Origin of the sequence: Ruegeria sp., from assembly GCF_965221235.1 — a bacterium.
Lineage (GTDB): Bacteria > Pseudomonadota > Alphaproteobacteria > Rhodobacterales > Rhodobacteraceae > Ruegeria.
Map to the genome: position 1 here is coordinate 627,324 of NZ_CBDCRS010000004.1, position 110,782 is coordinate 738,105.

Consider the following 110,782-nt stretch of genomic DNA (forward strand, 5'->3'; position numbering starts at 1 on the left):
CCATCAACTTACCCAGCGTCACCTGAGCGACAGGCTTCAGGCGCGGGTCGACCAGAACGACGTGATAGAATTGCTCGGGCAAATCATCATTTGCGCGCATGAAGTCGATGGCCTGCCCCACCGTCCAATGCTCGGGCGCCATGACAACTTCGCGCTGCATGAGACGACCAGCCGAGTTTTCCGGGTAGGACAGCGCTTGTTCCGCCGCGATCCGTTCGGAATCTTCCAGCGCGTCAAGGATGGCCTCTTGCTGCGGCTCTTCAAGATCCTCCAGCAGGTCGACAACATCGTCGCTTTCCATCTCGCGCACGGCGTCGGCCAGAACATCTGGCTTTAGGATGCCGATGATCTCTTCGCGGACGGCTTCGTCAAGTTCCGACAGGATGTCGCCGTCGAATTCCTTGTCATACAGACGGATCAGACGCGCGCGGTCGTAGGGATTGATTTGCTCCAAAAGGTCGGCGATGTCGGCCGGGTGCAGCGGCTCCATCAGCTCGATCAGCTTGTTGCGGTCGTCTACATCAACCGCATAGAGAATGGCCGCTACGGTCTTGCGATCCAGCGCATAGACATCCTCGTCACTGGTCGAGTCGTTTACGGGTTCATCAAAGCCTGTCGTCATGTCTGCCCCCGTTTCTTCGGTCATTGACCCCTAATTAGAAGAAGCAGCTACCGGAAAACAATGACAATGCGCCGATTTACCGACAAGTTTCGCCCGCCTATGCTGTTTCGCAGTCCCATACAGGCGGAGATGAAGGAAAATGGCGCAAAAAACGCTACTGAAAGGGCGTGTTCTGAGTTTCACCGGTTCCCCATTCGAGGGTGAGCCGACCGAGGCCGTGAAAATCAGCGAGGCGGTTCTGATCGAAGACGGCCGCATTTCCGCCGTGGCGGATGCCGACAGCCTGCGTGCAGAGCACCCGGACGCCGAGGTTGTGGATCACGGCCAGCATGTGATCATGGCCGGGTTCGTGGACGCGCATGTGCACTACCCTCAGACAGCGATGATCGCCAGTTGGGGCAAGCGCCTGATCGACTGGCTGAACACCTACACCTTCCCCGAAGAGATGAAGTTCGGCGACCTCGCCTATGCCTCTGAGATTGCCAACCGATATCTTGACCTGACCGCAGCGCACGGTACGACGACCATGTGCAGCTTCTGTACCATTCATCCCGAAAGCGTGGATGCCTTCTTCTCTGCTGCGCAAGCGCGCAAGCAGCGTGTGGTTGCGGGTAAAACCTGCATGGACCGCAATGCGCCCGAGGGTCTGCGGGACACCGCGCAGACAGCCTATGACCAATCCGAGGCGCTGCTGGAGAAATGGCACGGCGTTGACCGGCTGTCCTATGCCATCACACCGCGCTTTTCGCCCACCTCGACACCCGATCAGCTTGAGGCGATGGGCGCGCTTTGGGCCGAGCATCCGCATTGCCTGATGCAAACGCACCTAAGCGAGCAGACCGACGAAATCGCCTGGGTCCGCGAGCTGTTCCCCGACGCGCGCGATTATCTGGATACCTATGAAAAATTCGGACTGCTGGGGTCACATGGCGTTTACGGCCACGTCATCCATCTGGAAGCGCGCGAACGTGACCGGTTGCGCGAAGTCGATGCGGCACTGATTCACTGCCCGACCTCGAACACCTTCATCGGCTCGGGCCTGTTCGACATGGACGGGCTGATGCGTGACGGCCACCGGGTCGGGCTGGCCACAGATACAGGCGGTGGGTCCAGTTTCTCGATGTTGCACACGATGGCATCGGCTTACGAGATCGGGCAATTGCGCGGAGCCCCCCTGCACGCTGCACAATTGCTGTGGCTTGGCACTGTCGGCTCTGCACGCTCGCTGCGGCTGGACGACAGTATCGGCAACGTCGCACCAGGGATGGAGGCTGATCTGGTCGTGCTCGACCTCGCCTCAACCCCCGCCATCGCGCAGCGCGAAGCCTGCACCGACGACCTGTGGGAAGCCATCTTCCCCACGATCATGATGGGCGATGACCGGGCCATCGCCGAGGTTTGGATCGCCGGTCAACGCGTCAGCATCTAACCCTGCAACGCGCGGGCCAATTGATTCTGCCGCTCGATCACGCGGGGCATTTCCACTGTGGTGACATGCCCGTTCTGCACGATCTGGCGACCTTCAACAAACAGGTGCTTCACCTTCAACGGCCCGGCCAGCAGCAAGGCCGCAGGGTCCCAACTGCCTGCGCTTTCGATGCAGTTTGTATCCCAAATGGCGATGTCGGCGCGCTTTCCCGGCTCCAGACGACCGCAATCCGGGCGGTTCAGAACGTCAGCACCACCTCGCGTGGCAATTTCCAACGCCTCGCGAGAGGACATCGCATCGGCCCCGTTTGCGACCCGTTGCAGTAACATGGCCTGTCGCGCCTCAAGGATCAGGCTGCCATTGTCATTACTCGCTGACCCATCTGCGCCCAAGCCGACCGGCACGCCCTGATCCCGCATGACCCGCACCGGCGCGATGCCCGATCCCAAGCGGCAGTTCGAACAGGGGCAATGTGCGACACCGGTCTGCGTTCTGGCGAACAGGTCGATCTCGGCCCCGTCCAGCTTGACGCAATGGGCATGCCAGACGTCCGGACCGGTCCAACCCAGTTCTTCGGCATATTGCCCCGGACGACACCCGAACTGCGCCTGCGAATAGGCGATATCCTCATCATTCTCGGCCAGATGGGTGTGCAACATCACGCCTTTGTCCCGTGCCAACAGGGCCGCATCGCGCATCAGATCGCGACTGACCGAGAACGGCGAACACGGTGCCAGCCCGACCCGACACATCGCGCCCTCGGATGGATCATGGAAGGCATCGACCACGCGGATCATGTCGTTTAGGATCGCCTGTTCTTTCTCGACCAGAGAGTCCGGCGGCAGGCCCCCGTCACTTTCGCCGATGCTCATCGCACCGCGCGTCGGGTGGAACCGCAGGCCAATCTCAGCCGCAGCGGCAATTGTGTCGTCCAGCCGCGCGCCGTTGGGATACAGATACAGATGGTCGGAGCTGAGCGTACAGCCGGACAGCGCCAATTCGGCCAGCCCGATCTGGGCCGAGACATACATCTCTTCCGGCCCAAAGCGAGACCAGATGGGATAAAGCGTTTTCAGCCAGCCGAACAGCAGTGCATCCTGACCGCCGGGTACCGCGCGAGTCAGCGTTTGATACAGGTGATGATGCGTGTTCACCAAGCCGGGCGTTACGACGCATCCGGCAGCGTCATGCACCTCTCCAGTTGTTTGCAAACCTTGGCCGATCCGCGCGATCTGCCCGCCACGGATCAGGATATCAGCGCCTGAAAGCTCGCGGCGCGCATCGTCCATCGTCAGGATGGTGTCAGCATTTTTAATAAGGATTTCGGTCATTCTACCCTCCTTGCATGCGCCCGTTTCGTGCAAGAAGGTATCGGCTGGCGGAAAACGGACATAAGAACCAACCGGGAAGATATTACCCGACCGGTAATTGCCCAGCAAGCTGTTTCAGTGGGTGCTCAAAATCTCTAAGGCCGCCGCGTGCAGATCGGCGTTCGCCGCGGCCAGCACACGCCCGCCCTGATGGGCTGGTCCGCCCTGCCAGTCGGTGACGATACCTCCAGCAGCCTCAATCACCGCAATTGGCGCCTGTATGTCATATGCGTTCAGACCCGCCTCAATCACCAGATCAATCTGACCCGCCGCAAGCAGAGCATAGGCATAGCAATCCATGCCGTATCGCGTCAGCTTCACGTGCTGTGCCACGGCTTCAAACCCAGTACGCTCTTCAAGGGTGCCAACCTCAGGGAAGGTGGTGAACAGAAACGCCTGATCCAGGCTGGGGGTCGAACGGGTCTTCAACGCCATCGTGCCGGTCGGGCCGGTCACGTGCGCTGTATCCGCCGATCCCACGAACCGTTCACCAATATACGGCTGATCGATGATCCCCATGATGGGGCCGTCCTGATTGCTTAACGCGATCAGCACACCCCATGTCGGAGTGCCACTGATAAACCCACGCGTGCCGTCTATCGGGTCCAGCACCCATGTCCGGCCAGAGCTACCCTGAGTCTGGCCGAATTCCTCACCAAAAATACCGTCGCCGGGGCAGTGTTTGGCCAGAACCTCTCGCATCGCCTGTTCGGCGCTTCGATCCGCGACCGTTACCGGATCAAAACCGTCGGTCAGTTTATTCGAGGTTCCAAGATTGGCCTGTCTAAACACAGGAAGAATGGCCGCGCGCGCTGCGTCGGCCATTTCTTCGGCTACTTCCAAATCGCTTAAGGTCGTCTCTTGCATGCGCTACCCGTGCGGCCCGCGCGTTTCAGAGTCAACCCCGTTTGCTCAGGCGACGTCGCTCAGCACACGGGCAAGCTCAAACAGGCGGCGGCGTTGGTTTTCCGGAATCGCGTAATACGAACGCACCAGATCCAATGCTTCTTTGTCCCCCATCAGATCGGCAGGAACCGATTTCTTGCCGGTGCTTTCCTTTTCCGACTCTTCCAGGCCTTCAAAGAAAAAGCTGACCGGTACATCCAATGCCTCGGCAATGTCCCAAAGGCGGGATGCGCTGATCCGGTTGGCACCCGTTTCATATTTCTGAATTTGTTGAAACTTGATACCAACTTGCTGCGCCAACTGCTGTTGGGTCATGCCAATCAGCCAGCGGCGATGCCGGACGCGTTTGCCCACATGGACATCGACGTGATGGGTCATTGGTATTCTCCTCTACTACACACACAACTGACTTGAGTGCGCGACACATTTTCCTACCGCAACACTAGCGAGCCGCCCTTAACCACTCCCTAATCAGGAACATGCCCCCCAAATCAGCACCATGAGCCAATATTGCCGGTTTTTGGCATTTTTTCAAGAAGGTTGAATCTGTTTTGCCCGGTTACGGGTTGTGGTTGTACCCCTATTTTCGCGGAGTAGGCGCTTGCCCCCACGGCAAGTCACTGTCCTTGAGGCGGTTTTTTCCAGCTTCACCGGACAAGCGATTGACAATCCTCTACCGGCGCGAACCAATGCCCGAAAAGACAGGAGCGCACACATGCAGGCCTATAGGATTCCAGCACAAGGCGAAGCAGCCCGACTGTGTGACATTGACATTCCAACTCCGGGCGCAAGTCAGGTTCGGGTCGAGATCAAGGCCTGCGGATTGAACTTTGCCGATTTGCTGATGCAAAAGGGGACCTATCAGGACACTCCAACCGCCCCGTTCACTCAGGGCATGGAAATCGCCGGAATTGTCGATGCGGCAGGGTCTGATGTGTCCCATCTGAAGCCCGGCGACCGGGTTGCCGTCTATTCCGGTCAGGGCGGCCTTGCTGAATTTGGCGTGTTCGATGCAGACCGGGCGATTCTTCTGCCCAACACGGTCAGTTTTGAACAGGCCGCCGCGATCCAGATCGCTTATGGTACCAGCCACATCGCGCTGGCCCACCGCGCCCACCTGCAAGCGGGCGAGACTCTGTTGGTCACTGGTGCCGCCGGAGGCGTTGGACTGACAGCCGTTGAGATCGGCAAACTGATGGGCGCGACCGTGATCGCTCAGGCACGCGGGGCAGACAAGCTGGCCGTCGCGCAAGCGGCAGGGGCTGACCATCTGATTGACGCGTCAGACGACCTGCGCGCGAACGTCAAGAAACTAGGCGGCGCGGATGTCGTATATGACGCGATTGGGGGCGATGTTTTCAAAGCCGCCTTCCGCGCCACCAACCCGGAGGGTCGTCTGCTGCCTATCGGATTTGCGGGCGGCGAGGTTCCACAGATCCCCGCCAATCACCTTCTGGTCAAGAACCTGACGGTGATCGGGTTTTACATAGGCGGCTACCTGACCTTCCGGCCTCAGATCGTGCGGGACAGCTTTGATACGTTGTTCCGCTGGTGCGCCGAAGGTCGGATCAAACCACATATCAGCCACGTGCTGCCCCTGACGGACGCTGACAAAGGGCTGCAACTGCTGCGAGACCGCACGGCGACGGGCAAGGTTGTGATTACGCCCTAACCGACCACGGCCTTTAACGGTGAACTGCCGAGTATGTGGAAATTCTGACGCACCAGCGCCGCCAAAGCCTCGACCACGGGACCGCGCCCAGCCTCACCGCCGTAGAGGTTGATCATATGCGCAGGCAAATCGGGCAGAACTCCGCCGTCGTCGATCTGAACCAGATGGGCGGCTTCGGTACCGTCCAGCATGGCATGGACGGCGAGATCGGCGCTGACCGTCGCCTCAATGGTGCGGTCGTTTTCCGTTTCGACCGACAGTTCCCACGGGATACCAGCCTCATCCAGCGCCGCGATCATTTGCGGCCGGAACATGCACCGACGGCCGACTGCGATAGGCAGCGGTCGTTTGCGCCAGGCCGACCCGCCCGGCGCGCCGATCCAGCGCAGCGGCAATTCGGCGACAGTTTCAGCCCCATCGCCGCCATTCGCCTCGGTCGTGAGGATCAAATCGCATTCACCGCGCTTATACATGTCCTTTAGTTGCAACGAGTAGGACGAAACCAACTGCACCCGCACCCGAGGGAAATCCGCGTTGAACCGCTGCAACACACGGGGAATAGCCGGATAGACAATATCATGCGGCACGCCCAGAACGACCTCTCCCTCATACGCCTGATCGGTGAGTTTCGAGATCACTTCGTCATTCAGCGCGATCATCCGGCGGGCATAGGCCAAAAGTTGGTCGCCAGAGGCGGTCAGCGCGATGGTGCGTCCGCTGCGGTCCAGCAGTTCGAGGCCAAGCAACTCCTCCAATCGCTTGAGCTGCATTGAAACGGCCGATTGGGTCAGGTGCAGAAATCCTGCAGCGCGGGTGACGCCGCCTTGATCAGCCACGGCCACAAATGAGCGTAAGGTAGTGATGTCCAAATTCCGCATCTTCACGAATCCTTATGCATCGCGTCAAAAATATTCATTTTTAAAATGTGTCACACCGAGCCATATAAATCAAGGAACTTGATGAGAGGGCGACTTCCCATCGAAAACCAAGGAAAGGACAACAATTATGACCCAAATTGCAATCCACAGCAACTGCAAGCCCCGTCGCCGCATCGGTCTGTCGGTTTTATTTGATGTGATTTCGCTGCGCCGCCAACGCCGTACCTTGGCCCGGTTGGACGATCGCGCGTTAAAAGATGTCGGAATCACGCGCGAACAGGCCGAAGCCGAAGCCGCACGTTCGATCTGGGATGCGCCGGAATTCTGGCAAAAATGAGTTCTGAGTGCACCTTTTATCACTGAATGGCGACCCGCTAGTGCCGGTCGCCATTTTTGTTGTGACTTTTAAGCGGAATCCGGCGCTAAACCCTTGAAACGCGACCCGCAGTTGCCGATATTTGCGGGGAACGGGTTCTGATTTTCAGAGCCCCATAAGAATGACGTGAAGGGAGACCCTTATATGGCACAATTTGACACGATCCGGACGGCGGCCGGCGCGCGCGCTGCCCAGATTGACGAGGGCCTGCGCGCCCACATGAACAAAGTCTACGGCACAATGTCCGTGGGCATGCTGATCACAGCGCTTGCCGCGTGGGCGATCGCTGGTCTTGCTGTAACCTCTGATCCGACCAATGCCGTCGCTCAGATCGGCGCTGATCGTTATCTGACCAGCCTGGGTGGCGCACTGTTCCTGTCGCCGCTGAAATGGGTTGTGATCTTCTCGCCGCTGGCCTTCCTGTTCTTTGGCTGGGGCGCTCTGATGCGTCGTGGTTCGGCTGCGGCCGTTCAGCTGGGCTTCTTCGTCTTCGCCGCTGTTATGGGCGTGTCGATGAGCTCGGTGTTCATGATCTACACCCCCTATTCGATCGCACAGACGTTCATCGTCACCGCAATCGCGTTTGCTGGCCTCAGCCTCTATGGCTACACCACCAAGCGTGACCTGAGCGGCATGGGTACATTCCTGATGATGGGTGTGATCGGCCTGCTGGTGGCGATGGTCATCAACTGGTTCCTGCAATCGCCTGCGATGATGTTCGCGATCTCGGCCGTTGGCGTTCTGATCTTTGCCGGCCTGACCGCGTTCTACACGCAGGACATCAAGAACACCTACGTTGCCCACGCAACCCATGGTGATCAGGAATGGCTGGACAAAGCCGCCATCGACGGCGCGCTGAGCCTGTATATCTCGTTCCTGAACATGTTCCAGTTCCTGCTGATGTTCATGGGACAACAGGAATAACGCATCACTCTGATCAGATGCAGCAAGGGCGGGTCTGAAAAGATCCGCCCTTTTCATTTGGCCTCTGCCCCTGCGCCCGCAACCCCGGACTTGCACCTGCCAAAAGAAAAGGCCCCGTCCATAGACGAGGCCCCGTAATCGTTTTCCAGATTGGCTTAGCTACAGTTCAGCGGCACCGCGAAACCAGAGCTGCGGTCCGAGGACCCCTTGCCGTAAACGTCGCCAGCAGGCAGGCACCCGGTGAACTGCTCGGCATTGCGCCCAAAGGCCGCCCCGACTTCGTTGCTAATGCGGGTGCTGTTATTTGCGGTGCGCAGAACCCCGTACGTAGTGCCATTCACATTGACCGTGCTCAGGAACAGGTTCATGTCCGACCCGGACAGAAGAACCGAATTGGTGTCACTGCGTCCGCCATTGTCGATTGCCACGCGCGATACCTTGTCGGTTTCGACCTCATCGGTTGTCACAGAAATCGTGGGCAGTTCTGCCAGCTCTGCGGGGATATTGGTCGCATCCGGCAAAAAGCCCGCGGCACCTTTCACGTCCGAGATACTACGCGGCTCACCATCAATACCGGTGAAGCCAACGCCTTGGCGGTTATACGGGTCCTCGCATGCCGCAAGGGCCAGAATGGTTGCTGTGGATAACAAGATTTTTTTCATGACGGCCAACATTTTGGATGGATTTGTTGAAGCGTAGGAGCAAGCCCCGCCAAAAAGCAACCCGTGGCCATATCGAATGGCTGACCCGCTGAGGCTTCGGTGCAACGGCCATATCATCGGACCGGAACAGTGCTTGCTCGCCCGACAACAGACGGAAGGCAAAGAAAAAGGGTCCTGCCACGGCAGAACCCTTTGAAATTGCCCAAGTTGGACAGCAAGATTACTTGATCTTGCCTTCCTTGTACTCGACATGTTTCCGAGCAACCGGATCGTATTTACGAACGGTCATTTTCTCGGTCATGGTGCGCGCGTTTTTCTTGGTCACGTAGAAGTGGCCCGTACCCGCGGTCGAGTTCAGACGGATCTTGATTGTCGTCGGCTTCGCCATGGTTATCTCCTGCGTCCGAAAAGGCCGGGCCTTTCGGTTGAATTCCTATGAGCGTGCGCTTTTACCCGGTCGCACAGCCGAGTCAACCGGAATCATCCTCTAAAGCGTACAAATCGTGCAGCGGCTCTTAGCACGCGGTTTGGCGCGCTCACGGTTCTGTGATAAAGTCGCGCCATTCTATCGCGTGACGTTGCCAGGATCAGGCGCGCGCCGAGGCTCAGGTAACAGGCAAACACTCTGTCAGCAGATTTTTCGTGCATGTTATTATTGGGGGCTCACATGACAGAATGGACACTTCAGGGGGAAGAACTGGCCAATTGCAGTTGCAACTTCGGTTGTCCGTGCCAGTTCAGTGTTCTGCCGACGCATGGCAATTGCGAAGCGGTTGTTGTCTACAATATTCAGTCTGGTCAGTACGGCGATACCGACCTTTCGGGGTTGCGCGCGGCGGGGGTTTATCATTGGCCCGGGCCAATTCACGAAGGCAATGGCCAGATGCAACTGATCATCGACGAGAGCGCCTCGGCAGATCAACGCGCAGCTTTGCAGGCAATCATGACCGGCGAAGACACCGATGAGATGGCCACCTTCTGGTATGTCTACAGCGCTATGGCGCCAACCAAGCACGAGACGCTTTTCCTGCCGATCGATCTGAACTGGTCCCGGGACGACCGCACGGGATTCGCCAAAGTACATGGCGTATTCGATTTAGAGGTCAGCCCGATTCCTCATATCGTTTCCGGGGCGCCCCATCGGGCGTCGATCCAGTTGCCGAATGGGTTCGAGTATCGCCACGCCGAGGCGGCTTCGGGCACAGCCAAAACAACGGGCGGCGCGATCAGCCTGAGTTTTGACGCAACCCACGCGCATCTGGCGCATCTCAACATCTCGAGCCACGGCGTTCTCGGCGCATAGCAGGGGAATGGTATGACCACGCCCCCTTCCCGCCCCGGAGTGGTGGACAGGGTGTTGCGGCACGACAGCGGAGTCGTTCTGTTCTGTGTTCTGCTGATCGTTCTGGGTGCATCCTGGTACACCATCGCCGGCATCGGCATGAACATGACCGCCATCGACATGACCCGGATGGCCGGGCCAATTGGTGAGCCGATGCGCATGCCGGATCAAACCGGCTGGACCGCCACCTATGCTGCACTGATCTTTATGATGTGGTGGGTCATGATGATCGCCATGATGACACCCAGCGCCGCTCCGACCGTGCTTTTGTTCACGGCTATCAAACGGATGGGACCGGACAAGGCGCAAGCATCCCGTCTCAGTCTGTATTTCCTGTCGGGATACCTTGTTGCATGGGCTGCATTTAGCGTCGCGGCGACGGCGGCCCAGTGGGGGATGGAGGCTGTCGGGTTGTCAGATGGACCCATGATGACAATCCGCACCAAGCTTTTTGCCGGATGCGTTCTGATCGCAGCGGGTCTGTATCAACTCTCAAGCCTCAAATCCGCCTGTCTGCGCCATTGCCGAAGCCCCGCACAGTTTCTGGCCGAGCATGTCCGGCCCGGCACTTACGGCGCGTTTCGGACCGGTGTGGTGCATGGCGCGTTTTGCCTGGGTTGCTGCTGGGCGCTGATGCTGTTGCTGTTCGTTGGCGGTGTAATGAACCTTTATTGGATCGTCGGCATCGCCATTTACGTCGCGCTCGAGAAGCTGTTGCCGCGTGTCCGGTGGTTCATTCCCCTAACCGGTATCGCGCTGATCGCCATGGGCGGTTGGTTCGCCGCGGCCCCATTGGTTGCGGCGGGCTGACAGGCGCATGACGGCCAAAGGACCGGCCGAATTACGGGTCCTGAACCAACCTGAAACAGGAGGTGGAAATGCCAATTTTCATTACTTACGCGTCTTATTCACACGTGGGCGTCAAAGGCATGCTGAAGAAGCCCGAAGACCGCACTGCGCCGGTCAGAGCGCTGCTTAAGAAAGCAGGCGGCAAATTGCTGGCGTTTTACATCACCACTGGCGAGAATGACGTTGTCGCCATCAGTGAGGCCCCTGACACAACCGACGCCGTCGCCATCAGCATGGCCGTCGCGGCTTCGGGCGCGGTATCGAGGGTACACACGGTTCAAGCCTGGAAAGCCAAGGATTTCGCGGCCATTACCAAAAAAGCGGCGAAACTGACCGGGGCTTACACGCCGCCGGGTGGCAAATAGGAAAATACGCGCGGAGGGCCTGTAAGCCGGATCTTGTTCCGGGGTTGCCCCCTTCGATGACCATTCCTCTAGGCCGTGCATTGCTGCACGGCTCAAGCTGCCAACCCGGTCCCTCTCGGCCAAGACGCGCTTAGCGGCGGTATCGGCTGACGCCGACCGGCCCGCGCGGGGACCCTATTTGGCATTGCTCCCGGTGGGGCTTGCCGTGCCGCCCCTGTTGCCAGGGGCGCGGTGGGCTCTTACCCCACCGTTTCACCCTTACCTTCGACCGAAGCCGCAGGCGGTCTGATTTCTGTGGCGCTTTCCGTCGGGTTGCCCCGCCCGGGCGTTACCCGGCACCGTTGTCTTGTGGAGTCCGGACTTTCCTCTCGGGCCTTGCGACCCCAGCGGCCATCCGGCCCTCCGCGCAGTGCGCTGGGTAGGCTGTAGCCCCGGCGGCGTCAAGGGTGGTTGGGGTGGTAAAAGGGGCAAGATGAAGAGCGGATCAAGCTATTTGGCAAGCGGTGCGAGATCGGCCGGTTGTAGGGAACCTTTTCCCCATGGGCGATATCTAAGTCGCACGGCGGTGAGCAGAGTGTCGTCGTCGGCCTCGGCGGTGTAGCCCGCGGATTGTGCGAGACTACGGAAGGCGTCCATCTGCACATCGGGCGGCACGCTGTGATTGCGCTGGCCCGCAAGCCTGAGGTGTTCCAGTCTTTGCCAAGGGAATCGGGGGCCCGGATCGGACTTTCGGCCGGGCGCCATGTCGGAATGGCCAATCACGTTTTCCGGGGCAATCGACCATCGTTCTGATATCTGGCGCAGCAAGGCTTCGAGGATCATCAGCTGCGGTTCGGGAAATGGATGAAAGCCGGTATTGTCCAATTCGATCCCGATTGAGCGGGAATTGATGTCGGATTGACCGTGCCATTCCCCTGCCCCGGCGTGCCATGCGCGATCTTCTTCGCGCACCATCTGCCAAAGCGTGCCATCCCTACCGATCAGGTAGTGGGCCGAGACTTCATAGGCGGGGTCGCACAGACGCTCCAGCGCCGCCTGAGCGCTGGTCATAGCGGTATAGTGCAGAACGATCAGGGATGGCGTCAGCCCATCCCTGCGCGCGCCGAAATTGGGTGACGGGTGCCAGATAGGCGACAACGTGTCAGTTGCTGACGGCACTGCGGAACGGGCTGGGATCCCAGCTGCAAGCATAACCATCCCCGTCCGGGTCAAGGCCTTTGCGGTCACGTTGGGGGCCACCGGTGGACAGAAACTCGATCTGGGCCTGATCGGGCGATGGGAACTTGGCGCAATTGCGCTGTGCCTTGGCCTGAAGGTTGAACCCGGCGCGGCTGTAGAGCTGAGTTCCCACCGGATTCGATGTGCTCAGTGCATATTGCACGATGTTCGGCTGACCATCCGTGCCGCGCTGAGGAACGGCCGTGGGGGCCACGACTTCATAGGTTTGGCGGTTCTGTTCGATCCGGGCCGCGTCGGATTCGATAGACCGTCGGTCAGAGACCGCCGCGAAATCCTGTTCGTCCGAAATCGCGTTGTTGCTTGCAACGGTGCTGCTTTGCGGAATCGCCGACAAGGGGGCCTGTTCCACCGTGGCTTGGCCAGAGGTGCTGGCCAACGCCGCCGCTGTTGCAGAGGCAATGTCAGCATTTTCGCCGGTCGGCAGCGGTTCGCCCAATTGTTGTTCTGACACCTCGACCGGACCTAGAAGTGGGTTTCCGGTATAGCCCTGCCCGGCAAGCTGCGCTTCGCGCTGTGCCTGATACGAGGGCGTGTTGAAATCCGTGCCACCTATCGGGGCCACCGTGTTACAGGCGGCCACGAACCCGATTGCGGGGATCAGAAGCGTAAAGCGCATCCAGCTGCTCCGTCTTTCCTTGTCTTGCCTCGTCCGAGGATTACCACCATTTCCCCGGCTTGGCCACAAATCCGGCGGCGTTTTCCAGCGCGTAGGCGGTGTTGAGCAGATCGCCCTCGTCCCATGGACGTCCGATCAGTTGCAGACCCAGTGGCAGACCTTGCGCATCCAGACCGGCAGGCACCGAAATCCCCGGCAAACCAGCCAGGTTCACGGTCACGGTGAAGACGTCGTTCAGGTACATCTGAACCGGATCAGCCTCGGTCATCTCTCCCAGACCAAAGGCCGCAGACGGCGTGGCCGGGGTCAGGATGGCATCGACGCCAGCAGCGAAGACATCTTCGAAGTCTTTCTTGATCAGTGTGCGGACGCGACGGGCGCGGTTGTAGTAGGCATCGTAGAAGCCTGCCGACAGCACATATGTGCCAACCATGACACGGCGCTGCACCTCATGACCGAACCCTTCGGCGCGGGTTTTTTCGTACATCTCGGTGATGCCGTCACCCTGCGCCAGTTGCGCACGGCGACCGTAGCGGACACCGTCATATCGGGCCAGGTTCGAGGAGGCCTCGGCCGGTGCAATCACATAGTACGCAGGCAGCGCGTACTTGGTGTGCGGCAGCGAAATATCGACGATTTCGGCACCTGCGTCTTTCAGCATCGCCGCGCCATCGGCCCAGAGCTTTTCGATCTCGGCGGGCATGCCGTCCATGCGGTATTCTTTCGGAATACCGATTTTCTTGCCCTTGATGTCACCGGTCAGCATCGCCTCGAAATTCGGGACGGCCAGTTCGGTGCTGGTCGAATCCTTAGGGTCGTGACCGCACATGGCTTCCAGCATGATTGCCGCGTCACGGACGTTCTTGGTCATCGGACCAGCCTGATCCAACGAGGACGCAAACGCCACGATGCCCCAGCGCGAGCAACGGCCATAGGTCGGCTTGATACCGGTGATGCCTGTAAAGGCGGCAGGCTGACGGATCGAGCCGCCGGTGTCGGTGCCGGTCGCGGCCAGACACAGATCAGCGGCCACGGCCGAAGCCGACCCGCCGGACGAACCGCCCGGTGTCAGTTGCGCATCGTCATTGCCGCGACGCCACGGGCTGACAGCGTTGCCGTAAACGGAAGTTTCGTTGGACGAACCCATGGCGAATTCGTCCATGTTCAACTTGCCCAGCATCACTGCTCCGGCATCGGCCAATTGCTGCGAAACGGTGGATTCGTATTCCGGCTTGAAGCCTTCCAGAATTTTGGATGCCGCCTGTGAAGGAACGCCCTTGGTGCAGAACAGATCCTTGATGCCAATGGGCAGACCACACATCGACGGCGCATCGCCGCCCTTGATCCGCTCATCAGCCGCCTTGGCACGCTCCAGTGCGATCTCGGGCGTTTTGTGGACAAAAGCGTTCAGTGCGTCGGCGTCATCAATGGCCTTCAGGCAGGATTCGGTCAGCTCGACCGAGGTCACTTCACCCTTGCGCAGCGCGTCGCGGGCCTCGGCCAGGCCCAGTTTATTCAGATCGCTCATGTCTTACTCCACCACTTTGGGGACTGCGAAAAAGCCTTCGCGCGCGTCCGGGGCATTGGCCAGAACCTTGTCCTGCTGGTTTCCGTCGGTGACCACATCCTCACGACGCTTCAGGCGCATCGGCTCGACCGAGACCATCGGCTCGACGCCTTCGACATCCACTTCATTCAGTTGTTCGATGAACCCAAGGATGGTGTTGAACTCGGACGCCAGCGCGGGCAGCGCGTCATCCTCGACCTTGATCCGGGCCAGTTTGGCCACCTTGGCGGCGGTGCTTTGGTCAATCGACATCGGAAAACCTCATATGCGTTAGGGGGCATTTACCTGTCTGATGCCCGGGTCGCAAGGGGACCAAGAGGCAGATGCGCACCTGTTTCAGCCGCGCCGCCTGAGCAGCCATTCAAAACTGAATATGTCATATGCAAAAAAGTAAACTGATTAGTTCAGTTCTTGCCTTGAAAAACTAAACTGTACTGTTCATTTCATAACCACGGCACAGCCGCAAACCGGAGAAAGATCATGAAAACCTTCATCACCGCAGCCCTTCTGACCGCAACTGTCCTTAGCACCCCGGCGATGGCATTTGGTGTTCCTACACACACCCTGATCCCCAACATGTCATTCCCCGAGCCGGTTCAGGAACCGGTAACGAAAGGCCAGACCAACCCGAGCAAGTAACATGAACGATGTCGCCGGGCCGACCACCCCCTTCGGCCCGGCCGGGGTGCAAAAGACTGCTGCATCTCGGACAACCACCCGCTACGATGGTGTTAACTAACCCGCCGGACTGCATCGCAAATCCGGCAAGCCAACGGAGCGGAAGATGAGCCCACAAAAGCAAGCGGTTCTGGACGCGATTGATGCGGCCAACAGGCAAGACCCCAACTTTGAAGACGGCCAGCCGGTCGAACTGCTTTATGGCCAGCGGATGAGCGCCGAGTTGGATCGCCTGTTCCCTGACGCCTCGGATATTTTGCAGATCGCAGCGCGCGGGCAGCACGTGGAACGCTGGAAACTGGCGCGCAGCGAATACCCCGAAGGTCGCGCCGGTTATCTGGCATGGCGCAAGGCCCAAGGCGTGCATCACGCTGACGTCGTGATGGGGATGATGGAACAGGCCGGATACAGCGCGGATGATATCGAGGCCGCCGGTCGCATTGTGCGCAAACAGGGCATCAAGCGCGACGATGAGGTTCAGGCGCTGGAGGATGTAATCTGCTTCGTGTTCCTCAAATGGTATTTCGCACCATTTGCCGAGAAACACTCAGCCGAGAAAATTCAAAGCATCGTTGAGAAAACCGCCCGCAAGATGTCAGCCGAGGGTCGCGCGCGAGTTTTGGCTGAATTCGACCTGCCCAGCCATCTGGCCTCTGCGTTTCAAGACTAAACGCGGGCCATGTGTCTGCGATAGACCTCGATCATCCAACCCAGCATGATGGCATTCAGAATATGCCACATGAAATGCGTCCCCAGCGGGATCTGCGCACAAATGGGTTCGTCCAGTGCCCGGAAGGTGATCGAGGCAATCAGGATCACTGCCCCAATGGCCAGACCACGGGCGGTGTCCGGTACGCGGTGACGCAGAAGAAGCGCGTAGATCAAGATCAGCAACGGCACCGGAGCGTAGGCTGCTGATCCGCCCAAACCCGGAACGAATTGAAACAGAGGGATCGTCGCGGCGGCGTACGGGATGAACAAGGCCGTCACGAGGGCCGCAGGCAATGGCTTCATGTGCCACACATTGCGATTGATCGCGAAGATATAGACCAGAATGTACAGCAGAATCGGCAAGACATCCGCCATCGCAGACCAGACCTGCGCGTGGGTGTGAAACAGGTAACTGCCGATTCCTATGGCAGCCAGAATGACCACTAATACCATTGCCAAGGGCATCCCCTGCCCCTTTACCCTGCGCCACATAACAAAGGCGGCGATCAGAAACGCCGCGTTTGTCACGGCGTTTATAGGCTCGGCCCAATAGGCGGGCGTGAGACGCTCGCAATAGCCATCAATTTCCTGCAACCAGTCCATGAATTTTTACATAGCCGATGCTAGGTTGATGCCAACAGTCTGAACGGGAGGTTTTTTCATGAATATCATTTGGCTGGGCCACGGCAGTTTCCGCATCGAAACCGGAGGGCAAGTACTGCTGATCGACCCGTGGCTGACCGGCAACCCGGTCCTGTCCGAAGATCATCATGACAACGCTTTGGACGGTGCGACGCATATCCTTCTGACCCACACGCATTTCGACCACGTGGCCGATGTCGTGTCTCTGGCCAAGCATCTGAAGGTTCCGGTGGTCGGTCAGTACGATCTGATGGGGTACTGGAGCGAGGCCGAAGAACTTGAAACCATCGGATTCAACAAGGGCGGAACAGTAAATCTGAACGGTGTTATGGTGTCGATGGTACCTGCCTCTCACAGCTCGACCTTTTCAACGCCGGACGGTCTGCGGACAGGCGGCAGCGAGGTTGGCTTCATGATCGCGTCCGAAGGACACATGCTCTACGTCTCTGGCGACACCGATATCATGGCCGATATGGACTGGATGGGGGATTACTACAAACCCGATATCGGCATCCTGTCGGCGGGCGGGCATTTCACCATGGACATGAAAGCGACGGCCTATGCGGCCAAGCGGTATTTCAACTTCAAGACGGTGATTCCCTGCCATTACAAGACCTTCCCGATTCTGGAACAGTCTGCTCAGGCGCTGATTGATGGGCTGCCGGGGGTGGACGTGATTGAGCCGGAGTTGATGAAACCCATCACTCTTTAGGGTCACGCCGCGCGGCGAAAAAGGCTTTCAAAAGATCGGCGGCTTCTCGCGCTGCGATGCCATCGTAAATCTCGGGGACATGGTGCGCCTGCTTGTGCGAGAACACACGCGCACCATGAGCCACGCCGCCGGATTTTGGATCGGCGGCACCGTAGTAGATGCGCCGTATGCGTGCCGCAGCCAAGGCCGCTGCGCACATCGCGCAAGGCTCCAACGTTACATAGAGGTCGTGATCGGGCAGCCGTTCAGAGCCTGCCTCGGCGCAGGCCGTGCGCAGGGCGAGAATTTCGGCATGGGCGGTGGGGTCGTTCAACTCACGCGTCCGATTGCCCGCCGCGGCCACGATGCGCCCGTCAGGCGCAACGATGACGGCGCCCACGGGAACCTCTCCGCGGTCTGCCGCTGCGCGCGCCTCAACCAGCGCTTTGTCCATATGCGATCTGAACTCCATGCCTCTGACTGCATCAGAAACCTGGCTTTCGCAAGACGACGGGATGCGCTATGGGCTGCGGATGACCAAAACCCCTCCTCCCGGCGACCGGATCGCCAAAGTCCTTGCCCGCGCGGGCGTTGCTTCACGCCGTGAAGCCGAACGCATGATCGAAGCCGGTCGTGTGAGTGTGAATGGCAAGACCATCTCCAGCCCCGCACTGAACGTCACCGGCAAAGACAAGATCACCGTTGACGGCAAGCCGGTGTCCGAGCCCGAACCCTCGCGCCTGTGGCTGTATCACAAGCCGCCCGGTCTGGTGACAACGACTCGCGACGAAAAGGGCCGCGCGACCATCTTCGACAACCTGCCCGAAGACATGCCGCGCGTCATGAGCGTTGGACGGCTGGACCTGAATTCGGAAGGTTTGCTTCTGCTGACCAACGATGGCGGCATCAAGCGCACGCTCGAATTGCCCTCGACCGGGTGGCTGCGCAAATACCGCGTGCGGGTGAACGGACGCCCCAAAGAGGAAGACTTTGCACCGCTGCGCAAGGGTTTGGTGATTGACGGCGAACGGTTCCTACCGATGGACGTTTCGCTGGATCGCCAGCAAGGTGCCAACGCCTGGCTGACCATCGGCCTGCGCGAAGGGAAGAACCGCGAGATACGTCGCGCGATGGAGGATATCGGCTTTGCCGTGAACCGTCTGCTGCGCGTTTCCTATGGCCCGTTCCAGCTGGGCAGTCTGAAACCTGGTGAGGTCGAAGAGATCCGCCGCCGGGTGATGCGCGATCAGCTAGGGCTCGACGCGGAACCCGACGCCAAACCCAAGCGCCCCGCGCGACCGCAAAGAAAACGAGCACCGATCGGCAAGAAAACTCGCAAGTGACGCGGGTTTAGCAACCTTCCCCCTAGCGCCAAGCCCGCGCATCGCCTAAATTTTCCGTGAGCGTTGCTATTGGGGGGCGTCATGTCCGGGACCGGAGTGCAAAAACTGGCCTACGCGGCCCTGCTGGTGCTGTTGTTTGGTGTTTGCACCGGCGTGCTGGGGGGCCTGTAGTTCATGGCAAAGCGGTATGGCGGAAAATACAGCCCTGAAGGCGGCGGGTCGGATGATGATCCGCAACCGCGCGGGCAGTTCCACGGCGCGCGGGTTGAACCTGCGGGGGCGCGGGCGAATATCCTGTTCCTACCCGCCATTCCGCTGATCTTTCTGTCACTGAACGATGGCGCAATTGGCATGACCATCGGGCTGGTCGCAGCGGGCCTGCTGACCGGTGCCGCGTTCCTGCTGCGCGAGGGCCTGCGCGCCGAAGCGGCCTATAATGCACGTCGCACTGCACGACGCCCTGCTTTCCCCCGCAAGATTTTTTCAAGCGTGCTGACCGGGCTTGGCGTGGCACTTGCGTCCTATCGGACCGAGTATCTGGACGCTGAGACCGCTGCACAGGTCAGCTTGGTGGCTCCGATCCTGTTCGGGATCGTAGCGGCGGCGCTGCATTCTGTATCCTTCGGGCTGGACCCGATGAAAGACAAGGGCAGGGAGGGGATCGACACCTTCCAGCAGGACCGCGTGGCCCGCGTGGTCGAAGATGCGGAAACCCACCTGACCGAAATGACCGATGCCATCAAACGCGCGGGAGATCGTCGGGTTGAGGCACGCGTCGAAAGGTTTCAGGACACCGCCCGCGATCTCTTCCGCACAGTTGAAGAAGACCCGCGCGATCTGGCCGGGGCGCGCAAGTACCTGACCGTCTATTTGCAGGGTGCCCGCGATGCTACAGTGAAGTTCGCTGATGTTTATGCCCGCACCCGGGATGCGCAGGCCTTGGCGGATTACACGGCCCTGCTGGACGATCTTGAACAGAATTTCGCGGCTCGTACCCGCAAGATGCTTTTGGATGACCGCAGTGATCTGACGGTTGAAATTGACGTGTTGCGCGAACGGTTGCAACGCGAAGGCGTCCGGTTGGACTGACCGGCCCATTTGTTGAGAAAGGATTACCCCATGTCCGATGCGATCAAGAACAAGGCGGTCGAAGCCGAGACGCTGGTACAGGAAGTGACAGCCGTTGCCCTGCCCGAGCCGGTGGCCGAAATAGTTTCGCTGGAAGAAGCAGACGAACCGGTCAGCGCTGAGATCCGCAAGCGGATGGATGAAATCGACATGGGCAATACCAACTCGATCGTCTCATTCGGTTCGTCCGCACAGGCCGAATTGCAAGAGATCAGCCAAGCCATGCTGGCAGATGTGCGCAACAAGGACGTCGGCCCCGCCGGGGACAGCCTGCGCAATATCGTGACCACGATCCGCGGATTCTCAGTCAGCGAGTTGGATGTGCGCCGCGAGCGGAGCTGGTGGGAGAAGCTGCTGGGCAAAGCGGCCCCATTCGCCAAGTTCACTGCACAATATGAAGACGTTCAGGGCCAGATCGACCGGATCACCGACGACCTGTTGGGCCACGAGCATACGCTTCTGAAAGACATCAAATCTCTGGACCTGCTCTATGAAAAGACGCTGGGCTTCTACGACGAACTGGCGCTTTACATCGCGGCGGGTGAGGAAAAACTGACCGAACTGGACAGCCACGACATCCCAGAAAAAGAGGCCGAGGTTCAGGCCGCACCCGAAGAAGAACAGGTCATGAAAGCGCAGGAGCTGCGCGATATACGCGCCGCGCGGGACGATCTGGAGCGCCGTGTGCATGACCTGAAACTGACTCGTCAGGTGACGATGCAGTCACTGCCTTCGATCCGGCTGGTGCAGGAAAACGACAAGTCTCTGGTCACCAAGATCAACTCGACCCTGGTCAACACCGTACCGCTGTGGGAAACGCAGCTGGCGCAGGCCGTCACCATTCAACGCAGCGCCGAAGCTGCCGCTGCTGTGCGGGATGCGAACGATCTGACCAACGAACTGCTGACCTCGAACGCGGCCAATCTGCGGCAGTCGAACAAGATGATCCGCGAGGAAATGGAACGCGGTGTATTCGACATCGAAGCGGTCAAGCAGGCCAATGCCGACCTGATCGGCACCATCAATGAAAGCCTTGCCATTGCCGATGAAGGCAAAGCCAAGCGAGCCGCCGCGGAACAGGAATTGCAGAAGATGGAGACCGAGCTGCGCGACACCCTCGCCGCTGCAAAGGCCCGCAAAGACGGGATAGGCGACAATGCCGGAACGGCGGTGCCGGGCTAACGGTGGGCGAAACGTGCGGTTAGCGGGATTTCTGAAGCCTCTTTTGGGCCTTTCTGCGCTGTTGGCCTTGGCCAATTGCGACGAAACGCTGACGTCGTCGGTTGTCCCGCAACCGCGCCCGGCCGCGTCCGCGCCGGAACCAAATGCATATGTACCGCCGTCCGCGGCCAGTCAGGATTTGGCCCGGTTCTATCAAAGGGTCGAACGCGACCTGGTGACCCGAGGGTTGCTGCGAACGGATGGAGGCGGCCCCGACACGCCCTATGACGCCAGCGATCTTGAGCGTAATTTCGAGACAATCGCCTTTTACAGCGAATATCCCGACCACGCAGTGACGGCGACCGCGTACACGACCGAAGGACAGCTCAGCCGCTGGTCGGGTCCGGTTCGTGTTCAGGCCGAGTTCGCCCCGACCGTCCCGCCCGAAATGCGCGCGCAGGACACGGCTCAGGTTGAGGCATTTACCGCTCGTCTGGCCAGGCTGACGGATCATCCGATCTCGGTCGTGAGCCGAAAGGCCAATTTCCACGTCTTTTTTGCGGGTAAGGATGACAGCGCGTATGTCGTGAGCCGGATGAAACAGTTGATCCCAGGCATCGACCAGCCGGTTCTGGACCTGATCGCCAATCCGCGCGCCAACATTGACTGTTTCGTCATCGCCTCTCCGACCAACCTGTCGCCGCACCGGTTTGTGCGTGCCGTGGTTCTGATCCGTGCAGAATTGCCTGACCTGATGCGGCGCAGCTGTATTCACGAGGAAATGGCTCAGGGTCTTGGCCTGTCCAATGACAGCCCCGCGGCGCGGCCCTCGATTTTCAACGACGATGATGAATTTGCGCTGCTGACCAGCCATGATGAGAAACTTTTGACCATGCTTTACGATCCGCGCCTTGAACCCGGTGTGACGGTGGAAAACGCCCGCCCCGTGGTGCGGATCATTGCACGTGAATTGATGGGCCAGCCTCTCTGAGCCCAAGGAAAGGAGACCCCAATGGGTATTTTCGATTTTCTGACCGGAGAATTTATCGACGTCATTCACTGGGTCGACGACACCCGCGATACTATGGTCTGGCGGTTTGAGCGTGAGGGGCACGAAATCAAATACGGCGCCAAGCTGACCGTGCGCGAAGGTCAGGCGGCTGTGTTCGTGCATGAAGGGCAGTTGGCGGATGTTTTCACGCCGGGTCTCTATATGCTTGAGACCAATAACATGCCGATCATGACGACGCTTCAGCACTGGGACCACGGCTTTCAATCTCCGTTCAAGTCCGAGATTTATTTCGTCAATACGACACGGTTCAATGACCTGAAATGGGGCACCAAGAACCCGATCATGCTGCGTGATCCCGAATTCGGGCCGACCCGTATCCGGGCCTTTGGCACCTATACGGTGCGCGTCAAGGATGCCGCGAAATTCCTGATTGAGATCGTTGGCACCGACGGCGAATTCACCATGGACGAGATCAGCTTTCAGATCCGCAACATCATCGTGCAGGAATTCAGCCGCGTCATCGCGGGCTCGGGTATTCCGGTTCTGGACATGGCCGCCAACACCGCCGATCTGGGCAAGCTGATCGCGGCCGAGGTATCTCCAGTCCTGGATGGATATGGGCTAGAGATGCCCGAATTCTACATCGAGAACATATCCTTGCCGCCCGCAGTTGAAGCGGCTCTGGACAAGCGGACATCGATGGGACTGGCCGGCGATCTGGGCAAGTTCACCCAGTATTCCGCCGCCGAGGCGATGACGGCCGCCGCCAACAACCCCGGTCAAGGAGGCGGCATGGGCGCAGGTCTTGGCATGGGTATGGGAATGGCCATGGCACAACAGATGTCGAACATGGCAGCGGGTCAACCGAGCGGCCCGTGGGGCAGTTCCGCCCCCGCTGCCCCGCAACCGGCAGCACATGCGGCACCGCCGCCGCCCCCGCCGGTTGAGCATGTGTGGCATATTGCCGTGGATGGACAGACCAGCGGACCGTTCTCAAAAGCCAAGATGGGACGCATGGCAACCGAAGGAGAGATCACGCGCGACACCCATGTCTGGACCGCGGGTCAGGACGGGTGGAAAAAGGCCGGAGATGTTCAGGAACTGGCGCAGTTGTTCACCATTTTGCCGCCACCCCCGCCCGGAGCCTGATCGACCTGAGGCCACAGCATGAGCTTGGTTGCACAATGACCGAAGAACACAGATTCCCCTGCGGGCAATGCGGTGCGGACTACCGGTTTAACCCTGAGGATGGCTCGTTGACCTGTGACCATTGCGGGCATTCCGAAGCGATCGGTGCTGGCCCTTGGGGCGGTGCCAGCTTGAAAGAGCTGGATTTCGACGCAGCCATTGCCGACCGCCTGCCAGACAGCGAGATCGAAGAAACCCGCGTTCTGTCGTGCCCCAACTGCGCCGCTCAGGTCGAGTTTGATCCGGCCACTCACGCCGCTGAATGCCCGTTCTGTGCAACGCCTGTCGTTACGGATACCGGCGTAAACCGGCACATCAAGCCGCGGGGAGTGCTGCCCTTTGCCCTGAATGAACGTGCGGCCCATAAGGCGATGGGGGATTGGCTGGGCCGGTTGTGGTTTGCGCCGAATGGGTTGAAAGACTACGCGCGTAAGGGGCGCAAGATGCAAGGCATTTATGTCCCCTACTGGACCTTTGATGCGGACACGCAGTCCAGCTATCGCGGCGAACGCGGCACCGTTTACTACGAAACCCGCACCGTCATGCGGGACGGCAAGCGGGTACAGCAACAGGTCCCCAAGGTCCGGTGGTCTCCGAAATCCGGGCGGGTGAAGCGGTTCTTCGATGACGTGCTGGTGCTGGCCTCAAAATCGCTGCCCAAAAGCTATACCGACGCGTTGGAGCCTTGGGATCTGCCAGCTCTGGAACCCTATCAGCCGGAATACCTCGCCGGGTTCCGGGCCGAGGCTTATACGGTGGAATTGCGAGAGGGCTATACTGAGGCGCGCGGGTACATGGCGCGGGTGATCGAACGGGATGTGCGCTTTGACATCGGCGGCGATCGTCAACGCATCCATGCGATTGATACGGATGTGCGTGATGTGACCTTCAAACATATCCTGCTGCCGGTCTGGATGGCGGCTTACAAGTATCGTGGTCAGACCTATCGGTTTGTCGTGAATGGCCGGACCGGTCGTGTTCAGGGGGAACGCCCATGGTCTGTCATCAAGATCACCATCGCGGTTGTTCTGGGTCTGCTTGTGGCCGCTGGCGTCGGGTATCTGATGGCAACCAACCAGTAGGACCAGTACAGGTCAGATACCTGCCAAACAGGCAATGTTAGCGCTTGAACTTCACAACATCAGACGCCATTCTGCGCCGCGTCATCGCCTGTGGCAGGAGGCCGGATTGACCCTAGCTGATTTGAACACTTTGCTGACCGCACGGCATTCCTGCCGGGCGTTTCTGTCCAACGCTGTGCCAAAGGACGAGATTGAGCAGATTCTGACCAGCGCCGCCCGCGCGCCCAGCTGGTGCAACGCCCAGCCTTGGCATGTCATCCTGACCAGCGGAGAAGAAACCGACCGGTTTCGCGCAGCGATGCAAGCCGAGGCCGCAACAGGGGCACCTGCCCCGGACCTGCCGTTCCCAACCTCTTATCCCGGTGTTTATCAGGATCGCCGCCGAACCTGCGGCTGGGCTTTGTACGAGGCCGTCGGGGTTCAGCGCGGGGATCGTGAGGGCTCGGCCCGGCAGATGATGCAGAATTTTTCGCTGTTTGGCGCGCCGCATTGCGCCATTGTAACCAGCCCCGCTGAGCTTGGCGCTTATGGCGCAATGGATTGCGGCGGCTTCGTCACCGCGTTTACCCTGGCGGCGCAGGCGCTTGACGTGGCAACGATCCCGCAAGCAGCACTGGCCGCATACAGCCCATTCTTGCGTCGCTATTTCAAGATCGCCGAGGATCGCAACATACTTTGTGCGATTTCGTTCGGGTATGCGGACACCGACCACCCAGCCAACAGTTTTCGCACCGACCGCGCCGATCTGACTGAGATCGTCGAATGGGTCGGCTGACTAAAGCAGCGGAGAAAGATATTGCGTGCAGTTCTGCAACGAGTGTCCCGGGCCAATGTTTCGGTAGATGGTCAGGTGATCGGCCAGACCGGGCCGGGGTTGATGATCCTTGTCTGCGCCATGCAGGGTGATGATGAGGTCAAAGCGGATCAACTGGCGGCCAAAATTTCAAAACTGCGCATTTTCAAGGATGACGCGGGCAAAATGAACCGCTCGGTGAAGGATATTGGCGGCTCGGCGCTGGTGATCAGCCAGTTCACTCTTGCGGCGGATACCTCGCGCGGGAACAGACCGGGATTTTCTGAGGCCGCCGCGCCGGATGAAGGAAAGCGCCTCTACGAAGTCTTTGCAGAGCAGCTACAGAGCCACGGCGTACCGGTGGAAACGGGGCAGTTCGGCGCGGATATGGCGGTTGAGTTGGTCAATGATGGGCCAGTCACGATCTGGATGGAAAGCTAATGGACAGAAAAGAACAAGCCATTCGAATTTGGCAGGCCGGGGTAGACGCGGTTGGAGGATACACCGCGACCAGCAAGGTTCTGGACGGCGTCCCTGTACCCGATCAAATTTTGGCCGTTGGCAAACCCGCTGCCGCCATGGCCCGCGCTGCGCTGGATCATTTCGGGGCACGGCCGACGCTGGTTGTCACCAAGGACGACCACGGGCGCGATCTGCCTGACGACGTGACGGTCATCGAGGCGTCTCATCCGGTCCCCGACTCTCGCAGCCTTGAGGGCGGACGGGCCTTGCGCCAGGCGGTTGAGGCGATGCAGCCGGGCTCTCATTTGCTGCTTTTGGTATCCGGAGGCGCATCCTCGTTAGCTGAGGATCTGGTGCCGGGGAAAACACTGGCTGATCTCGCGCAACTGAACAAAACACTGCTGTCACAGGGGCTGGACATCACTGCGATGAACGCCGAGCGGCGCAAGCTGTCACGGATCAAGGGCGGCGGGCTGGTGTCCTGTTTCAGGGGCGAACAGGTTACGGTACTTGCGATTTCGGATGTACCTGGCGATGACCTGAACGTTATCGGGTCGGGGATCGGCGCCCTGCCCGATGCCACTGAGTTTCGCGCAACGGCGCAGATCGTGGCCTCAAACGCACATGCCCGCGCTGCCGCCGCAGAATTAGCTCAGGCAGAAGGCGTTGATCTATTGGCCAACGAAGAATGCCTGCATGACGACTATCTGACGATCGCTCATAAGCTGGGCGACCGCATTCGTGCCATGCCGCGCGGAGCGATGGTGTTTGGTGGGGAACCCACGGTAGTACTGCCCGAATCCCCGGGGCGCGGCGGGCGCAATCAGGCGCTGGCGCTGGCGTTGGCTCATGAGATTGCAGGTTGCGACGGGATCACGGTTGTCGTCGGAGGAACCGATGGAACGGACGGCCCGACTCAGGCAGCAGGCGCGGTTATCGACGGAAGCACATGGGGCGACGGGGCCAAAGAGGCGTTGCGCTGTGCAGACAGCGGCAGCTATCTCGACCGCAAGAACGCGCTGCTTGTGACGGGTCCGACCGGGACAAACGTGATGGACCTGCTTGTCGCAATCCGTAGCTGATTTGGCGATTTTGACCCCACTCGGATTGCAAATCGCCCGGAAAGTGCGGGCAAACCTGTGCAGATGAAAGAAGAAATCGGGACTCTTTCATGTACCGATTCAAGCCACTGAATGCGGGCCTGCTCTCCGCACGCAGCTGGCGGTAAGGGGAGGGTTAAAACCAAATTCAGAATGCGGATGTTCGCGCAGAAACCCGAGCGACCTCTTCCTCGCTGCACCATGTATGTTTCCGACGTTTCCACCGGGGCGATTTACACTTGCCGGGACTGCCGAAATACGCCTAACTTGACTCACGCGTCAATAAAAAGCCCGCAAAGGGCGAAATTCCATCAACTGGGAGATTTTGGATGAACGAACAACTCACTCACATGACCGATCAGGTCACAGCGGGCAAGCTGACCCGTCGCGAATTCATGGGGAAAGCGGCTGCTTTGGGCGTTTCCGCAGCAATGGCCAGCACGCTGTTTGCCGATGCGGCCCGTGCGGCAGGACCCAAGAAGGGCGGCACGATGAAGCTGGGGATGTTGGGCGGCGAAAGCACCAACACGCTGGATCCGGCGCCCGCCGCAACGCAGGTTCCGGGGATGGTTCTGCGTCTTTACGGCGATCAGATCGTGGATGTTGGCCCCGATGGCAGCATCAACTCGCGCCTTGCGGAAAGTGTCGAAGGTTCGGACGATGCAACCATCTGGAACTTTAAGGTTCGCAATGGTGTTGAGTTCCACAATGGCAAGACTGTCACCGCCGAAGACTTCCTGCGGACGGTCGAACGTCATGCGAACGAAGATTCGAAGTCCGGTGCGTTGGGTGTGCTGCAAGGCATCAAGAGCATGAAGGCTGAAGGGGACGTTTTCACGGTTGAGATGGAAACCCCGACCGCTGACCTGCCCTATCTGATGGCCGACTGGCATCTGGTCGTGCAGCCCGATGGCGGTTTCGATGATCCCAATGCAGGGATCGGCACCGGCCCCTATATCATCGAAGTCAACGAACCTGGCGTGCGCCATACCTTTAAAAAGAACCCCAACTACTGGGATGACAGCATCGGCCACGTTGAAGAGGTCGAGGTTCTGGTCATCAACGATGCAACCGCCCGGATGGCGGCGCTGCAATCGGGTCAGGTTCACATGGTCAACAGTGTTGACCCCAAGGTTGCCGGTCTGCTGGGCCGCGCACCGAACCTGGACATCCGCTCGGTCTCGGGGCGCGCGCATTACATCTTCCCGATGCACTGCAACACGGCACCATTCGACAATAACGACCTGCGCATGGCGCTGAAACACGCGATCAACCGTGAGGAAATGGTCGAGAAAATCCTGCGCGGCTTTGGCTCGGTCGGCAACGACATCCCGGTCAACGCCTCGTATCCCCTGTTCGATGACAGCATTGAACAACGCGCCTATGACCCGGAAAAAGCGGCCGAGTATTACAAGAAGTCCGGCCACGACGGTTCGCCCATCGTGCTGCATGTCTCGGACGCGGCCTTTGCCGGTGCGGTGGATGCGGCCCAGCTGTTCCAGCAATCTGCTGCCGCAGCTGGCATCAACATCGAGATCGAGCGCGCGCCGTCCGATGGGTACTGGTCCGAAGTTTGGAACGTCAAACCGTTCTGTGCATCGTACTGGTCGGGCCGCCCGGTTCAGGATCAGATGTACACAACCGCGTATCTGTCCAGCGCCGACTGGAACGACACCCGCTTCAACGTCCCGGAATTCGACGAACTGCTGTTCGCGGCCCGCGGCGAGCTGGACGAAGCCAAGCGCAAAGAGATGTACTCGAAAATGGCCATGATGGTTCGCGATCAGGGTGGCCTGATTGCACCGATGTTCAACGACTTCGTCGATGGCGTGTCTACGAACGTGCAAGGTTACGAGGACGATCCGAACGGGTTCCTGATGTATTCCTGGGCTCCGATCAAATGCTGGCTGGATGCGTAAGGTAAAACATGCACCCTATTTTGAAACTGGTTTCCCAGCGCATTGCGCTGGGTCTCCTACTGCTGGTTGGTGCTTCGGCCTTGATTTTCGGCCTTACCGAAGCCCTGCCTGGCGACGCTGCGCAAGCCGTCCTGGGCCAGTCTGCAACACCTGAATCCCTCGCCAACTTGCGCGAGGAAATGGGGCTGAACCGCCCCGCCCTGACCCGGTACTTCGAATGGTTCGGAGGTATTTTGCAGGGGGATCTCGGGACCTCACTCACCAACAAGCTCGACATCGCCGAATCCGTCGGCAACCGCTTGGGCAATACGCTTTTCCTTGCATTCTGGGCCGCCATCATCTCGGTTCCGCTTGCCATCTTTCTGGGCCTGCTGGCTGTGCGCTATCGCAACCGCTGGCCGGACAAACTGATCTCGGCCGTGACGCTCACGACGATTTCAATTCCCGAATTCCTGATCGGCTATGTGCTGATCTACTTTGTGGCCGTTAAGTTGGGCATGTTCTCGCCGCTGGCCATGATCAACGACAGCATGTCACTTGGGGCGAAACTGAACGCGATCGCGCTGCCGGTAATCGTTCTGACTCTTGTGGTGCTGGCCCACATGATGCGCATGACCCGCGCCGCAATCCTGAACGTGATGCAGTCGGCCTATGTGGAAACAGCCGAGCTCAAGGGCCTGAGCAACTTTCAGGTCATCTACCGCCACGCTTTCCCCAACGCGGTTGCGCCCATCGTCAACGTGGTGATGCTGAACCTCGCCTATCTGGTTGTCGGCGTCGTCGTGGTTGAGGTGGTGTTCGTCTATCCGGGCATGGGGCAATATCTGGTTGACCACGTGACCAAACGTGACGTGCCGGTGGTTCTGGCCTGTGGTGTGATCTTCGCCGCCATCTACATAAGTTTGAACATGATTGCAGACATCGTTGCCATTCTGGCCAACCCAAGGCTGAGGCATCCGAAATGAAGAACATCCCTATCTCTGCAATGATCGGGCTGGCCTTCACCGCCCTTTATTTCATCATCGCCCTCTTTGCGCCTCTGCTGGCCCCCTATGGTATGGCCGAGGTTGTGGGCGACGTATGGGAGCCATCCAGTTCGGAGTTCTGGCTTGGAACCGACAATATCGGCCGCGACCTGCTTAGCCGTATGATCTACGGCGGACGCACGACGATCTTCATCGCCACGGCGGCGACAATCCTCAGCTTTGTAACCGGCTCGATCCTTGGCTTTCTGGCCGCCGTGCTGGGAGGCTGGGCCGATCAGGTTATGTCGCGGGCGGTGGACCTGATCATGTCGATCCCGACCCTGATCTTCGCGCTGGTTGTTCTGGCCATGGTGCCTGTGACCATCCCGATCCTGATCATCGTCATGGGCCTGCTGGACGCCACCCGCGTTTATCGTCTGGCCCGCGCTGTCGCTGTGGACATCGCCGTGATGGACTATGTCGAGGCTTCGCGCCTGCGTGGTGAAGGTCAGGTCTGGGTCATCTTCCGTGAAATCTTGCCCAACGCCCTGTCACCGCTGGTGGCCGAGCTGGGTCTACGGTTCATCTTCATGGTTCTGTTTGTCTCGACCCTGTCGTTCCTGGGTCTGGGCGTACAACCACCGCTGGCCGATTGGGGCGGCATCGTGAAGGAAAACAAGGACGGCATCGTCTATGGCATCGGCGCGGCATTGTACCCCGCAGTCGCCATCGCGACGCTGGCAATCTCGGTCAACCTTGTGGCTGACTGGGTCCTGAACCGTACCACATCGCTGAAAGGAGGCCGGGGATGAGCGATCCAATTCTCAAGGTCCGCGACCTCAAGATCGGCGCGACCGTCTATCCGCCGGGTGAGAAACCCCATGACATCGAAATCGTGCACGGGGTCAGCTTTGACCTCGCGCCCGGCAAGGTGCTGGGGCTGATCGGTGAATCCGGGGCCGGTAAATCCACCATCGGTCTGGCCTCGATGGCCTATGGCCGGGGTGGCGTGAAGATCACCGGCGGTGAGGTTTGGGTCAACGGGCGCGATATCCTGAAGACCTCGCATGGGGATATCCGCAAGCTGCGCGGTGGCGAAGTCACCTATGTGTCCCAATCCGCCGCCGCGTCCTTCAACCCGGCCAAAAAGATCATGGATCAGGTGGTCGAGGCGGCGGTCGAACAGAAAAAGTTCAGCCGCAAAGAGGCCGAGAAACGCGCCCGCGAACTGTTTGCCAAGCTGGGTCTACCAGATCCGGAAAATATCGGTGATCGTTATCCGCACCAGGTTTCCGGCGGCCAGCTACAACGCTGCATGACGGCGCTGGCGCTGTGTCCCGAGCCTGATCTGGTGGTTTTTGACGAGCCAACAACGGCGCTGGACGTGACCACTCAGATCGACGTTCTGATGGCCATCAAAGAAGCCATCGCGGATACCGGCGTTGCCGCGCTCTACATCACCCACGACCTCGCGGTTGTGGCGCAGGTGAGCGACGACATCATGGTTCTGCGGATGGGTAACACGGTCGAATACGGCAACACCGATCAGATCATCAACAACCCGCAAGAGGAATACACGCAGGCGCTGGTCTCGGTGCGCTCGATTGAGCACGAAGAAAAACAGCCGACCCCCGAGCCAGTGCTGACCGTTGACGGGATCACCGCCCGCTACAAGGGGCTGAATTTCGACGTGCTGCACAACGTGAATGTCGAGCTTCATCCGGGGCAAACACTCGCCGTAGTGGGCGAATCCGGCTCGGGCAAGTCAACGCTTGCGCGGGTGATCACTGGTCTGTTGCCACCGCGCGATGGTGAGATCACCTTTGCCGGGCGCAAGCTCTCACCTGATCTCAAAGGCCGCACCCGCGAGGATTTGCGTGAGTTGCAGATGATCTACCAGATGGCCGATGTTGCTATGAACCCGCGTCAGACCGTGGGCACGATTATTGGCCGGCCGCTGGAGTTCTACTTCAACATGCGCGGGTCCGAAAAGCGTAAGCGGATTATCGAGTTGTTGGATGAGATCGAACTGGGCGAAAAGTTCATCGACCGCTATCCGGCTGAACTGTCCGGGGGGCAGAAACAGCGTGTCTGCATCGCGCGGTCACTGGCCGCCAAGCCCAAGATGATCATCTGCGATGAAGTCACCTCCGCGCTGGACCCGTTGGTGGCGGATGGCATTTTGAAACTGCTGCTGGATCTACAGAAGATCGAGAACGTGGCCTATCTGTTCATTACTCACGATCTGGCGACGGTCCGGGCGATCAGCGACAGTATTGCGGTGATGTATCAGGGGCGCGTGGTTCGGTATGGTCCCAAGTCACAGGTGCTGAGCCCGCCGTTTGACGACTATACCGACCTTCTGCTCAGCTCGGTGCCCGAGATGCATCTGGGCTGGCTCGAAGAGGTTGTCGCCCATCGCAAGATGGAAAGCGCGGGGAACTAACCCGCTCTGTGACGGTTTGATGAAAACTGAAAATCCCGGCGCTTTGTCTGATGACAGGTGTCGGGATTTTGTTATTGGGGGCGCGAACAGGCGGCCCCGGCGTGGCGAATCCCCTAGGGTCGCCTGAAAGACTGAAAGAAAGGCTCAGGGCATGGACCGCAAACTTCTGTTGATCATTCTGGACGGTGTTCCGTGGCGCAACTTCCGTCGTCTGTTCGGCAACCTTGAAGGCTGGGTCGACAGCGGTGAGGCACAGGTCTGGAAGCTGCGCGCGGTGCTGCCGTCGACTTCGGCCAGCTGCTATGCCTCGATCCATACTGGCGTCACACCGCAGGAACATGGGTGCACCGGTAATGGCAATGTCTTCCGCCTGAGCCATAAGGACGTGTTCAGCCAGGTGCGTGAGGCCGGTGGCGTGACCGGGGCGGTGACGCACAGCTATTGGTCGCAATTCTTCAATCGGCACCCGTTCGATTACGTCCGCGACGTGGAATATGACGAACCAGACAGCAAGACGATCAACCACGGCCGGTTTCACACGATGACCGGCTATGGAAAGGCCAACCAGATGACCCCGTCGGATGTTGATCTCTATGCAACGCTGACCAACCTGTGCCTGCGCTTCGGGTTGGACTACGGCATTCTGCACACCTGCACACTGGACAGCATGGGCCACCGGTTTTTCCATGATCGCGAGGAAATGGATCACGCCTGCTTCGTCGCGGATGAGATGTTGGCCCCCTTCATCCCTCGCTGGCGTCAGCTTGGATATGAGGTCATCGTTACCGCCGACCACGGCCAGGATGAACGCGGCCACCACGGTGGGCGCGGCCCGTTGCAGCAGGAGACGGCGCTGTATTACTTCGGTGACGCCAAAGGCCCTGAAGTGGACGCGGTGATCGACCAGCTCCAACTCGCTCCGACGATCCTGAACCGTATGGGTGCGCCTTTGGCCGAGACGATGAAGGCCAAGCCGTTCCTGAAATAATCAGTCGTAGGGCCAAACCTGCTGGCCCAGCGCCTCGATGGCTACTGATATCCGTTCGAAACTGTCGGCGGCGCGTTTGACCGAACTCCGCGCCCGCAGATACCCATGCACAAGGCCCGGCTCATTGATCCAGTGCGCCTGCCCTCCTGCGGCGGTGATCCCGTCACAATAGACCTGCCCGTCGTCACGCAACGGGTCGCAGTCCGCCGTCACAACCACGGTCGGCGGCAAGCCCGAGAAATCAGAATCCTGCAAAGGTGCGAAACTGGGGTCTGCATCCGGTGCGGCACCACCACAGCGCACCCTTTCATAGAACCGGATTTCATCCAGTGTCAAAAGTGGCGCATGGGCGTGCTCGACATAGGACCCGGCGGATGTGTCTCCGCCCAACCCCGGATAAATCAGAACCTGCCCTAAAAGACCGTCGAGCCGTCCGCGCGCATGATGCGCCACAGCGGCCGCGAGATTGCCGCCTGCACTGTCCCCGGCAAGAACAATCGGATCGCCATATTCCTGCGCCACCCAATTGGTCGCAGTCCAGCTGTCCCGAAACTGTGCCGGGTGGACGTGTTCGGGACACAGGCGATAGTCCACGGCGACCACGCGATACCCGGTCTGGGCGCAAATCTCGGCACAGACATCATCGTGGCTGTCCAACCCGCCGACAACGAAACCGCCGCCATGAAAATAGACGACGGTTCGTGTGGGATCTCCGGCGGTGTAAACCCGGACAGGCACGCCATCGGCGGACCTGTCTTGCGCATTCACACTGTCTGGTCGGGGCTGGCGAAAATCCTGACACATTGCGTCATAGACGCGGCGCTGATCCTCGATCGAGCGGCCAACGGCATCCTCGGGATAGCTTTCCGCCGTGCGCTTTATGAACGCCCATGTTTCCTCATCAATCAGACGCTCATAATCCATTGTCCCTCCGCGGTCAGGCAGCCCATTCCCATGGCCGGGTGAATGCGCCCAGCACTTTGCTGACATCGTCCTCGGATGAGCCGTTCGCGTCAAGCTGCGCGACAAGCCCGCGCTTTTTGTCGTCGATCACCGAGGCGACGCGCGCATCCAGACCGGCCTCTTCCAGAGCGCCGTTGTAGATGCGGGTGATCGCCTGTTTGCGCAGCTCGGGTTTGAACACTTTGCCGACGGCGGTTTTCGGTAGCTCGTCCAGAATGGTCATGTGCTTGGGTTGCGCTGCACGTTCGTGGACATGCACTTTGCAATGCTCCATCAACTCTTTCTCTGTGACGCTGGCTCCGTCGACAAGTTCGACAAAGGCACAGGGAACCTCGCCCGAATAGGCGTCGGGCTGACCGATGGCACCCGCAAAGGCGACGGCGTCGTGACCCAACAAGGCTTCTTCGATATCGGCAGGGTCGATGTTGTGGCCACCACGAATGATCAGGTCCTTGGCACGACCGGTGATCCACAGATAGCCATCTTCGTCAAACCGGCCCAGATCACCCGTGCGCAGGTATTTATCGAAGTGGTACAGATCCACGTTCTTGTCCGCCTCGGTATAGGTGTTGCCTGCATAGACACCGGGGTTTGAGATGCAGATTTCCCCGATCTCATCCGTAGCGCAGTCCTTGGGCCCCTCTGGCCCGGCCTGTAGGATTTTCACATCGGTATAAGGGAACGGTATTCCGATCGAGCCGATTTTCTTTTCGCCATCCACCGGGTTGCACGAGACCAGACAGGTCGCCTCGGTCAGACCGTAGCCTTCTACGATAGTGACACCTGTGGCCTCTTCGAACCGGCGGAACAGTTCCACCGGAAGCGGGGCCGAGCCCGAAAACGCGGTTTTCACGGTCGAGATATCGGCATCAACCGGGCGCTGCATCTTGGCGGCGATGGCAGTGGGAACGGTGATGATAAAACTGACTTTCCAGCGTTCGATCAGCTTCCAGAAATTGTCGAATACGCCATCTCCGCGATAGCCTTGCGGTGTCGGGAACACCACATGCGCGCCCGAGGACACGGCGGCCATCATGATCACGTGCACCGCAAAGACGTGGAACATGGGCAGCGGGCACATGATCACGTCTTCTTCCGAGAACAACAACGTATGACCCAGCCAGCCATTGTAGATCAGGCCCGAATACTTGTGCTGCGCCACTTTAGGCATACCAGTGGTTCCGCCGGTGTGGAAATAGCAGGCAACACGATCTTCCTTGCTGTCTTCAAAAGTCAGTGTCGTGGGCTGCTTGGCCAGTTCCTGAGTGAAGTTTTTGTAGGTCGCATGGGCCAGATGCTCTTTGTCGCCCATCTTGGGACGCAGGAACGGCACAATCCACGATTTCGGCGGCGTCAGATAGCTGTTCAGGTCAATCTCGAGGATGGTGTTCACGTTGGGCGCATGCCGCACTGCTTCTTCTACCTTTTGCGCCACATCCGTCTTTGGGAAGGATTTCAGCGTCACAACCACTTTGGCCCCGGTCTCGCGCAGGATGGCGGCGATTTGCTCCGGTTCCAGCAACGGGTTGATCGGGTTGACGATCCCGGCAACGGCGCCGCCCATCATGGTGACAAGCGTTTCGTTGCAGTTAGGCAGAATGTACGCCACCACATCGGTTTCGCCGACGCCCAGAGACCGGAACAGGTTGGCCGCCTGATTGACCTGCCCCAGCAACTGAGACCAGGTCAGCGTTTCCGCCTTGTCGGTCGGGCCGGAAAACAGCTGAAAGCTTATCGCATTTCTGTTAGGAAACTTCTCTGCGGTGCGCGACAGCAACTGGTGGAATGTGACCGGAACGTCGCGGTGCTCCCACGGCATTTCCTGCTCCATCCTTGCCTTGTCTTCCAAACCCACAAAAGCCATGTGGTTCCTCCCTTATCTCTCCCGTGTCCGGCACGGGTTTTGCGTCCATCCCAAGATGGAAGCAAAACCGCGCAGGTTCAAGAAAGGGCTTAGCTGTGAAGGCAACAAAGGGGTAGAATTACGCTGCGGACCGAAAAGACCTGCCCCTGCGTCAGGTCACTCGGCTGCAACACCGTCAGTAAATTGCAGGCGCGCCAAACGGGCATAAAGGCCATCCTGCGCCACCAGATCGTCATGGGTGCCTTGCGCCACGATACGACCGGCCTCCATCACCACGATACGGTCTGCCTTTTTGACGGTCGCCAGACGGTGCGCCACGATCAAAGTGGTCCGACCTGCGCGCATCTGGTCCACTGCGCCCTGCACTGCCCGCTCGCTTTCTGCATCCAGCGCCGAGGTCGCCTCGTCCAACAGCAGAACCGGCGCGTCGCGCAGGATCGCACGGGCAATGGCGATGCGTTGCTTTTGCCCGCCGGACAGCATCACGCCGCGCTCACCGACGAAACTGTCATAGCCTTCGGGAAGGGCCGAGATGAACTCATGCGCGGCAGCGGCACGGGCAGCGGCCTCAACCTCGGCATCAGTTGCGTCGAGGCGGCCAAAGCGGATGTTCTCACGCGCCGAGGCCGCAAAGATCACCGGATCCTGCGGCACCAGCGCCATGTGCTTGCGGAAATCGGCCCGGTCGATGTCGCGCAGATCAACGCCGTCGAGACTGACGTGGCCAAACGTCGGGTCGTAGAACCGCTGGATCATCTGAATGACCGTGGTCTTGCCTGCGCCCGAAGGACCAACAAAAGCCACTGTTTCACCGGGATTGACCTGCAACGACAGGTTCTCAAGCGTCACGACATCAGGGCGCGAGGGGTAGCGGAAGGTCACATCTTCAAACCGAATTTCGCCCCGCACCGGCGTCGGCAGCGCGGCGGGTTTGGACGGATCGACCACCGTGTCCTGCGCATTCAGCAGTTCAACCAGCCTTTCGGTTGCTCCGGCGGCGCGTTGCAACTCGCTCCAAATCTCTGACAAGGCCGCCACAGATCCGGCCATTATGATCGAGTAGATCACGAACTGGATCAGAACGCCCTCGGTCATCACACCGTTGCGGACGTCGTTCGCGCCCATCCACAACACACCGACGATGCCCGAGAACACCAGAAAGATCACGATCACGGTCAGAACCGCACGGGTCTGAATACGCCGCAGCGACACCGCGTATGAGGTTTCGGTCATGTCGCCGAACTGCTTCCGGCTGGCGTGTTCATGGGTAAAGGCTTGTACCGTCTGCACCGCGCCTAGCGCTTCGCCCGCGTTACCGGACGAGGCGGCGATCCAGTCCTGGTTTTCACGGCTGATCACCCGCAAACGGCGACCCAGGACCAAAATCGGCACGACCACCAACGGGATCAGCAACAGCACCATGCCGGTCAGCTTGGCCGAGGTCAGCAGCATCAACACCAACCCACCGAGGAACAGCAGCATATTGCGCAGCGCGATGGAGACGGACGAGCCCAGAACCGACTGAATCAGCGTGGTGTCCGTGGTGATCCGACTCAGAACCTCTCCGGTCATGATCCGTTCGTAGAATTCGGGGCTCATGCCAATGACGCGGTCGAACACGGCCTTGCGGATGTCGGCCACAACCCGTTCGCCCAGCCGGGTCACAAGTGCATAACGGAGGCCAGTTCCCAAGGCGAGAATCGCGGCAATCCCGAGGGCTGCCAGAAAATACCAGTCCAGCAATTCTCCGTCTTCGATGCGAAAATTGTCGACCACGCGGCGCACAGCCAGAGGCAGGGCCAGTGTCATGCTGGCAGTCAGAACCAACGCCACAATTGCACCCGTCATCAACATCCGATACGGGCGCATAAAGGGCCACAGCGAAGCCAGAACGCCGATTTTCTTGGATGTTGCACGCTCTTCGCTCGCGCCCGGGGCGGATTGCTGTGCTGAACTGGCTGAGGCGGTTCTTGCCATGCTTGGCCCTTAAATCATGTTCGCATTAGGGTGATTGCTTCTTGGCCGCAGCAGACGGCAGGGTCAAGCAGCGCAAGACAGATTGGCACCCGGTCAGGGCCTTTTGACGCAGAATTTTGGGGCTGACTTGGAGCGGGCGGCGGGAATCGAACCCGCTTCATCAGCTTGGAAGGCTGAGGTAATAGCCAGTATACGACGCCCGCTCAGCGGAGGTCGGTTTAAGCGATGCGTTTGGTGCCGTCAAGCGAAGTTCAGCGAAGGATTTCAATTTCTGCAACCCGGGTTGCTCGGGTCAGGCACAGCCAGCTGTCACCGTTGGGCAGACAGCCAGCCACAGGTCCGCAAATCAGCAGATATCCGTATCATTGCTTCAATCCGCAGTGGTCGAGAGACCGCGCCGCCAATCAAAGAGGCGGGATAAGTCGTTGCGGCATAAAGCGCATCGCTCAATGGCACTCCGACCTGCTTGACCAGAGTGCGAATGGCCGCTGTCAGGTCCAGATCGGCCCCGGCCAGGGTGCCGTCTTCAAGTGTCAGGCGGCCATCCGTTCGGGTGATCCGACGCCCTTCCAACTCAAACGCTGTCTGATCCGTGCCAGCTATGGCCATGGCATCGCTGACCAGAAAAATCCGGCCCGGCCCGGTCTTGGCGGCCCATGCCGCGCGCATGACTTCGGGGTGGACGTGGACGCCGTCAGCGATCAGCCCTGCCGACAAATCGCCAGTGGCCAGCGCGGCACCAACCAGACCGGGTTCACGGTTGCCCATCTGGCTCATGGCATTGAACAGGTGCGTGACACAGCGCGCGCCAGCCGCAGCATAGCGCTGGCAGGTGGTGAAATCGGCATCGCTATGACCAAGCGAAACCAGAATTCCCGCATCAGCCAACGCCCGCACCTGCTGTTCCGAGACAGATTCGGGGGCGAGTGTCACCTTGAGGCAGGGCAATTGCTCGGCTGCCTCAATCAGCGCCTCCAAATCCGTGGCCTCCATCGGTCGAATCAACGCCCCGTCATGGGCGCCTTTGCGGGCCACAGACAGGTGCGGCCCCTCAAGATGCAGCCCGGCCACGCCGGGAACTCCCTCGCGCATCGCCTGAATTGCGGCAGCTATGGCGGCCTGCGTCTTTTCGGGCGTGTCCGTAATCAATGTCGGGAGAAGAGACGCAACGCCCAGCCGCCGGTGCGCCTCGGCTATCCTGCGGATCGTGTCGACCGAGGGGTCGTCATTGAACATCACCCCATCACCACCATTCACCTGCAAATCGACATAGCCGGGGCAAAGAATGTCCCCATTCAGGTCTATGACCTGCCCTTCTGGCGTCGCCGTCTCTTCGGGCAACAGTACGGCTGGCGCACCGTCACGGAACACAATCACATGGCCGGTGCGCAAGCGCGCGCCGTCGAACAGGGCACCGTTGCGAAACGTCACTGTACCTGAGGTCATACCGTTTCTGTCACCTTTCTCAGATGGCGCGGCGTGTCGGGGTCGATCCCTCGGGCTCGCGCTACCGCTTCGACCATAGAGTAGAACGAGGTGATAGTGGCAATCGGGTCAGTCAGCCAGTGATCCGTGCGCGTGACCGGCAGGCTTTCGGCCTGTTTTACCATGTCGGTCGCCGCAAACACCGCTGCGCCCTTGGCGGCCATTGCATCGGCGGCCTCGGCCGTGGTCTGTTCGGCGGCGTCGCCGGCAGCGAAAACGATTGTTGGGAAGCCCTCTTCCACAATCGAAACGGGGCCGTGCAGAACTTCGGCGGCGGAATAGCTTTCGGCGTGAATTTGACAGGTTTCCTTGATCTTCAGCGCAGCTTCGTTGGACATTGCGTAAGACGGTCCACGGCCCAGAGTGAACAGGGATCGCCCCGTGATCGCCTTGGCCGCCGCCGACCAGTCGCACCGCGCCGCCTTGTCCAGAAACCCCGGCAACGAGCGGATCGCGGCGCTCAATGTGTCATCGCCCTTGATCTCGGCCAACAGCCACAACCCGGCGACCAGAGAGGTCACGAAAGTCTTGGTGGCAGCCACGCTCAGCTCTGGCCCGGCGTGCAGGGGCAGAACCGCATCTGCTACTCCGGCCAGTCGCGAAGCCGTGTTGTTGGTGATCGCAACCGTCGTTCCACCCGAGGATTTCAACGACCTGGTCATGCCCACGATATCGGGGCTTTGGCCCGATTGTGACACCGACAAACACAGCGCCCCGCCCGCCTTCAGATCAACGCCATAGATCGAGCTGACCGATGGCCCGACTGAGGCCACCGGCAGGTTCAGCAGCAATTCGCTGGCATATTTCAGGTAAAGACAAGCATGGTCGGAAGACCCCCGCGCCACAGTGATCAAAAACCGGGGGTCAGCCTGTTTCACCAACTGCGCTGCGTCATGAATGTTAGCTGCGCCATCGCTCAGCAAGCGGTCAACCGCGTCCGGGATCTCAAGTATCTCCTGACGCATTTTCGAACTGTGTTCCGTCATGTTTTTCCGGCCTTTCCGGTTACAACCGCAATTCAGCGACGAAATCATAGGCATCGCCGCGATAGAGAGATCGGGTCAGTTCCGCGACCCGCCCGTTTTTCAGGAACGAGATACGTTCGATATTCAGCCCTGCCGCACCTTCGGGCACCTCCAGTAGCTCTGCCTCACGCGCAGCAAGGTTCAGGGCCGAGATCTTCTGAACCGCCCGTACCGGCCGCCGCCCCAGAGCGTCGAGCACCTCATATAGCGACGTGGTGACTTCGATCGGATTGGGCAGGATATCCAACGGCAGCGCGGCCCGCTCCAACGCCAGCGGGCGGCCATCCGCCTCGCGCAGACGGTAGATGCGGGCAATCTGTTCGCCCCCTTTCAGACTGAGCGCCTGCACCTCTTCGTGCGTCGGCGCAAAGACCCCGCGCTCCAGCCATTTCGAGGTGGTTTGCATACCCCGGCTGGACATATCCTCGGTGAATGAGGTCAGATGCGTCAGCGATTGCTCGACCCGTGGCACACGCTCACGGATGAACGAACCCGATCCCTGACGCTGTTCGATGACGCCCTCGCGCACCAACTCCTGAATCGCTTTGCGCACGGTAACGCGGGACAAGTCGGTGATTTCCACCAATTCGCGTTCGGATGGCAGGGATGAGTTCGGCGGCAACACTCCGGTGTCGATCCCTTCCTGCAATCGACGCCGCAACTGCACATAGCGCGGGCCACTTTCGGAACTTAACCACGAGTCCGGGCGCAAGAAATCAGCAATGCTCATGTGCGACCTCCTTCGCCAAAGCCAAAGCGCCGGATAACGGTTCGCCCAGTGGCGGGCGAATAGCGGATTGCATTTCTGCGGACAGGTAGGGCGTATATTGCCCGGCAATCCCGCCTGTCAGGCACAAGGCCATTCCGGCCTGCCACCCCAACCGCTGCGCCGTTTCGGCTATATAACCTGCCCCCGTTAGCATTATGCCTTCGGCCACGATGTCTCCGGCTTGGGCCGCCGATGTCACAGCGGGCGCAAGTGCGCCTAACTGGGCAGGAGTAGCATTGCCAGCAAAACGGACGATACCAGCGGGGCCATCCATATCGGCCAACAGCTTGCGGGTCAGGGCCGTGCTGTCATGTGTTCCATCATACGCCTTTAACGCCTGAGACAACGCACGACGTCCAACCCATTGCGCCGAAGCCTCATCCCCAAGAACCGAGCCCCACCCTCCTGCGAAACGCATTGCGCCATCGGTTTGACTGGCAAGGAACGAACCGGTTCCGCAATGTGCGATGACACCATTCTGCAAACCAAGCGCGCCCCGCACGGCGGCGGGTCGGTCATCCTCAATACGCGCGCAAGTCAGGCGCAGCGCGTCGCGCAACCGCGCGGCCATTTTGCCGTCGGTAACACCGGCCAACCCAATAAAGGCTGATCGCTTGAGGAGATCGTTAACCGAGATATCAACTTGCTGAGACACGGCCTGAATCCCAGCGCGAATCTGTGCGACTGCCCCCTCGAAATCGGTTGAAACGTTCGCGGCACCGGTCTCGCTGCTATACACAACACCCGCGACCTCGCAGGCCACCCGGCACCGGGTCCCACCGCCATCCACAGCCAATACAACGCTATTCCGAGACTCTGTCATTTAAATACCAATATAATACCTATTAGGTTTTTAAAAGTCAGAAATGGCCGAACGCAAGCCAGAAAGCTGCGAAATCATTGAAAATAGTGGAAAGTATCTTTGTGAGAATAAATTTCTAGACAAGTGGTATTAAATAGGTATCGTAAGAGAAACCAAAGGGGGATTCTCTTGACGCTGCCGTCGACCGAACAATTGCACCCTGACGCCGTGCGTCTGGACCGGGATGACCTGATCACCTCGGCGCGCGTGCTGGCCAAGGGGCAGATCGCTGCCGCGGCATCTGTTCGCGGCGCGCTGGATCAGATCGCGCAGGGCGCAACTGCCATGGCCCGGACACTACGCGGCAACCGCGTGCTGCACTACGTGGCCGCTGGCTCTTCCGGCTTGATGGCGGCGGCCGATGCGCAGGAACTGGGCGGCACATTCTCGATCCCAGCCGAGCAATTGCGCATCCATATGGCGGGTGGCCTGCCGACCGGGGTTGAGATGCCCGGAGATGCCGAGGACGCAGCGGACGGGCTGACAGAAGCCCTTAGCACATTGCGCGCGGGGGACAGTGTGATCGCGGTTTCGGCTAGCGGATCAACGCCTTACACGATGACCGCCGTCAAGTTGGCCTGCGCGAAGGGTGCAACTGTTATCGGGATCGCCAACAATGCGGACAGCCCGCTTTTGCTTGAATCGGATATCCCGATCCTGCTGGCGACACCGCCCGAACTGATCTCGGGCTCGACACGGATGGGGGCTGGGACAGCGCAGAAAATAGCTCTGAACATGCTGTCGTCGCTGATGGCAATTGAACTGGGGCACGTGCATGGCGGCATGATGGTGAACCTGCGGGCTGACAACGACAAACTGCGTAGCCGAGCGGCCGGGATCGTGGCCCGAATTGCCGACGTGGATGCGGCAACCGCCCATAAGGCCCTGACTGCCACACATGGCAACGTAAAGCCCGCAGTTCTGATCGCGGCGCAAGGACTGACCCCTGCAAACGCAGATGCGCGGCTGCGCGCGTCAAACGGAATTCTAAGCGCCGCACTGGCGCAAGACTGACACCAATAATCAAAACGGGAGAGAGAGATGAAACATAAAAGCCTGAAACTGGCCTTACTTGGGACAACCCTGATGGCCACGTCCGCCTTTGCCGAGGATGTGACGCTGACCATCGAAAGCTGGCGCAATGATGACCTGACCCTTTGGCAGGACCAGATCATCCCCGCATTTGAGGCGAAACACCCAGGCATTAAGGTGCAATTCACCCCGTCTGCCCCGGCGGAATACAACGCCGTGCTGAATTCGAAACTTGACGCAGGTTCTGCCGGAGACCTGATCACCTGCCGCCCGTTCGATGCCTCGCTGGCATTGTATGAGGCAGGCCACCTGACTGATCTGTCCGGCGTTGAAGCGATGGGCAATTTCTCGGACGTGGCGAAATCGGCCTGGCAGACCGATGACGGCTCGGTCAGCTTCTGCGTTCCGATGGCCTCGGTTATCCATGGCTTCATCTACAACAAGGACGCGTTCGCGGAACTGGGTATCGAGGTACCAACCACCGAGGATGAATTCTTTGCCGCGCTCGACAAGATCCGGGAAGACGGCACCTATATCCCTATGGCGATGGGCACCAACGACCAGTGGGAAGCCGCAACGATGGGCTATAACAACATCGGCCCGAACTACTGGAAGGGTGAGGAAGGTCGCCAAGCCCTGATAGCCGGTGAGCAAAAACTGACAGACGAAGTCTGGACAGCGCCCTACGCGACGCTTGCCCGCTGGGGCGAATATCTGGGCGACGGGTACGAGGCTCAGACCTATCCCGACAGCCAGAACATCTTTACGCTGGGCCGTGCCGCTATTTATCCAGCCGGGTCGTGGGAGATTTCGGGCTTCAACGCTCAGGCCGACTTTGAGATGGGTGCCTTTAAACCGCCTGTCCGGAATGCAGGCGACACCTGCTATATCTCGGACCACACCGATATCGGCATCGGCATGAACGCCGCGACCAAAAACCCCGAGGCGGCTGAGACCTTCCTCGCCTGGGTCGCAAGCCCCGAGTTTGCCGAGATCTTTGGCAACGCCCTGCCGGGCTTCTTCCCTCTGTCCAGTACGCCTGTCGAATTGCAGGACCCGCTGGCGAAGGAAATCGTCGGCTGGCGTGATGAGTGCGAGTCGACCATCCGCTCGACTTACCAGATCCTGTCGCGCGGCACGCCGAACCTTGAGAACGAGACCTGGGGCGCATCGGTCGCCGCCATCAAAGGCGCCAAGTCGCCAGAAGAGCTGGGTGCCGAGCTGCAAGAGGGCCTCGCGTCCTGGTACGCACCTCACCAGTAATCTGACACTTACCCGGGCGGCAATCGCGCGCCCGGGTAACCCCCGCACCCCTTAGAAAGCAGTCCTATGACCCGCCCCCGCTTCCGCTGGCATATCGTCGTGTTTCTGGCACCCGCCGTGCTTGTGTATACGGCGGTGATGATCTTTCCACTGTTCAACACGCTGCGTCTGGCGCTGTTTACCGAAGTGGACCAGACCCGTGTTTTCGTTGGTTTGCAGAACTTTCAGACGTTGTTCTTTGATCCGGTCTGGTCCGAGCAGTTCTGGAACGCGTTGGGCAACAACTTCTGGTTTTTCCTGATCCACATGCTGGTGCAGAACCCCATCGGTGTCGCGCTGGCCGCACTGCTGAGCCACCCGCGCCTGCGGTTCGCGGCGCTCTACCGATCGGCGATCTTCATTCCCACGATCCTTAGCTTCGTGATCGTCGGCTTTGCGTGGAAACTGATCCTGTCTCCGATCTGGGGTATTGCGCCTTCCATGCTGGACGCCATCGGCTTGAAATCCCTATTCGCCCCGTGGCTGGGGAAAGAGGAATACGCCCTGACCACGCTGGCATTGATCTCGGTTTGGCAGTTCGTCGGCATTCCGATGATGCTGATCTATGCCGCCCTGTTGACCATCCCCGAGGAAATCCTTGAGGCCGGAGAGATTGACGGCATCACCGGAGTCTCGGCCTTCTGGAAGATCAAACTGCCACTGATCCTGCCGTCTATAGGTATCATCTCGATCCTGACTTTCGTGGGTAATTTCAACGCTTTCGACCTGATCTATGCGGCGCAAGGCGCGCTGGCGGGGCCGGATTTCTCGACCGATATTCTGGGTACTTTCATGTACCGCACCTTCTTCGGCTTCCAACTGCAACTGGGCGACCCACATATGGGGTCTGCCATCGCTGGGGCCATGTTCGCAATCATCCTTGTGGGCGTGTGTATCTACCTGTTCGGCATCCAGACCCGGATGCGCCGGTATCAACTGTGAGGGCGCAGGGATGAACAAAGCACGTCAAAACCCGTTGAATACCGCCGCGATGCACGGAGCGCTGATCCTTTACACGCTGATCGCCCTGTTCCCGGTCTTCGTCATTCTGATCAACAGCTTCAAAACCCGCCGCGCGATCTTTCGCGAGCCGTTGGCCCTGCCCAGCGCGGACAGCTTCTCGCTGATCGGGTATGAGACGGTGATGAAGCAAGGGGACTTTTTCCTATACTTCCAGAATTCGATGATTGTCACCGTGGCGTCCCTGTTCTTCATCCTTCTGTTCGGAGCCATGGCGGCCTATGCGCTGTCAGAATACCAGTTCAAGGGCAACCTGCTGATGGGCCTGTATCTGGCGCTGGGGATCATGATCCCGATCCGCATCGGCACTGTGGCAATCCTTGAGATGATGGTGGCGACCGGGCTGGTGAACACGCTATGGGCTCTGATCTTGGTTTACACGGCGCAGGGACTGCCGTTGGCAGTGTTCATTCTGTCCGAGTTCATGCGGCAGGTCAGCGATGACTTGAAGAATGCCGGTCGGATAGACGGGCTGTCGGAATATACGATCTTCTTCCGGCTTGTTTTGCCATTGGTCCGACCGGCAATGGCAACCGTGGCCGTGTTCAACATGATCCCGATCTGGAATGACCTCTGGTTCCCGCTGATCCTCGCGCCTGCCGAGGAAACCAAGACGCTCACACTGGGCAGTCAGGTCTTTATCGGTCAGTTCGTCACCGACTGGAACGCGGTTCTGTCGGCACTCAGCATGGCGATCCTGCCGGTGCTGGTGCTTTACGTCATCTTCTCGCGCCAACTGATCCGCGGCATCACTTCAGGAGCTGTCAAATGACCCGTGTTCTGATTGCAGGCCTTGGTAATATGGGCCGGAGCCACGCCTTGGCCCACCATCACCACCCTGAGGCACAAATCGTGGGGCTGGTGAACCGGTCTGGTCAGGTAGATCACCCTGAACTTGCGGGCTATCCGGCTTTCTCCGAGTTCCAAGCCGCTCTGACCGAGACGAAGCCAGATTTGGTTGTCATCGCCACATATTCGGACAGCCACGCCGACTACGCTTGTGCCGCGATGGAGGCCGGGGCGCATGTGTTCGTGGAAAAACCGCTGGCCACCAACGTCGCCGACGCACGGCGCGTTGTAGAAACCGCGACTCGGCTGAACCGCAAGCTGGTCGTAGGTTATATCCTACGACATCACCCGTCATGGATGCGCCTGATCGCCGAAGCGCGCGATCTGGGCGGGCCGTATGTGTTCCGCCTTAACCTGAACCAGCAATCTTCGGGCGCGGAGTGGGAGACGCATAAGGCGCTGATGCAGACCACCTCGCCCATCGTCGATTGCGGCGTGCATTACGTGGATGTGATGTGCCAGATCACCGACGCGCAACCGGTTCGTGTGCATGGCATGGGCCTTCGACTGTCCGATGAGATCGCCGAGGACATGTATAACTACGGTCAGTTTCAGGTGATCTTCCAGGACGGTTCGGTTGGTTGGTACGAGGCTGGCTGGGGGCCCATGATGTCCGAAACCGCGTTTTTCGTGAAGGATATCGTGTCACCGAATGGTTCGGTCTCGATCACTGACGGCAACAAAGGCGCCTCTGCCGATATCGACGGCCACACCAAGGTGGGCGGGCTGCTGGTGCATAAGCCGGACGACGACCGCATCGTGGAAATGCCCGATGAACCCGGCCATCAGGAACTCTGCGACGCCGAGCAAGCCTATATGTTGCGCGCAATCGCTGAAGATATCGACCTGACGCGCCATATGAATGACGCCGTCCAATCCCTCGCCATCTGTCTGGCCGCCGATGAAAGCATCCGTACCGGCCAGCCCGTTTCCCTTGAGGAGCCCACGTCATGACTGCTTTGACCTTGACCAATGTGAACAAGTCCTTCGGCGAGGTACATGTCCTCAAAGACATCACGCTTGAGGTCGACGAAGGCGAATTCGTCGTATTCGTCGGTCCTTCGGGCTGCGGTAAGTCCACCCTGTTGCGCGTGATTGCGGGGCTTGAGGATGCGTCCTCGGGCGAGATCAATATCGGTGGTCAGCAGGTTAATCTGGTGCCACCCTCCAAACGCGGGATCGCAATGGTGTTCCAGAGCTATGCGCTCTACCCCCATCTGAATGTACGCGGGAACATGACTCTGGCGCTGAAACAGGAAAAACAGCCCAAAGCGGTGATTGAGGAACGCGTCACCAATGCCAGCCGGATGCTAAACCTTGAGGACTATCTGGATCGGTACCCGTCAGAGCTGTCCGGCGGTCAGCGCCAGCGCGTCGCCATCGGGCGCGCGATTGTGCGTGAGCCGAAATTGTTCCTGTTTGACGAACCGCTGTCGAACCTCGACGCCGCGCTGCGGATGAATACTCGGATCGAGATCGCTAACTTGCACCGCGCGCTGGATGCCTCGATGATTTATGTCACCCACGACCAGACCGAGGCGATGACACTGGCAGACAAGATCGTCGTGCTGCGCGACGGGCGGGTGGAACAGATCGGCAGTCCGATGGAACTGTATAACAACCCCGCCAACCAGTTCGTCGCGGGGTTCCTTGGCTCACCGTCGATGAATTTCCTGCCCGAAGACCTGCTGGGCGGCGGGAATAACACGATCGGCATCCGACCCGAAGACCTGTTCCTGTCCGATGACGGCCCGTTGGCCGCACGTGTCAGCCACGTAGAAAAACTGGGCGGAGACACCAACGTCATCGCCAAAGTCCACGACCATGCGGTGACGGCGCGGCTGTTCGGACAGCACGCGATTTCAGAGGGACAGGAGTTGCGCTTGGCCTATTCGGCGGACAAAGCCTATCGGTTCGACTCCGCCGGGGTGCGTTTACGCTGAGATTTTTGGCGGCTTCCCGCGCCTGTTAGATGTCCTCGCCGGGTAATTCCAGCGGACCACCCGGCCCCAGAAGGTGCCTCTCGGACAGCCACGGGTTCAGTTCCAAAGCCTGCTGCAATGCCTCACGCGCTTCGTCGATCCGCTGCAAACCCAGCAGGGTCAACGCACGGCCGCTGATAGCGGCAACGTGGTTCGGAGACAACTCAATCGCGCGGTCCAGATCAGGCAGCGCGGCCTCGAAATCCTGACGCAGAAAATGCGCAAACGCGCGCTGGTTATAGCCTTCGGCATAAGACGGGCAATACGCGATCAGCTTGTCGAAATCCTCAATCGCGCCCAGCAGGTCCCATGCGTTGCGCCGCGTCATGCCGCGATCCAGCACCGCCTGCGCGCTTTCGTCGGGCGCATCGGTCCAGAACTCCCACAATTGGTTCGACAAGGCACGAGCTGCCTGTTCGTTTTCTGCCTGTTGGATTTCCGAGATGACGCCAGAGATATGCGCGGAATGATCCGGTGCGACCGGGCACTCTTCGGCATAGGCTGCGGTGGACAGGAATATCAGGGCAATGGCGATCTGTTTCATGCCCCAATGGTGACGCGCGGCAGGGTTTCGTCAACCCAGCCCATCTATGGCACCTGACACGCCGGTCTCTTTTACAGCCTCCATCGCAACGAAGGTTGACGTGCTGCCGACATGTGGCAGAGACGAGATCTTTTCGGCCAGAACCGCGCGATATTCTGACATAGAGCCGGTGCGGATTTTCAGCAGATAGTCGAAATTCGATGCAATCATATGGGCTTGTTCGATCTCGGGCACCTTGCGAACCGCCGCGTTGAACTCGGCCAACGCCTTTTCGCGGGTGTCGGTCAGGCGCACTTCGACAAAGGCGACGTGGTCCAGACCAAGGCGGATCGGGTCCAGCAAAGCGCGGTATCCGGTGATGATGCCCTCAGCCTCAAGTCTTTTCACACGTGCTTGAGTGGGCGATTTCGACAGCCCGATACGCCGCGCAAGGTCGGCGACCGAGATTCGCCCATCCTCGGCCAGCGTCGATAGAATCGACCGGTCAAACCGATCCAGATCAGGGCGGTTCGTTTGCATCGCATTTCCTCAAAACTTCAGATCATTCGCCTTCTGAAACCTCAATATAAGGCGATTGTTCTGAAAATTCGACTGTATACTCTCCAAAAGCCCGGAGGATACATGACACACAGCCTGCGCACTCAAATTGACGGCAAAACCTATGCCGATCAGTCCGAAGTTCTGGATCAGCTGATTGCCCATGCGAAGCTGACCGAAACCGACCGCTCTGCGATCTGCGCGGGTGCGGCACAGTTAGTGCGCGACATCCGGTCCAGCACCTCGCCCGGCATGATGGAGGTGTTTCTGGCCGAATACGGTCTGTCCACCGATGAAGGCGTCGCGCTGATGTGCCTGGCCGAGGCTTTGCTGCGTGTTCCAGACGCCGAAACAATTGACGCGCTGATCGAGGACAAAATCGCACCGTCGGATTGGGGCAAGCATCTGGGCCAATCCTCGTCTTCTCTGGTCAACGCATCGACATGGGCGTTGATGCTAACCGGCAAGGTTCTGGACGAAGGCAAGACCTCTCCGGTCAGCGCCTTGCGCGGGGCGATCAAACGGCTGGGTGAGCCGGTGATCCGCACCGCCGTTGGCCGCGCGATGAAAGAGATGGGCCGCCAGTTTGTTTTGGGTGAAACCATCCACTCCGCCATGGACCGCGCCAGCGGGATGGAGGTCAAGGGCTACACCTATTCCTACGATATGCTGGGCGAGGCAGCGCGCACCGAGGCTGACGCCGCCCGCTATCACCTGTCCTATTCCCGCGCGATTGCCGCCATCGCGGACACCTGTACCCATGATGACATCCGCGCCAATCCGGGCATTTCGGTGAAGCTTTCAGCCCTGCATCCACGCTATGAACTGGCGCAGGAACAGCGCGTGATGGACGAGCTTGTCCCCCGCCTGCGTGCCCTTTGCCTGTTGGCCAAAGCCGCCGGGATGGGCCTGAACGTGGACGCCGAAGAGGCTGACCGCCTGTCGCTGTCGCTGCAAGTGATCGAAGAGGTCATGGCGGAACCTGCCCTGGCCGGATGGGACGGGTTCGGGATCGTGGTGCAGGCCTATGGTCCACGTGCCGGTCTGGTGCTGGATACGCTTTATGACATGGCCGAGCGGCACGACCGAAAGCTGATGGTCCGGCTGGTAAAAGGTGCCTATTGGGATACCGAGATCAAGCGCGCCCAAGTCGAAGGCGTGGATGGTTTCCCGGTGTTCACCCGAAAAGCGGCGACCGATATTTCCTACATCGCCAATGCGCGCAAATTGCTGGGCATGACCGACCGGATTTACCCGCAATTCGCCACCCACAACGCCCACACGGTCAGCGCGATCCTGCACATGGCTGACATCCAGCCTTTCGAGTTTCAGCGCCTGCACGGGATGGGTGAAACCCTGCACCAGATCGTCAAAGATAAAAACAACACGCGGTGTCGGATCTATGCGCCGGTTGGCGCGCATCGCGATTTGCTTGCTTATCTGGTGCGGCGACTGCTGGAGAACGGCGCAAATTCGTCCTTCGTGAACCAGATCGTGGATGAGAATGTACCGCCAGAAGAGGTCGCTGCGGACCCGTTCGACACCATTCAGGAGCCGAAACAGCCCCTGCCGACCGGTCCCGAGCTGTTTCAGCCGGAGCGGCCTAATTCAAAAGGGTTCGACCTGCATCACACACCAACGCTCGACCGGATCGACGCCGCGCGTGACGCGTTCAGGGCGCATCACTGGTACGCGCAGCCGCTGTTGTCGGACGACGCGCACCCCGAACCGGACCAACCCGTCACCAACCCGGCGCAACCTCAGGACCGGCCCGGCGCTGTTGCGCCTGCCAGCGCGCGCGATGTTGAACTGGCGCTGGCTTCGGCAAGCCCGTGGCAAGTCCCGGCAGCTGAACGGACACAGGCTCTGAACAAAGCCGCCGATCTCTACGAAGAACATTTCGGCGAGCTGTTCGCCCTTTTGGCGCGCGAGGCTGGAAAGTCCGTACCTGACGCCGTGGCCGAACTGCGCGAAGCGGTCGATTTCCTGCGCTACTACGCGGCGAATATTCCTGCGGCCGAACCTGCGGGCATCTTCACTTGCATCAGCCCGTGGAACTTTCCGCTGGCGATCTTCACCGGCCAAATTTCGGCTGCACTGGCCGCCGGCAATGCCGTGTTGGCCAAACCCGCGCCACAAACGCCGTTGATCGCGCATCGGGCCGTACAGCTGCTTCACGAGGCCGGAGTGCCGCGCGACGCTCTGCAACTGCTGCCGGGCGGGCCGTCTGTCGGCGCGGCACTGACCTCGGACCCGCGTGTTTCGGGGGTGGCCTTTACCGGCTCGACCGCAACTGCGTTGAAAATCCGCGCGGCAATGGCGGACAACTTGCGGCCCGGGACGCCTTTGATCGCCGAAACCGGCGGGCTGAACGCGATGATCGTGGACAGCACCGCCCTGCCCGAACAAGCTGTGCAATCCATCATTGAAAGCGCGTTTCAGTCAGCGGGTCAGCGATGCTCGGCCCTGCGCTGCCTCTATGTGCAGGAAGACATCGCCGATGACCTGCTGACCATGCTGATCGGCGCCATGGAAGCGCTGGTAGTTGGCGACCCGTGGTCGTTGTCGACCGATAGTGGCCCGGTGATTGATGAGGACGCGCGGCAAGGAATTTCGAACCACATTGCGCAGGCTCGCGCCGAAGGGCGGGTTTTGAAGGAAATGAGCACCCCACCCGAGGGCACGTTCATCGCCCCCGCCCTGATCGAAATCCCAGGCATCGCTGCATTGAAGCGTGAAATCTTTGGCCCTGTTCTGCATGTGGTGCGTTTCAAGGCGTCCGAGCTTGACAAGGTCATCGCTGATATCAATGCCACAGGTTATGGGCTGACCTTTGGTCTGCACACGCGTATCGACGACCGCGTGCAGCACATCACCGAGGCCGTCCACGCAGGCAATATCTACGTCAACCGCAACCAGATCGGCGCAATCGTGGGCTCTCAGCCCTTTGGCGGCGAGGGTCTGTCAGGCACTGGACCAAAGGCGGGCGGGCCGAACTACATGGCGCGGTTCTGCGCCCCGGACCGGCAGACGAGCAACGGTCAATGGGACAACACAATGGCCGATCTGCCCGCCCCTCAGGGTCAGCCCGCCGCCGTTCGCACGCAATCCCTGCCCGGCCCAACCGGTGAGTCCAACCGTCTGAGCGAAATCCCCCGCGCCCCTCTGCTATGCATGGGACCGGGCGCTGAAACGGTGCAGGCGCAGGCCGAGGCGGTCGAAGCCATTGGCGGGACTGCCATCCGTGCGACTGGCATGCTGGATCTGCACCGGCTGGAAAATGTCGCCGGTATTTCGGGCGTTCTGTGGTGGGGGGATGACGACACCGCGCGTGAAATCGAACACCACCTCGCCCACCGCGACGGCCCCATACTGCCGCTGATTCCCGGCAAACCGGACCGTGCGCGCGTTCTGGGCGAGCGCCATGTTTGCGTCGATACCACCGCCGCGGGTGGCAACGCTGCGTTGTTAGGAGGTGCGGCGTAAGCGAACCTTGACGCTGGGCCGGGAAAAGCCCAGCGTCGCCCCATGTTTCCGATCCGTGACCATAACCCCTCGGGGCGCACGCCATATGTCGTCTATCTGTTGATGGCGGCCAATATCCTGATTTTCCTCAGCTATGTGGGAATAATGAGCAATGACCGGCTTATCGGTCAGTTGTATTTCGACTACGCCATTATTCCGGCGCGCATCACCGACGGGTTTGCGTTTGAAACCCTCGTGACCTCGATGTTCCTGCATGGCGGATGGATGCACCTTGCAGGCAATATGCTGTTTCTCTGGATTTTCGGAGACAACCTGGAGGACGAGATGGGCCACCTGCCCTTCCTGCTGTTCTATCTGGTCGCAGGAATCGGGGCAGGCCTGATCCATGTCGTAACCGCACCCGACTCTGTGGTGCCCACGATCGGAGCCTCGGGCGCGATTGCAGGGGTGATGGGCGGCTATCTCCTGCTGTTTCCAAAGGCGCGCGTGGACATCCTGCTGTTCCTGATCGTCTATTTCCGCATCTTCACTATTCCCGCCTTTATCATGCTGGGTATCTGGCTGGGCATGCAATTCATGGGCAGCCTCGCCAGCAACCCGGATAAGGGCGGCGTAGCTTATTGGGCGCATACGGGCGGGTTTATCGTCGGCCTGATCCTCTGTGTCCCGCTTTGGTTAAAACGCGGTGGGCCTGCATTTTGGAACCGTACCCACGGCCACCCGCCTCATCCCGAACACAGATACAAACTGACACAATCCCGCATTCCGCGTGTACCGCGCCGATAGGTTACACTCCGTTTGTGACGGGAAGCCGGCCACCACTCAGATCTGTGATCTCTCTTGCGGCGTCACTTACCAGCCTGCCCAATTCGGTGATGCGTCCGGCATGGAACCGGACCGAGGGGCCGGACACTGAAATACCCGCACAAGGTTCTGCTCGGTCATTGAAGATTGCGGCGCCTATGCAGGACATACCCTCGTACCGTTCTTCATGATCGTGCGACCAACCACGGGCGTGACACTCTGCCAAATTCCGCCGGAGGCCTTCCCCCGGCACCAAAGTGTGCTGAGTGAACTGGGTCGGTGCCGCCATCTCTAACGCCTTGTTCGCGGCGGTCTCGTTCATCGCGGCCAAAATCGCCTTGCCAATCCCCGACGCATACATCGGCGTCCGTGCGCCGGGTGGAAAGAACGCCCGGATCGGGTTCGGTGTTTCGACCTGACCAACGAAGACCACCTCAGCGCCGTCCATCACCGCCAGATTTGCCGTTTCGCCGCTATCCTGCATAAGGCGGCGCAGGATCGGTCGCCCGATTTCGATGACGCTATTGCGGCGCAGGAATGAGGCTCCGGTGCGATAGGCCTCGATCCCGATCATCCATTCCTGACGTTCCTCATCAAAGGCTGCAAAGCCGTGTTTCTGCAAGGTCGCCAGAATGCGGTGCGTGGTGGCTGTCGGCACATCCACCTCGCGCGCCAGATCGCTGAGCGCGGCCCGTTCCATCCGTGCCACGGTGGTCAGAACGCCCAGCGCACGATCAAGCGATTGCATGGTCCCAGCAGAGCTTTCCTTGAACAGCGATTTGGGCCTTCCCCGTGGCCGTTTCTGTTGCTCCATCCCCGAACTCTCCTCTTTTTAACCGAATAATATTTCGCCCTGATTTTCCAAACTTCGAAAATGAAAAACGAAAAGCAGATATTTTTCAGCGCTTTAATAATTTTATCCAATAAATGAAAATATTTTTCAAGAAAATTGCACCCGACGCCCTTTTCCCCAACACTTATCGGTACATTGGAGGATTAAAGCGATGTCATCACAGAACCCGGTTTTCATACCCGGCCCGACGAATATCCCGGATCGGCTGCGTCTGGCGATGCAGGTTCAGACACAGGACCACCGCGCGCCTGACTTCGTTGAAACTTTTGCGCCTGTGCTGGAGGACACCAAACGCGTGTTCGGAACGACCTCGGGTCAGGTCGTCACCTTCCCGGCCAGTGGCACGGGCGGATGGGAGGCTGCGGTGACCAATACGCTCAGCCCCGGCGATGCGGTTCTGGTGGCGCGCTATGGGATGTTCAGCCATCGCTGGATCGACCTGTGCCAGAGGCATGGGCTGGATGTGCGGATTATCGAATGCCCGTGGGGCAGCGGTGCGCCGGCGGATAAGTTCGCCGAGGCTCTGGCGGCTGACAAGGGCCATGAGATCAAGGCGGTTCTGGTTACGCATAATGAGACGGCCACCGGCGTGCGCTCGGACATTGCGGCGGTGCGCAAGGCTATGGATGCCAGCGCCCATCCGGCGATGCTGTTTGTGGATTGCGTCAGCTCGCTGGCCTCGATGCCGTTCGCGTTTGACGACTGGGGCGTTGATATTGCGGTCTCGGGTTCGCAAAAAGGCTTCATGCTGGCCACCGGCATGGCGATCCTGTGCGTCAGCCCCAAGGCGTTGGCCGCGATGGAAACGGCCAAGCTGCCGCGCACTTTCTTTGACTTCCGCGACATGATGAACGCGAACGCCTCGGGCGGCTTTCCGTATACCCCGCCACTGCAACTGATCTATGGCATGGGCGAAAGCCTGAAGATGCTGTTCGAGGAAGGTTTGGACAATGTCTATGCCCGCCACTTCCGTCTGGCCGAAGGCGTGCGCAAAGCCACCGCCGCCTGGGGGCTGGAGCTGGTGGCGCAGTCGCCCGATCTCTACTCGGACACGGTCAGCGCGATCTATGTGCCCGAGGGCTTCGACAGCAATGCGCTGACCGATCACGCCTTCAACGCCTATGGCGTCAGCTTTGGCATTGGTCTGGGTGAGATGAACGGCAAAGCCTTCCGCATCGGTCATCTGGGCAGCCTGACGGATGTGATGGTGCTGTCAGGCCTCGCCACGATCGAAATGGCGATGGCCGATCTGGACTATCCGATCGAGCTGGGCAGCGGTGTCGCCGCGGCACAGGAGTATTTCCGCGCCGGTCACGCCACGCCGATGCAATCTGCCGCGTAAGGAGGAGCCTGATGTTGGACGACATGACCACAGCCGATTGCCTGACCATCGCCGATATGCGGGAAGCGCACGCGCGGATCAAACCCCATATCAACCGCACGCCCGTGCTGCGGTCCGACTATCTGGACGATCTGACCGGCGCACAGCTGTTCTTCAAATGCGAGAACTTCCAAGAGGCCGGGGCCTTCAAGGTGCGCGGGGCCTGCAATGCGGTCTTTGGCCTGAATGACGCGGCCGCCGAACGCGGCGTCTGCACGCATTCCAGCGGCAACCATGCGCTCAGCCTGTCTTATGCGGCGGGTCGCCGGGGCATCCCGTGTAACGTGGTGATGCCGCGCACGGCACCGCAGGCCAAGAAGGACGCGGTCCGCCGCTATGGCGGGATCATCACCGAATGCGAACCCTCGACCACCTCACGCGAGGCCGTGTTTGCCGAGGTGCAGGCTCGCACCGGCGGTGAGTTCGTGCACCCCTATAACGACCCCCGGGTGATTGCGGGTCAGGCGACCTGCTCGGCGGAACTGCTGCAGCAGACCGACGGTCTGGACGCGGTGGTCGCGCCCATCGGCGGCGGCGGCATGATCTCGGGCACCTGCCTGACCCTGTCGAATCTGGCGCCCGAGGTGAAGATATACGCCTCGGAACCGGAACAGGCCGATGACGCCTACCGCAGCTTCAAGGCCGGTCACATCATCGCCGATGACGCCCCGGTCACCATCGCCGACGGGCTGAAAGTGCCGCTGAAGGAAAACACCTGGCACTTCGTGTCGAACTTCGTCAGCGACATCCACACCGCCAGCGAAGACGAGATCATCGCCGCGATGAAGACCACCTGGAAATACCTGCGCATCGTGATGGAGCCCAGCTGCGCCGTGCCGCTGGCGACCATTCTGAAGCACCCCGAGGCCTTCAAAGGCAAACGCGTCGGCGTGATCATCACCGGCGGCAATGTGGATCTGGACAAACTGCCCTGGACCCGGGGCTGAGGAGGACATCATGAACAAGCCCGTAAACATCGAGCAACTCGAAGTCGGTTACGACATTCCCGCCGCTATCGGCATGGACGCATCCGATATCCAGACCCCGGCGCTGGTGCTGGATCTGGACGCGCTGGAGCGCAACATCAAAAAGATGGGCGACTACGCCAAGGCCCACGGCATGCGCCACCGGGTGCATGGCAAGATGCACAAATCCGTCGACGTGGCGCGGCTACAGGTCGAGCTGGGCGGCGCCTGCGGTATCTGCTGCCAGAAAGTGTCCGAGGCCGAGGTCTTTGCCCGAGGCGGCATCAAGGACGTGCTTGTATCCAATCAGGTGCGCGACCCGGCAAAGATCGACCGTCTGGCGCGGATGCCCAAGCTGGGCGCACGCACGATCTGCTGCGTTGACGATATCGACAATGTCGCCGACCTGTCCGAGGCCGCACAGCGCCACGGCACCCAGATCGAATGTCTGGTCGAGATCGACTGCGGCGCGGGTCGCTGCGGCGTGACCACCACAGCGGACGTCATCGCCATCGCCAAGGCCATCGACGCGGCCCCGGGCCTCAAGTTCGCCGGCATTCAGGCCTATCAGGGCGCGATGCAGCACATGGACCTCTACGAAGACCGCAAGGCCAAGATCGACATCGCCGTGGCGCAGGTCAAAGACGCCGTGGACGGGTTGAAGGCCGAAGGTCTGGACTGCGACATCGTCGGCGGTGGCGGCACCGGGTCTTATTACTTCGAGAGCACCTCGGGCGTGTATAACGAACTGCAATGTGGCTCTTACGCCTTCATGGATGCCGATTATGGCCGCATCCTGGATGAAAACGGCAACCGCATCGACCGCGGCGAGTGGGAGAACGCCTTCTTCATCCTTACCAGCGTCATGAGCCACGCCAAGGCCGACAAGGCCATCGTCGATGCGGGCCTCAAAGCCCAGTCGGTCGACAGTGGCTTGCCGGTGATCTTCAGCCGCACGGATGTGGAATACGTCAAATGTTCCGACGAGCACGGCGTTGTCGCCGACCCGGATGGGGTTCTGAAGGTCAATGACAAGCTGCATCTGGTCCCCGGCCACTGCGACCCGACGGCAAATGTGCACGACTGGTATGTGGGTGTTCGGAACGGCAAGGTTGAAGCGCTTTGGCCCGTTTCCGCGCGCGGCAAGGCTTACTAGGCCGCCGCACCCTGTGTCCCGGGCGGCAGGTCTCCCTTCCCCTGCCGCCCGGACCTGCCCCCAGAGCTTAAGGAAAAGGTCATGAAAGATATGACAGACAAACCCCTGCTGATCGTCGGAGAAGACCTCTGCCAGCAACTGGTCGGCCGCCGCGACGCGTTCGACGCGGTTCAGGACGTCTTCGCCGCCATGGCGCGTGGCGACGCCTATAACTTCCCGGTCATTCGTGAGGCCATCGGCTATGCCGACGCGCTTTACGGCTTCAAATCCGGCTTCGACCGCGCCGGTCAGGTGCTGGGTGTCAAATCCGGCGGCTACTGGCCCGGCAATATGGATAAAGGGCTGACCAACCATCAATCAACCGTCTTTCTGTTTGATCCGGATACCGGACGGCTGTCGGCGCTGGTCGGTGGCAACTACCTGACTGCCGTGCGCACCGCCGCGTCCTCGGCGGTGTCGATTGCCCATCTGGCCCGCAAGGACGCCAAGGTACTGGGCATGGTCGGCGCAGGTCACCAGTCCGCCTTCCAACTGCGCGCCGCCGCCGAACAGCGCGATTTTGAGAAAGTCGTCGCCTGGAACCCCCACCCCGAGATGTTGCCCCGTTTGGGCGCGGTTGCATCCGAGCTGTGTCTGGACTTCGAGGCCGTTACGCAAGAAGAACTTGGCGCACAGGCGGATGTGATCATCACCATCACCTCAGCCTTCGAGCCTTTGCTGATGAAAGACTGGATCAAACCCGGCACCCATCTGGCCTGCATGGGCACCGATACCAAGGGCAAGCAAGAGGTCGACGCCGCGCTGGTCGCATCCGCCACCGTCTTCACCGACGAGATCGCCCAGTCCGTCTCCATCGGTGAGGCCCAACACGCTATCGCCAACGGCACCCTTACCGAGGACCAAATCACCCCCATCGGGGCCGCTATTAACGGAACCCATCTGGGGCGCAGCTCCGAGGAGGAAATCACCCTCTTCGACGGAACAGGCGTCGGCCTGCAAGACCTCGCCGTCGCTAACGTCGCCGCAAAACTCGCGAACGAGGCAGGGCTGGCGGAACACGCAACTCTTTGAAATGAAAAAGCGCGCCTCGGATGGCGCGCGCTTGCTTAGTCGGGTTATCGGGAAATCAGCCCCTGATAACCTTGGCGAACTGGTCAAAGATCGGCTCGTTCGCACAGATCACTTCACCATCTTCCAGCACGCTGCCTTCGGGGTTCAGCGGCTGAACGAAGCCACCGGCCTCTTTCACGATGATAATCCCGGCGGCCAAATCCCAGGCATTCAGACGACGCTCCCAGAACCCCTCGTAACGGCCCGCGGCCACATAAGCCATGTCCAGAGCAGCCGCACCCCAGCGCCGCACACCCGAGCAAACCGGCATCAGGCGTGCCAGATCCTGCAACGTCGCAGGCAGATCGGAACGGCCGCCAAACGGCAGACCGGTCGAGAAGATGGACTCGATCATCCGATGACGGCCGGAAACCCGAATACGGGTGTCGTTCATCCATGAGCCCTCGCCTTTTTCAGCGAAGAACATCTCATCCTTGGCGGCGTCATAAATCACACCGGCGACGATCTTGCCCTTGTGTTCCAGCGCAATCGAGACAGCCCAGTGCGGCAACCCGTGCAGGAAGTTGGTGGTGCCGTCCAGCGGGTCCACAATCCAGCGGCGGGTCGGGTCTTCGCCAGCGATGGCGCCGCCCTCTTCGGCCAGCCAGCCATAAGTCGGACGCGCACCCAGCAGTTCCTCTTTCAGGATCGCTTCGGCGGCAATATCGGCCTTGGAGACAAAGTCGCCCGCGCCTTTCATCGACACCTGAAGGTTCTCGACTTCACGAAAATCCTTGACCAAAGAACGCCCCGCCTTGCGCGCGGCTTTGATCATGATGTTGAGGTTTGCACTGCCAACCATTGTCCAAAGGCTCCTGTCCGGTCAAACCGCGCGTATACTGGGGCAATGCGCCCTTGCCAAGAGGAATGATGCGCATAGCAGACCCGCGTTTTGTGCCTATTGCTCTTGCAGCTTACGCGCTTCGGTTCCAGCCAGTTCAATCAGCTCTTGCACATAGGGTTTTTCAAGGTCTTCGGTACGTACAGCCGCATACAGCCCACGGGTGATCCCGTCTTTGGTCAGAGGTCGGGTGACGTAGTCCGAGTTGTATTTCACCTCGCGCACGACCCAGTCGGGCAACACCGAAACACCCCGGTTCGATGCCACCAGCAACAGGATCACAGCGGTCAGCTCCACTTGCCGGATCGCGGCAGGTTCAACGCGCGCCGGGATCAGCAACTGGCTAAACAAATCCAGCCGCGTGCGTTCGACCGGATAGGTGATCAGGGTCTGCCCCCGAAAGTCTTCGGCCTCGATGAACTCTTTCTGCGCCAGAGGATGGGCCGAGGCGGCGACGAACACCGCGTCATAGTCAAAGAGTTTGATGAACTCGACGCCCGGCAGGTCTTCGGGGTCGGAGGACACGACCAGATCAACTTCCTCTTTCTGCAATGCGGGCAAGGCGTCAAAGGCCAGACCCGGGCGGATATCGACATCCACGTCACCCCAGGATTTACGGAACGATTCCAGCACCGGGAACAGCCATTCGAAACAGGCGTGGCACTCGATGGCGATGTGCATCCGACCGGTGCGACCGTCGCGCAAAGACGAAAATTCCTGTTGTGTCGCCTCGACCTGCGGCAGGATTTGCTCGGCCAACCGCAACAGACGCAGCCCCGCAGCTGACAATTTCATCGGCTTGGATCGGCGCAGGAACAATTCAACTCCGGCCTGATCTTCCAAGCCTTTGATCTGATGACTCAGGGCCGATTGAGTGATGTTTAGCTGATCCGCCGCGCGGGCCAAGCCGCCGCATTCATGGATGGCCTTGATCGTGCGCAGGTGCCGGAATTCGATGTGCATTGAAGTGTGACTCATGTTGTTCTTGAGTAATATGAGTTTGTCTCACAATGCGCAAACTGGCACAAGGGGATCAGATTGGACCTGTGAGGCTACGATGACGAAACCTGAAATTTCATTCGAGTTTTTCCCGCCGAAAACGCTCGAGGCCTCTTTCCGTCTGTGGGATACCGTGCAGACACTGGCCCCGTTGGAGCCTCGATTTGTCTCAGTCACCTATGGCGCAGGCGGCACAACCCGCGAGTTGACCCGTGACGCCGTCGCAACGTTGCACAAGTCTTCAGGCCTTAAAGTTGCCGCGCATCTGACCTGTGTTGACGCATCTCGCCAGGAAACGCTGGAAATCGCGGATACCTTTGCACGCGCGGGTGTTGAGGACATCGTTGCCCTTCGCGGCGACCCGCCAAAAGGTCAGAGCCGCTTTACTGCACATCCCGAAGGTTTTGCGAGCTCGGTTGAACTGATCGAGGCGCTGGCAGACACCGAGATGTTCAGCATCCGCGTCGGTGCCTATCCGGACAAGCACCCCGAGGCACAGGATTTTGCGGCGGATATCGAATGGCTCAAGGCCAAGCTGGATGCGGGCGCAGATGAGGCTCTGACCCAGTTCTTCTTTGAGGCCGAGACGTTTTTCCGGTTCCGCGACGCCTGTGAAAAAGCAGGGATCGACAAGCCCATCGTGCCGGGCATCCTTCCGATCGAGAACTGGAAAGGCGCGCGTAACTTTGCCCGCCGCTGTGGCACACATATTCCGGGCTGGGTCGAGAATGCCTTTGAAAAGGCCGTTCGTGATGATCGCGAGGATTTGCTGGCCACTGCCCTATGCACCGAGCTGTGTTCGGACCTGATCGAAGGCGGCGTGGACAAATTGCATTTCTACACTCTGAACCGGCCCGAACTGACCCGCGACGTCTGCTTTACACTGGGCATCACCCCCAAAGCCGAATTGCAGAACGTCGCCTGATAAAACCCTGTGACTTGACAGCCCGGACCCTGAAACGGTCCGGGCTCTTTTTTTGCCGCGATCTTTTGGCTTGAACAATGAACCCTCAGCTTGGGCATTGTGCGCGCTCAAGCGATAAAATTTTGGAAAAATTGACATATTCGTGAGCGCCCTCAAACTGACGCTGTGTAATGTTTTTTTAATGAGTGATTTGGGTATGGAACCTGTTGAAAAGATTGCGGCGCGCGCCGATGCGTTAAACGCCCTTGGTCTGGATCAGAATGCGGGATCGGATGATATCCGCGACGCATGGCGCCATATCGCCTTTCATGCGCATCCCGATCACAAAAACGGCGATTGCACCAACTTTTCCCGGGCCAAGGAAGCCTATGACTTTTTACGCAGCGAAGGGCTGACGACCAAGGGGCGCGTACCGGGTAAACCGCGGCGACCAAAGCTGCGCAAGCGTGTGGTCGAGCTTGAAACCGCCGACATTGACGCCTGCCGTGTGCTGTTGAACACCGCTTTGGCACATAGTGTCGACGGAGCAGATGACGCTGAGGCCGCACAGGTCGTAGAAGCGGACCACGTTCCCGAAGCGGTCGGGTTCCACGGTCGTCATCTGACCTACTTCGTATCGACACCGGTTTGCCGGGGGGCCAACCGGGTGGCGTTACCGACATCGTTTCTGGCCTCGGCCCGGCGGCTGGAAACCGAAGTGCTGAGCTTTCAATCCAACGATGCAGGGGCCGGTGAGGTTGTGGTTCCGGATGCGATTACGGAACGCAAATTCCCCGGTGCCAAAAGCGTTCGCATAAAATTCGACGCAGATCAGCAAATGCGCGACGATTTTTGGCTGGCAAGCTGATACGAAAAAACCCGGCCTGGTGAGGCCGGGTCTGATCTTCGTGAGTGGTAAGCTTAGTTGGTGATCGGGCCTGCCGATGTAAATTTCGGGATCACGCTGCCCGACGCACCGTCGGATTCGATGCCCGGCCAGTTGCCTTCGGCCAGGTTGATGTTGCCCGGGACGTCTTCTTCCCAGAAACCAACAACCACGTCTGTGATGTTCAGATACAGAGTGTCGTCAACAATGCGCCACAGGTTCGGGTTTGCCGGAACCTTGCCGCCGCGCGATACACCATATGCACAGTGGCCGTCATATGCCGGAGCGTAATAGGCTGGGTTTTCCAGGAATTTGTCGCGGTTTTCTTCGCTCGAAAACGCCCAGGTCGCACCGTTGTATTCTGCGGTGATATCTGCACGGCCTCGCACGGCCTCGGGCTGCGATTGGCCAACCGGTGCCTGATCCAGGCTGCGATAGGCCACAACGTCATAACCCGACACGGCAAATCCGGTGCCGTCGATATACTGATCCCCGGCAAAGGCGGGTACGGCGAGGGTCAGAGCGGTGGCAAGGGTCAGGGCAAAGCGTTTCATGTGGTCAATCCTTTTGTCCTTCGGGGTTTTGGGTCTGGACTGACAATAAGTATTTTCTCTGCCATGGGCAGTCCCCCTCGCGCCGCTGTGACCGCGAATGAAGAAACGTGAGATGTTCGATCCTGTTTGTTACAAAACGGACCCGATGTCCGGGGTTGGACTCTGGTCTTTGCAACATTAGCTGTTGTGACGAACGGATGATTCACCTGAACTTTGCTGAGAAAGAGACCAGATGACCGAGCAATCCTCATACGAGCCCCCCAAAGTCTGGACATGGGACAGTAAAAGCGGCGGCCAGTTTGCCAATATCAACCGCCCCATAGCGGGTGCCACGCATGATAAGGACCTGCCGGTCGGCAAGCACCCGTTGCAGCTGTATTCGCTGGCCACGCCGAACGGTGTAAAAGTGACCGTCATGCTGGAAGAACTGCTGGCCTTGGGCCATGAGGGCGCGGAATATAATGCCTGGCTCGTCAATATTGGTGAGGGCGATCAGTTCAGCTCGGGCTTTGTCGAGGCCAACCCGAACTCGAAAATCCCGGCCCTGTGGGATCGTTCAGGGGATGAGCCTACGCGCGTGTTCGAAAGCGCCTCGATCCTGTTTCATCTGGCCGAGAAATTCGACGCCTTCTTACCGAAGTCTGGGCCAGAGCGGACAGAGGTCATGAACTGGGTATTCTGGCAGATGGGAAGCGCTCCTTATCTGGGCGGTGGCTTTGGTCACTTCTACGCCTACGCCCCAGAGAAATGGGAATACCCTATCAACCGTTTCGCGATGGAGGCCAAGCGCCAACTGGACGTGCTGGATCGGCAACTTGCCGAGACGACCTATATCGCAGGCGAAGACTATACTATCGCCGATATGGCGATCTGGCCTTGGTACGGCCAGTTGGTTTTGGGCCGCCTCTACAGCGCCGCCGAATTCCTCGACGTTGAGTCCTATGAAAACGTGCTGCGTTGGGCCAAGGCGATCGACGCACGCCCCGCCGTTCAGCGTGGCCGCATGGTCAACCGCGCATTTGGTGAGCCGCATACCCAACTACACGAACGCCATGACGCGAGCGACTTTGAGACCCGCACGCAGGACAAGCTGGAACCTGCGGCGGAATGAACTCACTGGCCTCGCGGCTTCGACAGCTGCGGGGCATTTATTTTGGCTCAGTTCGTAAATCGTATGCAAGCTTCACGTTTCTGATATGATCTTGGGAAAATCGAGGAGGTATTGACAGTGGATCACAAGCAGTTTCAGGAGTGGTTATCCCGCATAGACGGTCTCAGTCTGGCGCAGAGGCAGCAAGCACAGGCTGTGTTGCTGGGGGAAACTGAGCCATCCGCTTCGCTGGCAGCGATCGAAGCGCGCGTCGCCGAGGACCGTGAGTGCCCGCATTGTGGCACGCCTGGCGCGGTTTCGCGGGGCAAGGCCCGAGGGCTACAGCGGTATCAATGCAAGACCTGCAACAAGACTTTCAACGCGGCAACGGGCACGGCTTTACAGGGCCTGCACAAGAAGGACAGATGGCTCGCCTTTGGGGGCTGCCTTGCGGATGGGCTGACCGTTCGCGCGTCTGCAAAGCGCTGTAATTTTGCCGTCTCTACGGCGTTTCGTTGGCGGCACCGATTTTTAGGCACGAAGGACCAGGACCCTCCAAAACTCAAGGGCATTGTCGAAGCCGACGAGACCTATGTTCTCAAGAGCCGCAAGGGCGATCGCAAACTTGATCGCAAGGCGCGCCGCAGGGGCGGCAAGGCCAGCAAGCGCGGTCTGTCAGACGAACAGGTTCCGATATTGGTTGCCGTGGACCGAGGCGGCACAACGGCGTGTTCCGTCCTTCCATCTGTCACAGCTGACAGCATACACAGCGTTCTGGAACCCCGGATTGATGATGACATCCTTCTGGTCACTGATGGAAACAACGTTTACCCGCCCTGCGCCAAGTCACTTGGGGTCAGACACGAAGCATTGAACCAGTCCGCCGGTGAACGGGTGCGTGGGGTGGCTCACATACAAACAGCCAACAATCGGCACAGTGGGTTGAAGGACTTCCTGCGCCGCTATCGCGGCGTTTCGAGCAAATACCTCGAAAACTACCTGCGATGGTTCGAACGGTGTGACCTGCTGAAATCATCGGCCAGATCCTGTCTCGCGACCGCGATTGGGACCTCATGCACACAATTTGCGAACTGAGCCTTTATTTTAGAACCGGCGGTTTATCCGGGTCACTGCCCGGCGCAATGTGCTGAACAACCCGCTCTTCGGGTTGCGGCAGGTCGAATTTCAAACCGACCTTCGCCAGAGAGGCCGCGGCAGGTTCATGCGCGGCGAAAAAGCCCACATCCATCGCCCCGGCTTCGATTCCGGAAAACGTCAACGCCTCGGATGCGGCTTTGGCCAATGCAGGTTCTGCACCGTTCACTGCGCCGACGAACCCCAACAAATGGCCCGCACCGCCGTCCTCGGATTTTGTACCCACCAGATAAGCAGCTTGTGCCAACCCCACTGCTGTGGCCAGCTTTGCGTCCAAGGCCGTCAGCAGATGATCTGGCAAGCCCGCTGGCGGCAGAAACGCGGCCAGGCGCTGCTCGACCACTTCAGGGGCATGGTCCAAAGTTGCGGCCAGCCACGCCAGAGCTTCAGCCGGGATCAACATTGACGAAGGCGCGACCTCAAGGTTCAGCCCCAATCCGATCCCCTGCCCTGACAGCATCGCCGACAACACCCGCCCCGACAGTGCGACGTAAGGCACGGGGCGTTCGGCGAACCGGGCCAGCCTATCCTCGCGGTCAAAGGCCAACACAAAGCGACCATCGGCGACATCGAACAACTCGGGCGAGATGTTCTCGCCCTGTGCTTCTTCGGTCAGCATCAAAAAAAGCTCACTATCGGCAAGCCGTTCAAAGAACCGAAGGCGTGCCGCATCATCCTGCGGGCTGGCCTCCATCGCGGCATGGGCGGCATCCAGGGCCGTAGTCTCAGTCATTCAGAACCTCTTGCACCCGCGCGCGCAGAACTGGCAGCAATTCAGCCTCGAACCACGGGTTTTTCTTCAGCCATGCCGTATTCCGCCACGACGGATGAGGCAAGGGGAACACGCGCGGCGCATGGTCCCTCCATCCGCGCACCGTGTCGGTCACGGCGGTGCGCGTGCCAAGGTGATATTTATGTGCATGGCCACCGACCAGAACGGTCAGCGGCATGTCACCAAGGTCGTGCATGACCCTGTCGTGCCATGTCTGCCCACAGATCGGCGGCGGCGGCAAATCGGCATTGCGCGCATTATAGCCGGGAAAACAAAACGCCATGGGCACAATCGCCACGCGGTTCCGGTCATAGAACGTGGCCTCGTCGACCCCCAGCCAATCGCGCAACCGATCCCCCGAAGGATCAGTGAAAGGACGGCCCGACGCATGCACGCGCGCACCCGGAGCCTGCCCTGCGATCAGCAGTCGTGCGCCCCGTTGAAACCAGACCACCGGGCGCGGCTCGTGTGCGGTATGCGTGGCACGAAACCTGTCGGCGCACAAACGGCAGGCGCTTATTTCTTTCTGCAACGCATTCATAAGATCGCAAGAACTCCTGCATCAGACTGGTTCCGAGTCGGAAGGAAAGATAATCAGCGCGCGGGCCGCGGCCAACCGTTGCAAAAGTCACAATCACAAAAGGCGGTACCGAAGCGCATTGATCATTTGTTTCACAATTCGACATAATGTAGCCAACATGGATCGGTAGCGCAGATGCGATACAGCCGGCACGAAACACGGAACTGAGCAGACCGCACATGCTGGAATTCGAGAATGTCAGCAAATCCTTCTGGACCGGGACACGCCGTAAGGTGATCCTGGACCGGGTCTCGTTCCGGATTGAGCTGGGGCGTTCGATTGGCATCCTCGCCCCAAACGGAACCGGCAAGACGACGCTTATCAACATGATGGCCGGACTGGAAAAACCCGATGAGGGCGTGATCCGCAAGGACTGCCGGATTTCTTTTCCAATGGGGTTTACCGGCGGGGTGGCGACCCGGCTTTCAGCTTTGGAAAACGCCCGCTACATCGCCAAAATCTATGGCATGGACCCCGACTATGTCGAAGCTTACTGCAAGTGGCTGTGCGGGTTGGGTGAGTATTTCGATCAACCGCTTGGGACCTATTCCTCGGGAATGCGCGCGCGGTTCACCTTTGCGCTGATGCTGGCGCTGGACTTCGACATGTATCTGATTGATGAAGGGATGCCCGCGACCACGGATGTCGAGTTCAACAGAAAAGCGGGGGACATCCTGAAAGAACGCCTGCGCACGACCACGCTTGTGATCGTTTCGCACAGCCCGGCGACGCTCGAGAAGTTTGCCCAGCAGGCGGCGGTTCTTCTGGACGGTCAGCTTTACATGTTTGAAACCTTGGAAGAGGCAAAACAGCTTTATGACTACCAAACCCAAGGCTAAAAAATATAGCTGGCGGCGGAACCGGCGGGGTGAGGGATCTCCGGATGCCCGCGCCGACGCGATTTCGCGTATCCGAAAGGCAACGCAACCTGCTGAGGCGGCCAATACGGCACCACCCTCGACCGACATCGAAGAGATCAAGCGCGAAGGCCTGACCGGTCGGCAATTGCGCGTGGCGCGGCGGCTGGCGCAGAAAAACGGCTTGGCGGCCACGTCGGACTACGACGCCGTGCGCCTGCTACGCGAACAGGGGATCGACCCATTTGAGCGCGCCAACTTGATGGATTTGGCGGCCGAAAAGAAGCAGGACGACGATCCGGCCAAGGACAAAATCACCATACAACTGCCGCAGACGGTCAAGGACACCCCGCAGAACCTGCCGGGACCCGAGATGAGTCCGGCAGAGCGGCGTAATCTGGAAATCGGAGAAATACAAAAGGACATTGCGCGCCGGCGCAGACGCAAGCTGTTTGCCCTGTTCGCTCGGCTGGCCGTTTTTGTCATGCTGCCAACGCTGATTGTCGGGATTTATTTCTATCGGATCGCGACACCCATGTACGCCAGCGATTCCGCGTACTCGATTCTTCAGGCCGATGGCGGTGGCGCGTCGTTCGGCGGTTTTCTGGCGGGGACGCAATACGCGACCGCGCAGGATTCGGTTGCAACGCAGGAATTTCTAGAATCCAAAGACGCGCTGGTCCGGTTGGAGCAGGACACCAACTTTTCGGAAATCTTCAAACAGGAATGGATCGACCCGATCCAGCGCTTGCCGCAGGATGCGAGCCTTGAGGATACCTATAAGCTGTACAAGCGGATGGTGACGATCGGCTATGACCCAAGCGATGGCATCATCCGGATGGAGGTTGCAGCCCCAACTGCCGATATCGCGGTCGAGTTGTCGAACCGTCTGCTCTCTTACGCCGAAGAAACCATCAATGGCCTGACCGAGCTAAAGCGCGAAGACCAGATGCGCGATGCCATTGCCAGTTTTGAACTTGCGCAGGAAGAACGCAGGAAAGCGCAGGAAGAACTGATCGAATTGCAGCTGCAAGGCGCGGTTCTGGACCCCGAGAATGTGCTGGCCGGCTTGCGCGGGCGCATCAATGAGATTGAATTTCTTTTGCAGGACAAAGAACTGCAACTGGCTGCGTTGCTGGACAATCTCCGACCGAACCAGGCCAAGGTCGATGGGGTGCAGGCAGACATTCAAAGGCTTGAGGCGGTGCTTGCGGAACTGAACGCCGAGATGCTGGATGTCTCGGCAGGCGAAAATTCGCTGGCGCGGCTCAGCGTTCGGATTCAGATGGCACAGGCCGACCTGGTGGCACGCGATATGATGCTACAGACCGCTATGCAGCAAATGGAAACCACCCGCACCGAGGCCAACCGCAAAGTGCGCTATCTGACGGTGTCGGTAAGACCTGTCGCAAGCCAGGAACCCACCTATCCGCGCAAGTTTGAAAATACGATTTTGGCTTTCCTGTTGTTTGCTGGTATCTACCTGATGATCTCGCTTACCGCGTCGGTCCTTCGTGAACAGGTATCCTCGTAAGACATATGAAACATGTAAAAATCTCCGACCTCACGGTCGGCAATGATCTGCCCCTGACGATCATTGCTGGCCCCTGCCAGCTTGAAACTGCCGATCACGCCCAGATGATCGCCGGCAAAATGAAAGACGCCTGCGACGCCGCCGGTGCGCAGTACGTATTTAAAGCCTCGTACGACAAGGCGAACCGGACGTCTTTGTCAGGCAAGCGGGGCATGGGGATTGATGCCGGGCTGAAGGTTCTGGATGACATCCGCAAGACGATGGGCATCCCGGTTCTGACCGACGTGCATACCGAAGCTCAGTGCGCCATTGCCGCCGAGGCAGTCGATGTTCTGCAAATTCCGGCCTTCCTGTGCCGTCAGACCGATATGCTGTTGGCGGCAGGCAACACCGGAAAAGCCGTGAACGTCAAAAAGGGCCAGTTCCTTGCCCCGTGGGAGATGACAAATATCGTCACCAAAGTCGAAAGCACCGGCAATCAGAACATTCTGCTGACCGAACGCGGCACCTCATTCGGCTACAATACGCTTGTGGCCGACATGCGCGGTCTGCCGCAGATGGCAAAGACCGGGTATCCCGTGGTCATGGACGCCACACATTCGGTTCAGCAGCCCGGTGGTCAGGGCGGCTCGTCAGGTGGGCAGCGCGAATTTGCCCCCGTGATGGCCCGCGCGGCGGTGTCGTTGGGTGTGGGCGCTGTTTTCATCGAAACACATCAGGACCCCGATACGGCGCCTTCGGATGGGCCGAACATGATCCCTCTGGATCAGATGCCCCAATTAATTGACACATTGATGCGATTTGATGCGCTGGCCAAGGCCAACCCGATTCAGATTTGATAACGAGTAAAGCGATGACCAAACCCATCCCCGAGGTGACACCAAACACCTGGAGCTTTCTGCGTGACCCGATGATCAAGCCGACCGGGTTTCGCGAATATGACGCTCGCTGGAAATACCCCGAAGAGATCAACCTGCCCGGAATGACGGCGTTGGGCCTGGGTCTTGGCACCCAGATGCGCAGACGCGGGATCGCGCCTGTTATCGCAGTAGGCAACGATTATCGCGACTACTCCTTGTCGATCAAAAACGCGCTGATCCTGGGTCTGATGCAGGCTGGTATTCAGGTCAAGGACATCGGCCCCGCGCTCAGCCCGATGGCCTATTTCGCGCAGTTTCATCTGGATGTTCCAGCAGTGGCGATGGTTACGGCCAGCCACAACCCGAACGGCTGGACCGGCGTGAAGATGGGGTTTGAGCGTCCGCTGACCCATGGCCCCGATGAGATGTCAGAGCTGCGCGACATTGTTCTGAACGGCGAAGGTTCACCGCATGAAGGCGGGTCATACGAATTCGTCGAAGGCGTCAAAGAGGCTTATGTCGACGATCTGGTCGGTGACTTCAAAATGTCCCGCCCGCTTAAGGTCGTCTGCGCCACGGGCAACGGTACCGCCTCGGCCTTTGCACCTGAGATATTCGAACGAATGGGTGTTGAGGTCGTACCCAGCCATAACGAGCTGGATTACACCTTCCCCAACTACAACCCCAACCCAGAGGCGATGGAGATGCTGCACGACATGTCCGACAGCGTTAAATCCAGTGGCGCCGATCTGGCGCTTGGGTTTGACGGCGACGGTGACCGCTGCGGTGTTGTGGATGACGAAGGCGAAGAGATTTTCGCGGATAAGGTCGGCGTGATCATGGCTCGTGATCTGGCCAAGCTCTACCCGAATTCAACCTTTGTGGCCGACGTGAAATCAACCGGCCTGTTCGCCAGCGACCCCGAGTTGCAAGCGCATGGCATCAAGGCGGATTACTGGAAAACCGGCCACAGTCACATGAAGCGTCGGGTCAAGGAAATCAACGCCCTCGCCGGGTTCGAGAAATCGGGTCACTACTTCCTCGCCGAACCGATCGGGCGTGGTTACGACTGCGGCATGCGGGTGGCCGTGGAAATCTGCAAGCTGATGGACCGCAACCCGGACAAAAGCATGTCGGACCTGCGCAAGGCGTTGCCAAAAACATGGGCGACCCCAACCATGTCGCCCTATGCCGCCGACACTGAGAAGTATGACATCCTCAACCGGCTGGTCGACAAACTGGTTGCAAAGGCCGATGCGGGCGAAACCTTTGCCGGCCGCGCGATCAAAGAAGTTGTCACCGTCAACGGCGCGCGCGTCATTCTGGACAATGGCAGTTGGGGGCTGGTGCGCGCCTCGTCGAACACGCCAAATCTGGTCGTGGTGTGCGAAAGCAGCGACAGCGAAGAAGAAATGCGCGCCATCTTCGCCGATATCGACGCTGTGATCCGGACTGAACCGGGCGTGGGCGATTACGACCAAACGATCTGATCGAAACTTGGATGGGGCGCCCCGGTGCGCCCTATCGCTTTAATTTCCGCCCAGCAGTTTCAGCAGGCCCTTCTTTGCTTCTTCTTCAAGCTTGTTCTTCAGGGCATCCTCGACGCTTTCGGTATCTGTCACCGCGGTGCCAAGCTCATTTCCGACCCGGTCCAGAACCTGTTGTTTGGCGTCATCTTCCAGTTTTTTCAGCTGACCTTCGGCAGCAGCTTCGATCACCTTGCTCAGGTCTGGTTTGATGGACGGGTCGCTCCACGGCCCGACAATCCGAACCGGCACAGACAGGCCCTGCCCGGAATTGGCGCGCAGGGCAGTAGGCGTGAACAGGTAGTCGATTGTGCGACCACCGATATTCACCTGCCCGGATCCGTCGGCGCGGAAATTATCCAGCGACATCAGCAGATCATTATTGTTCAGCACGCCCTGATCCATGGTAAAACTGGCAGTCAGACTGTTGAAAACGGTCGTTCCGCCTGCCCCATTGGCACGCCCCATCAAACGGTCAAGATCAAAGCCCGAGATGACCCCCTGCCCCACATTCAGGCTGCCCTTTCCGCTGAGCGAGCGCATGATCTGGTCTTCGGTCTGACCAACGCCCAGAAACTCGAATTCCCCTGACCCGGTGCCGGAAAGGCGCTCGATCCCGCCCAGTGCAAACAGGGCCTGCTTAAGGTCAATCCCAGTTGCGTTGAGCTTGCCACCCACCGAAAGACCATTGCGATTATTGGCGACCACCTGCCCATTGACCTGCCCCCCATATAAGGTCGCGGGGTTCATTTTCAGAACCGCACGAGAACGGTCGAGCGACATCGTCAGGTCACTGGGGCCAAGCGCAACCTCAGGCAGGGTGATGGACGAGGCGGTCAGGCGAATTTCCCCATTCGCCAGCGCAAGAGCCGAGGCATCAATCGGTGCGGTGGACCAGCCCTCAGTTGGCGCGCCGGCTCCTCCGCCTGAGGGGGCGGACGTTTCGTTATATCGAGACAGATCCAGATCGCCGCCTTGAAGCCGCGCAGTTAGTTTTGGCGGTTCTGAAATCTCAATATCCGCCTCGCCGGTAAGGCGGTTATTGTCCAGCCGCGCCACCATCTCGCGCAGCGAAATCCGACCGTCGCTGGTATAGGTCATCCGGGCAGAAACATCTGCCGCACGGCCCAGCCCCAACGGCACCCCAACTCCAGCCTGACCGAAGGCGGCCAGCATCCTTTCAGTATCCGAAGTCTTGACCTCAAGCGCGCCATCCATGTCACCGGCCAGATTGACACGCCCGTCAAAGCCCACTTCTCCGCCCGGTGCGGTCAGGGCCAGTTCAAGCCCGGTGACAGCACCCGCCGCATAGGCGGGAAGATCAGGAATTTTGAGATCAACATTCACGTGGCCGCCCGGAACCGCTATCCGAGCCTCTGCAATCATCGGCGCGTCCGGCCCCGGCCAACTGGCCGACAGATCAACTCCGGCAAAATCAAACGTCGTCTCACCGTTTTCGACATAGAGCAGCCGCGCATTGGTTAGCTCCAGCCGGTCCAGCGTCACCGCGCTCGGCTGCGATGCCTGTGCAGATGTGCCACTTTCGGTATTGGCGGGAGTGGTCGCGCCGAACTCCCAATTGCCGCGCCCGTCCGATAGTTCAAGGCGCAGGGTCGGGTTTTCGGCGATCACCCGGCGGATGCGCAGGTCTCCATTGATCAGCGCAGCGGCATCCACGCCAATGGCTAAACTGTCCGCGCTGAGCATCGGCTCGGACCCTGCCCAGGAGGCATTTCCGAACGTGACTGCGCCTGTCTCCATCCCCAGAACCGGCCAGAAGGAGAGGTTCACATCTCCCGACAGCTTCAGTTCCCGTCCGGTTTCACTTTTGACCTGCTCGGCCAGAATAGCGGCCAGTTTGTCCCCCGGCATCAGCAGCAAAGCGCCGATCGCCAGGCCGAAAGCGACCACGAATAGGAAGAGAATGCGCAACAGCCACTTCATTTTTCTGCTCTCCGCTTATTGGGCATGCGTTAAAAAGATCATTCAAAGCCTAGCCCGCATTTGCAAGGGGAAGCGTTCCCCACTATATGCCGCGCCATGACCACGAACCCGCCAAACCTCCGCCCCGACCTGGCGCCTGCCGCCCGGATCACCGATACGCCCCGCCCGAACCAGCCAACCATTGGTATGGTGTCGCTGGGCTGCCCAAAGGCATTGGTGGATAGTGAGCGCATTCTGACCCGCCTGCGAGCGGAAGGATACGGGATTTCACCCGATTACGCGGGCGCCGATGCCGTGATTGTGAACACTTGCGGGTTCCTCGACAGCGCCAAGGCCGAGTCTCTGGACGCAATCGGAGAAGCTCTGGTCGAAAACGGCAAGGTTATCGTGACCGGCTGTCTGGGGGCCGAACCGGACTATATTCGCGAGCATCATCCCCGCATCATGGCGGTTACCGGGCCGCATCAATATGAGCAGGTTCTGGATGCGGTTCACGTGGCGGTTCCGCCCGATCCGGATCCGTTTGTGGATCTGCTGCCTGCGGCCAGTGTGCAGCTGACCCCGCGCCATTACAGCTATCTCAAGATTTCCGAGGGCTGTAACCATAAATGCAAGTTCTGCATCATCCCCGACATGCGCGGAAAACTGGCCAGCCGGCCCGCCCATGCTGTGCTGCGTGAAGCCGAGAAACTGGTCGACAATGGCGTGCGCGAACTTCTGGTGATCTCGCAGGACACGTCCGCCTACGGGCTGGACCGAAAATACGACGTGAACCCGTGGAAAGACCGCGAGGTGCGCAGCCACATCACTGATCTGGCGCGCGAGCTGGGACAATTGGATGCGTGGGTACGGCTGCACTATGTCTACCCCTATCCGCATGTGCGCGAGATGATCCCGCTGATGGCGGATGCGGGCTGTAATGTGTTGCCTTATCTGGATATTCCGTTCCAGCACGCACACCCGGACGTTCTGAAACGCATGGCCCGCCCTGCCGCCGCCGCCAAAACGCTGGATGAGATCGCGGCATGGCGCGCGACTTGCCCTGACATCACCCTGCGTTCAACCTTCATAGTCGGCTACCCCGGAGAGACCGAGGCCGAGTTCCAGAGCCTGCTGGACTGGATGGATGAGGCGCAGCTGGATCGCGTCGGCTGTTTTCAATACGAAAACGTCGATGGTGCGCGGTCAAACGATCTGCCCGACCATGTTCCCGCCGAGGTCAAACAAGAACGTTGGGACCGGTTCATGGAAAAGGCTCAGGCCATTTCCGAGGCCAAGCTGGCGGCCAAAGTCGGTCAGATCATGGACGTGATCGTGGACGAGGTCGATGATGAGGCCGCAACCTGCCGCACCAAATCCGACGCGCCTGAGATCGACGGGAACCTGTTCATCGACGAAGGGTTTGAGGCCCTCAAACCCGGCGACATCGTCTCGGTCGAGGTTGATGAGGCCGGTGAATACGATCTGTGGGGCAAATTGCGCTAACTCACCCCGGATCGGAGAAGCGTGAGGCAAGTTTATTGGCGTTTTAGGCGCGATCGGTGGATCATGTCAGGACATCTCAATTCGTATGAAGGAGGGTCCGATGTTTCGAATGCGTTCGTATGTTATGACATGTGTGGCGGCGCTCCTGGCTGTGCAGCTTTTTGCCGCCCCAGCCGCCGCGAACAGTATCAGTGTTCGTTCCGGTGGCTTTGTCGTGGTCGGCGGCAAAGCGTTCAAGCATCACCATCGCAGCAAGCATAAGGTGAAGAAATACTACGCCGCGCCCACAGTGCATCATCACAAAGCCCGCCCCAAAGTAGGTCACGTCAAGCCTGTGAAACGGCATCACAGGTCGTTCCGCAGGCACCACGGGAAACGGGTCTCGCCCTACTACGTTCCAAAGCGTTACGGCATTCGGCTACGCGGGTTTTCGCGATACAAATAGGCGGCGATCTTCAGGCAAGAAAAAACCGCCCTTCTCAGGCGGTTAACGGTGGCGATGGGCGGACGGCTACGGAAATAGCCGTCCGCGAAATTCTTACGAGGATACCGGGTTACACACGGTCTGGCCCGCTTCGGTCGTGGCCAGTTCTGTGCCAGCCGGGCAGCTCGGCGTGCCGAACTTGTCATACTCGGGCGTGATGTAAACCGGGGTCGGCTCTTCCTGCTGCGAGCAGGCCCCCAGAATCAGGGCAATCGCACCAACGGCAGCGAATTTGAGTTTCATGTCCGTCATTCCTCTATTACTTCTCTGATATTGCCCAATAATTCGGGGCCAATCTCAGGTTAAGACTTCGATAGTTATTTGGCAACAAATTCAATCACGGAAATGTGAATTCAGGCGAAACCACGCTTGCAGGTCATTCTGAAACAGCGGTTTTTTGTGCAAACGCTACCGTTTTGCTTAAATCGCCCTACACTGCCCAATGACATCAGCCAAAGTCGGAGAAGCCATATGTCAGACAGCCCCACCATCGCGCAGAAAGAACCCTATCCGGTCGAAGTGACCGAAGGGAAAACCTATTTCTGGTGTTCCTGCGGTAAATCCAGTCGCCAACCGTTCTGCGACGGATCACACAAAGGCAGCGGCTTTGAACCAATCAAGTACACGGCGGATAGCAGCAAAAAGGTCTTTTTTTGCGGTTGCAAGCACAGCGCCAAAGCTCCGCTATGCGATGGATCGCACTCCAAGCTCTGACTAGGTTTTCAACCCGTTCAGCACGTCAGCATTGGCGCAGAAGTCCGGGGCCAGAGGGGCCTCGGACTGTTGTTCGGCCAGCCACAGCACACAGTGTTCACTGCACTTTGAGGCGCGGCAACGTGTCACCAATTCGGCATAGCGGTCAGCGCTCAACCTCCCTTCTGACATCGCTTCTGTCAGCGAGATGTTCATGCAGCGCGCAACAGATCGGGTCAGCCAAAAGTGCTTTTCGACATCGCCCAGAACATCGCGTTGCATCTGATTGCCCTTCACCTAGACCGGATCGTGATCGGCCGCCGCATGAAAACCCTGAGTCATCAGGGCATCAGTTTGCTGAGCAAATCCTGATTCCGGCAATACTCTGGCGTATGCGAGACCGAGGCGTGCTGGTCCAGCAAACCCTGACAGTGCTCCGGGTTCGAGCACCCTGTGCATCGCAGCACTGCGTCCGAGAGTTGATCCATGGAAACATCGCCACCAATTGCTGCTTCTTGCAGGTCTACCCCCAGCTTGGTCGCCATTTGATCGACCAGACCGGCATGGCGTTTCAGAACGTCTCGGCTGTGCATGAGAAATCCTTTCCTGTCGCACGTCCGGAACAGGATAGTTCAATGCTCAGGTTTCGCATTTGACTCAAGTCAAGGTCCAACACCGATATGGTCGAGATAGGCCCGGGTTGCATCCTGCACCCTGCGGAATCGATCTCCACCCAGTTTCTTGCCGCCATACCAGCGGGTAACGATCACCACGTGATTGTCCAACCCGGCACGCTCAAGCATCCGCAAGATAACGATGCCTGCCCCGCTTTCGCCGTCATCAGCCTTCAGCGCCCCTGTCGGCAGAACGGCCGCCCAGGTGTTATGCGTGGCGCGGGCATAGGCCTTGTCTGATTTCAGGTCTTTCAACACCGCATCTACGTCTGCGCGGGTGGTGACGGTCGCACCCGAGACCGCGTATTTTGAGCCCCGATCCGTCAGGATAACGCCCAGCTGAGTCGGCGATGTCATTCAGTAAGCCCCAGCTGTCTTGCAGTGTCCTTGACGATCTGAATCCGCGCCGCATTCGGCGGGTGTGTTCCCAGGAACTGGTCCCCCGGATCGGGAATACGGTCGAAATACTTGGCGCCGATCAACGGGTTATAGCCTGCATTATAGGTAATGATTGTTCCCAACCGATCGGCCTCCAACTCGAACTCCTTGACGTTCACCTGCACGTTCACTTCGGCCCCCAGCTTTTGTGATCGTTCCAGATCGGCCCCGTCTTCGCCGTGCAGCTTGCCCAGACGGTCGAATATCGCAGCGCCTTCCTGCGCGTTTTGTGATTGACGGTCAATGTGCGCCAACACGTGATGCGCCGCCTCATGCCCCATCACGAACGCCAGCTCATCCGGGTTTTTGGTCGATTGAATCATCGAGCGGGTAAAAATGATCACCGGCTGATCCTTGTCGTCCAGGGTCTGAAACGCATTGGCCTCGGCGCGCGGGTCAAGATCGACCAGAATTGTGAAATCACAATTGCTGACCCGACGCTGTCGCAGACACTCGGCGCGTGCCTCCTTGCCGACCGTCTGACTGACCGAGCGGAACGTCTCGGCACGGGGCATTTCCTCAGGTGTAATCCCTGGCCAATCAGCGGCCGGAATCACACGCAGGCCATCCGCCGCGCAGGCCGACAGCAGCAGGGAAGCAAACAGAAAAATGAAATGGCGCATCAACTGTCCTTTGAGCCAATCAGGCGTTGCGTTCAACATAGCCGCAGCAACCGGGTTGTTCCACCGCGGTCTGTGCGTGAAACGGGTTGCATTGCAGTGCCTTGCCTTGCACTGTGCCCGTATGTTTTCGATTGAGCATGAATTCGACTCGACAGTCATTACTCTGGTGGACGAAGGCCCCAAACCTTTGCAAGAGGATGTGGTCATCAACAGCTTCGCCGAATGTGTGACGCTTGAACAATGGGACCCGCGCACAGAGCAGATGCAGAAAATCACCCTGTCACCGGAACAGGTACGGGATCTGGCAGCTGCGCTGGATCTGCCAGAAGGTGTGTATCAAATCCACGAGAAACCGGATCAGGACGCGTAGACAAGGAGCCGCTTTCGCGCAGCTTTGTTTGCCCAGCCGCTTCGGGGCTTGCGCTTGCAGGCCGTGGGTGAAATTGATCCGTCGATTGCAGCTGTTTGCACTTGAAACAGCTGAGGCGCTGAACCAGATACAATCTGCCCATGTAAAGGAAGTTTACATATGTCCCTCAAAAACCCGGCCGCTCTGGAGTTCCTGCAATCGCGCCGGTCCCGCCCTGCGAAAACGCTCATCGCCCCAGCCCCCACGCGGGATGAGCTGCTGCCCCTGCTGACCGCAGCCGCACGCAGCCCAGATCATGGCAAGCTTGAGCCTTGGCGGTTCATCGTGCTGGAAAAAGGCGCCATGCCGCGCCTGTCCGCGCTGACGCAGGAATGCGGAGTAGCGCTGGGCAAAACCGCCGAGGATATTGCCAAGGCGCAGATCCAGTTTGATATGGGCCAGCTGGCCGTCGCCGTGGTCGAGGTTCAGAAACCGTCCGAGAAAATTCCCGCGATCGAACAGACCTATTCCGCAGGGGCGGTTTGCCTTGCCTTGCTGAACGCGGCATTGGCGGCAGGCTGGGGTGCAAACTGGCTGTCGGGTTGGCAAACCCATGACCCTGCGTTCTGCCGTCAGGCCTTTGGATTGCAGGACAACGAACGCATCGCCGGTCTGATCCACATCGCGACCGAGGGCAATGTCCCGCCGGAACGCCCCCGCCCCGATGTTTCGGCACTGACCACCTGGCTTTCGGAATGATGATCCTCAACGCGTTCTTCGCGGCTCTTGGACAGATCGGAGACCCCAAATTCCGCTCGGTCCTGCTGCGCGGTGTTGGCCTGACGATCGTGCTGCTGATTGCGGCCTGTGCTGGTGCGATCTGGTTGATTAACTGGCTGTCCGGGGACGAGATTTCGCTGCCCTGGATCGGAGCAGTGCCGTGGTTGAACGACGTGCTGTCCTATTCCGGCATCTTCGTGGTGCTGATATTGCCAGTGTTCCTGATGGTGCCGGTGGCCTCAGCCATCACCTCTATGTTTCTGGACGAGGTCGCTCAGGCAGTTGAAGACAGGCACTACCCGACCTTGCCCACCGTTCCGGGCATTTCGCTGAGCGACGGATTGCGCGATGCGCTGGGGTTCCTGGGCGTGCTGATTGTCGCCAACCTGCTGGCGCTGATCCTCTATGTGATTTTCACTCCGCTTGCGCCGTTTATCTTTTGGGCGATGAACGGGTTCTTGCTGGGTCGGGAATACTTCACACTGGCTGCGATGCGCCGGATTGGCCGGGAGGGCGCGCGTAAGCTGCGCGCCAAGCACACGGCTACCATCTGGCTGGCCGGGACGCTGATGGCCATCCCGCTGTCGGTGCCGTTGGTGAATTTGGTGATCCCGATCCTCGGGGCCGCCACATTCACCCATATCTATCACAAGCTGTCAGGGCCAACGCCCTGACGCTTAATCGCGCGGTTCCAGCTGATTCAGCCAATCGAAGTCGCGCACCGAGATCACACCCGAAAGGATGATCCCCGCGATAATCGCCCACAGCACCACCGAGATACCGGTGGTGATCCACATCTTTTTCTTCATGTGATGCACTTCCGGTGCGCCCGCATGGGTACCCGGAACGATGTCGCCCAGATCGCCCTGCGTCTTGATCCGCACGGGCAGAACAACCAACAGCGTCATGAACCAGATAACGGCGAACAGAACCAGCGCAGCAGTGATCGTCATAGCAGCCTCTTTTGGGTTAGACCTGTTCTAGCTCGACCAGGCAGCCGTTAAAGTCCTTGGGGTGCAAAAACAGCACCGGCTTGCCATGCGCGCCGATCTTGGGTTCTCCGGTCCCCAAAACGCGTGCGCCGGTCTCTTTCAGGTGGTCGCGGGCGGCGATAATGTCTTCGACCTCATAGCAGACGTGATGAATGCCGCCGGCGGGGTTCTTTTCCAGAAACCCGTTGATCGGGCTGTCCTCGCCCAGCGGGTAAAGCAGTTCGATTTTGGTGTTGGGCAGTTCGATGAAAACGACCGTCACGCCATGATCAGGCTCATCCTGAGGTGCGCCAACCTTGGCCCCAAGAGCGTTGCGGTACTGCGCTGAAGCGGCCTCAAGATCAGGAACGGCGATGGCGACGTGGTTCAGGCGACCAATCATGGAACTCTCCTTACGTTCTGCGTTGCAGCGGTTATGGGGGGAGTTGGGGCAAAGAACAAGTGCGCCAAATTGCCGTTAACGTCGTGTTAGCCAGAAGTTCCTAGCGTGAGGCATCTGCTGATTAGGAGTTCTGCCATGGACGATTCGAGCCCCTTCGCCTCTCCCGCACAGCCCACGGCCACGCGGCCTCTGCTGGGTCAGACTATTCTGGTTGTTGAGGACAGCCGCTATGCCTGCGACGCAATCCGCCTGATGTGTCTGCACAGCGGCGCGCGGATTCGGCGTGCGGATTGCCTAACATCGGCCCGCCGACATCTGCAAATCTACCGCCCCTCGGTTATTCTGGTGGATATCGGCCTGCCTGACGGCTCTGGTGCCGAGCTGATTGCCGAACTGACCGAGGCAACGCCTCGTATAGGCGCCATTCTGGCGATGTCCGGCGATGCGTATGGTCAGGATGCAGCTGTGCAGGCCGGGGCTGATGGTTTCCTGGCCAAACCGCTGAAATCCTTGTCTCATTTTCAGCAGTTCATTCTTGAGAGCCTGCCCGAAGACCGCCGTCCCAACAATCTGCACGCCATACGGGATGAAATCATTCGCCCCGACCCGATGGCCTATCAGGACGACATGGCCCACATCGCCGATGTTCTGGCCGGGCCAAACGATCATCGTACTCTGGACTACGCTGCCCAATTCCTGCGCGGTGTGGCCCGCGATGCCGAAGATACGGTGCTGGCGGATGCAGCCCAAAAGCTGGCCGAGTCTCGCGCGAGCGGCACGCCGGTAACGGCACTGGCCGCACAGGTCGCGGGCATCGTGCAGGCACGGCTGGAACAGCGTGAGGCGATCTGAGATGGCGACGGCTTACTTTCTGACCGCCGCGATCGTCTGCGTTTGGGCCTACACGCAGGCTCGCGCAGCGGCCCGAAACATTCGGATCGCCCGCGACTCTCTGCCCTGCCCGCTGGATATTTCCAACAAGGCAGGCAGCCCCAGCGGGAAATGAAAACCCCGCCGCATGGCCTGCGACGGGGTTCTGTTTATTCTTGCGGGATGACCCGCAGACCCAGTTCCATCAACTGATCCGAGGTCGGATCGGACGGCGCGTCCATCATCAGGTCTTCGGCGCGCTGGTTCATCGGGAACATCATGACCTCGCGGATGTTGGCCTCATCGGCCAGCAGCATCACGATCCGGTCGATGCCCGCAGCACAGCCACCGTGCGGCGGGGCACCATAATGGAAGGCGTTGAAGAGCGCACCAAAACGGGATTTCACCTCATCCTCGCCGTAGCCCGCCAGTTCAAAGGCTTTCAACATGATCTCGGGCTTGTGGTTCCGGATCGCGCCCGAGACCAGCTCATAGCCGTTACAGGCCAGATCGTACTGATAGCCCTTGACCTCAAGCGGATCACCATTCAGCGCGTCCATTCCGCCCTGCGGCATCGAGAACGGGTTGTGCTCAAAATCAATCGCGCCGGTTTCTTCGTCCTGCTCATAGATCGGGAAATCAACGATCCAGGCAAAGGCAAAGCGGTCTTTCTCGGTCAGGTTCAGTTCTTCGCCGATCACGTCACGGGCCTTGCCAGCGACCTTTTCAAAGGCTTTCGGCTTGCCGCCCAGGAAGAACGCCGCATCGCCGACGCCCAGACCCAGTTGTTGACGGATCGCCTCGGTCCGTTCGGGGCCGATGTTCTTGGCCAGAGGTCCAGCGGCCTCCATCCCCTCACCCTGATCGCGCCAGAAGATGTAACCCATCCCGGGCAGGCCCTCTTTCTGGGCAAAGGCATTCATACGGTCACAGAACTTACGGCTGCCACCGGTCGGCGCTGGGATGGCGCGGATTTCGGTGCCCTCTTGCTCCAACAGCTTCGCGAAAATCGCGAAGCCAGACCCGCGGAAGTGGTCGGAGACCACTTGCATTTTAATAGGGTTACGCAGGTCGGGCTTGTCGGTGCCGTACCACAGGGCGGCGTCCTTGTAGGAGATTTGAGGCCAGTCCTGATCGACCTTGCGGCCACCACCAAACTCTTCGAACACGCCGGTCAGAACAGGTTGGATTGTGTCGAACACGTCCTGCTGTTCGACAAACGACATCTCAAGGTCGAGCTGGTAGAAATCGGTGGGCGAACGGTCGGCGCGTGGGTCTTCATCGCGGAAGCAAGGTGCGATCTGGAAATACTTGTCGAAGCCCGACACCATGATCAGCTGTTTGAACTGCTGAGGGGCCTGCGGCAGCGCGTAGAACTTGCCCGGGTGCAGACGCGACGGCACCAGAAAGTCGCGCGCACCTTCCGGCGACGAGGCGGTGATAATAGGCGTCTGGTACTCGCGGAATCCCTGATCCCACATGCGGCGACGCATCGAGGCCACAACGTCCGAGCGCAGCGTCATGTTCTGCTGCATCGCTTCACGGCGCAGGTCCAGATAGCGATACCGCAGGCGGGTTTCCTCAGGGTATTCCTGATCGCCAAACACCATCAGCGGGAGTTCGTCGGCCGCGCCCAGAACCTCAAGCTCACGCACATAAACTTCGACCTCGCCGGTCGGCAGTTTCGGGTTCACCAGCTCGGGGTCCCGAGCTTTGACGGTGCCGTCGATGCGGATACACCATTCCGAGCGCACTTTCTCCAACTCGGCAAACGCCGCGCTGTCACCGTCGCACAGAACCTGAGTCACGCCGAAATGGTCGCGCAGGTCGATGAACAGCACACCGCCATGATCTCGGACCCGATGCACCCAGCCAGACAGGCGGACGGTTTCACCGACATTGGCGGCGGTCAGAGCGGCGCAGGTGTGGCTGCGATAGGCGTGCATGGAATATCCCTTCGGGCGCAGAATTCGTCGCGCCGATACACCCTGTCAGGCTTGGAAAGTCAAGGCGGGTCGCGCCGTCAAAACGGCCTTTGCACGTTGCCCGAGTAGAAATAGACGCCCAGACCGGCGGCGAAGATGATATTCCCCGCTATCGCATGTAGCAGGACCGCATAGAAAAACGATCCGCGTTTGCGGTAGGCCCAGGTGAACAGCAGCCCCCCGGCGAAGGTCATGATGGCGACGATCCAGCTCCAGTACATCAGGTGTGCCAGTGAAAACAGCCCTGCGTTCAACAGGTAAGCCGCGCGCCCGTCGGGTAGGATCGCGTGATAGCGGCGGAAGAACAGCGAGCGGAACAGCAACTCTTGCGGCAGGGCTGACAGGATCGGGTAACCCAGCCAGATCACGATCAGAAATTCGGGTCGGTTACTCAACAGGAAGAACGCCGCATCTGGCCGCATAACCATCACAAGTGCGGCACAGAACGCCGTCATGGCGATGGTGAAGACCACGACCTCACGCCACGACCAGTTTTGCCAATTGTACCGTAGCTCAGCCCAGGCATATCCCGGTGTGTAATGCAGCAGCACGATCCCGATGGCCGTAAAGGTAAAAAGCGACGGGAACATCCAGTTCGGCGGGAAAAACACCGCGATCAGCACCGGTACGGCGATGAAGAACAGTCCAAACTCCAGTCGCAATCGCAGATGCGGTGTCGCGCTGTCCGCCCAATCGGTTTGTTTGCTCACTGTATTGCCAACTCCACCCGGATCAGACCACGCAACGAATTTCCCACAAAGATTTTTGTTGCGTTTTTTAGGTCGGTCAAGGTCAGGGTGGCTTCGGTAACCTGTTTATTATCCAGCAATTCTTCGCGCAGGATGCCCGGCAGGACGCCACTGATGAGGGCCGGGGTCAGGCAGCGGCCGTCCGGCATGTCCAGAAAAACGTTGGTAATGGTACCTTCGCAAAGCTCGTCGCGTTCGTTCAGAAACAGAAGTTCATCGACCCCGTCAGGCAATTCCGCTCGGGCCGTATCATACACAGCGCGCTGAGTGGTCTTATGCTGCAACCAGATATCAGACGCTCTCAGGCGCGGCGCGGCGATAGTCACGCGCCAGACCGCAGGATTGTCAGCCAATGCGCCGGTCGTCACGTCGGTCTCGCCGTCAACGGCCAGCGTCAATCGGCAGCGCAGCGGAGCCTTCCCAGCATTTGCCTCAAGGTGTTCGACCGCACGTTCACTATTGAAGGGAATGCCAAAAGCCTGTGCCGACCGCGCCATACGGGCCAAGTGACGATCCCGCCGCACAAACCCCTGATCGGGCCGGTAGGCCAGCGTTTCGATCAGACGGAAGTCAGGGTCAACTGGCGGGCAAAGCGGGCTTTCCATAGCGCTTCCTCATACTCTGACGGGGCTGTGCTGTCCCAGACTACTCCGCCGCCTACATTCAGCGTGGCCTTGCCATCCTCAACCATCAGAGTACGGATCGCCACGTTGAACTCGGATCGCCCGTCCGGCGCAGCCCACCCGATAGCGCCACAATAGATATCGCGCGGCCAGGGTTCGAGATCGGACAGAATTTCCATCGCACGAATCTTGGGCGCGCCGGTGATCGAGCCGCAGGGAAACAGTGCCATCAGGATATCGGACAGCTCGGCCCCCAGATGCAGCTGCGCCTGCACCAGCGAAATCATTTGGTGTACGGTCGCATAAGTCTCGACCTTGAACAGCTCGGGCACTTTGACCGATCCGGGCAACGCGACGCGGCTGATATCGTTGCGCAGCAAATCGACGATCATCAGGTTCTCGGCCCGATTCTTGTCGTCGGTGGTCAGGAAGGAACGGCGGCGCGCGTCCTCGGCCATATCCTCGCTGCGCGGCTGGGTGCCCTTCATCGGACGGGTTTCGATCCCCCGGTCGGCATCAGTGCGGAAGAACAGCTCGGGCGAGCGGCTGAGCAAATCGGGCAAACCGTCCTGCTGCACCAATGCGCCATGGCCCACCGGTTGCCCGGACGCCAGCGCGGCATAAAGCGACGCGCTGTCGCCCTCGACGGTCAGATCAATCGGAAAGGTCAGGTTTGCCTGATAGATGTCTCCTGCCCCGATGGCATCATGCACCTGCTGAAAGGCGTCCGTGTACCGCGCCTCGTCCCAGCGAGGAACAAAGCCGGTCACCCCGCCTGCCGCCGGTGGAAGATCACGTTGGGTGGGTGCATCATAAACGCCAAAGCACAACAATGGCAGGCGGCGATCCTCAGGCAGACGGTCGATCAGGCGGGGTTCCAGCGCGTACCCAAGTTCATAGCTGGCATAGCCCGCCAGCCACACACCATCCGCGCGCGCCTCATCCAGCGCCGCCAGAGCCTGGGGCACGTCGTCCGGCTGGTCCGCACGGATCACCTTGGCTGGCCGGTCAAAACTGGTTCCCGGCCCAGCCGGCCCCTGATCGAAACGAATACGCAAGTGCATCCTCATTTGTCGTGCTGCGCGGTATAGAGAATACGGCGTCAAGTGAAAGAGGGGAAAGCGGCAATTTCACCGCCGTTTCCGATACCCCTTGAACCTTTTCGCGCGGTCCCTATAACGCAGGACAATTTGGGCGCTTGGGGGTGCCCTGACTCGCAGATAACCAAAGGAACCAGGCCATGCCCAGAAGAACCGACATCCAGTCGATCATGATTATCGGGGCGGGGCCCATTGTTATCGGTCAGGCCTGCGAGTTCGACTATTCCGGCGCTCAGGCCTGCAAAGCGCTGCGGGAAGAAGGGTACCGGGTCATTCTGGTAAACTCAAACCCGGCCACCATCATGACCGATCCCGGACTGGCCGATGCCACCTATATCGAGCCCATCACCCCCGAAGTTGTCGCCAAGATTATCGAGAAAGAACGTCCCGACGCCCTGCTGCCCACCATGGGTGGACAGACTGGCCTGAACACCTCGCTTGCATTGGAAGAGATGGGCGTGCTGGAAAAATTCGGTGTTGAAATGATCGGCGCCAAGCGCGACGCCATCGAAATGGCCGAAGACCGCAAGCTGTTCCGCGAGGCGATGGACCGTCTGGGTCTTGAGAACCCCAAAGCAACCATCGTGACCGCACCCAAGCGCGAGGATGGCAGCACCGATCTGGACGCGGGTGTTCAGATGGCGCTGGACGAGTTGGAAGAGATCGGCCTGCCCGCCATCATCCGCCCCGCGTTTACTCTGGGTGGCACTGGTGGCGGTGTGGCCTATAACCGTGAGGATTATATCCACTTTTGCCGCTCGGGCATGGATGCCTCACCCGTAAATCAGATCCTCGTTGATGAAAGCCTGCTCGGCTGGAAAGAATACGAGATGGAGGTGGTGCGCGACACTGCCGACAACGCGATCATCGTCTGTTCGATTGAAAACGTCGACCCAATGGGCGTTCATACGGGCGACTCGATCACCGTGGCCCCTGCCCTGACGCTGACCGACAAAGAATATCAGATCATGCGCAACGGTTCGATTGCCGTTCTGCGCGAGATCGGGGTCGAAACCGGCGGTTCGAACGTACAATGGGCGATCAACCCCGAAGATGGCCGCATGGTTGTGATCGAGATGAACCCGCGTGTATCGCGCTCCTCGGCGCTGGCGTCGAAGGCAACCGGTTTCCCGATTGCCAAGATCGCCGCAAAACTGGCTGTGGGCTACACGCTGGACGAGCTGGACAACGACATCACCAAGGTCACGCCTGCGTCGTTCGAACCGACCATCGACTATGTCGTCACCAAGATCCCGAAATTCGCGTTTGAGAAGTTCCCCGGTTCGGAACCTTACCTGACCACCGCGATGAAATCGGTGGGTGAGGCCATGTCCATCGGTCGTACCATCCACGAATCGATGCAAAAGGCACTGGCCTCGATGGAATCGGGCCTGACCGGCTTTGATGAGATCGAAATTTCTGGCCTGAACGTAGGTCTCTGGGAAGAAGCGGACGACAAGGCGGCCGTGATCAAAGCGATCAGCCAACAGACGCCTGATCGTCTGCGCACCATCGCGCAGGCCATGCGTCACGGTCTGACCGATGATGAAATCTTCGGCGTCACCAAGTTCGACCCGTGGTTCCTTGCCCGTATCCGCGAGATCGTCGACGCCGAGCGGCAGGTCCGCAAGGATGGCCTCCCGATGACCGAGGACGGCATCCGCAGGCTGAAAATGCTGGGCTTCACTGATGCGCGTTTGGGCAACCTTACTGGTCGGGATGAAGACAACATCCGCCGTGCCCGCCGCAATTTGGGCGTCAACGCCGTGTTCAAACGTATCGACACCTGCGCCGCCGAATTCGAAGCGCAGACGCCCTACATGTATTCGACCTATGAGGCCCCGATGATGGGTGAGGTCGAATGTGAAGCACGCCCCTCTGACCGCAAAAAGGTTGTCATCCTTGGCGGTGGCCCCAACCGGATCGGTCAGGGTATCGAGTTCGACTATTGCTGCTGTCACGCCTGTTTCGCGCTGACCGAGGCGGGATATGAGACCATCATGGTCAACTGCAACCCCGAGACGGTCTCGACCGACTATGACACCTCGGACCGCCTGTATTTCGAGCCGCTGACCTTTGAACACGTCATGGAAATCCTGACCAAGGAACAGGAAAACGGCACGTTGCACGGCGTTATCGTTCAGTTTGGCGGCCAGACGCCGCTGAAACTGGCCAACGCGCTTGAGGCCGAAGGTATTCCGATCCTCGGCACCACGCCGGACGCGATTGACCTGGCCGAAGACCGTGAGCGGTTCCAGGCTCTGGTCAACGATCTGGGCCTGAAACAGCCGAAGAACGGCATCGCCTCGACCGACGAACAGGCACTGGAAATCGCCGAGGAAATCGGCTTTCCGCTGGTGATCCGGCCCTCTTACGTTCTGGGCGGCCGCGCCATGGAAATCGTGCGCGATATGGATCAGCTGCGGCGCTATATCAACGAGGCTGTGGTGGTCTCGGGCGACAGCCCCGTTCTGCTGGACAGCTATCTGGCCGGTGCGGTCGAGCTGGACGTAGACGCCTTGTGCGATGGCACTGACGTGCATGTCGCGGGCATCATGCAGCACATCGAAGAGGCTGGCGTTCACTCGGGCGACTCGGCCTGTTCGCTGCCGCCCTATTCGCTGTCGAAAGAGATCATCGCTCAGATCAAGGATCAGGCGTTCAAACTGGCAAAGGCGCTGAACGTTGTCGGCCTGATGAACGTCCAGTTTGCGATCAAGGATGATGAGATTTACCTGATCGAAGTGAACCCGCGCGCCTCGCGCACCGTGCCTTTCGTCGCCAAAGCGACCGACAGCGCAATCGCTTCGATTGCCGCACGGGTCATGGCCGGTGAGAAGCTGTCGAACTTCCCGCAGCGACCGCCCTATCAGGAAGGTCAGGACACCAAGATCGCGGACCAGATGACGCTGGCCGACCCGGACATGCCGTGGTTCTCGGTGAAAGAGGCGGTGATGCCTTTTGCCCGCTTCCCCGGTGTCGACACCATTCTGGGGCCGGAAATGCGCTCAACCGGTGAGGTCATGGGCTGGGACCGCGACTTCCCGCGTGCCTTCCTGAAGGCACAGATGGGTGCAGGTATGGTACTGCCTTCCTCGGGACGGGCGTTCATTTCGATCAAGGATGCCGATAAGACGGCGGCCATGCTTGAGGCCGCGCAAGTGTTGATCGGGCAAGGGTTCACTCTGGTCGCGACCCGTGGCACCCAAAGCTGGCTGTCTGAACACGGTGTGGCCTGTGACGTGGTCAACAAGGTCTATGAAGGCCGCCCGGACGTGGCTGACATGCTGAAAGACGGTCAGGTTCAGTTGCTGATGAACACCACCGAAGGCGCGCAAGCGGTTGAGGACAGCAAGTCCATCCGCTCAATCGCGCTGTATGACAAAATCCCCTATTTCACCACCGCAGCCGCCAGCCACGCCGCCGCGTTGGCGATCAAGGCGCAGGCCGAAGGGGATGTTGAGGTGAAGTCACTGCAAGGCTGACCGGCCCGAAACCGCTTAAACGAAACACGTTTTACGCGCCCGTTGACCTTGTGTCTTCGGGCGCGCATCTTTTCTGCAAACGAGCAGAAGGATAACGAAATGCGCAGGTTCTTGATTTTCGCCGCGTTGATGACACTCGCAGCATGCGACGTGCCGCTAATCCCATTGATCTGACGCGGCCTCAGGCTCCATTTTGCTTTCCCTGTTGCACGGCAGGCTCCATGATACGGACCTGAACCGGGCAGGAAAGCTATGCACCTTTACACGACTTACGGAACCAACAACCTGCCGCAGGCCATCCGGTTCTATGACGCGATATTTGCTGTTTTAGAACAGCCACGCCTTCCGGGATGGACCGAAAACCGCGCGGGCTGGGGAACAAATCCCGAAGCCGGTACCGGATTCTGGGTCTGCACACCCTTCGACGGCAATGCGGCCAGCGCGGGTAATGGGACAATGTTGGCCTTCCCTGCCCGCAGTGCGGAGCAGGTCAGGCAGTTTCACGCCGCCGGTCTGAGACATGGCGGCGCGGACGAAGGCAAACCCGGCATTCGGGATTACTACGCGCCCGATTTCTACGTGGCCTATTTGCGCGATCCGGACGGCAACAAACTGTCCTGTTTTTACTACCACTACGATCCGGCAAAAGATCCGGGCGACTGAAAAGCCGCCCGGTCCCATCAGGCTGCCGCAGCTTCGCGCTTTTCATCCCGCGCGAAGAACACGAGGTAAAAGACCGGAGCCGCGACCATCGTCAGAATGGTGGCAAAGGCCAAACCACCCATGATCGTCACCGCCATCGAACGGAAGAACGCGTCCGTCAGCAGAGGCGCCATGCCAAGAATGGTGGTGATCGCTGCCAGCATCACCGGGCGCAAACGCGAGACCGAGGCTTCAACAATCGCCTCGCGCAGGGGCTTGCCGGTGGCGCGTACAAGGTCGATTTCCTCGACCAGAACGATGCCATTCTTGATCAACATCCCCGACAGGCTGAGCAAGCCCAGCAAAGCGGTGAATGTGAATGGAAGCCCAGTTCCCAGCAGGCCAATCACCACCCCGTTCACCGACATCGGCACCAGCAGCCAGATGATGATCGGCTGACGGATTGCGTTGAAGATCAGCACCGAGATCAGCACCATGATCAACAGGCTGAGCGGCAATTGGCGCCCAAGGCTTTGGTTGGCTTCGCCAGCGTTTTCGAACTCGCCGCCCCATTCCATGCGGTAGCCCGGTGGCAGGTCCATATCCTCGATGACACTGCGCACTTCGGAATGCACCTGAGCCGCCGTCAGATCGGGCGGAATGTCCGCCCCGACAGTGATGGTCAGTACGCGATCCCGGCGGTGCACCAGAGTGTTGAGCGATTTGTATTCGAACCCATCCAGCATCTGTTCAATTGGCACAAATTTTTCCGACTGATCCGAATACACCACCTGATCGACGATCGAATAGTCACCATCCACCGGGCGGCGCACGATAATCGGGATCAGACGGTCCCGTTCACGGAATACGCCTGCCGTGAACCCGTCTGTCGAGAATTGCAGCGTCCCGGCAATGTCTTCGCGCGTGACGCCAGCAGTCTGGGCGCGTTCGGTTGCATAGATTGGCTGCACAGCCAGTTCCTGCTCGAACCAGTCATGGGATACATTCAGCGCGTTGGGGGATGCGGCCTGCATCCGGCGCACGGCCTCATCCGCCAGTTGCCGCAGAACAGCCGGATCGCTGCCCGAAAACCGCGCCTGGATCGGATCACCACCGCCCGGACCGAAGATCAGCCGCCGGGTTCGGAATTCACCTTCGGGGAACTGAGCCTTTCCGAACGCTTCCAGATCGGCCTGTAAGGGCGGAATGTCATCCAGCGTTTCGGTGCGAATGATCATGTGACCATAACTGGGGTTCGGATCCTCGGCGGAATAGGTTAGCAGAAACCGGGTTGCCCCCTGCCCCACAAAAGTTGCCACCGAGACAACGTCGTCACGTTCCGCCAGCCAGTCTTCGAACACTTCCATATCCTGCGACGTGCGCGCGATGGTGGTGCCTTGTGGCAGCTTGTAGTGCACAAAGAACAGCGGCGTATTCGAGTCGGGGAAGAACTGTTGTTTGACCAGACCGAAGCCCGCGAAACAGGCCATGGTCACGCCGACAAGCGCGGCAATGACAAGCCAGCGGAACCGAAGCGCCCAACGCAGGATCGCGCCATAGACCCGGAACATGATCCCGCCATAAGCATCCACACCGCCCTCTTTCCCCTGCTTGAAGAAATAGTGACCCAGCAGCGGCGTCACCGTCAGCGCCAGCACCCAGCTGAGCAGCAAAGAGATACCGATCACCGCGAATAGCGAGAACAGGAACTCACCCGTCGCATCCGGGCTAAGGCCAATCCCTGCAAAGGCCATGATGCCGATCACCGTGGCCCCGAGCAGCGGAATTTGGGTTTTGGACGCGGCCTCATCCGCGGCATCGCGCGAGTTTTTGCCGCGCAGCATGGCAATCTGCATCCCTTCGGCAACCACGATGGCATTGTCCACCAACATCCCCATCGCAATGATCAGCGCACCCAGCGAAATCCGTTCCATCTCGATCGAGAAGATGGACATGAACAGCAATGTACCGACTACGGTCAGCAGCAGGGTCGAGCCCACGACAAGTGCCGCGCGCCACCCCATGAAGATCGCCAGCACCGCAACCACGATGGCCACGGATAGGGCAAGGTTCACCAGAAAATCGTTCGAGGCCTGCTCGACCACCACATGCTGCTGATAAATGGGCAGGATATCCACGCCGAAGGGTATCTGGGGGTTAAGCTCGGCAAATTTGGCATCAGCGCGCTTGCCAACTTCGACAATGTTCTCAGTCGACAATCCGGCGATCCCCAGCGTGAACGCTTCAGCGCCGTTGAAACGGATTATGACCTCAGGATCGGTCTGACGTCCACGGTACACATCCGACATGTCGAACAGGTTGATGACCTGCCCCTGCGAGCCCACAGACAACCCCGCAATCGCGGAAACCGAGTCCGACCCTTCTGCGGTCAGGATCGTCGTGCGGTCGTTTTCCGACCGCAGAGACCCGGATGAGTTCACCGAGTCGGCATTGGCAATAGCTTCGTTGATCGCATTTAACGGGACGTTTTGATTGACCGAGATGGCAAGGTCCGGCTCAACAAAGATGGCTTCTTCAGGCAGACCGCGCACCTCGACATCGGCAACGCCGTCGACGGTCAAAAGCTCGCGCCGCAGGAAGGTGGACAGTTCGTGTTTCTCGGCATCGGTAAACCCATCGGCCGTTACGGCATAGAACAGGCCAAAGACATCCCCGAACCCGTCATTGACCAGTGGCTCCCCCACACCGGATGGCAGGTTGCGCGCAGTATCGCGGACCTTGGCACGCAGTTTGGTCCAGATTTCCGGTAGCTCGCTGCCATCATAGGTGGATTCGATTTCGACCTCGATCAGCGAAAAACCGGGCTGGTTGACCGAGGTGATGGTGTCCACCTCGCCCATTTGTTGAATGGCGGATTCCAATGGCTCGGACACTTCCAGCGCCACTTGCTCCGCCGTCGCACCGGGGTACTGTGTGGCGATGACGGCGTTTTTGATGGTGAAGGCCGGGTCTTCGAGACGACCCAGCGAGAAAAACCCCCATATCCCCCCGAAGAGGGCCAGCAGGATGATCAGCCACGTATAGATCGGCCGGTCGATTGAGGCGCGAGCGATGTTCATCAGTCCGTCCCTCAGTTCGCAAAGCCGGTGAACCGGCGCACGGCCTGCCCATCGGTCAGCGCGGCCACTCCGGCTACGACAATCTCGTCTCCGTCGGACAGGCCGCTCAGCACGCGGACATCGCCAGTCTGGGTCGGCTCAATAGTGACAGGCACCCGTCGCACCGTGCCTTCATCTGCACCAACCGGAGAAAACACCATGACGCCAAGCTCACCCGAGGCATCCGCGACAATGGCGGTCGGGGGAATAACAATGCCGGTCCGACCGTCCTGCACCTGAACATTGACTGTCACGGATGAGCCCGGAAGGATCTGCAATCCTTCTGGCGGGGTCAGCCCGAACTGAATACGGAATGTCTGGCCCACGCTTGAGGTTTCCGCGTCAAACTCGCGAATTTGAAGGGGAAAAACCTCGTCGCTGACAGGGAACCGAGCGGTGATGGTGATTTCATCTTCCTGACCCGAACGCTGGAACAGAATCTCGGGTACGTCGACCTCGATCCGCAACTCGGACATGTCGTGGATACGCACGATGGGGGTACCGGAGGACACGGTGGTAAAGGACTCGACCGCGCGGCTGGACACGAGGGCATCGAACGGAGCAGTCAAAGTGGCGTGTCTCAGATCGTATTCCGCGTCTCGCACAGCGATTTCGGCCAGTTGCGCCTCGGTCTCAGCATCGTCCACGGCCACCTGGCTGGCCGTCGTTCCGCGCAAACGCGACAGGCGCGCAACGGTGCGATCCGCCTGATCCTTTTGCAAAACAGCGCGGTCGTAACGGCGCTGGAACGGCTCTTGATCCAGTTGGGCGATCAACTCGCCCTTGGGGATCACAAAGCCTTCGGTGACGGGCATTTCGACGATCTGACCCGAAACCTGAAAGGCCAGATCAACTGTCTGACGCGCAGCGACCCGGCCAAAGAACTGGCGCGAAAACCCCGGCGCGGTTTCCTGCACCTGCATCAGTTTCACCGGCTTACCGACGTCTTGTGCCAGAACCGGCATGGTCACGGCGATCAGGGCCGCGCTCAGAACAGAGAGGAGTTTCATTTCGTCAATCCCTCGGGAATTCCCGTTTTCAGAATGTTGTCTCGGATTTTGCGCGCCAACCGCGCGAACTCGGCCGTTTCGTCCGTATTCAGCCCAGAGGCGCGGTGAAACAGATCTCCGGCTTCGGACACCAGCATGTCGCGGGCCTGTTCACCCTGCTCGGTCAGAACCAGCAGCCAGGCACGGCGGTCTTCGGGGTCACGCTGCCGGGTCAGGTAGCCCGCTTTTTCCAAACCATCAGCCGTAGCTGTGATCGTCGAAGGAACGCTGAGCATATCCGCCGCCAGAACGCCCATGCGTTTGGGCTGATCCAGCTTGATCAGCATGTGGCATTCCGGATGGCTCAGGTCCGTTTCGATGCAATCGAACGTCTCTTCTAGCTTCCAGTACAGGGCATAGACCCCCATGATCGACTGGATCTCGGGGCTGAGACGGCCAAGACGCTCATTGATGTCATCAGACATAGAAAACTCCGCGCGTGTGTGGCGGCCATATACTTCAATTTATGAACTATTCAAGATGTGAAGCTGAATAAAGCCAGATTCCGCATATTCCCTTGGGTCACGTTCCCTTGATCAAATCCCGCCGTGACTGCATTTTAGGCGAATTCGCAACCTTCAGGACCTGCCATGTACACGCCCGCTATCACCGGCACAGGTGTTTTCACGCCCGAGAACGTCATCACCAATGCCGAGCTTGTCGCCGCCTTCAACGCTTATGCCGACAAACAGAACGCAGAAAATGCTGACGCGATTGCAGCGGGTGAGATTGAGCCGATGCAGCACTCGTCGGAAGAGTTCATTCTGAAGGCGTCAGGTATCCAGAACCGATATGTCATGGACAAATCAGGCGTTCTGGACCCGGATGTGATGCACCCCCTGCTGCGTCAACGCAGCGATGACGAACCCGGCATCATGACCGAGATGGCCGTGGACGCTTGCAAAAAGGCGCTGGAGCAGGCAGGGCGAAGCGCCGAAGATGTCGATCTGGTGATTTGCGCAGCCTCGAACCACGAACGCGCCTATCCGGCTATTGCCATTGAGATACAGCAGGTTCTGGGGATCAACGGGTTCGGGTTTGACATGAACGTTGCCTGTTCCTCGGCCACGTTCGGCATTCAGGCGGCAGCGGATATGGTCCGCTCGGGATCGGTCCGGTCAGCACTGGTGGTGAACCCCGAGATTTGCTCGGGCCATCTGGAATGGCGTGATCGCGATTGCCATTTCATTTTTGGGGATGTGGCCACGGCGACCCTGATCGAACGGATCGAGGATGCACAGGGCCCGCATTTCGAAATCCTCTCAACCCGCTGCGCCACAGCTTTTTCAAACAACATCCGAAACAATAACGGCTTTCTGCGCCGCTCGCGCCCAGACGGGGTGGTCGACCGGCGCGACATGCAGTTCATGCAGAACGGTCGCAAGGTGTTCAAAGAAGTGCTGCCGATGGTCAGCAAGCATATCTCGGACCATATGCAGGCCGAAGGCATCGCCAGCACGGACCTGAAACGCCTGTGGTTGCATCAGGCCAACAAGACCATGAATGATTTCATCGGCAAGAAAGTTCTGGGACGTGAACCCGAGGCCGGTGAGCAACCCAACATTCTGCAAGACTATGCCAACACGTCTTCGGCCGGGTCGATCATCGCCTTTTCGAAGTATTCCAGTGACTTGACCGACGGAGATGTCGGCCTGATCTGTTCCTTCGGCGCCGGGTATTCGGTCGGGTCCGTGATCGTAAGGCGGCACGCCTAGCCAAACAAATGCATCCATTTGAGCAACGGCAGAGTACAAATCTCCGGTAACGGATCGTATTCTGGCGACTTGGATGCGACCCTCATATGCGGTTTTGTTGATTTATTTCACGAAACACGCTATTTTTCGGATATTACCGTGGGGGTACTTGTTATGAACATTAAAGCCGCGATCGTTAGCGCATGTGGCGTTTTACTACTTTCGACCGAAAAATCCGATGCGTTGTATGTAGACATACTGGACATGTCTCCTGCATCGTTTTCCGTGAAATGCAATTCCTGCGTCGGCATTCTTGATGACGGCAGCCTTGATCCCAACAACTCATTTGGCACGAATATCGGCAGCGCCAACGAGGCCAATATTGCCGCGTACCTGACCAGCATCGGCTTCTCCGGCACTACGACCACAGATGTCACCAAGTTCGATCTTGGAACCGGTGGGCTGGGTGGTTCCGGCAGCAGCACGAACTATTCGTTCGACGTGGGCTCTGGGGTATTCTTCGTAAAATACGGGACGAACACGGCATTCTTCCAATCGTCCGGGCCGGATACCATTACCTTCGTCAAAAGCGGAGGTGGAGCTGGCGCGCTGAGCAACTATGGAACAGTTGGTCCGGTCGCTCCGGTGCCGTTGCCTGCGACTATCTTGCTGTTAGTTGGTGCAGTTGCAGCCCTTGGGGTGGTCAGGCTACGCAGATCGCGCACAGCCTGAGGCTTTTGCCCAGAATAGAGTTTATCAGGTAGAGGTTAGCTTACGCTTTCCTCTTCCAAATGCAGTTTCATCTCGATCAACACCTGTTGCAGCAGGCTTGTCTCTTTCAAAAGGCGTTTTGCCTCATTCACTGTGATGATGCCGTCTTCGATGGCCGACTGATATTCGGTCATCAACATTGCAAACCGCTGGCTCAGCGCGATCACGTCCGAGTTCACGCCCCCGGTGCGGGGGGCCTCAGAATTGCGCCCGTCATACGACAGCGTGATGTTCTTCAAATCCGCCAGCGCCGAAGTGACATGGGGAAAGGTCGCTACAGCCTCAAGCCGGGCAACGGCGTCCACGGGCATGAAACGATCGGCATGTTCGGCATTGTCCGAGTAGTACCGCCCCAAAGTCGCCTTGGATTTTCCGGTTATTTCGCACGCGGATTCGATACCTACATCTTTGACCAGCGCTTCAGTGTGCTTTTTCAGGTAGGCCCCGATATCTGCCATAGTTTTACCTTTTCTGCCTGCACCCCCCACAAGATGTGCCATTGCGGGGGAAAGGGAACTGAAATTTCCCATATTCGATTCATAATTGAAATGTCATAAATTGGCTATCCCTCAGATATGCGAGGGGTTTTGTGAGTGAGTGGCGGCTGTTCTGGCCGGTAACGAGTGTTTGCGGGGGGAATAGTAACCTCGCTCAGTGTAGGCCGCATGTTGGCCGACGGCGTCGCTGTTGTGGACGCGGGGGATCCATCCCCTTTGAGCTTATGCTCAGCCTCTGCAACGACAACGGCGACGTCGCTTACGCAAAAGCGTTAGGAGCCTTGCCCAGGCCGGTTGTGCAATTTAGACCCAGGGGCATGGCCAAGTTATATTTCAATTATTCCACCATGAACGCGGGCAAATCGACCGTGTTACTGCAAGCCTCGCACAACTACCACGAGCGGGGTATGGACACCTATCTGATGACCGCGGCGCTGGACGGGCGCGCAGGGGTGGGCAAGATCGCCTCGCGCATCGGGATATCTGCTGACGCGGATACCTTTGTTGCAGGCGACGACGTTTATGACATGATCGACGCAAGGCTAAAAAAGGGCGACATCGCCTGTGTTTTTGTCGACGAGGCGCAGTTTCTGACCGAAGAGCAAGTCTGGCAGCTGGCGCGCGCAGTGGACGATCTGGATGTGCCGGTGCTGACCTATGGGCTGCGGGTCGATTTTCGGGGCAAGTTGTTTCCCGGGTCGGCAGCCTTGCTGGCACTTGCTGACGAGATGCGCGAAGTGCGCACGATCTGCAAATGCGGACGCAAGGCGACGATGGTGATTCGTCAGGATGAAAACGGCAACACGACGACTGAGGGTGCTCAGGTGCAGATTGGCGGGAACGAGACCTACATCTCGCTCTGCCGCAAACACTGGCGCGAGGCGGTCGGCAACTAGACCGGATTCGACAGCGGGCGGCCCGCGACAAAAGCCGCCACGTTATCCAACGCCATATGGCCCATATCGGTGCGCACTTCTTCGGTGGCAGTACCGAGATGCGGCAGCAGGGTCACGTTCTCCATATTTCGCAGCGCCTGCGGGACGGCGGGTTCGAACTCATAGACATCCAGCCCTGCACCTGCGATCTGACCAGCTTGCAGGGCCGCGATCAGAGCGGCCTCATTGATGACCTCTCCGCGCGCGATATTGATCAGGATGCCCGAAGGGTTCATGGCCTCCAGCACCCCGGCGTCAATCAGGTGGCGGGTTTCCGCGCCGCCGGGTACTGCGAGGACAAGGAAATCGACCCTGGCGGCCAGCGCCGTCAAATCCGAGAAATACTCTGCCGGGAAATCCAAGTCTTTGCGGCTGCGCGATTGATAAGACACGCGCATACCGAAGCCAAAGTGACACCGTCGGGCGATGGCCTGACCAATGCGCCCCATGCCGACGATCCCAACCCGCTTGCCGGTCACGTGGTGACCCAGCATTTGCGTCGGATGCCAACCCTGCCAGTCACCTGCGCGAACCAGCCGTTCGCCTTCACCAGCGCGACGGGCGGTGGACAGCAGCAGCGTCATGGCGATATCGGCAGTTGCATCCGTTACCGCTCCGGGCGTGTTGGTGACGGCAACCCCGGCGGCATGCGCGGCGTCTACGTCAATATGATTGTAACCAACCCCAAAATTGGCCAGCAATTTGCAGCGCGGCTCAGGCACCTCAGCAAAAATCTGGGCCGAGAACTGATCCCCCAATGTGGGTACAACAACCTCGAATTCACGCAAGGCTCGCAGCATCTCATCATGCGTCATCGGCAGGGTCTCGCTGCGAACTTCCACATCGAACTCCGCGCGGGCGCGGGCCTCGACAGCGGCGGTCATGGGGCGGGCGATCAGCAGTTTCATCAGTGCATCCGTCCGCCAATAGGAACCTCACCATCTGGCCCGATCAGAACAATCTCGCCGTTTTCGTCGGGCAGGCCCAGCACCAGAACCTCGGACATAAAGCGACCAATCTGGCGCGGAGGGAAATTCACGACGGCCATTACCTGTTTGCCCACCAGCGTAGACGGATCGTAATGCGCCGTTACCTGAGCCGAGGTCTTACGCTCACCAATCTCATCGCCAAAGTCGATCCACATCTTGATCGCAGGTTTACGGGCCTCGGGGTATGGCTCGGCACGGATCACCTCGCCCACGCGAATGTCGACTTTGAGGAAATCGTCAAATGTAATCTCACTCACGAGACAGCTCCTTGGATCGGTCGGTTGCAGCTTTGACAGCGCGGTGCAGCAGGTCGGGGAAGCCTTCCTCTTCGTGCATCAGCACTTCAAGCGCGGCTTGTGTGGTGCCATTGGGCGAGGTCACGTTGACGCGCAGTTGTGAGGGGTCTTCTTCAGCCGCCTTAGCCAAGGCCCCTGCTCCGGCCACAGTGGACTTGGCCAGTTTCATCGCCAGCTCATGTGGCAGACCCTGCGCCTGCCCGGCGGCGGCCAGCGTTTCGATCAGGTGAAAGACATAGGCCGGGCCAGAGCCGCTGAGGCCGGTCACGGCATCCATCTGTGCCTCGTCCTCTAGCCGCACGGTCTCGCCAATGGCGGACAACAGGTTCTCAGCCAGCGTTACGTCAGCGTCTGACGCATTGCCGTTACCGATCAACGCCGTGATTCCCTGCCGGATCGCTGCCGGAGTGTTCGGCATCGCACGCACGATCGGCGTGCCTGCACCCAGTACAGTTTCGAAAGTCTCAATCGACGTCCCCGCCGCGACTGAGACAAACAGGCTGCGTCCACCGCCCAGCGCCTTGATCGCTGGCAGCGCCTCGCCCATCATCTGCGGTTTGACGGCAACCAGAACAACGGCAGGCGCTTCGGGCAAAGGTGTGTTGATGTTGACGCCCTGCGCCTTCAACCAGTCCGAAGGGTGCGGGTCGATCACCCAAACCGCTGACGCAGGAAGGCCATGCTCCAACCATCCGGCGAGCATGGCCGATCCCATCTTGCCGCATCCCAAAAGCACCAGCCCCTGCTCGGCGACGCGTGACATGTCCATGATTGCCCCTCCCCTTAGTCGGTTTGGGGCAAAGCTTTACGCGCGGCCGTAGGCCTCTGCAATGGCGACTTGCATCGCTTCTTCCGGAGTGCGGTTGCCCCATGTGACCAGTTGGATTGCGGGGTAGTAACGCTCGGCACTCAGCACGGCGGCAGAGATCATCGTGTCGATCTGATCCGGGCTGGCCATCTGGCCGCCGGCCAGAACCAGACCATAGCGATAAACCATCAGTTTCTGATTGGCCCAGTACGTAAACGCTCCGGCCCAGCACTGATCGTTCATCCTGTTCAGCAGCTCGTAAAGCTCGGCTTCACGATCCGACGGTGGTTCCATTTCAAACGAGCACACCATCCGAAGTGTTTCGTCATAGTTCGACCAGGCCAAAGTGATCGAATATGTGCGCCACTGTCCTTCGACAGCCATGGCAATCTGATCATCACCGATCCGGTCGAAATCCCAGTCGTGATGTTCGGCCAGATGCTCAACAATATCAATTGGATGAAGGTCTTCTTCGAGAAACTGCTCGGAAAGGGCCATAATGCCACCTCACTCATCTCTAGCATTTTGGGGCTGGCAGCGCCCCAGCGCTAGTTGCCTGCTCTACAAGCCGGGCTTCCCCCATAGGCCTGTACTAAATATGGTGCGATGCGAGAGGGGTTCTGACAACCCTATTTATTGGGGATAACAGCAATAAGTTGTGGACGAATGGCAACGCCGCCCAAAATATTGGCGTGAGTTGCACCTTTGCCTTGATTAAATTCTGCAAGGCGGCATGATACACACCACCGCACAATCCAGACACGGATTGCGCGGCGGATGTCTTTAGCCAAAAATCATGTGAACAACGAAAGTTCGGGCGTTACTTGTCCAGCTTCGCCTCAAGCGCGGCAATGCGGGCTTCGAGCGCTGCGTTCTCTTCACGAGCTTTCTGCGCCATGGCGCGGACCGCGTCAAATTCCTCGCGGGTGACAAAATCGCGGTCGGCCAGCCAACGGTCGATCATCGACTTCATCGCATTCTCGGCTTCTTCCCGTGCACCCTGCGCTACGCCCATGGCGTTGGTCATCAGCTGGGAAACATCGTCGAGGATCTTGTTGCGGGTTTGCATGGCTTTTCTCCGGATTCGCGGTTGCATTCTATATGGGGAATGATTGGCGCAGGCTCAAGGTTGACTTGCCCTGCAAACCCCGGGCAATGAGACGCACATGCAGGCTGTTCTGAATTTCCCCGATCTATCGCCCGAATTGTTCTCGATCTCGCTGTTCGGGATGGACTTTGCGCTGCGTTGGTACGCGCTGGCCTATATCGTCGGCATTCTGATTGCGTGGCGGTTGGGCGTGATGGCGTTGCGGCGACCGGCCCTGTGGCCCGACAAGACGCCGCCGATGAAGCCAGAACAGCTGGAGGATCTGATCACCTGGATCATCCTTGGCGTGATTCTGGGCGGGCGTCTGGGATTCGTGCTGTTTTACCAACCCGCCTTTTACCTTTCGAATCCGGCCGAGATTCTGAAGGTCTGGCAGGGCGGCATGGCGTTTCATGGTGGGCTGCTGGGGGTGGTTGTCGCATCTTACTTGTATGCGCGGCGTCATCAAATTCAGGTTCTGTCTCTGGCCGACCTGATCGCACATGCAGTGCCGCCGGGCTTGTTGCTGGGCCGACTGGCGAATTTCGTCAACGCAGAATTGTGGGGTCGCCCCAGCGAATTGCCATGGGCGGTGATCTTCCCCGGCGCGGCGGCGCAGGATTGTCCCGGCGTTGTGGCCGGGATGTGCGCCCGTCATCCATCGCAACTCTATGAAGCCGCGCTGGAGGGCGTGCTGCTGGGTGCGGCCCTGCTTTGGCTGGCTTACCGGCGCGGCGCATTTCAGCGCCCCGGCCTGATCATGGGCATTTTTCTGGCGGGTTACGGAGCCTCACGCTTTTTGATCGAGTTCTTTCGGCAACCCGACGCACAGTTCATCTCGCCCGGTAACCCTCTGGGGCTGGCGTGGCATGTGGGCGGTTATGGCCTGACGATGGGCCAATTGTTGTCCCTGCCGATGATCGCACTTGGCCTGTGGTTCGCTCTGCGGGCGCGGCGGGCGTCATGAGCCTGACCGAGCACCTGTTGGCCCGTATTGCCCAAGACGGCCCGATGAGTGTGGCCGACTACATGGCCGAATGCCTGCTGCACCCGACACACGGCTATTACACCACCCGCGACCCTCTGGGTGCGCGGGGGGATTTCATCACTGCCCCCGAAATCAGCCAGATGTTCGGTGAGCTGATCGGCCTGTCTCTGGCGCAAAGCTGGCTGGATCAGGGACATCCGGATCACTTCGTTTTGGCCGAGCTTGGACCGGGGCGCGGCACTTTGATGGCGGATATGCTGCGCGCCACGGCGCGCATCCCGGGGTTTCACGACGCCGCTGAGATTGTGCTGTTCGAGGCCTCCCCTACACTGCGGGACATACAGGCACAGTCGTTGCGCGGTCATAACCCGCGCTGGATCGACTCGGTGACCGATCTGCCCGAGGCACCCTTGTTTCTGGTGGCTAACGAGTTCTTCGACGCTCTGCCCATCCGGCAGTTCGTCCGAGACGGCGCAGGCTGGCGCGAGCGCTTGATCGGTACCGACGGTGGAACACTGGCTTGGGGGCTGGGGCCTCAGGCGGATCAGGTGGCGTTGAAAGACCGGCTGGCTGACACCGAGGACGGCGATCTGGTCGAATTGTGCGCCGCCGCGATTCCGATTCTCACCGTTATCGCCGGACGAATCGGTTCCTTTGGCGGAGCCGGTCTGATCGTCGATTACGGCGACTGGCATTCTCTGGGCGATACGTTTCAGGCCCTGCACGCGCATGAACGCACCGACCCGCTTAGCACGCCCGGGCAGGCAGACCTGACTGCGCATGTGGACTTTGAGCCGCTGGCGCTGGCCACCCGCGCCGCCGGGTGCGCTCATTCTCGCCTGACCCCACAGGGCGTGTTTCTTGAGCGGCTTGGGATCACAACCCGTGCTCAGACCCTTGCAGCATCTCTCGGCGGGTCCAAGCTGGAAGCGCTGATTGCCGCACATCGCCGGTTGACGCACCCGGATGAAATGGGAAACCTGTTCAAAGTACTGGGTCTCTACCCTTCCCCCTCATCGCCGCCACCGGGACTTGAGCCATGACATTGGAAATTCTGACCTCGGATTTGCTGGCCCCTGTGCGCCACGGGTTCTTCAGCCGCCGCGGCGGCGCGTCATCGGGGGTTTTTGCGGGGCTCAACTGTGGCTATGGCTCGTCGGATCAAACTGAGGTGGTCACCATCAACCGCGCCCGTGTTGCCGAAGCGATGGAGGTGGCGCCCGAAGCACTGATCGGTGTCCATCAGGTTCACTCCCCCACTGTACTGACGGTCGAGTCCCCGCTGAACGGCGAAAAGCCCAAGGCCGACGCCGTTGTCACCGCGACCCCGGGACTGGCATTGACGATTCTGACCGCTGACTGCCAGCCGGTCCTGTTTGCCGATTCTGACGCAAACGTGATCGGGGCTGCCCATGCCGGGTGGCGCGGTGCGCGGGACGGTGTGCTCGAAGCCACTCTGGACGCGATGGAGGCCCTTGGCGCGAGCAGGGAAAACACTGTGGCCGTCATCGGCCCATCAATATCGCAGGCGGCTTATGAAGTCGGGCCTGAATTTCTGGACGAATTCGTTGCGGAATCTTCGGAAAACCTGCGGTTCTTTGCAAATGGCGAAGGGGATCGGTTGAAGTTCGACCTGCCCTCATACGGCCTGCACAAACTGCGTCAGGCGGGGGTCGGACAGGCAGAGTGGACTCGCCACTGCACATATTCCGATCCTGACAGATTCTATTCTTACCGCCGGACCACGCACGCCAAAGAAGCCGACTATGGCCGTCTGATTTCTGCCATAAAACTCTGATCACAAGTCCCAATTGTGGCGATATCGCCGCTTTTTTGCCACATTTATTGTGTCTATCTGAGTCGCAACAATTTGATGATTATTGTCCGTGCTCAGGTGCTTACAGACTGTTTCTCCAGCAGAGCCAGACAAGTTTAACAAGAAGGAACTGTTTCGCTTCGTTTGTCCTGAATTCATCCCGGATCAGCCTTATCGCCGCCTTATTGGCCCAGCAAATTAGGCTTGAGAAGGAAACGGGGCCTCAGACCCCAAACGAGCAGGATACGAACATGAGAACGAAATCCCGCTTTCTAAGCGCCGTCGTTGCGGCCACCAGAGAGCATGATCTGGAGATGCCGTGGAAACGGATTTCCAGCGCCTCGGTCAGAGTTGCGCGCCGTCTGGCGGCAAGGGCCTGACCATGAAGACCCTGGGAACCAAGCTGCCGGGACCTGGGAATACGGCACATGACGGAGAATTGCTCCGCCCCGTTTTGTGCGCTGCCGCCGCTGTATTGCGGCAGTCTTGTTCAGGAGTGTGTGTGCGCAGGCAAGTAAGCCAGCGCTTTTATGAGTTTGTCTGGGGGGTCAATGTGCTGACCAAAGGTGTACGAGTAACTTTCGCAAGAAGCGTCCGGTTAGAATGGCGCCCTGCGCTCACCCTTCTCCTTCAAGGCAAAGCAATAACCGAACAGGCGGGCCTGCACGGGGGTTCATCCTGCCTGCGCGGAACTTAGAGGGGACGGAATAGTAATGACGATTCCACATTCTTTTGCGCGTGCTGCCAGAAACGCCGTTGAAACCTCGGCGCTGCTGCGCGAAGCGCCAAGACCAGTTTCAAAACCTAAGGCGCAGCTGCGGCGCTATGAAGTCAGCACGCTGATGGAAAACGGTGACGTGGTTCAAACCCGCCACATCGCCCCGGCCCTACCGATGTTCGAAGATGCATTCTGCGCCTTCACACGCGGATCTCTGGTTGAAACCGAAAGCGGCCCGATGGCGATCGAGGACCTGCTGCCCGGCGACACCGTTCTGACCGAGAATGGCACATCCGAGACTGTGGTGTGGAAAGGATCGGTCACATTGATTCCCGGGCGCGAGGATTCCCGCGGTCGAACACGCCCTCTGACGCGCATCATGCCCGATACGTTTGGGATGCAGAAACCGATGTCCGGCGTCATCGCTGGCCCTGCGGCGCGGCTGCTGGGAACACCGGGGCATCTGCGCCACGTTCACGGCGACGGGCCAGTTCTGACCCCAGTACACGAGTTTCAGGACGGTATGGGCGTGATCGAAACGCTTCCGCCTACGCCGGTTGAGCTGTTTCATATCTGCCTAAAGCGGCATGCAGTCATCAAGGTAGACGGCTTGCAATTTGAAACCTATCATCCAGGTATCAACGCCGTTCGCAGGCTAAGCCATTCGCTTCGCTCAATTTACTTGAACCTGTTTGCACATGTTGATTCGTTGAACGATTTCGGGCCGCTGGCCATGCCACGTGCCGGAGATGGTGAAATAGATGCGATAACGGCCTGATATTTAAAGAGTTCTGCAATGTGGGGGCATTATGCAGCTGATTCTAGGTTGGATTCTATCATTGACGGTGGCGTCGCTTTTGCCACCGATTAAACCGCAGCAAAAAAGAATGATGTTTACGCCGTCCGGTTCATTCGTTCTTCCAGAACATCGAAGGGAACGCCGGGCTCATCTTTTGCGCCGCGGATAACAAGCGAGGTCTTGACGCTGGCCACGTTCGGTGTGGTCAGTAATTCGCCTGTCAGGAACTGTTGAAAACTGCTGAGGTCGGGGGCGACGCATTTCAGGATAAAGTCGACTTCGCCATTCAGCATGTGGCATTCACGGACCAATGGCCATTCACGGCAGCGCTCTTCAAAGGCGCTGAGTTCGGATTCGGCCTGGCTTTCCAAACCGACCATGGCAAAGACCTGAACCTCGAATCCCAGCTCACGCGAATTCACCTCGGCGTGGTAACCGCGGATCAGGCCTGATTCCTCAAGGCTTCGCACGCGTCGCAGGCACGGAGGCGCCGAGATACCGACGCGTTTTGCCAGTTCCACGTTGGTCATACGACCGTCTGCCTGCAATTCCGCCAGAATCTTGCGGTCAATTTCGTCCAGCCGTATAGCGACCATCAAATACTCCTGAATTTTCGGTTGTTATATCAGCACCCGACGGATGCGCAATAATCTTTCGCGATTGCGCAATTTTGTTTGTTTTCAATGTTCTTTTTTGCCTGCTATGCGGCAGATGCAAAGCGGCTGCCAGACAGGAAGGGGCTTTAAGCGCGGCACAGGGGTCGCTATATGCAACCGCCAGGGGCTACGTGCCCACATCAGGCAGATCGAGTTGGGGGTACCATGGCCGAAACACGTCACACCAAGGTTCTGATCGTCGGGTCGGGACCGGCCGGTTATACTGCGGGCGTTTATGCAAGCCGCGCGATGCTGGAACCGATCCTGGTACAGGGCATCGAGCCCGGCGGTCAGCTGACCACCACCACCGAGGTTGAGAACTGGCCCGGAGATACCGAGGTTCAGGGTCCGGACCTGATGGTACGCATGCAGGACCACGCCAAGGCGATGGGCTGTGAAGTGATCGGCGACATCATCAGCGATCTGGACGTCAGCAAACGCCCCTTCACTGCCAAGGGCGACAGTGGCACCACCTACACTGCCGACGCGGTCATTCTGGCCACCGGTGCGCGTGCCAAATGGCTGGGCCTGCCGTCGGAAGAGAAATTCAAGGGCTTCGGCGTGTCCGCCTGTGCCACGTGTGACGGGTTCTTCTATCGCGGTCAGGAAATCGTGGTGATCGGCGGCGGCAATACGGCCGTGGAAGAGGCGTTGTTCCTGACCAACTTCGCCAGCAAAGTGACTCTGATCCACCGCCGCGATGAACTTCGGGCCGAAAAGATCCTTCAGGATCGTCTTCTGAAGCATGAAAAGATCGAGCCCCTGTGGTTCCACGAACTGGACGAAGTTATTGGCACCGACGCCCCCCTGGGTGTCGAAGGTGTTCGCGTCAAGAATGTAAAAACCGGCGAGATCACCGAGATTCCGTGCAAAGGCGTTTTCGTCGCAATCGGCCACGCCCCCGCCAATGAACTGGTCAAAGACACGCTGGAAACACATATGGGCGGCTACGTCGTGACCAAGCCGGGCTCGACCGAAACGTCGGTACCGGGTGTGTTCGCAGCCGGCGACCTGACCGACCATATCTATCGCCAGGCCGTCACCAGCGCCGGGATGGGCTGCATGGCCGCGCTGGACGCCGAGCGGTTCCTGGCGGAGCACGAATAAAGTGATCTCAGAATTCTCCGGCCCGGTCTGGAGAATTCTGTCTTTGTCACATGCTGACGCCCCTCTGGTCCCTGCGCAGGCACCCGAGGGGCGTTTTCATCACTCGGGTCAGACCGCGCTTTATGCCTCGCTCAGTGCAGAAGGGGCCGGGGTTGCTATTCGCCGCTATGTCTCGGCTGGCGACCCGCCCCGTATCATTCAACAGGCAAGAGTGACTGGCGCACGGCTGATCGATCTACGCGGCCAGCGCCACACCACGATCATCTGGCAAGACGTCCGCGAAACGGGCGCGACCTCTCCGACGTGGCAGTATTCGGACCACGCCCGAATGAGCGGAGCGGATGGAATGCTTTACAGTTCACGATCCCGCCCGGATCTGAGCCACATCGTTCTGTTCAACATCTCCGATGCGATCATCCGCACAGACGGCCCGCCAATCACCTGGACGCCGCCATACCCCGAACCTTAGCTTGACCCCCATGCCGCCCCGTACCAGACTCGGGACAACGCACAGGACAGATGCAGGTGATTTGAGTGAATAGCGTGTTGTGGCAGGGCAACTGGGCAACCCGGCTCAGGATCGCAAGCGGTCTGATGCTGTTCGTCTTTGCCTTTTTCCACTTTATCAACATCGGGTTGGGCCTGTTCCACACCGATTACCTGCACGGTATGCAGGACGGGCGCAAAGCCGTCACGCGCCACGATGTGATGAGCGTGTTTCTGTATATCGCGCTTCTGCTTCACGCCGGTCTGGCGCTTTATTCCATCAGCCAGCGCAGGACGCTGCGCATGCCGTTCAGCACGGCCTTGCAGGTCGTTCTGGGGCTGCTAATCCCGCTGCAATTGATCTCTCACATCGTACAAACACGGTTCGCGCACGAGGTTTTCGACGTGAATGACGAGATGGGCTATATCATCATTCTGATGTGGCCCAACTCTGCGATCTGGATGCAGAGCCTTCTGCTGCTGGTGGTTTGGGTTCACAGCTGCATCGGACTGCATATGTGGCTGCGCCTGACGCAGTGGTGGCCGAAAACAGTGCCGTATCTGATCGGTCTGGCCGTCTTTATTCCCTCTTTCGCTATGGCCGGGCTGCTGACCGAAGGGCGGCGCATCTGGGCCGATTTCTCGGACCCGTTTCTGCGTGAACAATATATCGACCACTATAACTGGCCCTCTCCCGAAGAGTTTCAGGTGCTGTTCAGCGTCAAAGACAATGCGGTGCTGGCGTTCTGGATTGCGCTGGGAGCTTCTCTTTCGGTCTATGTGTTCCGCAAACTTTGGCGGCGCAGACATTCGGTGCGGGTAAAATATGTCGAAGGCCCAGAAGTGGTCGCCGAAAAGGGCATGACCTTGCTTGAGATTTCGCAGGCGAACGGCATCCCGCATACCGCCCTGTGTGGCGGTAAAGGGCGCTGCACCACCTGCCGCGTGATCGTTGAAGATGGGGCGGATCAACTGCCCCCTCCCAGCGACGTCGAAGCGCGCAGTCTTGCTGCGGTCAGCGCCCCGGCAGGCGCGCGGTTGGCCTGTCAGATCCGCCCCACAGAACCCATGACCGCTTTTCGCATGTTCCGCCCCGATGGTGGGCGCTCTCGGGCGCATGCGAGTCAGGGGCAGGAACGGAAACTGGCGGTTTTGTTTCTGGATATGCGGGGGTTCACATCGTTGACCACTGGCCAATTGCCCTATGACATCGTCTTTCTGCTGAACCGGTTCTTTGACGCTATTGTTCCTGCAATCACCTCTGACGGCGGCGTGGTCGACAAGTATATGGGGGACGGGTTGCTGGCGGTTTTCGAAACACCCGACGCCGCAAGCTCGGCCCGGGCCGGGCTGAAGGCCGCAGCCGATGTGAGCCGCGCTCTGGAACGCTTTAACCAAATGTTGGAATCCGAGGGCAGCCCCCGCATCCGCATCGGCATGGGCCTGCATCTGGGCGATTTGGTACTGGGTGAGATCGGTGCCGCCGGCAATGCGCCGCGCACCATCATCGGTGACGCCGTAAACGTGGCCAGCCGCCTGGAAGGCGAAACCAAGGGGCTTGGGGTCGAGCTTTTGGTCTCGGCCGAGTTGCTACGGGCGGCCGGGCATGAAGAAAACCCAGAGGGCGTCAGGTCGTTTGACTTGCGTGGCGTGACTCAGGCAGTTCCCGCCTTACCGGTTCTCAGCGCGTCCGGCCTTTTTCCAGAAATGGCGGCGCAGGAACACGCGCTCTGATTTTGGTCAATTAGCCCAGATTGCCGGGACATGGATCGCCGCAAACTGTGAAAAACCAGAAAATCCTTCCAAAACCGGCAAAAACCGCGCATATCGTCCTTTGTTTCTTAGAGGTATATGGACTTCGATAATCAGTCGGTGCAAATGCCCACCAAACGCCCCTGAATCACAGGCAAAATCTACTTTGATATGAGTGCTCCCATGACGATGCTAAGCAATCTGGCTCCTATTCCCGAACTTTATGTTTCTTACGAGTCGGCGCAGAAACTGAAAGTTGAAGCCGCCGACCTGACCAGCTGGGACCTGAGCCCGCGCCAGATCTGCGATCTGGAACTGCTGATGAATGGCGGTTTCAACCCGCTGAAAGGTTTCCTGACCGAGGCCGACTACGACAATGTCGTCGACAACATGCGCCTGGCCGACGGCACCCTGTGGCCGATGCCGATTACTCTGGACGTGAACGAAGAGTTTGCCGAAGGCATCGAGCTGGGTCAGGACATCGCCCTGCGCGACCAAGAGGGCGTGATCCTCGGCACGATGACCGTGACCGACCGCTGGACCCCGGACAAGGCCCGCGAAGCGGAAAAAGTATTCGGTGCGGATGACGACGCCCACCCCGCGGTGAACTACCTGCATAACGTTGCGGGCAAGGTCTATCTGGGTGGTCCTGTCGTTGGCATTCAACAGCCCGTTCACTATGACTTCCGCGCCCGCCGCGACACTCCGAACGAGCTGCGCGCCTATTTCCGCAAGCTGGGATGGCGTCGCATCGTTGCGTTCCAAACCCGCAACCCGCTGCACCGCGCGCATCAGGAACTGACCTTCCGCGCGGCGAAAGAGGCACAGGCCAACCTGCTGATCCACCCGGTTGTCGGCATGACCAAACCGGGCGACGTGGACCACTTCACCCGTGTCCGCTGCTATGAAGCCGTTCTGGACAAATACCCGGCCTCGACCACCTCGATGAGCCTGCTGAACCTGGCGATGCGTATGGCTGGCCCGCGCGAGGCGGTCTGGCACGGTCTGATCCGCGCCAACCACGGTTGCACCCACTTCATCGTTGGCCGCGACCACGCTGGCCCCGGCAAGAACTCAGCCGGTGAAGACTTCTACGGCCCCTACGACGCGCAGGACCTGTTCCGCCAGTTCCAGGATGAAATCGGCGTAGAAATGGTCGACTTCAAGCACATGGTCTATGTGCAGGAACGCGCCCAGTACGAGCCGAATGATGAGATCGAAGACAAAGACAACGTCACGATCCTGAACATCTCGGGCACCGAACTGC

116 protein-coding genes, 1 tRNA gene and 1 other RNA gene (2 of these 118 only partly in view) are annotated in these 110,782 nt (G+C 59.3%); 66 read left to right on the forward strand and 52 right to left on the reverse strand.

Going from position 1 to position 110,782, the window contains the following annotated elements:
* A protein-coding gene (gene mgtE / locus ACOQOY_RS06155; protein ID WP_420587218.1) for a magnesium transporter crosses the window boundary here: on the reverse strand, positions 1 to 622 show its 5' portion. The gene continues 773 nt to the left of window position 1, outside the view; 622 of the gene's 1,395 nt are visible here — the first part of the coding sequence; it begins with the start codon at positions 620 to 622; the stop codon falls past the left edge of the window.
* Between the two features lie 139 nt (positions 623 to 761).
* Here mgtE and guaD point away from each other — a divergent pair, with 139 nt between their 5' ends.
* A complete protein-coding gene (guaD, locus tag ACOQOY_RS06160; RefSeq protein WP_420584588.1) occupies positions 762 to 2,051 on the forward strand; it encodes a guanine deaminase in 1,290 nt (429 codons plus the stop codon).
* Here the strand turns inward: guaD and ACOQOY_RS06165 are convergent.
* The 3 genes from ACOQOY_RS06165 to ACOQOY_RS06175 all read right to left on the reverse strand — a co-directional run bounded on the left by ACOQOY_RS06165 (position 2,048) and on the right by ACOQOY_RS06175 (position 4,705).
* Positions 2,048 to 3,382, reverse strand: coding sequence for an 8-oxoguanine deaminase (locus ACOQOY_RS06165; protein WP_420584589.1), 1,335 nt, complete (start codon positions 3,380 to 3,382; stop codon positions 2,048 to 2,050). The two genes, guaD and ACOQOY_RS06165, sit on opposite strands and share 4 nt — an antisense overlap.
* Positions 3,383 to 3,496: 114 nt before the next feature.
* Complete coding sequence (gene hisN / locus ACOQOY_RS06170) at positions 3,497 to 4,288, reverse strand: histidinol-phosphatase (RefSeq protein WP_420584590.1); 792 nt, start codon at positions 4,286 to 4,288, stop codon at positions 3,497 to 3,499.
* Positions 4,289 to 4,333: 45 nt separating this feature from the next.
* Positions 4,334 to 4,705 (reverse strand): helix-turn-helix domain-containing protein, encoded by a 372-nt coding sequence (locus ACOQOY_RS06175; RefSeq protein WP_420584591.1) that lies wholly within the window; start codon positions 4,703 to 4,705, stop codon positions 4,334 to 4,336.
* Between the two features lie 337 nt (positions 4,706 to 5,042).
* Here ACOQOY_RS06175 and ACOQOY_RS06180 point away from each other — a divergent pair, with 337 nt between their 5' ends.
* Complete coding sequence (locus tag ACOQOY_RS06180) at positions 5,043 to 5,999, forward strand: NADPH:quinone oxidoreductase family protein (protein ID WP_420584592.1); 957 nt, start codon at positions 5,043 to 5,045, stop codon at positions 5,997 to 5,999.
* Here ACOQOY_RS06180 and ACOQOY_RS06185 read toward each other — a convergent pair.
* Positions 5,996 to 6,877: a LysR family transcriptional regulator gene (locus ACOQOY_RS06185; RefSeq protein WP_420584593.1), complete on the reverse strand. Its 882-nt coding sequence runs from the start codon at positions 6,875 to 6,877 to the stop codon at positions 5,996 to 5,998. The two genes, ACOQOY_RS06180 and ACOQOY_RS06185, sit on opposite strands and share 4 nt — an antisense overlap.
* A gap of 127 nt (positions 6,878 to 7,004) precedes the next feature.
* Here ACOQOY_RS06185 and ACOQOY_RS06190 point away from each other — a divergent pair, with 127 nt between their 5' ends.
* Complete coding sequence (locus tag ACOQOY_RS06190) at positions 7,005 to 7,214, forward strand: DUF1127 domain-containing protein (protein WP_420584594.1); 210 nt, start codon at positions 7,005 to 7,007, stop codon at positions 7,212 to 7,214.
* Positions 7,215 to 7,397: 183 nt separating this feature from the next.
* Positions 7,398 to 8,177, forward strand: a complete 780-nt coding sequence (locus tag ACOQOY_RS06195) for a Bax inhibitor-1 family protein (protein ID WP_420584595.1) — start codon at positions 7,398 to 7,400, stop codon at positions 8,175 to 8,177.
* Between the two features lie 155 nt (positions 8,178 to 8,332).
* Here the strand turns inward: ACOQOY_RS06195 and ACOQOY_RS06200 are convergent, their stop codons facing one another.
* Positions 8,333 to 8,839, reverse strand: coding sequence for a hypothetical protein (locus tag ACOQOY_RS06200; protein WP_420584596.1), 507 nt, complete (start codon positions 8,837 to 8,839; stop codon positions 8,333 to 8,335).
* Positions 8,840 to 9,059: 220 nt separating this feature from the next.
* Positions 9,060 to 9,227, reverse strand: coding sequence for a 50S ribosomal protein L33 (rpmG, locus tag ACOQOY_RS06205; RefSeq protein ID WP_005630270.1), 168 nt, complete (start codon positions 9,225 to 9,227; stop codon positions 9,060 to 9,062).
* Between the two features lie 279 nt (positions 9,228 to 9,506).
* Between rpmG and ACOQOY_RS06210 the strand changes: the two genes are divergently transcribed.
* The 3 genes from ACOQOY_RS06210 to ACOQOY_RS06220 all read left to right on the forward strand — a co-directional run bounded on the left by ACOQOY_RS06210 (position 9,507) and on the right by ACOQOY_RS06220 (position 11,395).
* Positions 9,507 to 10,142 carry a DUF1326 domain-containing protein gene (locus tag ACOQOY_RS06210; RefSeq protein ID WP_420584597.1) on the forward strand — a complete coding sequence of 212 codons (636 nt, stop codon included), beginning with the start codon at positions 9,507 to 9,509 and terminating at the stop codon, positions 10,140 to 10,142.
* Between the two features lie 12 nt (positions 10,143 to 10,154).
* Positions 10,155 to 10,991: a DUF2182 domain-containing protein gene (locus ACOQOY_RS06215; protein WP_420584598.1), complete on the forward strand. Its 837-nt coding sequence runs from the start codon at positions 10,155 to 10,157 to the stop codon at positions 10,989 to 10,991.
* 68 nt (positions 10,992 to 11,059) lie between these two features.
* Positions 11,060 to 11,395: a GYD domain-containing protein gene (locus ACOQOY_RS06220; protein WP_420584599.1), complete on the forward strand. Its 336-nt coding sequence runs from the start codon at positions 11,060 to 11,062 to the stop codon at positions 11,393 to 11,395.
* 6 nt (positions 11,396 to 11,401) lie between these two features.
* Here the strand turns inward: ACOQOY_RS06220 and rnpB are convergent.
* The 5 genes from rnpB to gatC form a co-directional block, all read right to left on the reverse strand.
* An RNA gene (rnpB, locus tag ACOQOY_RS06225) (RNase P RNA component class A) lies at positions 11,402 to 11,801 on the reverse strand.
* Between the two features lie 83 nt (positions 11,802 to 11,884).
* Positions 11,885 to 12,586: an N-acetylmuramoyl-L-alanine amidase gene (locus ACOQOY_RS06230; RefSeq protein ID WP_420584600.1), complete on the reverse strand. Its 702-nt coding sequence runs from the start codon at positions 12,584 to 12,586 to the stop codon at positions 11,885 to 11,887.
* Positions 12,537 to 13,250 (reverse strand): hypothetical protein, encoded by a 714-nt coding sequence (locus ACOQOY_RS06235; protein WP_420584601.1) that lies wholly within the window; start codon positions 13,248 to 13,250, stop codon positions 12,537 to 12,539. Before ACOQOY_RS06235 ends, ACOQOY_RS06230 begins: the two co-directional genes overlap by 50 nt.
* Before the next feature lie 40 nt (positions 13,251 to 13,290).
* Positions 13,291 to 14,778 (reverse strand): Asp-tRNA(Asn)/Glu-tRNA(Gln) amidotransferase subunit GatA, encoded by a 1,488-nt coding sequence (gene gatA, locus ACOQOY_RS06240; RefSeq protein ID WP_420584602.1) that lies wholly within the window; start codon positions 14,776 to 14,778, stop codon positions 13,291 to 13,293.
* 3 nt (positions 14,779 to 14,781) lie between these two features.
* Positions 14,782 to 15,069, reverse strand: a complete 288-nt coding sequence (gene gatC, locus ACOQOY_RS06245) for an Asp-tRNA(Asn)/Glu-tRNA(Gln) amidotransferase subunit GatC (protein WP_170325838.1) — start codon at positions 15,067 to 15,069, stop codon at positions 14,782 to 14,784.
* Between the two features lie 228 nt (positions 15,070 to 15,297).
* Here gatC and ACOQOY_RS06250 point away from each other — a divergent pair, with 228 nt between their 5' ends.
* On the forward strand, positions 15,298 to 15,456 hold the full coding sequence (locus ACOQOY_RS06250) for a hypothetical protein (RefSeq protein ID WP_420584603.1): 159 nt from the start codon (positions 15,298 to 15,300) through the stop codon (positions 15,454 to 15,456).
* Positions 15,457 to 15,601: 145 nt separating this feature from the next.
* A complete protein-coding gene (locus ACOQOY_RS06255) occupies positions 15,602 to 16,165 on the forward strand; it encodes a DUF4202 domain-containing protein (RefSeq protein ID WP_420584604.1) in 564 nt (187 codons plus the stop codon).
* Here ACOQOY_RS06255 and ACOQOY_RS06260 read toward each other — a convergent pair.
* Positions 16,162 to 16,809 (reverse strand): ceramidase domain-containing protein, encoded by a 648-nt coding sequence (locus ACOQOY_RS06260; protein WP_420584605.1) that lies wholly within the window; start codon positions 16,807 to 16,809, stop codon positions 16,162 to 16,164. The two genes, ACOQOY_RS06255 and ACOQOY_RS06260, sit on opposite strands and share 4 nt — an antisense overlap.
* 58 nt (positions 16,810 to 16,867) lie before the next feature.
* On the opposite strand from ACOQOY_RS06260, the gene ACOQOY_RS06265 reads away from it, so the two are divergent.
* Positions 16,868 to 17,560, forward strand: a complete 693-nt coding sequence (locus tag ACOQOY_RS06265; RefSeq protein ID WP_420584606.1) for a metal-dependent hydrolase — start codon at positions 16,868 to 16,870, stop codon at positions 17,558 to 17,560.
* Here the strand turns inward: ACOQOY_RS06265 and ACOQOY_RS06270 are convergent.
* A complete protein-coding gene (locus tag ACOQOY_RS06270; RefSeq protein WP_420584607.1) occupies positions 17,550 to 18,011 on the reverse strand; it encodes a nucleoside deaminase in 462 nt (153 codons plus the stop codon). The two genes, ACOQOY_RS06265 and ACOQOY_RS06270, sit on opposite strands and share 11 nt — an antisense overlap.
* Positions 18,012 to 18,072: 61 nt before the next feature.
* On the opposite strand from ACOQOY_RS06270, the gene ACOQOY_RS06275 reads away from it, so the two are divergent.
* The 14 genes from ACOQOY_RS06275 to ACOQOY_RS06340 all read left to right on the forward strand — a co-directional run bounded on the left by ACOQOY_RS06275 (position 18,073) and on the right by ACOQOY_RS06340 (position 33,126).
* The gene (locus tag ACOQOY_RS06275) at positions 18,073 to 18,882 is read left to right on the forward strand and encodes a pseudouridine synthase (protein WP_420584608.1); all 810 of its coding nucleotides are present in this window, start codon (positions 18,073 to 18,075) and stop codon (positions 18,880 to 18,882) included.
* Positions 18,883 to 19,056: 174 nt separating this feature from the next.
* Positions 19,057 to 19,971, forward strand: coding sequence for a 5-bromo-4-chloroindolyl phosphate hydrolysis family protein (locus ACOQOY_RS06280; RefSeq protein WP_420584609.1), 915 nt, complete (start codon positions 19,057 to 19,059; stop codon positions 19,969 to 19,971).
* A 30-nt stretch (positions 19,972 to 20,001) separates the two neighbouring features.
* A complete protein-coding gene (locus ACOQOY_RS06285; protein ID WP_420584610.1) occupies positions 20,002 to 21,192 on the forward strand; it encodes a toxic anion resistance protein in 1,191 nt (396 codons plus the stop codon).
* Between the two features lie 43 nt (positions 21,193 to 21,235).
* Positions 21,236 to 22,162: a DUF2927 domain-containing protein gene (locus ACOQOY_RS06290; protein WP_420584611.1), complete on the forward strand. Its 927-nt coding sequence runs from the start codon at positions 21,236 to 21,238 to the stop codon at positions 22,160 to 22,162.
* Between the two features lie 21 nt (positions 22,163 to 22,183).
* Positions 22,184 to 23,332 (forward strand): SPFH domain-containing protein, encoded by a 1,149-nt coding sequence (locus ACOQOY_RS06295; RefSeq protein ID WP_420584612.1) that lies wholly within the window; start codon positions 22,184 to 22,186, stop codon positions 23,330 to 23,332.
* 35 nt (positions 23,333 to 23,367) lie between these two features.
* Positions 23,368 to 24,453, forward strand: a complete 1,086-nt coding sequence (locus tag ACOQOY_RS06300) for a TFIIB-type zinc finger domain-containing protein (protein WP_420584613.1) — start codon at positions 23,368 to 23,370, stop codon at positions 24,451 to 24,453.
* Positions 24,454 to 24,559: 106 nt separating this feature from the next.
* Positions 24,560 to 25,228, forward strand: coding sequence for a nitroreductase (locus ACOQOY_RS06305; RefSeq protein ID WP_420584614.1), 669 nt, complete (start codon positions 24,560 to 24,562; stop codon positions 25,226 to 25,228).
* Between the two features lie 21 nt (positions 25,229 to 25,249).
* Entirely contained in the window at positions 25,250 to 25,687 is a 438-nt protein-coding gene (gene dtd, locus ACOQOY_RS06310; RefSeq protein ID WP_420584615.1) for a D-aminoacyl-tRNA deacylase, read from the forward strand.
* Positions 25,687 to 26,790 (forward strand): DUF4147 domain-containing protein, encoded by a 1,104-nt coding sequence (locus ACOQOY_RS06315; RefSeq protein WP_420584616.1) that lies wholly within the window; start codon positions 25,687 to 25,689, stop codon positions 26,788 to 26,790. Before dtd ends, ACOQOY_RS06315 begins: the two co-directional genes overlap by 1 nt.
* 347 nt (positions 26,791 to 27,137) lie before the next feature.
* Positions 27,138 to 28,727, forward strand: coding sequence for an ABC transporter substrate-binding protein (locus ACOQOY_RS06320; protein ID WP_420584617.1), 1,590 nt, complete (start codon positions 27,138 to 27,140; stop codon positions 28,725 to 28,727).
* Between the two features lie 8 nt (positions 28,728 to 28,735).
* Positions 28,736 to 29,692, forward strand: coding sequence for an ABC transporter permease (locus ACOQOY_RS06325; RefSeq protein WP_420584618.1), 957 nt, complete (start codon positions 28,736 to 28,738; stop codon positions 29,690 to 29,692).
* Positions 29,689 to 30,504 carry an ABC transporter permease gene (locus tag ACOQOY_RS06330; RefSeq protein WP_420584619.1) on the forward strand — a complete coding sequence of 272 codons (816 nt, stop codon included), beginning with the start codon at positions 29,689 to 29,691 and terminating at the stop codon, positions 30,502 to 30,504. Before ACOQOY_RS06325 ends, ACOQOY_RS06330 begins: the two co-directional genes overlap by 4 nt.
* Positions 30,501 to 32,138 (forward strand): ABC transporter ATP-binding protein, encoded by a 1,638-nt coding sequence (locus ACOQOY_RS06335; protein ID WP_420584620.1) that lies wholly within the window; start codon positions 30,501 to 30,503, stop codon positions 32,136 to 32,138. Before ACOQOY_RS06330 ends, ACOQOY_RS06335 begins: the two co-directional genes overlap by 4 nt.
* 151 nt (positions 32,139 to 32,289) lie before the next feature.
* Positions 32,290 to 33,126, forward strand: a complete 837-nt coding sequence (locus tag ACOQOY_RS06340) for an alkaline phosphatase family protein (protein WP_420584621.1) — start codon at positions 32,290 to 32,292, stop codon at positions 33,124 to 33,126.
* Here ACOQOY_RS06340 and ACOQOY_RS06345 read toward each other — a convergent pair whose 3' ends face one another.
* The 8 genes from ACOQOY_RS06345 to ACOQOY_RS06380 all read right to left on the reverse strand — a co-directional run bounded on the left by ACOQOY_RS06345 (position 33,127) and on the right by ACOQOY_RS06380 (position 42,032).
* Positions 33,127 to 34,050, reverse strand: a complete 924-nt coding sequence (locus ACOQOY_RS06345; RefSeq protein WP_420584622.1) for an alpha/beta hydrolase — start codon at positions 34,048 to 34,050, stop codon at positions 33,127 to 33,129.
* Between the two features lie 13 nt (positions 34,051 to 34,063).
* Positions 34,064 to 35,953, reverse strand: a complete 1,890-nt coding sequence (locus ACOQOY_RS06350; protein WP_420584623.1) for an acyl-CoA synthetase — start codon at positions 35,951 to 35,953, stop codon at positions 34,064 to 34,066.
* 156 nt (positions 35,954 to 36,109) lie between these two features.
* A complete protein-coding gene (locus ACOQOY_RS06355; RefSeq protein ID WP_420584624.1) occupies positions 36,110 to 37,930 on the reverse strand; it encodes an ABC transporter transmembrane domain-containing protein in 1,821 nt (606 codons plus the stop codon).
* A gap of 128 nt (positions 37,931 to 38,058) precedes the next feature.
* Positions 38,059 to 38,133 (reverse strand) — tRNA-Gly (locus ACOQOY_RS06360).
* Between the two features lie 106 nt (positions 38,134 to 38,239).
* The gene (gene nagA, locus ACOQOY_RS06365; protein ID WP_420584625.1) at positions 38,240 to 39,376 is read right to left on the reverse strand and encodes an N-acetylglucosamine-6-phosphate deacetylase; all 1,137 of its coding nucleotides are present in this window, start codon (positions 39,374 to 39,376) and stop codon (positions 38,240 to 38,242) included.
* A complete protein-coding gene (locus ACOQOY_RS06370) occupies positions 39,373 to 40,401 on the reverse strand; it encodes an SIS domain-containing protein (protein WP_420584626.1) in 1,029 nt (342 codons plus the stop codon). The genes nagA and ACOQOY_RS06370 overlap by 4 nt, the downstream gene beginning before the upstream one ends.
* A gap of 19 nt (positions 40,402 to 40,420) precedes the next feature.
* Positions 40,421 to 41,170 carry a GntR family transcriptional regulator gene (locus tag ACOQOY_RS06375; RefSeq protein WP_420584627.1) on the reverse strand — a complete coding sequence of 250 codons (750 nt, stop codon included), beginning with the start codon at positions 41,168 to 41,170 and terminating at the stop codon, positions 40,421 to 40,423.
* A complete protein-coding gene (locus tag ACOQOY_RS06380) occupies positions 41,157 to 42,032 on the reverse strand; it encodes a BadF/BadG/BcrA/BcrD ATPase family protein (protein ID WP_420584628.1) in 876 nt (291 codons plus the stop codon). Before ACOQOY_RS06380 ends, ACOQOY_RS06375 begins: the two co-directional genes overlap by 14 nt.
* A gap of 168 nt (positions 42,033 to 42,200) precedes the next feature.
* On the opposite strand from ACOQOY_RS06380, the gene ACOQOY_RS06385 reads away from it, so the two are divergent.
* The 6 genes from ACOQOY_RS06385 to ACOQOY_RS06410 all read left to right on the forward strand — a co-directional run bounded on the left by ACOQOY_RS06385 (position 42,201) and on the right by ACOQOY_RS06410 (position 48,217).
* On the forward strand, positions 42,201 to 43,085 hold the full coding sequence (locus ACOQOY_RS06385; protein WP_420584629.1) for an N-acetylmuramic acid 6-phosphate etherase: 885 nt from the start codon (positions 42,201 to 42,203) through the stop codon (positions 43,083 to 43,085).
* Positions 43,086 to 43,112: 27 nt separating this feature from the next.
* The gene (locus tag ACOQOY_RS06390; protein WP_420584630.1) at positions 43,113 to 44,366 is read left to right on the forward strand and encodes an ABC transporter substrate-binding protein; all 1,254 of its coding nucleotides are present in this window, start codon (positions 43,113 to 43,115) and stop codon (positions 44,364 to 44,366) included.
* A 66-nt stretch (positions 44,367 to 44,432) separates the two neighbouring features.
* Positions 44,433 to 45,347, forward strand: a complete 915-nt coding sequence (locus tag ACOQOY_RS06395; RefSeq protein WP_420584631.1) for a carbohydrate ABC transporter permease — start codon at positions 44,433 to 44,435, stop codon at positions 45,345 to 45,347.
* 10 nt (positions 45,348 to 45,357) lie between these two features.
* Complete coding sequence (locus ACOQOY_RS06400; RefSeq protein ID WP_420584632.1) at positions 45,358 to 46,197, forward strand: carbohydrate ABC transporter permease; 840 nt, start codon at positions 45,358 to 45,360, stop codon at positions 46,195 to 46,197.
* Positions 46,194 to 47,228, forward strand: a complete 1,035-nt coding sequence (locus ACOQOY_RS06405; protein ID WP_420584633.1) for a Gfo/Idh/MocA family protein — start codon at positions 46,194 to 46,196, stop codon at positions 47,226 to 47,228. Before ACOQOY_RS06400 ends, ACOQOY_RS06405 begins: the two co-directional genes overlap by 4 nt.
* On the forward strand, positions 47,225 to 48,217 hold the full coding sequence (locus tag ACOQOY_RS06410) for an ABC transporter ATP-binding protein (RefSeq protein WP_420584634.1): 993 nt from the start codon (positions 47,225 to 47,227) through the stop codon (positions 48,215 to 48,217). The genes ACOQOY_RS06405 and ACOQOY_RS06410 overlap by 4 nt, the downstream gene beginning before the upstream one ends.
* A gap of 25 nt (positions 48,218 to 48,242) precedes the next feature.
* Here the strand turns inward: ACOQOY_RS06410 and ACOQOY_RS06415 are convergent, their stop codons facing one another.
* The gene (locus tag ACOQOY_RS06415) at positions 48,243 to 48,800 is read right to left on the reverse strand and encodes a tetratricopeptide repeat protein (RefSeq protein WP_420584635.1); all 558 of its coding nucleotides are present in this window, start codon (positions 48,798 to 48,800) and stop codon (positions 48,243 to 48,245) included.
* A gap of 30 nt (positions 48,801 to 48,830) precedes the next feature.
* Positions 48,831 to 49,319: an Lrp/AsnC family transcriptional regulator gene (locus ACOQOY_RS06420; protein WP_420584636.1), complete on the reverse strand. Its 489-nt coding sequence runs from the start codon at positions 49,317 to 49,319 to the stop codon at positions 48,831 to 48,833.
* Between the two features lie 102 nt (positions 49,320 to 49,421).
* Between ACOQOY_RS06420 and putA the strand changes: the two genes are divergently transcribed.
* On the forward strand, positions 49,422 to 52,823 hold the full coding sequence (putA, locus tag ACOQOY_RS06425; RefSeq protein WP_420584637.1) for a bifunctional proline dehydrogenase/L-glutamate gamma-semialdehyde dehydrogenase PutA: 3,402 nt from the start codon (positions 49,422 to 49,424) through the stop codon (positions 52,821 to 52,823).
* Positions 52,824 to 52,865: 42 nt separating this feature from the next.
* Entirely contained in the window at positions 52,866 to 53,609 is a 744-nt protein-coding gene (locus ACOQOY_RS06430; RefSeq protein ID WP_420584638.1) for a rhomboid family intramembrane serine protease, read from the forward strand.
* 1 nt (position 53,610) lies between these two features.
* Here the strand turns inward: ACOQOY_RS06430 and ACOQOY_RS06435 are convergent, their stop codons facing one another.
* Positions 53,611 to 54,441: an IclR family transcriptional regulator gene (locus ACOQOY_RS06435; protein WP_420584639.1), complete on the reverse strand. Its 831-nt coding sequence runs from the start codon at positions 54,439 to 54,441 to the stop codon at positions 53,611 to 53,613.
* A 190-nt stretch (positions 54,442 to 54,631) separates the two neighbouring features.
* Between ACOQOY_RS06435 and bhcA the strand changes: the two genes are divergently transcribed.
* The 4 genes from bhcA (at position 54,632) to bhcD (ending at position 59,053) form a co-directional block, all read left to right on the forward strand.
* On the forward strand, positions 54,632 to 55,822 hold the full coding sequence (bhcA, locus tag ACOQOY_RS06440) for an L-aspartate--glyoxylate aminotransferase BhcA (protein WP_420584640.1): 1,191 nt from the start codon (positions 54,632 to 54,634) through the stop codon (positions 55,820 to 55,822).
* Between the two features lie 11 nt (positions 55,823 to 55,833).
* A complete protein-coding gene (gene bhcB / locus ACOQOY_RS06445; RefSeq protein ID WP_420584641.1) occupies positions 55,834 to 56,808 on the forward strand; it encodes a beta-hydroxyaspartate dehydratase BhcB in 975 nt (324 codons plus the stop codon).
* Between the two features lie 10 nt (positions 56,809 to 56,818).
* Positions 56,819 to 57,982, forward strand: a complete 1,164-nt coding sequence (gene bhcC / locus ACOQOY_RS06450) for a 3-hydroxy-D-aspartate aldolase BhcC (RefSeq protein WP_420584642.1) — start codon at positions 56,819 to 56,821, stop codon at positions 57,980 to 57,982.
* Positions 57,983 to 58,063: 81 nt separating this feature from the next.
* Positions 58,064 to 59,053 carry an iminosuccinate reductase BhcD gene (bhcD, locus tag ACOQOY_RS06455; RefSeq protein ID WP_420584643.1) on the forward strand — a complete coding sequence of 330 codons (990 nt, stop codon included), beginning with the start codon at positions 58,064 to 58,066 and terminating at the stop codon, positions 59,051 to 59,053.
* A gap of 55 nt (positions 59,054 to 59,108) precedes the next feature.
* Here bhcD and ACOQOY_RS06460 read toward each other — a convergent pair whose 3' ends face one another.
* Entirely contained in the window at positions 59,109 to 59,894 is a 786-nt protein-coding gene (locus ACOQOY_RS06460; RefSeq protein WP_420584644.1) for an inositol monophosphatase family protein, read from the reverse strand.
* A 96-nt stretch (positions 59,895 to 59,990) separates the two neighbouring features.
* Positions 59,991 to 60,896: a LysR family transcriptional regulator gene (locus ACOQOY_RS06465; protein WP_420587219.1), complete on the reverse strand. Its 906-nt coding sequence runs from the start codon at positions 60,894 to 60,896 to the stop codon at positions 59,991 to 59,993.
* A 94-nt stretch (positions 60,897 to 60,990) separates the two neighbouring features.
* Between ACOQOY_RS06465 and metF the strand changes: the two genes are divergently transcribed.
* Together metF and ACOQOY_RS06475 are read left to right on the forward strand one after the other, a co-directional pair.
* Positions 60,991 to 61,857, forward strand: a complete 867-nt coding sequence (gene metF / locus ACOQOY_RS06470; RefSeq protein ID WP_420584645.1) for a methylenetetrahydrofolate reductase [NAD(P)H] — start codon at positions 60,991 to 60,993, stop codon at positions 61,855 to 61,857.
* Positions 61,858 to 62,053: 196 nt separating this feature from the next.
* Positions 62,054 to 62,704 (forward strand): DnaJ domain-containing protein, encoded by a 651-nt coding sequence (locus ACOQOY_RS06475; RefSeq protein WP_420584646.1) that lies wholly within the window; start codon positions 62,054 to 62,056, stop codon positions 62,702 to 62,704.
* Positions 62,705 to 62,757: 53 nt separating this feature from the next.
* Here the strand turns inward: ACOQOY_RS06475 and ACOQOY_RS06480 are convergent, their stop codons facing one another.
* Positions 62,758 to 63,276, reverse strand: a complete 519-nt coding sequence (locus tag ACOQOY_RS06480; RefSeq protein WP_420584647.1) for a YHS domain-containing (seleno)protein — start codon at positions 63,274 to 63,276, stop codon at positions 62,758 to 62,760.
* Positions 63,277 to 63,508: 232 nt separating this feature from the next.
* On the opposite strand from ACOQOY_RS06480, the gene yghU reads away from it, so the two are divergent.
* Positions 63,509 to 64,387, forward strand: a complete 879-nt coding sequence (gene yghU, locus ACOQOY_RS06485) for a glutathione-dependent disulfide-bond oxidoreductase (RefSeq protein ID WP_420584648.1) — start codon at positions 63,509 to 63,511, stop codon at positions 64,385 to 64,387.
* Between the two features lie 117 nt (positions 64,388 to 64,504).
* Complete coding sequence (locus ACOQOY_RS06490; protein WP_420584649.1) at positions 64,505 to 65,461, forward strand: IS1595 family transposase; 957 nt, start codon at positions 64,505 to 64,507, stop codon at positions 65,459 to 65,461.
* Positions 65,462 to 65,465: 4 nt separating this feature from the next.
* Here the strand turns inward: ACOQOY_RS06490 and ACOQOY_RS06495 are convergent, their stop codons facing one another.
* Both ACOQOY_RS06495 and ACOQOY_RS06500 read right to left on the reverse strand, forming a co-directional pair.
* Positions 65,466 to 66,254: an SseB family protein gene (locus ACOQOY_RS06495; RefSeq protein ID WP_420584650.1), complete on the reverse strand. Its 789-nt coding sequence runs from the start codon at positions 66,252 to 66,254 to the stop codon at positions 65,466 to 65,468.
* The gene (locus ACOQOY_RS06500) at positions 66,247 to 66,834 is read right to left on the reverse strand and encodes a uracil-DNA glycosylase family protein (protein WP_420584651.1); all 588 of its coding nucleotides are present in this window, start codon (positions 66,832 to 66,834) and stop codon (positions 66,247 to 66,249) included. The genes ACOQOY_RS06495 and ACOQOY_RS06500 overlap by 8 nt, the downstream gene beginning before the upstream one ends.
* Positions 66,835 to 67,052: 218 nt before the next feature.
* Here ACOQOY_RS06500 and ACOQOY_RS06505 point away from each other — a divergent pair, with 218 nt between their 5' ends.
* The 4 genes from ACOQOY_RS06505 to ACOQOY_RS06520 are packed head-to-tail and all read left to right on the forward strand — an operon-like array spanning position 67,053 to position 71,614.
* Positions 67,053 to 67,712: an ABC transporter ATP-binding protein gene (locus ACOQOY_RS06505; protein WP_420584652.1), complete on the forward strand. Its 660-nt coding sequence runs from the start codon at positions 67,053 to 67,055 to the stop codon at positions 67,710 to 67,712.
* Positions 67,690 to 69,264 carry a capsule biosynthesis protein gene (locus tag ACOQOY_RS06510; RefSeq protein ID WP_420584653.1) on the forward strand — a complete coding sequence of 525 codons (1,575 nt, stop codon included), beginning with the start codon at positions 67,690 to 67,692 and terminating at the stop codon, positions 69,262 to 69,264. Before ACOQOY_RS06505 ends, ACOQOY_RS06510 begins: the two co-directional genes overlap by 23 nt.
* A 5-nt stretch (positions 69,265 to 69,269) precedes the next feature.
* Entirely contained in the window at positions 69,270 to 70,103 is an 834-nt protein-coding gene (gene kdsA / locus ACOQOY_RS06515) for a 3-deoxy-8-phosphooctulonate synthase (protein WP_420584654.1), read from the forward strand.
* A gap of 14 nt (positions 70,104 to 70,117) precedes the next feature.
* Entirely contained in the window at positions 70,118 to 71,614 is a 1,497-nt protein-coding gene (locus ACOQOY_RS06520) for a phosphomannomutase/phosphoglucomutase (protein WP_420584655.1), read from the forward strand.
* A gap of 39 nt (positions 71,615 to 71,653) precedes the next feature.
* Here the strand turns inward: ACOQOY_RS06520 and ACOQOY_RS06525 are convergent, their stop codons facing one another.
* On the reverse strand, positions 71,654 to 73,594 hold the full coding sequence (locus ACOQOY_RS06525) for an AsmA family protein (RefSeq protein ID WP_420584656.1): 1,941 nt from the start codon (positions 73,592 to 73,594) through the stop codon (positions 71,654 to 71,656).
* Positions 73,595 to 73,690: 96 nt separating this feature from the next.
* Between ACOQOY_RS06525 and rimO the strand changes: the two genes are divergently transcribed.
* Both rimO and ACOQOY_RS06535 read left to right on the forward strand, forming a co-directional pair.
* Positions 73,691 to 75,079 carry a 30S ribosomal protein S12 methylthiotransferase RimO gene (rimO, locus tag ACOQOY_RS06530; RefSeq protein WP_420584657.1) on the forward strand — a complete coding sequence of 463 codons (1,389 nt, stop codon included), beginning with the start codon at positions 73,691 to 73,693 and terminating at the stop codon, positions 75,077 to 75,079.
* A gap of 100 nt (positions 75,080 to 75,179) precedes the next feature.
* Positions 75,180 to 75,524, forward strand: coding sequence for a hypothetical protein (locus ACOQOY_RS06535; RefSeq protein WP_420584658.1), 345 nt, complete (start codon positions 75,180 to 75,182; stop codon positions 75,522 to 75,524).
* A 93-nt stretch (positions 75,525 to 75,617) separates the two neighbouring features.
* Here ACOQOY_RS06535 and ACOQOY_RS06540 read toward each other — a convergent pair whose 3' ends face one another.
* Entirely contained in the window at positions 75,618 to 75,806 is a 189-nt protein-coding gene (locus ACOQOY_RS06540; protein ID WP_420584659.1) for a hypothetical protein, read from the reverse strand.
* Between the two features lie 228 nt (positions 75,807 to 76,034).
* On the opposite strand from ACOQOY_RS06540, the gene ACOQOY_RS06545 reads away from it, so the two are divergent.
* Entirely contained in the window at positions 76,035 to 76,277 is a 243-nt protein-coding gene (locus ACOQOY_RS06545; RefSeq protein ID WP_420584660.1) for a CDGSH iron-sulfur domain-containing protein, read from the forward strand.
* Here ACOQOY_RS06545 and ACOQOY_RS06550 read toward each other — a convergent pair whose 3' ends face one another.
* The 4 genes from ACOQOY_RS06550 to ACOQOY_RS06565 form a co-directional block, all read right to left on the reverse strand.
* Entirely contained in the window at positions 76,278 to 76,538 is a 261-nt protein-coding gene (locus ACOQOY_RS06550) for a DUF6455 family protein (RefSeq protein WP_420584661.1), read from the reverse strand.
* A 59-nt stretch (positions 76,539 to 76,597) separates the two neighbouring features.
* Entirely contained in the window at positions 76,598 to 76,849 is a 252-nt protein-coding gene (locus ACOQOY_RS06555; RefSeq protein ID WP_420584662.1) for a DUF6455 family protein, read from the reverse strand.
* A 69-nt stretch (positions 76,850 to 76,918) separates the two neighbouring features.
* Positions 76,919 to 77,287 carry a YigZ family protein gene (locus ACOQOY_RS06560; RefSeq protein ID WP_420584663.1) on the reverse strand — a complete coding sequence of 123 codons (369 nt, stop codon included), beginning with the start codon at positions 77,285 to 77,287 and terminating at the stop codon, positions 76,919 to 76,921.
* On the reverse strand, positions 77,284 to 77,991 hold the full coding sequence (locus tag ACOQOY_RS06565) for a M48 family metallopeptidase (RefSeq protein ID WP_420584664.1): 708 nt from the start codon (positions 77,989 to 77,991) through the stop codon (positions 77,284 to 77,286). The genes ACOQOY_RS06560 and ACOQOY_RS06565 overlap by 4 nt, the downstream gene beginning before the upstream one ends.
* Positions 77,992 to 78,112: 121 nt before the next feature.
* Between ACOQOY_RS06565 and ACOQOY_RS06570 the strand changes: the two genes are divergently transcribed.
* The 3 genes from ACOQOY_RS06570 (at position 78,113) to ACOQOY_RS06580 (ending at position 79,794) form a co-directional block, all read left to right on the forward strand.
* Positions 78,113 to 78,361 carry a hypothetical protein gene (locus ACOQOY_RS06570; RefSeq protein WP_420587220.1) on the forward strand — a complete coding sequence of 83 codons (249 nt, stop codon included), beginning with the start codon at positions 78,113 to 78,115 and terminating at the stop codon, positions 78,359 to 78,361.
* Between the two features lie 159 nt (positions 78,362 to 78,520).
* The gene (locus tag ACOQOY_RS06575) at positions 78,521 to 79,099 is read left to right on the forward strand and encodes a nitroreductase family protein (protein ID WP_420584665.1); all 579 of its coding nucleotides are present in this window, start codon (positions 78,521 to 78,523) and stop codon (positions 79,097 to 79,099) included.
* A complete protein-coding gene (locus tag ACOQOY_RS06580) occupies positions 79,096 to 79,794 on the forward strand; it encodes an EI24 domain-containing protein (RefSeq protein ID WP_420584666.1) in 699 nt (232 codons plus the stop codon). The genes ACOQOY_RS06575 and ACOQOY_RS06580 overlap by 4 nt, the downstream gene beginning before the upstream one ends.
* A 3-nt stretch (positions 79,795 to 79,797) precedes the next feature.
* Here ACOQOY_RS06580 and ACOQOY_RS06585 read toward each other — a convergent pair whose 3' ends face one another.
* Both ACOQOY_RS06585 and mce read right to left on the reverse strand, forming a co-directional pair.
* Positions 79,798 to 80,073, reverse strand: coding sequence for a DUF1467 family protein (locus ACOQOY_RS06585; protein ID WP_420584667.1), 276 nt, complete (start codon positions 80,071 to 80,073; stop codon positions 79,798 to 79,800).
* A 16-nt stretch (positions 80,074 to 80,089) separates the two neighbouring features.
* Positions 80,090 to 80,494 (reverse strand): methylmalonyl-CoA epimerase, encoded by a 405-nt coding sequence (gene mce / locus ACOQOY_RS06590; RefSeq protein WP_420584668.1) that lies wholly within the window; start codon positions 80,492 to 80,494, stop codon positions 80,090 to 80,092.
* A gap of 135 nt (positions 80,495 to 80,629) precedes the next feature.
* On the opposite strand from mce, the gene ACOQOY_RS06595 reads away from it, so the two are divergent.
* Together ACOQOY_RS06595 and ACOQOY_RS06600 are read left to right on the forward strand one after the other, a co-directional pair.
* The gene (locus tag ACOQOY_RS06595) at positions 80,630 to 81,346 is read left to right on the forward strand and encodes a response regulator (RefSeq protein ID WP_420584669.1); all 717 of its coding nucleotides are present in this window, start codon (positions 80,630 to 80,632) and stop codon (positions 81,344 to 81,346) included.
* Between the two features lies 1 nt (position 81,347).
* Positions 81,348 to 81,500 (forward strand): hypothetical protein, encoded by a 153-nt coding sequence (locus tag ACOQOY_RS06600; RefSeq protein WP_420584670.1) that lies wholly within the window; start codon positions 81,348 to 81,350, stop codon positions 81,498 to 81,500.
* A gap of 34 nt (positions 81,501 to 81,534) precedes the next feature.
* Here ACOQOY_RS06600 and aspS read toward each other — a convergent pair whose 3' ends face one another.
* From aspS to ACOQOY_RS06620, 4 genes are all read right to left on the reverse strand, one after another.
* Positions 81,535 to 83,310, reverse strand: coding sequence for an aspartate--tRNA ligase (aspS, locus tag ACOQOY_RS06605; protein WP_420584671.1), 1,776 nt, complete (start codon positions 83,308 to 83,310; stop codon positions 81,535 to 81,537).
* A 77-nt stretch (positions 83,311 to 83,387) separates the two neighbouring features.
* Entirely contained in the window at positions 83,388 to 84,059 is a 672-nt protein-coding gene (locus ACOQOY_RS06610; protein ID WP_420584672.1) for a CPBP family intramembrane glutamic endopeptidase, read from the reverse strand.
* The gene (locus ACOQOY_RS06615; RefSeq protein ID WP_420584673.1) at positions 84,056 to 84,703 is read right to left on the reverse strand and encodes an aminotransferase class IV family protein; all 648 of its coding nucleotides are present in this window, start codon (positions 84,701 to 84,703) and stop codon (positions 84,056 to 84,058) included. The genes ACOQOY_RS06610 and ACOQOY_RS06615 overlap by 4 nt, the downstream gene beginning before the upstream one ends.
* Positions 84,658 to 85,785 (reverse strand): aminodeoxychorismate synthase component I, encoded by a 1,128-nt coding sequence (locus ACOQOY_RS06620; protein ID WP_420584674.1) that lies wholly within the window; start codon positions 85,783 to 85,785, stop codon positions 84,658 to 84,660. Before ACOQOY_RS06620 ends, ACOQOY_RS06615 begins: the two co-directional genes overlap by 46 nt.
* A 176-nt stretch (positions 85,786 to 85,961) precedes the next feature.
* Here ACOQOY_RS06620 and carB point away from each other — a divergent pair, with 176 nt between their 5' ends.
* Both carB and ACOQOY_RS06630 read left to right on the forward strand, forming a co-directional pair.
* A complete protein-coding gene (gene carB / locus ACOQOY_RS06625; RefSeq protein WP_420584675.1) occupies positions 85,962 to 89,306 on the forward strand; it encodes a carbamoyl-phosphate synthase large subunit in 3,345 nt (1,114 codons plus the stop codon).
* Positions 89,307 to 89,558: 252 nt separating this feature from the next.
* Entirely contained in the window at positions 89,559 to 89,969 is a 411-nt protein-coding gene (locus ACOQOY_RS06630) for a VOC family protein (RefSeq protein WP_420584676.1), read from the forward strand.
* A gap of 17 nt (positions 89,970 to 89,986) precedes the next feature.
* On the opposite strand, the gene ACOQOY_RS06635 is transcribed toward ACOQOY_RS06630, so the two are convergent.
* Genes ACOQOY_RS06635 through ACOQOY_RS06645 form a run of 3 tightly spaced genes read right to left on the reverse strand, consistent with a single transcriptional unit; the run spans position 89,987 to position 94,541 of the window.
* Positions 89,987 to 93,028 carry an efflux RND transporter permease subunit gene (locus ACOQOY_RS06635; protein WP_420584677.1) on the reverse strand — a complete coding sequence of 1,014 codons (3,042 nt, stop codon included), beginning with the start codon at positions 93,026 to 93,028 and terminating at the stop codon, positions 89,987 to 89,989.
* Positions 93,029 to 93,039: 11 nt separating this feature from the next.
* Positions 93,040 to 94,077, reverse strand: coding sequence for an efflux RND transporter periplasmic adaptor subunit (locus tag ACOQOY_RS06640; protein WP_420584678.1), 1,038 nt, complete (start codon positions 94,075 to 94,077; stop codon positions 93,040 to 93,042).
* Positions 94,074 to 94,541, reverse strand: coding sequence for a MarR family winged helix-turn-helix transcriptional regulator (locus tag ACOQOY_RS06645; protein WP_420584679.1), 468 nt, complete (start codon positions 94,539 to 94,541; stop codon positions 94,074 to 94,076). Before ACOQOY_RS06645 ends, ACOQOY_RS06640 begins: the two co-directional genes overlap by 4 nt.
* A 165-nt stretch (positions 94,542 to 94,706) precedes the next feature.
* Between ACOQOY_RS06645 and ACOQOY_RS06650 the strand changes: the two genes are divergently transcribed.
* Positions 94,707 to 95,831, forward strand: a complete 1,125-nt coding sequence (locus tag ACOQOY_RS06650; RefSeq protein WP_420584680.1) for a beta-ketoacyl-ACP synthase III — start codon at positions 94,707 to 94,709, stop codon at positions 95,829 to 95,831.
* 69 nt (positions 95,832 to 95,900) lie between these two features.
* Positions 95,901 to 96,542 (forward strand): hypothetical protein, encoded by a 642-nt coding sequence (locus tag ACOQOY_RS06655; RefSeq protein ID WP_420584681.1) that lies wholly within the window; start codon positions 95,901 to 95,903, stop codon positions 96,540 to 96,542.
* 35 nt (positions 96,543 to 96,577) lie between these two features.
* Here ACOQOY_RS06655 and ACOQOY_RS06660 read toward each other — a convergent pair whose 3' ends face one another.
* The gene (locus tag ACOQOY_RS06660; RefSeq protein WP_420584682.1) at positions 96,578 to 97,039 is read right to left on the reverse strand and encodes a hypothetical protein; all 462 of its coding nucleotides are present in this window, start codon (positions 97,037 to 97,039) and stop codon (positions 96,578 to 96,580) included.
* Between the two features lie 356 nt (positions 97,040 to 97,395).
* Between ACOQOY_RS06660 and ACOQOY_RS06665 the strand changes: the two genes are divergently transcribed.
* On the forward strand, positions 97,396 to 97,974 hold the full coding sequence (locus ACOQOY_RS06665; protein WP_420584683.1) for a thymidine kinase: 579 nt from the start codon (positions 97,396 to 97,398) through the stop codon (positions 97,972 to 97,974).
* Here ACOQOY_RS06665 and ACOQOY_RS06670 read toward each other — a convergent pair.
* From ACOQOY_RS06670 to ACOQOY_RS06690, 5 genes are all read right to left on the reverse strand, one after another.
* The gene (locus ACOQOY_RS06670; protein WP_420584684.1) at positions 97,971 to 98,921 is read right to left on the reverse strand and encodes a 2-hydroxyacid dehydrogenase; all 951 of its coding nucleotides are present in this window, start codon (positions 98,919 to 98,921) and stop codon (positions 97,971 to 97,973) included. The genes ACOQOY_RS06665 and ACOQOY_RS06670 overlap by 4 nt on opposite strands.
* Positions 98,921 to 99,259 (reverse strand): tRNA-binding protein, encoded by a 339-nt coding sequence (locus ACOQOY_RS06675; protein ID WP_420584685.1) that lies wholly within the window; start codon positions 99,257 to 99,259, stop codon positions 98,921 to 98,923. Before ACOQOY_RS06675 ends, ACOQOY_RS06670 begins: the two co-directional genes overlap by 1 nt.
* A complete protein-coding gene (gene proC / locus ACOQOY_RS06680) occupies positions 99,252 to 100,067 on the reverse strand; it encodes a pyrroline-5-carboxylate reductase (protein WP_420584686.1) in 816 nt (271 codons plus the stop codon). The genes ACOQOY_RS06675 and proC overlap by 8 nt, the downstream gene beginning before the upstream one ends.
* A 36-nt stretch (positions 100,068 to 100,103) precedes the next feature.
* The gene (locus ACOQOY_RS06685) at positions 100,104 to 100,604 is read right to left on the reverse strand and encodes a YbjN domain-containing protein (protein ID WP_420584687.1); all 501 of its coding nucleotides are present in this window, start codon (positions 100,602 to 100,604) and stop codon (positions 100,104 to 100,106) included.
* A 322-nt stretch (positions 100,605 to 100,926) separates the two neighbouring features.
* Entirely contained in the window at positions 100,927 to 101,175 is a 249-nt protein-coding gene (locus ACOQOY_RS06690; protein ID WP_050604795.1) for an accessory factor UbiK family protein, read from the reverse strand.
* Between the two features lie 97 nt (positions 101,176 to 101,272).
* Here ACOQOY_RS06690 and lgt point away from each other — a divergent pair, with 97 nt between their 5' ends.
* From lgt to ACOQOY_RS06715, 5 genes are all read left to right on the forward strand, one after another.
* Positions 101,273 to 102,160: a prolipoprotein diacylglyceryl transferase gene (gene lgt, locus ACOQOY_RS06695; protein WP_420584688.1), complete on the forward strand. Its 888-nt coding sequence runs from the start codon at positions 101,273 to 101,275 to the stop codon at positions 102,158 to 102,160.
* Positions 102,157 to 103,224 carry a class I SAM-dependent methyltransferase gene (locus ACOQOY_RS06700; protein WP_420584689.1) on the forward strand — a complete coding sequence of 356 codons (1,068 nt, stop codon included), beginning with the start codon at positions 102,157 to 102,159 and terminating at the stop codon, positions 103,222 to 103,224. Before lgt ends, ACOQOY_RS06700 begins: the two co-directional genes overlap by 4 nt.
* Positions 103,221 to 103,979, forward strand: coding sequence for a peptidoglycan editing factor PgeF (gene pgeF / locus ACOQOY_RS06705; protein ID WP_420584690.1), 759 nt, complete (start codon positions 103,221 to 103,223; stop codon positions 103,977 to 103,979). Before ACOQOY_RS06700 ends, pgeF begins: the two co-directional genes overlap by 4 nt.
* Positions 103,980 to 104,248: 269 nt before the next feature.
* Positions 104,249 to 104,377, forward strand: a complete 129-nt coding sequence (locus ACOQOY_RS06710) for a hypothetical protein (RefSeq protein WP_420584691.1) — start codon at positions 104,249 to 104,251, stop codon at positions 104,375 to 104,377.
* A gap of 333 nt (positions 104,378 to 104,710) precedes the next feature.
* Positions 104,711 to 105,493, forward strand: coding sequence for a Hint domain-containing protein (locus ACOQOY_RS06715; RefSeq protein ID WP_420584692.1), 783 nt, complete (start codon positions 104,711 to 104,713; stop codon positions 105,491 to 105,493).
* Positions 105,494 to 105,609: 116 nt separating this feature from the next.
* Here ACOQOY_RS06715 and ACOQOY_RS06720 read toward each other — a convergent pair whose 3' ends face one another.
* Positions 105,610 to 106,110, reverse strand: a complete 501-nt coding sequence (locus tag ACOQOY_RS06720) for an Lrp/AsnC family transcriptional regulator (protein ID WP_420584693.1) — start codon at positions 106,108 to 106,110, stop codon at positions 105,610 to 105,612.
* A gap of 225 nt (positions 106,111 to 106,335) precedes the next feature.
* Here ACOQOY_RS06720 and trxB point away from each other — a divergent pair, with 225 nt between their 5' ends.
* From trxB to ACOQOY_RS06740, 4 genes are all read left to right on the forward strand, one after another.
* A complete protein-coding gene (gene trxB / locus ACOQOY_RS06725) occupies positions 106,336 to 107,277 on the forward strand; it encodes a thioredoxin-disulfide reductase (RefSeq protein ID WP_420584694.1) in 942 nt (313 codons plus the stop codon).
* 1 nt (position 107,278) lies between these two features.
* Positions 107,279 to 107,746, forward strand: coding sequence for an RES family NAD+ phosphorylase (locus ACOQOY_RS06730; protein ID WP_420584695.1), 468 nt, complete (start codon positions 107,279 to 107,281; stop codon positions 107,744 to 107,746).
* 65 nt (positions 107,747 to 107,811) lie between these two features.
* Positions 107,812 to 109,497: an adenylate/guanylate cyclase domain-containing protein gene (locus tag ACOQOY_RS06735; protein WP_420584696.1), complete on the forward strand. Its 1,686-nt coding sequence runs from the start codon at positions 107,812 to 107,814 to the stop codon at positions 109,495 to 109,497.
* A gap of 201 nt (positions 109,498 to 109,698) precedes the next feature.
* On the forward strand, positions 109,699 to 110,782 hold the 5' portion of the coding sequence (locus ACOQOY_RS06740; protein WP_420584697.1) for a bifunctional sulfate adenylyltransferase/adenylylsulfate kinase. The gene runs 635 nt beyond the window's last position; 1,084 of the gene's 1,719 nt are visible here — the first part of the coding sequence; the start codon lies at positions 109,699 to 109,701; its stop codon lies off the right edge, out of view.

Coding starts and splice junctions, on each gene's coding strand:
- guaD (WP_420584588.1), top strand. CDS start 762: ATGGCGCAAAAAACGCTACTGAAAGGGCGTGTTCTGAGTTTCACCGGT.
- ACOQOY_RS06165 (WP_420584589.1), bottom strand. CDS start 3,382: ATGACCGAAATCCTTATTAAAAATGCTGACACCATCCTGACGATGGAC.
- hisN (WP_420584590.1), bottom strand. CDS start 4,288: ATGCAAGAGACGACCTTAAGCGATTTGGAAGTAGCCGAAGAAATGGCC.
- ACOQOY_RS06175 (WP_420584591.1), bottom strand. CDS start 4,705: ATGACCCATCACGTCGATGTCCATGTGGGCAAACGCGTCCGGCATCGC.
- ACOQOY_RS06180 (WP_420584592.1), top strand. CDS start 5,043: ATGCAGGCCTATAGGATTCCAGCACAAGGCGAAGCAGCCCGACTGTGT.
- ACOQOY_RS06185 (WP_420584593.1), bottom strand. CDS start 6,877: ATGCGGAATTTGGACATCACTACCTTACGCTCATTTGTGGCCGTGGCT.
- ACOQOY_RS06190 (WP_420584594.1), top strand. CDS start 7,005: ATGACCCAAATTGCAATCCACAGCAACTGCAAGCCCCGTCGCCGCATC.
- ACOQOY_RS06195 (WP_420584595.1), top strand. CDS start 7,398: ATGGCACAATTTGACACGATCCGGACGGCGGCCGGCGCGCGCGCTGCC.
- ACOQOY_RS06200 (WP_420584596.1), bottom strand. CDS start 8,839: ATGAAAAAAATCTTGTTATCCACAGCAACCATTCTGGCCCTTGCGGCA.
- rpmG (WP_005630270.1), bottom strand. CDS start 9,227: ATGGCGAAGCCGACGACAATCAAGATCCGTCTGAACTCGACCGCGGGT.
- ACOQOY_RS06210 (WP_420584597.1), top strand. CDS start 9,507: ATGACAGAATGGACACTTCAGGGGGAAGAACTGGCCAATTGCAGTTGC.
- ACOQOY_RS06215 (WP_420584598.1), top strand. CDS start 10,155: ATGACCACGCCCCCTTCCCGCCCCGGAGTGGTGGACAGGGTGTTGCGG.
- ACOQOY_RS06220 (WP_420584599.1), top strand. CDS start 11,060: ATGCCAATTTTCATTACTTACGCGTCTTATTCACACGTGGGCGTCAAA.
- ACOQOY_RS06230 (WP_420584600.1), bottom strand. CDS start 12,586: ATGCTTGCAGCTGGGATCCCAGCCCGTTCCGCAGTGCCGTCAGCAACT.
- ACOQOY_RS06235 (WP_420584601.1), bottom strand. CDS start 13,250: ATGCGCTTTACGCTTCTGATCCCCGCAATCGGGTTCGTGGCCGCCTGT.
- gatA (WP_420584602.1), bottom strand. CDS start 14,778: ATGAGCGATCTGAATAAACTGGGCCTGGCCGAGGCCCGCGACGCGCTG.
- gatC (WP_170325838.1), bottom strand. CDS start 15,069: ATGTCGATTGACCAAAGCACCGCCGCCAAGGTGGCCAAACTGGCCCGG.
- ACOQOY_RS06250 (WP_420584603.1), top strand. CDS start 15,298: ATGAAAACCTTCATCACCGCAGCCCTTCTGACCGCAACTGTCCTTAGC.
- ACOQOY_RS06255 (WP_420584604.1), top strand. CDS start 15,602: ATGAGCCCACAAAAGCAAGCGGTTCTGGACGCGATTGATGCGGCCAAC.
- ACOQOY_RS06260 (WP_420584605.1), bottom strand. CDS start 16,809: ATGGACTGGTTGCAGGAAATTGATGGCTATTGCGAGCGTCTCACGCCC.
- ACOQOY_RS06265 (WP_420584606.1), top strand. CDS start 16,868: ATGAATATCATTTGGCTGGGCCACGGCAGTTTCCGCATCGAAACCGGA.
- ACOQOY_RS06270 (WP_420584607.1), bottom strand. CDS start 18,011: ATGGAGTTCAGATCGCATATGGACAAAGCGCTGGTTGAGGCGCGCGCA.
- ACOQOY_RS06275 (WP_420584608.1), top strand. CDS start 18,073: ATGACCAAAACCCCTCCTCCCGGCGACCGGATCGCCAAAGTCCTTGCC.
- ACOQOY_RS06280 (WP_420584609.1), top strand. CDS start 19,057: ATGGCAAAGCGGTATGGCGGAAAATACAGCCCTGAAGGCGGCGGGTCG.
- ACOQOY_RS06285 (WP_420584610.1), top strand. CDS start 20,002: ATGTCCGATGCGATCAAGAACAAGGCGGTCGAAGCCGAGACGCTGGTA.
- ACOQOY_RS06295 (WP_420584612.1), top strand. CDS start 22,184: ATGGGTATTTTCGATTTTCTGACCGGAGAATTTATCGACGTCATTCAC.
- ACOQOY_RS06300 (WP_420584613.1), top strand. CDS start 23,368: ATGACCGAAGAACACAGATTCCCCTGCGGGCAATGCGGTGCGGACTAC.
- ACOQOY_RS06315 (WP_420584616.1), top strand. CDS start 25,687: ATGGACAGAAAAGAACAAGCCATTCGAATTTGGCAGGCCGGGGTAGAC.
- ACOQOY_RS06320 (WP_420584617.1), top strand. CDS start 27,138: ATGAACGAACAACTCACTCACATGACCGATCAGGTCACAGCGGGCAAG.
- ACOQOY_RS06325 (WP_420584618.1), top strand. CDS start 28,736: ATGCACCCTATTTTGAAACTGGTTTCCCAGCGCATTGCGCTGGGTCTC.
- ACOQOY_RS06330 (WP_420584619.1), top strand. CDS start 29,689: ATGAAGAACATCCCTATCTCTGCAATGATCGGGCTGGCCTTCACCGCC.
- ACOQOY_RS06335 (WP_420584620.1), top strand. CDS start 30,501: ATGAGCGATCCAATTCTCAAGGTCCGCGACCTCAAGATCGGCGCGACC.
- ACOQOY_RS06340 (WP_420584621.1), top strand. CDS start 32,290: ATGGACCGCAAACTTCTGTTGATCATTCTGGACGGTGTTCCGTGGCGC.
- ACOQOY_RS06345 (WP_420584622.1), bottom strand. CDS start 34,050: ATGGATTATGAGCGTCTGATTGATGAGGAAACATGGGCGTTCATAAAG.
- ACOQOY_RS06350 (WP_420584623.1), bottom strand. CDS start 35,953: ATGGCTTTTGTGGGTTTGGAAGACAAGGCAAGGATGGAGCAGGAAATG.
- ACOQOY_RS06355 (WP_420584624.1), bottom strand. CDS start 37,930: ATGGCAAGAACCGCCTCAGCCAGTTCAGCACAGCAATCCGCCCCGGGC.
- nagA (WP_420584625.1), bottom strand. CDS start 39,376: ATGACCTCAGGTACAGTGACGTTTCGCAACGGTGCCCTGTTCGACGGC.
- ACOQOY_RS06370 (WP_420584626.1), bottom strand. CDS start 40,401: ATGACGGAACACAGTTCGAAAATGCGTCAGGAGATACTTGAGATCCCG.
- ACOQOY_RS06375 (WP_420584627.1), bottom strand. CDS start 41,170: ATGAGCATTGCTGATTTCTTGCGCCCGGACTCGTGGTTAAGTTCCGAA.
- ACOQOY_RS06380 (WP_420584628.1), bottom strand. CDS start 42,032: ATGACAGAGTCTCGGAATAGCGTTGTATTGGCTGTGGATGGCGGTGGG.
- ACOQOY_RS06390 (WP_420584630.1), top strand. CDS start 43,113: ATGAAACATAAAAGCCTGAAACTGGCCTTACTTGGGACAACCCTGATG.
- ACOQOY_RS06395 (WP_420584631.1), top strand. CDS start 44,433: ATGACCCGCCCCCGCTTCCGCTGGCATATCGTCGTGTTTCTGGCACCC.
- ACOQOY_RS06400 (WP_420584632.1), top strand. CDS start 45,358: ATGAACAAAGCACGTCAAAACCCGTTGAATACCGCCGCGATGCACGGA.
- ACOQOY_RS06405 (WP_420584633.1), top strand. CDS start 46,194: ATGACCCGTGTTCTGATTGCAGGCCTTGGTAATATGGGCCGGAGCCAC.
- ACOQOY_RS06410 (WP_420584634.1), top strand. CDS start 47,225: ATGACTGCTTTGACCTTGACCAATGTGAACAAGTCCTTCGGCGAGGTA.
- ACOQOY_RS06415 (WP_420584635.1), bottom strand. CDS start 48,800: ATGAAACAGATCGCCATTGCCCTGATATTCCTGTCCACCGCAGCCTAT.
- ACOQOY_RS06420 (WP_420584636.1), bottom strand. CDS start 49,319: ATGCAAACGAACCGCCCTGATCTGGATCGGTTTGACCGGTCGATTCTA.
- putA (WP_420584637.1), top strand. CDS start 49,422: ATGACACACAGCCTGCGCACTCAAATTGACGGCAAAACCTATGCCGAT.
- ACOQOY_RS06430 (WP_420584638.1), top strand. CDS start 52,866: ATGTTTCCGATCCGTGACCATAACCCCTCGGGGCGCACGCCATATGTC.
- ACOQOY_RS06435 (WP_420584639.1), bottom strand. CDS start 54,441: ATGGAGCAACAGAAACGGCCACGGGGAAGGCCCAAATCGCTGTTCAAG.
- bhcA (WP_420584640.1), top strand. CDS start 54,632: ATGTCATCACAGAACCCGGTTTTCATACCCGGCCCGACGAATATCCCG.
- bhcB (WP_420584641.1), top strand. CDS start 55,834: ATGTTGGACGACATGACCACAGCCGATTGCCTGACCATCGCCGATATG.
- bhcC (WP_420584642.1), top strand. CDS start 56,819: ATGAACAAGCCCGTAAACATCGAGCAACTCGAAGTCGGTTACGACATT.
- bhcD (WP_420584643.1), top strand. CDS start 58,064: ATGAAAGATATGACAGACAAACCCCTGCTGATCGTCGGAGAAGACCTC.
- ACOQOY_RS06460 (WP_420584644.1), bottom strand. CDS start 59,894: ATGGTTGGCAGTGCAAACCTCAACATCATGATCAAAGCCGCGCGCAAG.
- ACOQOY_RS06465 (WP_420587219.1), bottom strand. CDS start 60,896: ATGCACATCGAATTCCGGCACCTGCGCACGATCAAGGCCATCCATGAA.
- metF (WP_420584645.1), top strand. CDS start 60,991: ATGACGAAACCTGAAATTTCATTCGAGTTTTTCCCGCCGAAAACGCTC.
- ACOQOY_RS06475 (WP_420584646.1), top strand. CDS start 62,054: ATGGAACCTGTTGAAAAGATTGCGGCGCGCGCCGATGCGTTAAACGCC.
- ACOQOY_RS06480 (WP_420584647.1), bottom strand. CDS start 63,276: ATGAAACGCTTTGCCCTGACCCTTGCCACCGCTCTGACCCTCGCCGTA.
- yghU (WP_420584648.1), top strand. CDS start 63,509: ATGACCGAGCAATCCTCATACGAGCCCCCCAAAGTCTGGACATGGGAC.
- ACOQOY_RS06495 (WP_420584650.1), bottom strand. CDS start 66,254: ATGACTGAGACTACGGCCCTGGATGCCGCCCATGCCGCGATGGAGGCC.
- ACOQOY_RS06500 (WP_420584651.1), bottom strand. CDS start 66,834: ATGAATGCGTTGCAGAAAGAAATAAGCGCCTGCCGTTTGTGCGCCGAC.
- ACOQOY_RS06505 (WP_420584652.1), top strand. CDS start 67,053: ATGCTGGAATTCGAGAATGTCAGCAAATCCTTCTGGACCGGGACACGC.
- ACOQOY_RS06510 (WP_420584653.1), top strand. CDS start 67,690: ATGACTACCAAACCCAAGGCTAAAAAATATAGCTGGCGGCGGAACCGG.
- kdsA (WP_420584654.1), top strand. CDS start 69,270: ATGAAACATGTAAAAATCTCCGACCTCACGGTCGGCAATGATCTGCCC.
- ACOQOY_RS06520 (WP_420584655.1), top strand. CDS start 70,118: ATGACCAAACCCATCCCCGAGGTGACACCAAACACCTGGAGCTTTCTG.
- ACOQOY_RS06525 (WP_420584656.1), bottom strand. CDS start 73,594: ATGAAGTGGCTGTTGCGCATTCTCTTCCTATTCGTGGTCGCTTTCGGC.
- rimO (WP_420584657.1), top strand. CDS start 73,691: ATGACCACGAACCCGCCAAACCTCCGCCCCGACCTGGCGCCTGCCGCC.
- ACOQOY_RS06535 (WP_420584658.1), top strand. CDS start 75,180: ATGTTTCGAATGCGTTCGTATGTTATGACATGTGTGGCGGCGCTCCTG.
- ACOQOY_RS06540 (WP_420584659.1), bottom strand. CDS start 75,806: ATGAAACTCAAATTCGCTGCCGTTGGTGCGATTGCCCTGATTCTGGGG.
- ACOQOY_RS06545 (WP_420584660.1), top strand. CDS start 76,035: ATGTCAGACAGCCCCACCATCGCGCAGAAAGAACCCTATCCGGTCGAA.
- ACOQOY_RS06550 (WP_420584661.1), bottom strand. CDS start 76,538: ATGCAACGCGATGTTCTGGGCGATGTCGAAAAGCACTTTTGGCTGACC.
- ACOQOY_RS06555 (WP_420584662.1), bottom strand. CDS start 76,849: ATGCACAGCCGAGACGTTCTGAAACGCCATGCCGGTCTGGTCGATCAA.
- ACOQOY_RS06560 (WP_420584663.1), bottom strand. CDS start 77,287: ATGACATCGCCGACTCAGCTGGGCGTTATCCTGACGGATCGGGGCTCA.
- ACOQOY_RS06565 (WP_420584664.1), bottom strand. CDS start 77,991: ATGCGCCATTTCATTTTTCTGTTTGCTTCCCTGCTGCTGTCGGCCTGC.
- ACOQOY_RS06570 (WP_420587220.1), top strand. CDS start 78,113: ATGTTTTCGATTGAGCATGAATTCGACTCGACAGTCATTACTCTGGTG.
- ACOQOY_RS06575 (WP_420584665.1), top strand. CDS start 78,521: ATGTCCCTCAAAAACCCGGCCGCTCTGGAGTTCCTGCAATCGCGCCGG.
- ACOQOY_RS06580 (WP_420584666.1), top strand. CDS start 79,096: ATGATGATCCTCAACGCGTTCTTCGCGGCTCTTGGACAGATCGGAGAC.
- ACOQOY_RS06585 (WP_420584667.1), bottom strand. CDS start 80,073: ATGACGATCACTGCTGCGCTGGTTCTGTTCGCCGTTATCTGGTTCATG.
- mce (WP_420584668.1), bottom strand. CDS start 80,494: ATGATTGGTCGCCTGAACCACGTCGCCATCGCCGTTCCTGATCTTGAG.
- ACOQOY_RS06595 (WP_420584669.1), top strand. CDS start 80,630: ATGGACGATTCGAGCCCCTTCGCCTCTCCCGCACAGCCCACGGCCACG.
- ACOQOY_RS06600 (WP_420584670.1), top strand. CDS start 81,348: ATGGCGACGGCTTACTTTCTGACCGCCGCGATCGTCTGCGTTTGGGCC.
- aspS (WP_420584671.1), bottom strand. CDS start 83,310: ATGCACGCCTATCGCAGCCACACCTGCGCCGCTCTGACCGCCGCCAAT.
- ACOQOY_RS06615 (WP_420584673.1), bottom strand. CDS start 84,703: ATGGAAAGCCCGCTTTGCCCGCCAGTTGACCCTGACTTCCGTCTGATC.
- ACOQOY_RS06620 (WP_420584674.1), bottom strand. CDS start 85,785: ATGCACTTGCGTATTCGTTTCGATCAGGGGCCGGCTGGGCCGGGAACC.
- carB (WP_420584675.1), top strand. CDS start 85,962: ATGCCCAGAAGAACCGACATCCAGTCGATCATGATTATCGGGGCGGGG.
- ACOQOY_RS06630 (WP_420584676.1), top strand. CDS start 89,559: ATGCACCTTTACACGACTTACGGAACCAACAACCTGCCGCAGGCCATC.
- ACOQOY_RS06635 (WP_420584677.1), bottom strand. CDS start 93,028: ATGAACATCGCTCGCGCCTCAATCGACCGGCCGATCTATACGTGGCTG.
- ACOQOY_RS06640 (WP_420584678.1), bottom strand. CDS start 94,077: ATGAAACTCCTCTCTGTTCTGAGCGCGGCCCTGATCGCCGTGACCATG.
- ACOQOY_RS06645 (WP_420584679.1), bottom strand. CDS start 94,541: ATGTCTGATGACATCAATGAGCGTCTTGGCCGTCTCAGCCCCGAGATC.
- ACOQOY_RS06650 (WP_420584680.1), top strand. CDS start 94,707: ATGTACACGCCCGCTATCACCGGCACAGGTGTTTTCACGCCCGAGAAC.
- ACOQOY_RS06660 (WP_420584682.1), bottom strand. CDS start 97,039: ATGGCAGATATCGGGGCCTACCTGAAAAAGCACACTGAAGCGCTGGTC.
- ACOQOY_RS06665 (WP_420584683.1), top strand. CDS start 97,396: ATGGCCAAGTTATATTTCAATTATTCCACCATGAACGCGGGCAAATCG.
- ACOQOY_RS06670 (WP_420584684.1), bottom strand. CDS start 98,921: ATGAAACTGCTGATCGCCCGCCCCATGACCGCCGCTGTCGAGGCCCGC.
- proC (WP_420584686.1), bottom strand. CDS start 100,067: ATGGACATGTCACGCGTCGCCGAGCAGGGGCTGGTGCTTTTGGGATGC.
- ACOQOY_RS06685 (WP_420584687.1), bottom strand. CDS start 100,604: ATGGCCCTTTCCGAGCAGTTTCTCGAAGAAGACCTTCATCCAATTGAT.
- ACOQOY_RS06690 (WP_050604795.1), bottom strand. CDS start 101,175: ATGCAAACCCGCAACAAGATCCTCGACGATGTTTCCCAGCTGATGACC.
- lgt (WP_420584688.1), top strand. CDS start 101,273: ATGCAGGCTGTTCTGAATTTCCCCGATCTATCGCCCGAATTGTTCTCG.
- ACOQOY_RS06700 (WP_420584689.1), top strand. CDS start 102,157: ATGAGCCTGACCGAGCACCTGTTGGCCCGTATTGCCCAAGACGGCCCG.
- pgeF (WP_420584690.1), top strand. CDS start 103,221: ATGACATTGGAAATTCTGACCTCGGATTTGCTGGCCCCTGTGCGCCAC.
- ACOQOY_RS06710 (WP_420584691.1), top strand. CDS start 104,249: ATGAGAACGAAATCCCGCTTTCTAAGCGCCGTCGTTGCGGCCACCAGA.
- ACOQOY_RS06715 (WP_420584692.1), top strand. CDS start 104,711: ATGACGATTCCACATTCTTTTGCGCGTGCTGCCAGAAACGCCGTTGAA.
- ACOQOY_RS06720 (WP_420584693.1), bottom strand. CDS start 106,110: ATGGTCGCTATACGGCTGGACGAAATTGACCGCAAGATTCTGGCGGAA.
- trxB (WP_420584694.1), top strand. CDS start 106,336: ATGGCCGAAACACGTCACACCAAGGTTCTGATCGTCGGGTCGGGACCG.